The 115343-nt window shown below is 41.3% G+C and carries 84 protein-coding genes and 1 tRNA gene (2 of these 85 cut by a window edge); 42 read left to right on the top strand and 43 right to left on the bottom strand.

Translation table 11 applies throughout. From position 1 onward, the window contains the following. Positions 1–919, top strand: the 3' portion of a protein-coding gene (locus EGC82_RS08900) for a TonB-dependent receptor (protein ID WP_124730440.1). Its footprint begins 1559 nt before the window's first position; 919 of the gene's 2478 nt are visible here — the last part of the coding sequence; its start codon lies beyond the left edge, outside the window; its stop codon occupies positions 917–919. Between the two features lie 147 nt (positions 920–1066). Continuing rightward, positions 1067–2305: an NADH:flavin oxidoreductase/NADH oxidase family protein gene (locus EGC82_RS08895; protein WP_124730439.1), complete on the top strand. Its 1239-nt coding sequence runs from the start codon at positions 1067–1069 to the stop codon at positions 2303–2305. Here the strand turns inward: EGC82_RS08895 and nrdG are convergent. From nrdG to rssA, 3 genes are all read right to left on the bottom strand, one after another. Then, complete coding sequence (gene nrdG, locus EGC82_RS08890; protein ID WP_124730438.1) at positions 2292–2762, bottom strand: anaerobic ribonucleoside-triphosphate reductase-activating protein; 471 nt, start codon at positions 2760–2762, stop codon at positions 2292–2294. The genes EGC82_RS08895 and nrdG overlap by 14 nt on opposite strands. Further along, a complete protein-coding gene (gene nrdD, locus EGC82_RS08885) occupies positions 2762–4879 on the bottom strand; it encodes an anaerobic ribonucleoside-triphosphate reductase (protein WP_124730437.1) in 2118 nt (705 codons plus the stop codon). Before nrdD ends, nrdG begins: the two co-directional genes overlap by 1 nt. Positions 4880–5449: 570 nt before the next feature. Continuing rightward, on the bottom strand, positions 5450–6388 hold the full coding sequence (rssA, locus tag EGC82_RS08880) for a patatin-like phospholipase RssA (RefSeq protein ID WP_124730436.1): 939 nt from the start codon (positions 6386–6388) through the stop codon (positions 5450–5452). A 185-nt stretch (positions 6389–6573) separates the two neighbouring features. On the opposite strand from rssA, the gene EGC82_RS08875 reads away from it, so the two are divergent. From EGC82_RS08875 to EGC82_RS08865, 3 genes are all read left to right on the top strand, one after another. After that, on the top strand, positions 6574–7929 hold the full coding sequence (locus tag EGC82_RS08875) for a DEAD/DEAH box helicase (protein ID WP_124730435.1): 1356 nt from the start codon (positions 6574–6576) through the stop codon (positions 7927–7929). Between the two features lie 131 nt (positions 7930–8060). Then, positions 8061–8498, top strand: coding sequence for a DUF3010 family protein (locus EGC82_RS08870; RefSeq protein WP_124730434.1), 438 nt, complete (start codon positions 8061–8063; stop codon positions 8496–8498). Between the two features lie 120 nt (positions 8499–8618). Beyond that, positions 8619–9221: a YgjP-like metallopeptidase domain-containing protein gene (locus tag EGC82_RS08865; RefSeq protein WP_124732608.1), complete on the top strand. Its 603-nt coding sequence runs from the start codon at positions 8619–8621 to the stop codon at positions 9219–9221. A gap of 429 nt (positions 9222–9650) precedes the next feature. Here EGC82_RS08865 and nhaC read toward each other — a convergent pair whose 3' ends face one another. Continuing rightward, the gene (gene nhaC / locus EGC82_RS08860; protein ID WP_208646940.1) at positions 9651–11057 is read right to left on the bottom strand and encodes a Na+/H+ antiporter NhaC; all 1407 of its coding nucleotides are present in this window, start codon (positions 11055–11057) and stop codon (positions 9651–9653) included. 368 nt (positions 11058–11425) lie between these two features. Between nhaC and EGC82_RS08855 the strand changes: the two genes are divergently transcribed. After that, positions 11426–12574, top strand: a complete 1149-nt coding sequence (locus EGC82_RS08855; RefSeq protein WP_124730433.1) for an ADP-ribosylglycohydrolase family protein — start codon at positions 11426–11428, stop codon at positions 12572–12574. Here EGC82_RS08855 and ovoA read toward each other — a convergent pair. The 6 genes from ovoA to EGC82_RS08820 all read right to left on the bottom strand — a co-directional run bounded on the left by ovoA (position 12546) and on the right by EGC82_RS08820 (position 25103). Then, positions 12546–14708: a 5-histidylcysteine sulfoxide synthase gene (gene ovoA / locus EGC82_RS08850; protein WP_208646939.1), complete on the bottom strand. Its 2163-nt coding sequence runs from the start codon at positions 14706–14708 to the stop codon at positions 12546–12548. The genes EGC82_RS08855 and ovoA overlap by 29 nt on opposite strands. 127 nt (positions 14709–14835) lie before the next feature. After that, on the bottom strand, positions 14836–15960 hold the full coding sequence (locus EGC82_RS08845; protein WP_124730432.1) for a MalY/PatB family protein: 1125 nt from the start codon (positions 15958–15960) through the stop codon (positions 14836–14838). 1606 nt (positions 15961–17566) lie between these two features. Further along, positions 17567–18853 carry a peptidoglycan DD-metalloendopeptidase family protein gene (locus tag EGC82_RS08835; RefSeq protein ID WP_124730431.1) on the bottom strand — a complete coding sequence of 429 codons (1287 nt, stop codon included), beginning with the start codon at positions 18851–18853 and terminating at the stop codon, positions 17567–17569. Positions 18854–19164: 311 nt separating this feature from the next. Next, a complete protein-coding gene (locus EGC82_RS08830) occupies positions 19165–22863 on the bottom strand; it encodes an AAA family ATPase (RefSeq protein ID WP_124730430.1) in 3699 nt (1232 codons plus the stop codon). Continuing rightward, a complete protein-coding gene (gene sbcD / locus EGC82_RS08825; RefSeq protein WP_124730429.1) occupies positions 22860–24203 on the bottom strand; it encodes an exonuclease subunit SbcD in 1344 nt (447 codons plus the stop codon). The genes EGC82_RS08830 and sbcD overlap by 4 nt, the downstream gene beginning before the upstream one ends. Before the next feature lie 138 nt (positions 24204–24341). Next, a complete protein-coding gene (locus EGC82_RS08820) occupies positions 24342–25103 on the bottom strand; it encodes a TSUP family transporter (protein ID WP_164839114.1) in 762 nt (253 codons plus the stop codon). A 272-nt stretch (positions 25104–25375) separates the two neighbouring features. Here EGC82_RS08820 and EGC82_RS08815 point away from each other — a divergent pair, with 272 nt between their 5' ends. Then, complete coding sequence (locus EGC82_RS08815; protein ID WP_124730427.1) at positions 25376–26053, top strand: SDR family NAD(P)-dependent oxidoreductase; 678 nt, start codon at positions 25376–25378, stop codon at positions 26051–26053. 15 nt (positions 26054–26068) lie between these two features. Here EGC82_RS08815 and EGC82_RS08810 read toward each other — a convergent pair whose 3' ends face one another. Next, positions 26069–26269 carry a hypothetical protein gene (locus EGC82_RS08810; protein WP_124730426.1) on the bottom strand — a complete coding sequence of 67 codons (201 nt, stop codon included), beginning with the start codon at positions 26267–26269 and terminating at the stop codon, positions 26069–26071. Positions 26270–26365: 96 nt separating this feature from the next. Between EGC82_RS08810 and EGC82_RS08805 the strand changes: the two genes are divergently transcribed. After that, the gene (locus EGC82_RS08805) at positions 26366–26572 is read left to right on the top strand and encodes a hypothetical protein (protein WP_124730425.1); all 207 of its coding nucleotides are present in this window, start codon (positions 26366–26368) and stop codon (positions 26570–26572) included. 172 nt (positions 26573–26744) lie between these two features. Here EGC82_RS08805 and EGC82_RS08800 read toward each other — a convergent pair whose 3' ends face one another. From EGC82_RS08800 to smc, 8 genes are all read right to left on the bottom strand, one after another. After that, positions 26745–27131 (bottom strand): ribonuclease E inhibitor RraB, encoded by a 387-nt coding sequence (locus tag EGC82_RS08800; protein ID WP_124730424.1) that lies wholly within the window; start codon positions 27129–27131, stop codon positions 26745–26747. Between the two features lie 10 nt (positions 27132–27141). Next, positions 27142–27375 carry an RNA-binding S4 domain-containing protein gene (locus tag EGC82_RS08795; protein ID WP_124730423.1) on the bottom strand — a complete coding sequence of 78 codons (234 nt, stop codon included), beginning with the start codon at positions 27373–27375 and terminating at the stop codon, positions 27142–27144. 50 nt (positions 27376–27425) lie between these two features. Beyond that, a complete protein-coding gene (locus EGC82_RS08790; RefSeq protein WP_124730422.1) occupies positions 27426–28232 on the bottom strand; it encodes an NAD(P)-binding domain-containing protein in 807 nt (268 codons plus the stop codon). 51 nt (positions 28233–28283) lie between these two features. Continuing rightward, the gene (locus tag EGC82_RS08785) at positions 28284–29483 is read right to left on the bottom strand and encodes an HD-GYP domain-containing protein (RefSeq protein WP_124730421.1); all 1200 of its coding nucleotides are present in this window, start codon (positions 29481–29483) and stop codon (positions 28284–28286) included. A gap of 153 nt (positions 29484–29636) precedes the next feature. Continuing rightward, positions 29637–30158: a DUF2919 domain-containing protein gene (locus EGC82_RS08780; RefSeq protein ID WP_124730420.1), complete on the bottom strand. Its 522-nt coding sequence runs from the start codon at positions 30156–30158 to the stop codon at positions 29637–29639. 66 nt (positions 30159–30224) lie between these two features. After that, positions 30225–32237, bottom strand: a complete 2013-nt coding sequence (ligA, locus tag EGC82_RS08775; RefSeq protein WP_124730419.1) for an NAD-dependent DNA ligase LigA — start codon at positions 32235–32237, stop codon at positions 30225–30227. Between the two features lie 101 nt (positions 32238–32338). Beyond that, positions 32339–33391 carry a cell division protein ZipA gene (gene zipA, locus EGC82_RS08770; RefSeq protein ID WP_124730418.1) on the bottom strand — a complete coding sequence of 351 codons (1053 nt, stop codon included), beginning with the start codon at positions 33389–33391 and terminating at the stop codon, positions 32339–32341. Positions 33392–33412: 21 nt separating this feature from the next. Next, on the bottom strand, positions 33413–36847 hold the full coding sequence (gene smc / locus EGC82_RS08765) for a chromosome segregation protein SMC (RefSeq protein ID WP_124730417.1): 3435 nt from the start codon (positions 36845–36847) through the stop codon (positions 33413–33415). Between the two features lie 160 nt (positions 36848–37007). Here smc and cysZ point away from each other — a divergent pair, with 160 nt between their 5' ends. Both cysZ and EGC82_RS08755 read left to right on the top strand, forming a co-directional pair. Next, positions 37008–37781, top strand: a complete 774-nt coding sequence (gene cysZ, locus EGC82_RS08760; protein ID WP_124730416.1) for a sulfate transporter CysZ — start codon at positions 37008–37010, stop codon at positions 37779–37781. 213 nt (positions 37782–37994) lie between these two features. Beyond that, entirely contained in the window at positions 37995–40346 is a 2352-nt protein-coding gene (locus EGC82_RS08755) for a carbohydrate binding family 9 domain-containing protein (protein ID WP_124732604.1), read from the top strand. A gap of 161 nt (positions 40347–40507) precedes the next feature. On the opposite strand, the gene EGC82_RS08750 is transcribed toward EGC82_RS08755, so the two are convergent. After that, entirely contained in the window at positions 40508–41734 is a 1227-nt protein-coding gene (locus EGC82_RS08750; RefSeq protein WP_164839112.1) for a diguanylate cyclase, read from the bottom strand. A 34-nt stretch (positions 41735–41768) separates the two neighbouring features. Then, positions 41769–42890 carry a beta-ketoacyl-ACP synthase III gene (locus tag EGC82_RS08745; RefSeq protein ID WP_124730415.1) on the bottom strand — a complete coding sequence of 374 codons (1122 nt, stop codon included), beginning with the start codon at positions 42888–42890 and terminating at the stop codon, positions 41769–41771. 397 nt (positions 42891–43287) lie between these two features. On the opposite strand from EGC82_RS08745, the gene cysK reads away from it, so the two are divergent. The 6 genes from cysK to pflA all read left to right on the top strand — a co-directional run bounded on the left by cysK (position 43288) and on the right by pflA (position 55220). Further along, on the top strand, positions 43288–44253 hold the full coding sequence (gene cysK / locus EGC82_RS08740; RefSeq protein ID WP_124730414.1) for a cysteine synthase A: 966 nt from the start codon (positions 43288–43290) through the stop codon (positions 44251–44253). 672 nt (positions 44254–44925) lie between these two features. Continuing rightward, entirely contained in the window at positions 44926–47790 is a 2865-nt protein-coding gene (locus EGC82_RS08735; RefSeq protein WP_124730413.1) for a TonB-dependent receptor domain-containing protein, read from the top strand. 458 nt (positions 47791–48248) lie between these two features. Beyond that, a complete protein-coding gene (locus EGC82_RS08730; RefSeq protein ID WP_124730412.1) occupies positions 48249–49139 on the top strand; it encodes a LysR substrate-binding domain-containing protein in 891 nt (296 codons plus the stop codon). Positions 49140–50184: 1045 nt separating this feature from the next. Beyond that, entirely contained in the window at positions 50185–51717 is a 1533-nt protein-coding gene (locus EGC82_RS08725; protein WP_124730411.1) for a DUF3360 family protein, read from the top strand. A 406-nt stretch (positions 51718–52123) separates the two neighbouring features. Then, on the top strand, positions 52124–54406 hold the full coding sequence (pflB, locus tag EGC82_RS08720) for a formate C-acetyltransferase (protein ID WP_124730410.1): 2283 nt from the start codon (positions 52124–52126) through the stop codon (positions 54404–54406). A gap of 76 nt (positions 54407–54482) precedes the next feature. After that, entirely contained in the window at positions 54483–55220 is a 738-nt protein-coding gene (pflA, locus tag EGC82_RS08715) for a pyruvate formate lyase 1-activating protein (protein WP_124730409.1), read from the top strand. A gap of 53 nt (positions 55221–55273) precedes the next feature. Here the strand turns inward: pflA and yfbV are convergent, their stop codons facing one another. After that, a complete protein-coding gene (yfbV, locus tag EGC82_RS08710; RefSeq protein WP_192116026.1) occupies positions 55274–55711 on the bottom strand; it encodes a terminus macrodomain insulation protein YfbV in 438 nt (145 codons plus the stop codon). Positions 55712–55939: 228 nt separating this feature from the next. On the opposite strand from yfbV, the gene ackA reads away from it, so the two are divergent. Together ackA and pta are read left to right on the top strand one after the other, a co-directional pair. After that, positions 55940–57142, top strand: a complete 1203-nt coding sequence (gene ackA / locus EGC82_RS08705) for an acetate kinase (protein ID WP_124730407.1) — start codon at positions 55940–55942, stop codon at positions 57140–57142. Positions 57143–57204: 62 nt separating this feature from the next. Further along, the gene (pta, locus tag EGC82_RS08700) at positions 57205–59355 is read left to right on the top strand and encodes a phosphate acetyltransferase (protein ID WP_124730406.1); all 2151 of its coding nucleotides are present in this window, start codon (positions 57205–57207) and stop codon (positions 59353–59355) included. 296 nt (positions 59356–59651) lie between these two features. On the opposite strand, the gene topA is transcribed toward pta, so the two are convergent. Further along, a complete protein-coding gene (gene topA / locus EGC82_RS08695) occupies positions 59652–62291 on the bottom strand; it encodes a type I DNA topoisomerase (RefSeq protein ID WP_124730405.1) in 2640 nt (879 codons plus the stop codon). Between the two features lie 391 nt (positions 62292–62682). Between topA and astB the strand changes: the two genes are divergently transcribed. Beyond that, positions 62683–64017 (top strand): N-succinylarginine dihydrolase, encoded by a 1335-nt coding sequence (gene astB / locus EGC82_RS08690; protein WP_124730404.1) that lies wholly within the window; start codon positions 62683–62685, stop codon positions 64015–64017. Between the two features lie 184 nt (positions 64018–64201). On the opposite strand, the gene EGC82_RS08685 is transcribed toward astB, so the two are convergent. Further along, positions 64202–66700, bottom strand: coding sequence for a hypothetical protein (locus EGC82_RS08685; RefSeq protein WP_124730403.1), 2499 nt, complete (start codon positions 66698–66700; stop codon positions 64202–64204). 271 nt (positions 66701–66971) lie between these two features. On the opposite strand from EGC82_RS08685, the gene EGC82_RS08680 reads away from it, so the two are divergent. Next, on the top strand, positions 66972–68234 hold the full coding sequence (locus tag EGC82_RS08680; protein WP_194956170.1) for a dicarboxylate/amino acid:cation symporter: 1263 nt from the start codon (positions 66972–66974) through the stop codon (positions 68232–68234). A 186-nt stretch (positions 68235–68420) separates the two neighbouring features. Continuing rightward, positions 68421–69095 (top strand): LysE family translocator, encoded by a 675-nt coding sequence (locus EGC82_RS08675; RefSeq protein ID WP_124730401.1) that lies wholly within the window; start codon positions 68421–68423, stop codon positions 69093–69095. Positions 69096–69208: 113 nt separating this feature from the next. Here the strand turns inward: EGC82_RS08675 and EGC82_RS08670 are convergent, their stop codons facing one another. From EGC82_RS08670 to EGC82_RS08660, 3 genes are read right to left on the bottom strand one after another with little or no spacing between them, the layout of a single operon-like run. Next, positions 69209–70726 (bottom strand): PhnE/PtxC family ABC transporter permease, encoded by a 1518-nt coding sequence (locus EGC82_RS08670; protein ID WP_124730400.1) that lies wholly within the window; start codon positions 70724–70726, stop codon positions 69209–69211. 57 nt (positions 70727–70783) lie between these two features. Continuing rightward, positions 70784–71461, bottom strand: coding sequence for an ATP-binding cassette domain-containing protein (locus EGC82_RS08665; RefSeq protein WP_124730399.1), 678 nt, complete (start codon positions 71459–71461; stop codon positions 70784–70786). After that, a complete protein-coding gene (locus EGC82_RS08660) occupies positions 71461–72315 on the bottom strand; it encodes a putative selenate ABC transporter substrate-binding protein (RefSeq protein ID WP_124730398.1) in 855 nt (284 codons plus the stop codon). Before EGC82_RS08660 ends, EGC82_RS08665 begins: the two co-directional genes overlap by 1 nt. Positions 72316–72554: 239 nt before the next feature. Here EGC82_RS08660 and EGC82_RS08655 point away from each other — a divergent pair, with 239 nt between their 5' ends. Together EGC82_RS08655 and EGC82_RS08650 are read left to right on the top strand one after the other, a co-directional pair. Further along, positions 72555–73229: a response regulator gene (locus tag EGC82_RS08655; protein WP_101088025.1), complete on the top strand. Its 675-nt coding sequence runs from the start codon at positions 72555–72557 to the stop codon at positions 73227–73229. Next, positions 73220–74572: an ATP-binding protein gene (locus tag EGC82_RS08650; protein ID WP_124730397.1), complete on the top strand. Its 1353-nt coding sequence runs from the start codon at positions 73220–73222 to the stop codon at positions 74570–74572. Before EGC82_RS08655 ends, EGC82_RS08650 begins: the two co-directional genes overlap by 10 nt. A gap of 70 nt (positions 74573–74642) precedes the next feature. On the opposite strand, the gene EGC82_RS08645 is transcribed toward EGC82_RS08650, so the two are convergent. Continuing rightward, entirely contained in the window at positions 74643–75338 is a 696-nt protein-coding gene (locus EGC82_RS08645) for a 2OG-Fe(II) oxygenase (protein WP_124730396.1), read from the bottom strand. A gap of 114 nt (positions 75339–75452) precedes the next feature. Between EGC82_RS08645 and EGC82_RS08640 the strand changes: the two genes are divergently transcribed. Continuing rightward, positions 75453–76703: a cyclic di-GMP phosphodiesterase gene (locus tag EGC82_RS08640; RefSeq protein WP_124730395.1), complete on the top strand. Its 1251-nt coding sequence runs from the start codon at positions 75453–75455 to the stop codon at positions 76701–76703. 176 nt (positions 76704–76879) lie between these two features. On the opposite strand, the gene corA is transcribed toward EGC82_RS08640, so the two are convergent. Continuing rightward, positions 76880–77827, bottom strand: a complete 948-nt coding sequence (gene corA, locus EGC82_RS08635; RefSeq protein WP_124730394.1) for a magnesium/cobalt transporter CorA — start codon at positions 77825–77827, stop codon at positions 76880–76882. 452 nt (positions 77828–78279) lie between these two features. Beyond that, on the bottom strand, positions 78280–79308 hold the full coding sequence (yejK, locus tag EGC82_RS08630) for a nucleoid-associated protein YejK (RefSeq protein WP_124730393.1): 1029 nt from the start codon (positions 79306–79308) through the stop codon (positions 78280–78282). A gap of 183 nt (positions 79309–79491) precedes the next feature. On the opposite strand from yejK, the gene EGC82_RS08625 reads away from it, so the two are divergent. The 5 genes from EGC82_RS08625 (at position 79492) to EGC82_RS08605 (ending at position 85163) form a co-directional block, all read left to right on the top strand. Continuing rightward, a complete protein-coding gene (locus tag EGC82_RS08625; RefSeq protein ID WP_124730392.1) occupies positions 79492–79704 on the top strand; it encodes a YejL family protein in 213 nt (70 codons plus the stop codon). A gap of 84 nt (positions 79705–79788) precedes the next feature. Continuing rightward, positions 79789–81579 carry a DUF3413 domain-containing protein gene (locus EGC82_RS08620; RefSeq protein ID WP_124730391.1) on the top strand — a complete coding sequence of 597 codons (1791 nt, stop codon included), beginning with the start codon at positions 79789–79791 and terminating at the stop codon, positions 81577–81579. Positions 81580–81862: 283 nt separating this feature from the next. After that, positions 81863–81939: transfer RNA gene (locus EGC82_RS08615), tRNA-Pro, on the top strand. Between the two features lie 475 nt (positions 81940–82414). Beyond that, the gene (locus tag EGC82_RS08610; RefSeq protein ID WP_124730390.1) at positions 82415–84325 is read left to right on the top strand and encodes a methyl-accepting chemotaxis protein; all 1911 of its coding nucleotides are present in this window, start codon (positions 82415–82417) and stop codon (positions 84323–84325) included. A gap of 169 nt (positions 84326–84494) precedes the next feature. Further along, the gene (locus tag EGC82_RS08605; RefSeq protein ID WP_164839111.1) at positions 84495–85163 is read left to right on the top strand and encodes a glutathione S-transferase; all 669 of its coding nucleotides are present in this window, start codon (positions 84495–84497) and stop codon (positions 85161–85163) included. A 153-nt stretch (positions 85164–85316) separates the two neighbouring features. Here the strand turns inward: EGC82_RS08605 and EGC82_RS08600 are convergent, their stop codons facing one another. From EGC82_RS08600 to EGC82_RS08590, 3 genes are all read right to left on the bottom strand, one after another. Then, on the bottom strand, positions 85317–86075 hold the full coding sequence (locus EGC82_RS08600) for a spermidine synthase (protein ID WP_124730389.1): 759 nt from the start codon (positions 86073–86075) through the stop codon (positions 85317–85319). A gap of 404 nt (positions 86076–86479) precedes the next feature. Continuing rightward, positions 86480–87346, bottom strand: a complete 867-nt coding sequence (locus EGC82_RS08595; protein ID WP_124730388.1) for a DMT family transporter — start codon at positions 87344–87346, stop codon at positions 86480–86482. A 337-nt stretch (positions 87347–87683) separates the two neighbouring features. Further along, positions 87684–89390 carry an AMP-binding protein gene (locus tag EGC82_RS08590; protein WP_124730387.1) on the bottom strand — a complete coding sequence of 569 codons (1707 nt, stop codon included), beginning with the start codon at positions 89388–89390 and terminating at the stop codon, positions 87684–87686. Positions 89391–89880: 490 nt separating this feature from the next. Here EGC82_RS08590 and EGC82_RS08585 point away from each other — a divergent pair, with 490 nt between their 5' ends. From EGC82_RS08585 to EGC82_RS08575, 3 genes are all read left to right on the top strand, one after another. Then, entirely contained in the window at positions 89881–93216 is a 3336-nt protein-coding gene (locus EGC82_RS08585; RefSeq protein ID WP_124730386.1) for an MHYT domain-containing protein, read from the top strand. Positions 93217–93230: 14 nt separating this feature from the next. After that, positions 93231–94226: a response regulator gene (locus EGC82_RS08580; RefSeq protein ID WP_208646938.1), complete on the top strand. Its 996-nt coding sequence runs from the start codon at positions 93231–93233 to the stop codon at positions 94224–94226. 125 nt (positions 94227–94351) lie between these two features. Continuing rightward, positions 94352–95557 (top strand): MFS transporter, encoded by a 1206-nt coding sequence (locus tag EGC82_RS08575; RefSeq protein ID WP_124730385.1) that lies wholly within the window; start codon positions 94352–94354, stop codon positions 95555–95557. A gap of 472 nt (positions 95558–96029) precedes the next feature. On the opposite strand, the gene EGC82_RS08570 is transcribed toward EGC82_RS08575, so the two are convergent. The 3 genes from EGC82_RS08570 to EGC82_RS08560 form a co-directional block, all read right to left on the bottom strand. Next, positions 96030–97517, bottom strand: a complete 1488-nt coding sequence (locus EGC82_RS08570) for a glutathione synthase (RefSeq protein WP_124730384.1) — start codon at positions 97515–97517, stop codon at positions 96030–96032. A gap of 165 nt (positions 97518–97682) precedes the next feature. Next, the gene (gene sigZ, locus EGC82_RS08565) at positions 97683–98222 is read right to left on the bottom strand and encodes an RNA polymerase sigma factor SigZ (protein ID WP_124730383.1); all 540 of its coding nucleotides are present in this window, start codon (positions 98220–98222) and stop codon (positions 97683–97685) included. 101 nt (positions 98223–98323) lie between these two features. After that, entirely contained in the window at positions 98324–98617 is a 294-nt protein-coding gene (locus tag EGC82_RS08560; RefSeq protein WP_011637967.1) for an ArsR/SmtB family transcription factor, read from the bottom strand. Between the two features lie 106 nt (positions 98618–98723). Here EGC82_RS08560 and EGC82_RS08555 point away from each other — a divergent pair, with 106 nt between their 5' ends. The 3 genes from EGC82_RS08555 (at position 98724) to EGC82_RS08545 (ending at position 101467) form a co-directional block, all read left to right on the top strand. Next, a complete protein-coding gene (locus EGC82_RS08555) occupies positions 98724–99659 on the top strand; it encodes a permease (RefSeq protein WP_124730382.1) in 936 nt (311 codons plus the stop codon). Positions 99660–99932: 273 nt separating this feature from the next. Then, a complete protein-coding gene (locus tag EGC82_RS08550) occupies positions 99933–101051 on the top strand; it encodes a cation diffusion facilitator family transporter (protein WP_124730381.1) in 1119 nt (372 codons plus the stop codon). 8 nt (positions 101052–101059) lie between these two features. After that, positions 101060–101467 carry a MarR family winged helix-turn-helix transcriptional regulator gene (locus EGC82_RS08545; RefSeq protein WP_124730380.1) on the top strand — a complete coding sequence of 136 codons (408 nt, stop codon included), beginning with the start codon at positions 101060–101062 and terminating at the stop codon, positions 101465–101467. A 170-nt stretch (positions 101468–101637) separates the two neighbouring features. Here the strand turns inward: EGC82_RS08545 and EGC82_RS08540 are convergent, their stop codons facing one another. The 5 genes from EGC82_RS08540 to EGC82_RS08520 form a co-directional block, all read right to left on the bottom strand. Beyond that, entirely contained in the window at positions 101638–101973 is a 336-nt protein-coding gene (locus tag EGC82_RS08540) for a DUF6488 family protein (protein ID WP_124730379.1), read from the bottom strand. Between the two features lie 41 nt (positions 101974–102014). Next, on the bottom strand, positions 102015–102536 hold the full coding sequence (locus EGC82_RS08535) for a hypothetical protein (RefSeq protein ID WP_124730378.1): 522 nt from the start codon (positions 102534–102536) through the stop codon (positions 102015–102017). 13 nt (positions 102537–102549) lie between these two features. After that, on the bottom strand, positions 102550–103248 hold the full coding sequence (locus EGC82_RS08530) for a HupE/UreJ family protein (protein ID WP_124730377.1): 699 nt from the start codon (positions 103246–103248) through the stop codon (positions 102550–102552). A 155-nt stretch (positions 103249–103403) separates the two neighbouring features. Then, positions 103404–104360, bottom strand: a complete 957-nt coding sequence (locus EGC82_RS08525; RefSeq protein ID WP_244212558.1) for a M56 family metallopeptidase — start codon at positions 104358–104360, stop codon at positions 103404–103406. A 25-nt stretch (positions 104361–104385) separates the two neighbouring features. Continuing rightward, on the bottom strand, positions 104386–104769 hold the full coding sequence (locus EGC82_RS08520; protein WP_011637975.1) for a BlaI/MecI/CopY family transcriptional regulator: 384 nt from the start codon (positions 104767–104769) through the stop codon (positions 104386–104388). 410 nt (positions 104770–105179) lie between these two features. On the opposite strand from EGC82_RS08520, the gene EGC82_RS08515 reads away from it, so the two are divergent. Together EGC82_RS08515 and EGC82_RS08510 are read left to right on the top strand one after the other, a co-directional pair. After that, positions 105180–105353, top strand: a complete 174-nt coding sequence (locus EGC82_RS08515) for a DUF6435 family protein (RefSeq protein WP_124730376.1) — start codon at positions 105180–105182, stop codon at positions 105351–105353. 204 nt (positions 105354–105557) lie between these two features. After that, entirely contained in the window at positions 105558–105887 is a 330-nt protein-coding gene (locus EGC82_RS08510; RefSeq protein ID WP_124730375.1) for a hypothetical protein, read from the top strand. A 12-nt stretch (positions 105888–105899) separates the two neighbouring features. On the opposite strand, the gene msrQ is transcribed toward EGC82_RS08510, so the two are convergent. After that, positions 105900–106505: a protein-methionine-sulfoxide reductase heme-binding subunit MsrQ gene (gene msrQ / locus EGC82_RS08505; protein WP_124730374.1), complete on the bottom strand. Its 606-nt coding sequence runs from the start codon at positions 106503–106505 to the stop codon at positions 105900–105902. Further along, complete coding sequence (gene msrP / locus EGC82_RS08500; RefSeq protein WP_124730373.1) at positions 106505–107542, bottom strand: protein-methionine-sulfoxide reductase catalytic subunit MsrP; 1038 nt, start codon at positions 107540–107542, stop codon at positions 106505–106507. Before msrP ends, msrQ begins: the two co-directional genes overlap by 1 nt. 300 nt (positions 107543–107842) lie before the next feature. On the opposite strand from msrP, the gene rmuC reads away from it, so the two are divergent. From rmuC to EGC82_RS08475, 5 genes are all read left to right on the top strand, one after another. Then, the gene (gene rmuC, locus EGC82_RS08495; protein WP_124730372.1) at positions 107843–109339 is read left to right on the top strand and encodes a DNA recombination protein RmuC; all 1497 of its coding nucleotides are present in this window, start codon (positions 107843–107845) and stop codon (positions 109337–109339) included. 214 nt (positions 109340–109553) lie between these two features. Next, positions 109554–111482, top strand: a complete 1929-nt coding sequence (locus EGC82_RS08490) for a transglycosylase SLT domain-containing protein (protein ID WP_124730371.1) — start codon at positions 109554–109556, stop codon at positions 111480–111482. A gap of 298 nt (positions 111483–111780) precedes the next feature. Further along, positions 111781–112692, top strand: a complete 912-nt coding sequence (locus EGC82_RS08485; RefSeq protein WP_124730370.1) for an AAA family ATPase — start codon at positions 111781–111783, stop codon at positions 112690–112692. A gap of 12 nt (positions 112693–112704) precedes the next feature. After that, complete coding sequence (locus tag EGC82_RS08480) at positions 112705–113823, top strand: DUF58 domain-containing protein (RefSeq protein ID WP_124730369.1); 1119 nt, start codon at positions 112705–112707, stop codon at positions 113821–113823. Further along, positions 113820–115343, top strand: the 5' portion of a protein-coding gene (locus EGC82_RS08475) for a transglutaminase TgpA family protein (RefSeq protein WP_124730368.1). It continues 528 nt past the right edge of the window; 1524 of the gene's 2052 nt are visible here — the first part of the coding sequence; it begins with the start codon at positions 113820–113822; its stop codon lies beyond the right edge, outside the window. Before EGC82_RS08480 ends, EGC82_RS08475 begins: the two co-directional genes overlap by 4 nt.

Below are 115343 nucleotides of genomic sequence, written 5' to 3'. Positions count from 1 at the left end.
GGGTTTAGGCGTACAACATGTCGGATACCTTGGTGCTGGCTTTACCAGCCGTATTGGGGTGGCATTTAATGAAATTAAGCAAACCTATGAACATCTTGGCGTTGATTCCCGTTACAGCTCAAGCTTAGCTGAGCCACAACCAGAAGCGGACACTACAGATAACGGAATTACCTTCAATCTTGGCTTAACGTATATGCCAACGGATGATGTTTCAATTTTCGTTAATCACTCTAAAGGTCGTACAGCCTACAGTGTGTTGGGCGATGTTACCGGCAATGAAGCCGACCGCGAAGACTCAGAATCGGTCAGTAATGACTTAGGCGTGCGTTTCAAAGCGTTTGATGACCAACTATTAGCCTCATTAGTCTTTTTTAAATCATCACGGACTAATATTGCCTACAGTAACCCTAACTACGACAGCAGTGCGGTAACCTCTACAATAGACCCTTATTTTTACGACGGCAGTGAAGATACTAAAGGCGTCGAGCTCGATTTAAATGCCAATTTAAATGAACAGTGGAAAGTGAACGTTAATGGCGTTTACCAAGATGCTCGTGACAATCAAAATCCTAATAGCAGTGATTATGGTCAACACCAGAAAGGCGTGCCATACCTTACAGCAAGTGCCTGGGTGACTTATGCAGCAGAACTGAGTTTACCCGCGCCAGTATCGGTAAGCTTAGGGGCTGAATATGTCGGTGAGCGCAGCACCAGCTCAAGCTCATTTGGTATACCGGACGGTTATGTACCGGCCTATACCGTGATAGATTCTGCGATTAGTTATGATGTTGAACGCTACAAAATTCAACTAAACTTAAATAATTTACTTAATAAATCATACTACGACAAAGCGATGTTTTTGGGTGGCCTTCCCGGCGAAGAACGTAATGCTAAGTTAACCTTAACTTATCGCATATAAGCCCCCTTACGCCCGAGTTGAACGCAAAGCCATAAGCTTACCGCGACCACTTTAAAACACTGCCATCTGGCAGTGTTTTTGTTTATAGCCTAATTGCACTAATATAGACGCTACTGATGCAACCCTTAGTGTTAAGGATCTACTTTCATGGTTGATAACCTGTTTACCCCCTATTCATTACCTAACGGCGGGATAATCCCTAATCGCCTTGTCAAAGCGGCTATGGAAGAAAACCTCGCCAATATACAACAACAACCAGATGCCGCCTTATTCGCGCTTTACGGCGCATGGGCCAAAGGCGGGGTGGGGTTGATCATTACCGGTAACGTAATGATCGACCGCTTTGCCATGACAGGTCCTGGCGGAGTGGCATTAGACGCTGGCAGTGATTTAGCCCCATTTAAGCAATGGGCCAGTATCGCCAAACAAAAACAGGCTAGAGTGTGGATGCAACTTAATCATCCTGGTAGGCAAGTCTTTAAAGCTATGGGTGGTAAAAACCTAGCACCATCAGCAATAGCATTGGACCTTGGTAAGCATTCATCAATGTTTTCCAAGCCACAAGCCATGACCAGCGCAAATATTAATGATGTGATCACTCGCTTTGTCACCACAGCAGAACTGGCTCAACAAGCAGGATTTGATGGAGTACAAATTCATGCTGCTCACGGTTATTTACTGGCGCAATTTTTATCGCCATTAACCAATCAACGTAACGATGAATGGGGCGGCAGTTTAGAAAACAGATCCAGGTTATTAATCGAGGTGATCAAGCAAGTTAGGCTTAAGTGTGGCGCCCATTTTGATATTGCGATAAAGCTTAACTCAGCAGATTTTCAGCGGGGTGGTTTTGATATTGATGATGCAGAAAAAGTGATTAACATGCTGGCGCAGTATCAAGTGGACATGGTCGAATTATCGGGCGGAAGTTATGAAGCGCCAGCGATGCAAGGGCGCAGTGCTGATGAGCGAACATTAGCCCGTGAAGCTTATTTTTTAACATTAACCGAACAGTTAGTCACCCGCTCACCCATGCCGTTAATGTTAACAGGTGGGATCCGCCGTAAAGTTGTTGCCGAGCAGGTCATTAATGCCGGGTTCGCATTATGCGGCATAGCCAGTGCATTAGCGTTTTACCCTGCATTGCCGACATTATGGCAAAACCAGCCAGATTTTACGCCGTCGCTACCAAGTGTTAATTGGCAAAGTAAGCCCCTTGCGGGTTTAGCCACTATGGCCATTATTAAACGCCAATTAAGGCGCATGAGCCAGGGGCAAACCCCGCAGACAAACGACTCGCCAGTGTGGAGCTTAATTGTTGATCAATTTAACACTAAGCAACGCACTAAACGCTATCGAAATACGCTCGGTATTACTCGCGATTAACATGATGAATAATTTGATTACTGCTGCCGCGCCACAATAGCGCAGGATCGGCTTTATCTTGTTCAAACTTACCGTCTATCAACACATCCACTAACTCAACCACAGCTTGTTGCTGTGGCGTTAGCTCGCCTAGTTGATAACCAGTCCATAACCAAATATCTTTTTCGGGACATTCCGCCTTTACCCTAGTAACCAATGCCAATATAGCTTCTAGGTTAGCTGGATGCAGCGGATCACCACCACTTAGCGATAAGCCACGACGATAAATACGACTGTCGGTTAAATCAGCCATAATTTGATCTTCTAACGCTTGGCTAAATACATGTCCTGCATCTACTCGCCAAGCACTTTGGTTATAGCACCCCTTACAAGCATGTTCGCAGCCGCTGACAAATAACGTACAGCGGGTGCCCTCACCGTTGATCACATCAATACTATGATAAGCACTGTAATACATTATAAATGCTTCACTCTGCGTTTTACTTCTTCTTGCTTACCAAAGTTAAACGGCCTAGCGTCAGGACTGCCTAAATAACCACATACACGGCGGGTAACCGATACCCTACTTGGCTCATGATTGCCACATTTGGGGCAGACAAACCCCTTACTGGTACAATTAAACTCACCAATATAGCCACAATCGTAACACTCATCTATTGGGGTATTAGTGCCGTAATATGGCACTCTGCTGTAACTGTAGTCCCAAACATTTTCCAGTGCTTCAATGTTATTTTGCATATTAGGAAATTCGCCGTAACAAATAAATCCACCATTGGCGATAGCCGGATAAGGTTGTTCAAAATCAATCTTATCGTATGGATTAACTTTCTTTTCAACATCTAAATGGAAGCTATTAGTGTAATAACCTTTATCGGTCACCCCTGGCACGACCCCAAACTGAGCAGTATCTAGCTGACAAAAACGACTGCATAAATTTTCACTCGGGGTACTGTACAAACTAAAACCATAACCGGTTTGTTGCTTCCAAGATTCAGTGGCTTGCTTTAGATGAGTAATAATGGCAACGGCTTTATCACGTAGTTGAGCATTATCAAACACATGTTCAGCATTGTCATATAAAGCATTAACCGTTTCATGCAGACCAATAAAACCTAACGAAATTGATGCTCGGCCATTTTTAAAAATGTCGCTAACATCATCATCGGCCTTTAAACGTACGCCGCAAGCGCCTTCCATATAAAGGATTGGTGCCACTCGGGCTTTTACACCCGCTAAGCGCGCAATACGCGTATCTAATGCTTTGCGAGCAATCAACAAACGCTCATCGAGTAATTGATAAAAACGTTGTTCATCTTTACCTGCTTCTAATGCAATGCGCGGTAAGTTAAGGCTAACCACACCTAAATTATTACGTCCTTCGTGTACCATTTGACCGTCTTGTTCATAAACGCCCAAAAAGGAGCGACAACCCATCGGGGTTTTAAATGAACCAGTGACTTTAACCACTTGATCATAATTTAAAATATCCGGATACATGCGCATGGTTGAACAGGTTAACGCCATCTTTTTAATGTCGTAATTGGCATCTGCGGGTTTATGATTAACACCATCTTTGATCGCAAACACCAATTTAGGAAACACTGCCGTTTTACGGTTTTTACCTAAACCAGCCATGCGCACCGTTAACATAGACTGCTGAATTAACCGCGACTCCCACGACACCCCCAAACCAAAACCAAAGGTAACAAACGGGGTTTGGCCATTAGCGGTATGCAAGGTGTTGACTTCATATTCCAGTGACTGAAATGCGTCATGACACTCTTTTTCGGTTTGCGTCATCGCATAACCTTCTACATCGGCCACTTGCCATTTTTTAGCCACGCTAAGGTGCTTTTGATAACTAATCTGCACGAACTCAGCTAACACTTCATCAATACGGTTAATGGTGGTTCCGCCATAAATATGGCTCGCAACCTGGGCAATAATTTGCGCTGTTACTGCCGTTGCCGTCGAGATTGATTTAGGCGGCTCAATTTCAGCATTACCCATTTTAAAGCCATGAGTTAACATGCCTCCCAAATCGATTAGCATGCAGTTAAACATGGGGAAAAATGGCGCATAATCTAAATCGTGATAATGGATTTCACCTTTTTCATGAGCGGTCACCACATCTTTAGGTAATAAGTGAGTTTTAGCGTAATGCTTGGCAACAATACCCGCTAACAAGTCTCGTTGAGTGGGAATTACTTTGGCATCTTTATTGGCATTTTCATTTAAAATGGCACTGTCTGATTGCTCAACCAGGCCGCGAATAGCACAATTTAATTTACTTTGAGTCTCACGATGAGTGTCACGATCGTGTCGATATTCAATGTAATGACGTGCCACCGACTTAAAAGGCCCAGACATTAATAAATTTTCGACTGCATCTTGTAGTTCGTGAATATCTACTTCGGTTTTTGCCGCCATTTGTTGTTCAACTATTTGCGCTAATTGCTGCGCATATTGATGATCAGCTTGACCGGCAGACTCCATTGCAGCTACCACAGCCTCTTTGATCCTACATCCATCAAACGCTGTTCGGCAACCATCTCTCTTCACGACTACGAGCATACAACCATCCTTTTAAAGCACTACATATAGCGATTTAATTTACTAACAACACAATATGATGTGTATTAAATACATTAACGCTGAGCATTACTTTGATCCAGATCATAATTATCGGCAGTACTTAATATTGAAAAAAAGCTTGCTATCAGCAATAGATATTGTAGGCGTAGTGGGTAATTCTGAGCGAGAATAACAATGGCTAAAAATAGAAAAAATTGACGGGTATAAGATACCTTCTGGCATACTTTGGGGGATGGTAAAATATTTTTAATCAACAAACTTATCAGTAAACACCTAGGCGGTGGTATTTTACAACCCAAAATAATGATTTATTGCTGTTCGTAAATGGTGAATGGCTAATTACGATAATGAGCACAGACGAGGCGGCACGCTTGTTTGCATAACCTACCTAGACTTCATGACATGTATTGGTTAGGCAACAAGCATCCATTTAATAAAATACATTACGCTACATTACACGCGGCCATTTGATAATAAGCGTTAACGCCGCAGTAGCGAACGGGGGTATTTATAAAAAACACACCATCAATGATCGCTACCGCTTAAGCGTTACTTTAAGGTTGCTTCAATTAAGTGTTGGATATCTTTTACTGCCTGCTCACCTGCTTTAATCGCTTCTTTGGCACGATGAAACTCCATGGTGCCAATTTCGCCTACATTAGGCACAATACAAATATCAGGTGGCTCGCCCATTAAACGCGAGCGTTTATGCCGTTGTTCTAAAATATCCATCGATTGCGACATCACCGCCAACATACCTGGATGAGATTTTGAACTGCCCATAGCAAGCTTGTCGGTTAAACCACTCATGTATTCTTTGCCTTTGCCCCATAAATCCATAAAGCCAGACTCAAGTTCACGCTTTTCATCAATAGGTTCTGACTTACTGGCTTTACGACTTTTAACTTGTTCAGGGATCAAGTGCATATGGCCGCGGCGATGACCGTTTAAATCCACCGCAATAACTACGTCAACCCCCATAGAACGCGCCAATGAAACCGGCACAGGGTTAACCACTGCGCCATCTACAACCCAACGATTACCTTGCTGCACAGGTGGTAAAAAACCGGGCATTGAACATGAAGCCCGAACCGCATGGCGTAAGTCGCCTTCTTTAAACCAAATCTCTTGCCCTGAATATAAATCGGTCGCGACTGCAGCAAAGGGACGATTCAGCTGTTCAATGTTAAGGTCACCAATACGATTAGCCAATACATCAAATACTTTTTCGCCACTAATAAGTCCACCTTTACGCCAACCTAAATCCATTAACCCCAGAACATCCCAACTTGAAAAGCCACTCACCCAAGATTCAAGTTCATCCAAATGATTATTGGCATACGCTGCGCCCACTAATGCACCCACTGAACACCCAGCAATTTTATCTGGATAAATATCTAGTTTGGCTAACCCATTCAATACCCCAATATGTGCCCAACCTTTAGCGGCTCCGCTGCCTAGCGCTAATCCCACGGTGAGCTTTGTCATCTTTGTTCCTTCCATACTTGATATATAAACTTTTACGACAACATCCGGCTAAATTATCCCATCGTGATGCCAAACGCAGGCAATAATATAATGCTAAAAAATAGCATAACTAAAGCGACTCTTGTTGGCTATAGCAAGGTGAAACAGCTATAATCGTCGGCTATCATTTTTTAGGGGATTTACCTTTGCAATTTACCGATTTTTCGTTGGACAAGCGCCTGCTTGACAGTTTAAAGCACCTTGGCATTTCTACGCCTACCGATGTTCAAGCGCAAGCACTTCCCATTGCCTTATCAGGTAAAGATTTAATGGCATCGTCTAAAACCGGCTCAGGTAAAACCTTAGCGTTTTTATTGCCAGCAATGCAACGGGTAATATCTACCAGAGCATTGTCGAAAAAAGATCCTCGGGTACTTATTTTGCTACCGACACGAGAACTGGCCCAACAAGTTTATGGCCAATTACGTTTGTTAGTCGCCAATACCCAATATAAGGCCATTAGTGTCCTTGGCGGTGAGAACTTTAACGATCAAGCTAAAGCCTTATCTAGAGACCCGCACTTTATTGTTGCCACACCGGGACGTATTGCAGATCACTTACAGCAACGTCACTTATATTTAAATGGCTTAGAATTACTGGTTCTTGACGAAGCTGACCGTATGCTCGATTTAGGTTTTGCACCACAGCTAAAAGCCATTAATGATGCAGCCGACCATAAGCGACGCCAAACGTTAATGTTTTCAGCTACGTTAGATCATGAAAGCATCGGTGACATTGCAACAACATTGCTCAAAACACCAAGCCATGTGTCTATCGGTGAGTCTTACACTGAACATAAAGATATTGAGCAACGAATTATTTTGGTTGACCATTTAGACCATAAACAAGCCTTGCTACAGCATATTTTAAGTCAAGAACAACACAAGCAAGTGATTGTATTTACCGCTACGCGTTCAGATACGGACCGTTTGGCGACATTGCTAGCCGCAGAAGGTTTTGCCACCTCAGCACTCAGTGGTGATTTAAAGCAATCGGCTCGTAACCAGATTATGGATCAATTTGCTCGCGGCCAATCAAAAATATTAGTGACAACAGATGTGGCATCACGCGGCCTTGATTTAATCAACGTATCATTAGTCATTAACTTTGATATGCCAAAGTTTGCTGAAGAATACGTCCACCGTATTGGTCGTACTGGCCGTGCGGGCGCTAAAGGCGATGCGGTGTCATTTGTGGGTCCTAAAGATTGGGACAGCTTTAAAAAAGTACAATTGTTTTTACGTAAAAACTTCGACCTCACTGTGATTGAAGGCTTAAAGGCCAAATTTAACGGCCTAAAAGATAAGCCTCAAACAGGCAAAGCCGGTACCAGTGCAAAAGCAGCCGTGGTCAGCAATAGAGTTAGCGCGGTTAAAAAACCTAAAGCCGCACCTAAAAGTGATAAACGCTTTATTACTGGTGTCGATGTAGGTGATGCGCCTGTCCGTCGTAAAGTGAAACCGATTGTCATCATTGAAGAAGACGGCACAACAGAAGACTAAATTACACTGAATCGCTGATAAACGGCGATAACAACATAATCAATGTAGGGCAGTAAACTGCCCTACTACAAATGAACAATAACGAGTATGGCCAGCGGCACTCTCGTATGAATAAACCAGTAAGGATTAACATGAAAATTTGTGGTATGGAATTAAAAGGCGGCGAAGCCATTATCTGTTTACTGACCTATGAAGGCGAAACTTATAACGTGCCAGCATGTCGTAAAGTTTCATTCAGTATTTCACAATCGGCTAGCACGGAATCTATTCGTGAGTTTGATTTTGCGTTTAAAAAACTCATGAGCGATTACAAAGTTGATGAAATTGCTATTATTGAACGTGAACAAAAAGGTAAGTTTGCTGGCAGTGCCACCAGCTTTAAACTTGAAGCAACACTTCAGCTAATGGACCTTCCTGTTTCGCTTATTTCTCCTTTGACCATTAAAGAGCAATTAAAGCGCAACCCGCCACAAGTTGATTTTGAATCATTAGACCTAAAACGCGTCCAGCTTAATGCCTTTGACGTTGCTTATGTTCAGCATAACCGACTCATTTTCGGTAAAGTGTAACCCACTGCTGTCGTTCTATTGTGGCGTTACCAATTCTGTAAAAAGATAATGGTAACGCCAAAACTAATCAGTTGATCTATGCCAGACACTAAATCTAAAACGCTCAAAGCCCCACCTAAAATGCCGGTCAAGTCGGCGAGCCAATCATTAAAACCCAAAGCAGATCTTAGCCTGTTAATCACTAGCGCAGACATCAAAAAGCAACAAAGTGAACAGAGTGCCTTACGCTATCTAAATGGCTATCTACCTGACGTGGTTGATAAAATCCGCCAATTAGTTGATGCTAACGAATTAGCTGCACATTTTCTAACCCGCTATCCAAAAGTACACGAAGTACGTACAGATAAAGCCTTGTATGCTATGGCAATCGAATTAAAAAATACCTATATGCGGCAGTCAGATCCATTAGCCAAAGTTATTTTTGATGAAAAAATCAGCTTAAGCCATCATGCACTGGGATTACATTCTTATGTTAATCGCCGCCAGGGTAATAAAGTTAAAGCCAAAAATGAAATTCGTATTGCCTCACACTTAAAGCACATTCCATTTGAATTATTACAAATGGTGGTGGTACATGAACTGGCTCACCTACGCGAGAAAGAACACAACAAAGCTTTCTATCAGTTATGCACTTATATGCTCGCTGATTACCACCAATTAGAATTTGATATGCGAGTATGGTTAGTTGCAGAAGAAGTCGGCCAATCACCTTATACTAAGTAAATGATCCAGTTTCGAACTCTTAGGTGAGTTTACCCGATTATCACCTGCCTAACAGAGTTTGAGTTTATGGCCTCTGGCAAATAATAGGCGTTAAATAATAATACCTCGCGCCACGAGTTCGTTCAAAATATGGTTACTAGGTGAGTTTGAATATACTTAGCGTAGAGAAAATTAAACTCAGTTCTATTGAAAAGCAAAAACACTCCACGATGAACAGCTCAATCTTGGAGCCAGTTCTAACCACGGATTTATCGATTCAATCAGACATTAGCCACACATATTATTCCCTAATTAAGGGGGGAGTAATACGTGTGGTATAGTCTATAACGTCTGTTAAACATCACCGCGGTCGATTCAACTCAAGCATTGATTTAAATCAATGCGTATTAACACTAAAAGCCCGATAGATTAATATGAGATGAATATACTTTATGCCACATCAGGTTTCGGTTTGAGAAGACCAATGCCGACAGCGGCCATTGCCACTGCAATAATGGCATTGAGGTAGTTGAAAAATGCATAAGGCGCGTAATCAAGCACGTCCACCCCTAGCGTTGCAGTATAAAATGCACCGGCCGTGGTCCACGGAATAAGGCCTGTGGTCATCGTAGCTCCTTCTTCCACTGAGCGCGAAAGAATGGCAGGCTCTAAATTTTGTTGTTCATATTTAGGCTTAAACAATTGGCAACTTAGAATAATAGAAATATAGGCTTCGCCCATGGCAATGTTACCTAAAAAGCCCGACATAATCGTCGTGGCAATAAGGGTAGCGGTGCGTTGCACTCTTTTTATGATGCCCGCTAATAGTGCGGTGAGAAATCCTGCCCCGTGCAAAATGCCGCCTAGCGCGATAGCCATTAACGCCAGCAATAAGGTCCAGCTCATGCTGCTAATACCACCGCGACCCAGCAAAGCATCTACATTGGCGATACCCGTTGATTCGGGCGTATTTTCCCACAGGGCATTAAGCACGGTGATTGCACTCTCTCCTTGATAAAAAATGGCGATAAACACGGCAAGTATAATGCTGCATGACATCGTCACTTCTGCAGGCACTTTTCTAATGCTCAATACCGCGAGTAAAATCAGGGGTAATAATGTAATCAGTGGCGTAAGGCTGTAAGTGTTGGCAAGTGCAGTTTGAATTGAAGTGACTTCTGTTAAATCAAGATTTTGCTCACCATAGTTAAATCCGATCACTAAAAATATGATGAATGTAAGGATAAAAGTAGGCGTTGTGGTGAACAGCATAGAGTAAATATGTCGATAAATATTGGTGCCAGCACTCATCGCGGCGAGGTTTGTGGTATCTGAAATCGGTGACATTTTATCCCCGAAGGTTGCACCGCAAACAATCATACCGGCAACTAAAGGTAGCGGGATATTCATCGCTGAGCCTATGCCCATAAAAACCACGCCTAACGTGCCAACGGTACCCCAAGATGTTCCGGTTGCAACCGACATCAAGGCGCACAGTAATAAACCAACAGCCAAAAACAAACTTGGACTCAACCAGCTAAGGCCATAATAAATCAGCGTAGCGATGGTGCCACTGTGCATAAAACTGGCAATCACCATGCCGATCAATATAAAGATATAGATGGCAGGCATCGCTTTGCTCAACGCATTAGTCATTAACTCACGTATGTGTATATAGTCATAGCCAAGACTAAAAGCGTTAAGCCCTACCCATAAAAGACACAAAAACATCAGTATGTGCAGGCTGATCCCTAGACCAAAAAGCCCTCCTGCAATGGTGATGATAATCACGCTAAAACAGATAAGAGACTGCAAAAAACTAGGGCTACGGAGTAAGTTAGGAGTGATAACTGGCATTGGCACACATTATGATAACAATTGGGATAAAGCTGAGTATATCAGTACAAATAATTGGGTAAACTATAAACCAACAAGTTATCAAAATTTATACAGTTCATCTTTAATAAGCGTTGGTTTAGCGGCTTAAAACTGGCTAAAAAAACTGTTGCGCTTGTCTAAGTGAATATATTGGTTGCGAAGTAAATTTAGTCTATCACCTTAAAAAACATCTAATCTTGTTTAAATTACGTATCCAGTATGAACACAAACGTTTTTAATCAATCTTATCATGGTAAAAAATTACCCATTCATTATCGATTTTAAGCTATTTTTTGGTAGGTAATGTATTTGCGAGTGTTTTTAGGCCATGTGAGTGAGGCATTACTATGAATCCCCCCCCTTCTCAGAAACTTCGCGTAACCTGGGCACTAAAAACAAGTTTTATTGCTGATGCTTTAGCCATGCCAGTCCATTGGTATTATCAGCCAATGGAAATAGAGCGTGCTTTTACTGGTGGTATTCAACGCTTTGAAGCTGCACCTGAGTTTCACCCTTCATCGATTATGTCGCTGCACTCCAAACAAAAAGGAGGGCGACAATCGGCTAATAGTTTGTCTAAAGGGCATTCGTCTAAGGGACATTTAGCTCACGTTCAGGCGCCGCAAGTAATTGGCGATATTATTTTAAAAGATAAAGCGCAGTTTTGGGACACACCGAATGTGCATTATCATCAAGGCATGCAGGCGGGTGAAAACACCCTAAACGCCCATTGCGCTAGAGTCTTGATGCGCACCCTTGCAAGCTCGTCACAAGCCTATGACCGACAAGCATTTGTTAATGCCTACATTGACTTTATGACGAAGTCCCCCGCTGCTCATCCTGATACTTATGCAGAATCTTACCATCGAGGATTTTTTGCTAATTTGGCGCAGGGTCGCGCGCCTGAAAATTGTGCCATGATAACGCACGACACCGCATCTATCGGTGCATTGGTAACCATAGCGCCTTTGGTTTTTTCAGAACGGCTTAAGGGCATAAGCGAAGCTGATATAAAGATTGCCTGCCGAGCGCATTTGGCCTTAACCCATCCAGATGAATCCTTAATGCGGGTGTGTGATAGCTATGTGCAACTGTTGTGTGCTCTGATGGAAGGACCTGATGAAGTCAGCACTAAAGCACTTTTACTTGAAGCAAGTATAGGCTTAACGAGTACGAATTTAGCCGGTCTGTTAAAACGTAATGTGCCCGACAGTCAGGTTATCGGCCAGGTGTTTTCAAGGGCGTGTTATATTTCAGATTCCTGGCCTATCGTCTTGTATCTGGCTTGTAAATACCAAGATGATCCTTGGCAAGCACTACGAGTGAATACCAATTTAGGCGGTGACAATGTACATCGCAGCATCGTGCTGGGAACCTTACTTGGATTGCAAAGCGATACTGTGGCCACCAGCTGGTTTGAACAACTGGTAGACCACAAAGAGATTGCTGTGGAAATTGAGGCGCTTATCAGCGTGGCAAACGCTGCCAAATCGTAAGTTCTGACAAGGTATGCTGAAACTTGTGTTGAGTTTCACGGATCACAAACGGGACTTTTCGCGGTTCACCCACTAACGTAAAGTGGCTTGATAGTTGATCTTTCAAGCCATCTAATGTGCTGTAGTTTTCGCCATCTTTTTTGAACCCCCCTATCCACTCTTCCTTGGGTGTATGCTCCTCTAACCACGTATAAGGCGATGCAATAACAAGCAAGCCGCCATCATTGATCCGCTGCGCGATATCCGCTAAAAAACGGCTAGGCTGATAAAGCCTATCAATCAAATTAGCGGCGAGAACCAAATCATAAGCCGTAAATTGAGGTTTAAGGTTACAGGCATCACCTTGATGAAATGCTACACGGTTTGCATATGCGTCTAAACCAAGTTCTTGCAGGGTACGAGTATGATAACTGACCAACTCACCTTCCTCAGCCCGGGCGTAACGCACTGCGCCTTGTTGCGCCATTTTAGCCGCAAGGTTAGTAAAGTTTGCTGAAAAATCAACACCGTCTACGTCATCAAACTGACGGGCCAACTCAAAACTAGCTCGACCACACGCACAGCCTAAATCAAGTGCTTTAGCGGTAGGTTTACCCTTCATTGCTGCTAGTGCAATATCGGCTAAAGCTTTAGGAAAGTTCTCTACGCCATACCAGGTGTCACCAAAGTGAAACTCTGCATATTCTGACAACAACTGATCACTTTCGTAGTAAGCCTTAGGCGATGTTGCCTCAACATTAGAGGCAATATAGCGAAACCCTGCATGCTGAAAGAAGTGACGCCTAAACGCATAACGTGCACTAAGTCGTGTTTCGTTACCACTTGAAATCCATGAACCGCCTTTGATTAAATTGTGTTTGCCATCAAACGTCGGCGTGGTGAAATCATCATAAAGTGGGTGTACTTTAAAATCATCAAAAGGATATATCGGCGTTTCGGTCCATTGCCACACGTTACCGACCACATCAAACCAATCGCCGTGTTGATGGCGCGTTACCGGGCAACATGATGCAAAATGGTCAAGATGCAAGTTAGCATCGGCCTTGCTATCACCTAATTCTTCAACGCCAGCTTGTGAGCACAGACGATGCCATTCATCTTCAGTTGGCATGCGGATCTGTTGCCCTGTCGCTACGGTTTTCCATTCACAAAATGCTTTTGCTTCATGATAGTTAACTTCAGCAGGCCAATCCCAAGCCATATCAATTTCTTCGGTCATCAGGCGTAAACGCCAGCCATTGTGCCAACGCCAAAAAGTCGGGTGTTTCGCCTCAGTAAACTGCCGCCAAGCAAGGCCTTCATCGCTCCAAAAACTATTTTGCTCATAACCCCCGGCCTCAACAAACTCGAGGAACTCTTGGTTACTGACTAAATATTGGCTGGCTTTAAATTCGGCGACCTCAGCCTGATGTTGGCCATATTCGTTGTCCCAGCCATAAACGTCACTGTCAAAAGATTTGCCGAGATTAACCGAGCCAGCAGCCACGCTTATCAGTGTGTTTTTGGGTGCCTGGCCAGTCTCTTTGCAAGCGTGCCATTGAGGCAATGACTGCACTTTAGCCAGTTCATGTTGGCGAATGAGTACCGACGATGTTTCAAGATGAATACGCTCGTGCTCAATTCCCATCACGATAGGCCACCAGGTATTTTCCCAATCAATGGGTAGCACTAGGTCTAAGCTATCAATTAATCTTAATACTGTGGCACGCACTTTTGCACGGTAGTCTTTTACCGCAGCAACACTGGGCCAGTCATAACTGTCTTCAGACAGATCATCCCAGCTCATTTCATCAACGCCCACCGCAAAAATTGACTCCATGTTAGGATTAATCCGATCGGGTATCAGTTTTGCCAATAGTAGCTTGTTGATAAAAAAAGTGGCCGTATGCCCAAGATAGAAAATAAGTGGGTGGCGTAAGGGGATAGGTTTTTGATAAAAGCCGCTATCGTCGCGCAAACAATCAAACAGTTGCGAGTAGGTGTCGAAGGTGTTGGTGAAATAAAGCGCTATTTCTTGGCGCTTATCATCTACGGTGCCACTGCTGAGTTTAGGGGTTCTGCGCAACACTTCAGAATCAACGAAGCTTACGGACTGTTTAGCCATTTCTTGAGCATTGTGTATAGGTGATGTCATCGTCAAACACGTTCCTTTAATTTTTATTCTATAGTCATACGATTAAATACTGGATAAAGCCTTAATCTTTTACTTTATATTGAAATTTTTTGCCCAGAAACTCAGATTTAATTGGTGGTTATACGGCTCAACCTCGGAGTTTCTCAATCGCTTCGACTAAATAATCTCGTGAGCAACCAAAATTCAAGCGAAAGCAGTCTTTATAACCAAAATCTCTGCCCGCTGATGGGCCAACACCTTTGGCTTCACACCAGGCTTGCGTATCAGCAACTTGCAAACCGCTGGCATCAACCCACAGTAAAAAGGTCGCTGCGGGTGAAATAGCTTTTAACCCTTCGATTTTGTTAATTTCAGTCACTAAATAATCGCGGTTGGCGATTAAATAAGTCACTTGTTGCTGATGCCAGTCATCGCAATGTCTAAAGGCTGCATTTGTGGCGGTAAGACCAGTAACGGTTACCGAGGACAATCTGCCACGAGCGGCATGGTTAAAAGCGGCTCTTAATTGTTGGTTTGGAATAATAGCGAAAGAGGTACCTAATCCAGCAATATTAAAGGTTTTACTCGCAGCCATTAATGTGACTGAATGCTCCGCCAACTCTGGGTGGGCACTGGCGGGTAAATGCGGCACGTCGTCTAAAATGAGATCGCAATGTATTTCATCCGAACACACCATGACGCCATGTTTTCTGCATATTGCTGCAATGGTATCTAATTCGTCCTGGTTTAAAACTGAACCAAGCGGATTCATTGGATTACACATAATAAATAAGCTGGCTTTAGGATCTGCGGCCGCCGCTTCTAAGGCATTAAAATCGAGTGTCCAGCGCCCTTCCACTTCTATTGAGCCAATACACGTCCGATTAAGATTATTGATTGCCGGTGCCGCCAATATCGGAGGATAATTGGGTGTTTGCACAATAATCGTATCACCTGCTTGGCAATATGCTGCAATAGCCACATTGAATGCGGGTACCACGCCCGGAGTCCAGACTAGCCAACTAGGATCAATCTTCCAGTTATACCGACGTTGACACCACGCTACAACGGCCTCACAGGCATCGGTATCGTGGGCCGGTAAAGTATAGCCAAATAGGCCGTCATCAATGCGCTGATGTAAAGCAGATAAAATAGGCTCAGCACAGCGAAACTCAGTATCCGCAATCCACATAGGCAATATATCTGTACCTTTGTATTTTTCCCATTTCTGGGCTTTCGACGATGTGCGATCGGGTTTATCACTGAAATTCATTGCGGGTCCTTCGATTGTTAATTTAGCCGTTTGTGTAACACAGCCAATGTAGTCTGTTCCTGACAGCTTTGGTTTAGGTTAAAACACAAATCAGCATAACCCAAGAACTTGTCTGGAATATTATATGCTTTGTTTGTCTGGGGCCGTTCATAAAAGAGTATCACTAATAGTCATGCCTTTATTCAAATTTCAAAGTCTGTACCAGTCGATCAGACATTAATACCCAGAACCTATGCTACTTAAAATCAAATAGAACGCTTATCTGCTGCAATCTGGTAAGCCCTTATAACCGAAAAATGAAATAAGGCGTTATTTGTGCTGGCCACTCAATCATGTTCGACCGTTTTTTATCTTATGCAACATGTTTTTATCTTATGCAACATGTTTTTATCTTATGCAACATGCCACGCTTGCATGATTTTTTGCATTCTCGTCAGTTGCATTAGCGGCAAAAGCATGGGACCCAAAACCGGAGAAAAAGCCGTTAGTAAGCAATACAAGCATGAAATGCTGGCTGATATTAGAGAATCGATTACAGAGTTTGAGTGTTATAAGGATGCTATATTCAAGCATCCATAAAGTTAAACATGCTAGCTTACACAGTGAGTTCGAGAGCAATACACTTTTTATGGATGACAATTATATTTGAAGATAATGTTAATGCGACTTTTCTGGTTAATCCTGAACTCAGATAATAGAAATACATTAATCATAGCCCCTGTGTCAGAATAGTTATTTGCTCTATTAATCTTCTTCAAATAGCTCTATCGAATATAAATATGTAAGTGCGTATATGAATGATATAACAAAGCCATTTAAAAATATATTGTCAACTACAGGCCAAAAAAATGCGATATAAACTCCAGATGTTAAGCCGAATGTAACAACTACTTTTAATAAATTTGATGTAACGATGAATTTTTTGTTGCAGTTTTCGCATTTATTATAAAGATTCGAAATACTAATACTTTTTCCACAGTAAGGACATTTTTTAAACTTCACAATAACTCCGAAATCTTAACTGATTGATAGTGATTTATATATAAATAAAGTTAAAACTAACACGACCCATTGCAGAGGCGTTAGTTATTATAAATTAAAAAAAACAAGAGGTTGTGAATGTTATCCTAACTCTCAATTCAAGTCTTTGATACAGAATACGCCACAATTAAAACAGATGCCACCACGGCCTAGAGCCTGCACCAGAAGCACCTTAGCTATTGCGGAGCGGCTAGGCTAATTATTTTGTAAAAAATAAACAGGGAATTAGCCGTTGGTTTTTTGTTGGTCTGGTGTGAGCGAAACACCAAGACGTTTGTGGCTGCAGGCCATAAAGAATAGAACAGTAAAGCCGATTATCATCTATCATCTATCATCTATCATCTATCATCTATCATCTATCATCTATCATCTATCATCTATCATCTATCATCTATCATCTATCATCTATCATCTATCATCTATCATCTATCATCTATCATCTATCATCTATCATCAGGATAATCGAAAAGCTGAAATACAAACACAACAGAAATAACCGCAAGCCATAAAAAAATGCAGCCAATTGGCTGCATTTAGTCATACTATCAAACTAAACTCTGGATAATTAACCTAAATCCATCATCATGCTTCGGCTACGAACCAATGCTTGAAACGCTTGTAGTTGTTTTTTAGGTAAGACTTTAGCTTCGGCAATGCTCGCTTTCATCGCATCAACCGGACGACCATTTACAATGAACTCATAATGTAAGTGAGGACCTGTTGAAGCACCAGTATTACCTGACAATCCAATCGGTTGACCACGAGTGACTCGCTGGCCTCGTTTAACTAAAAACTTCGATAAATGCAGGTAGCGTGTGCTGACCTTATTGTCGTGTTGAATCACAATATAGTTGCCCGCATAAGGATGTTTAGTCACCATAGTAACGATGCCATCTCCCGGTGCTACAACTTGCGTACCAATAGGTGTGGCAAAATCAGTGCCGTTATGTGGGCGAATACGACCAGTAATGGGGTGTTTACGGTTAGGGTTAAAGCGCGAACTTAAACGAACTTTTCTATTAAGCGGAATACGTTGAAAAGCTGGAGTTAAACTTTGACCTTCAATGTCGTAATAATTGCCATCGACATTTTGAAATGCGGTAATGTCGCGACGGCCGGTATTAATGCGAATGCCTTCAATCGATGTTGTGCCTGTTGGCTCACCTTCAACAAATTGATCGTTAACTAAAACCGAAAAAGTATCACCTGCGCGCAACTCACGAGAAAAATTTAATTTCGTTTTTAACAGCGTTTCAACTTTTTGAATTTCAGCGGCACTTAAACCAGCATTTTTAGCTGAGACATAAAAAGAACCGTTGATTTCACCGCCTACAATACGGTTCTGCCAAATGCCATCGATATTAATGTCATTGACTGCGAACGTTCCGTCTTTAAAACGACTAAACACCACTTGATGAGCAGGGCTAAAGTACAGTTCTAGCTTATCGAGCTCGCCATTAGCGTTGTCCCAAAATTGGATTCGGTTACCCGGTAATAGGGTATCTAAGGCTAAGACTTCTAAATCAGCCTCAAGCACTTTATACATAGTTCGCTGGTCAATACCGGCTAACTCAAATAAATGACTTAAGGTATCACCACTTTCAATGACACGATCTAATATAGGTGATATGGGCTTAACAAGCTTTAATGTATTGTCTTGTTGAGCAATGTGTGGCAATAGTGAATCAATATCAATAGCCACTGGAATTCGTTGTGATGAAAACTCTTGTTGCGTTGGCCATAATAAAGCAGCACCGACAACAAACACACTCGCTAGCAAGACTTTCTTGTGCAAGTTTGGCAAGTTCAATTGACTTGCGACTGGCCGCTGGAAGCCCATAATTTTACTCATTAGCAATTTCTAATCCACCCTAAAAGATGACGCTTTATATTTATTGTTTTTCTTTTACTGCAAACTGTTATTGCCATACGGAGGATAAAGTTAATTAACTCTATGCCTTTAGGCCATTTTCATAACCAATATGACCTAATATTTGATACTACGCCGTCCGCTTAAAACAGCTTAAAACACGGACTTTTGCACTCAAATTGCATTTCAACGCTCTTTTATATCAAAAAAAAATCATATTACAAATATAAAATGTTATTTAATTAATATTTAATTTGATCTCAATTGCAGTAATCATAGTAGTTAGAGGTAAATCAAGACCCACTAACTGCAAATTCACTTTGTAATTTGCTAATGCCAAGGCCATTCATTTTATTCACTTTAATCTGCACATCTATCCGCTCTTTCATGGCTTCAATATGACTAATTACGCCAATCATTTTGCCCGATGCATTTAAATTATCTAACGCATCTAACGCGGTATCGAGTGTTTGACTATCCAAGGTACCAAAGCCCTCATCTAAAAACAGTGAGTCAATGCTCGTTTTATGACTAACAAGATCAGATAGTGCTAGCGCAAGGGCTAGGCTTACTAAAAAGCTCTCGCCACCAGATAAGGTACGAGTATCCCGCACTGCGTCACCTTGCCAAGTGTCGAGCACTTGCAGTTCTAGTGCATCAGACTCTTTGCGTTCTAATAAGTAACGACCTTGGAGGCGTTCAAGCTGCCGATTAGCCAATGCCACTAAATGGTCTAAAGTGAGTCCTTGGGCAAATTTACGAAACTTATCACCTTTTTGTGAGCCTATTAACGAATGTAAGTAGGCTATATCATCATAATCTTGCTGCATTTGCGTTTGTTCGGCTAACAGTTGCTGCTGCCCTTCTCGCTTGCTGGCATCTTGCTCTAACTCGAGGTTTAAGCGCCACACTATTTGCTTGTTTTGCTGATGCTTAGCTTCTGTCGTTTGATGCTGCTGCAATATGTCACTGTGCTGTGCAACATCGTATCCTTGTTGCTGGCCAAACTGAGTAAGTTCCGTTTGGCGCGCTAATGCTTGTTCCGCTATGGCGTTAGCTTTAACGATATCGTTATCAATTTGCTGCTTTAATTGCTGTAGTACAAGCCTCTGTTGTGGCGTTAATAACGCTTGCTCAAACCCTTGTTGGTCGCTAAATGGACTGGCTTGCAATGCAGTTTGCCATTGTGCTTGTAATTGCTGTAGTTCTTGTTTGGTTTCAGTCGCTTGAGCCATGGCAGATTGTTGTTGTACTTGCATCCCCGCAAGTAACTTGTCTGCGTCTTGTAATTGTTGTTGCACCAACAAATACGCTTGCTGAGCCAGCACTAAATTGTGTTGGCTCAGTTGTTTTTCATCATCAATCACTTTATCTGCAAACAGGTCATGCCGTTGGGCTTGTACAATATTGAGCTGCCCTTGCGCTTTATCGACTTGCTCGTTGATTAACGCGCATTGGTGACCCAAGTCTGCTAGCTGATGCTGGTTGGCGGTGATTTTTTCATTGGTAATACTCAATTGCTGTTGATTATCGACAGCCTGCTGTTGCGCCTGAGTCCACAACTCAAGCTGCTCTTGTCGCTGCGCTAACCAGACCACAGCATGTTCAATTGCCGGTGGAGTTAATCCTGTGGTAGTAATTTGTGTTTCAAGTACATCGATTAACTGATTATGCTGCTCTGTAACGGTCTCTGTTTGCTGCTGCTGACTGACTAACCCCTGCTGTAAGTTCGCAAGTTGTTGTTGTTGTAACTCTTGTTGGTTAATCAGTTTTGCTACAGCCTGCTCCGCTTGGACAAATAACTGTTGTTGTTGATGTAGATTTTTTTGGCTTTGACTCAGCAGGCTTATGAGTGTTGATAATTGCTGCTGCTGAGCTTCAGCTTGAGCAATATAATCGGTTAAGCCATGTTGTTGCTGTAAGTCCAATGGCAGATCAATAACCAAAGCTTGAGTCTGCTGTTGCCACTGTTGCTGTGTTGTGTGCAGATCAGTTTCAGCCTGGCTTAGCTGCTTAAGTGAGTTGTTGAGATTCACTTGCAACACAGTTTGCTGATTTTTAAGCAGTTCACCTTGTTGTTTAATCGCATCAAGTTCAGCTTGTAACTGGTGTGCTCGCTGCTCTGTCGCAGACACATTGAGTGCTTCGTAACGTTCTACTAATGGATGCTCGGTTGAACCGCACAAAGCACAAGGCTCTCCGGCTTTGAGTTTAGCGCGCTCTAAGGTTAAATTAGCAATTTGCTGCTCTTGTTGCAAAATCGTTTGGACATCTTTAACCTGCTGGTTTTTATCACTCCAGTTGGCTCTCACCGCGCTAAGTGACTGTGCTAGTGCCTGTAACTCAATCTCAAATTGCGCCGATTCACTGGTTAACTGCTGACATTGCTGTTGTTGGCGGCTGTATAGGCTAAATAATTGGTTTAATTGATAGCGCCCTGCTTGTTGGTCGAGCAACTTTTTATATTCAGCATTTATCTGTAACTCATCTTGGCCGGCCAATAATACCGTTACCGCGTGTTCACTCTCAGTTTGCTGGCTTGTCGCCTGCGTTAATGCCGCTTGAGCTTGTGTGATTTGCGGTGTTAGCAGAGTTAATCCAGCTTGGGTTTGCTTAATATTTTGTTGCTGTTGAGTAATGAGATTATGATTTTGGTTGAGCTGCTGGTTGAGTTGTATCGCCTGATGATATTGGGTTTGCCAAGCAGCAAACTTTTTAGCCACATCTTGGCCTTGCGGCAAATCATCGAGCTGTTGCTGGATTTGTTGTTTAGCGGAACTTAAGCTTTGTTGTTGGCTCAATAACTGCTGTTGTTGATCTGTCGCTTTTTGTTGCTGTTGCTCAGTTTGTTGTTGGGTTAATTTGACTTGAGCTAATTGATAGCTCAACTGGTGTATATGTTGATCTAACGGTAGCACTTGCTGGTCAATTAGCTTGAGTAGTGTGTTATGCGCTTGGTTAGTTTGCTCAACATGTTGCTGACTTTGGCTTTGTTGATGCAGCTGAGTTTGCAGTGCAATTTCTGCCTGGCTGGCTTGCTGACTTAGCTGACTAACCTGCGCGGTTAGCATTTGATTTTTTTGCTGAGCTTTTTGTTGTTGTTCAAATAAAGGCTGTATCTGCTGCGCGGGTTCACTGTGCTCTAGCTGGATTAATTCATCACTATGTTGCTGCTGGCGAGATAATGCATGCTGCTGCTCGTCACTGGCCTTAGCGAATAACTGTTGTGCTTGTTGGCTGTTATCTGCCCAGGTAATAAATTGGCTTAGTTGTGCTAGCTGTTGCTGATCATGCGTCAAACTTAGATGAAGTTGCTCAATCTGTTGCTGCTGACATTCGCGTTGCTGATCATCAAGGAGTTCAACACTGCCAAGTTTTGCCTCGAGCAGTTTTAAATTTGTTTTGGCTTCACTAAAGTGTTGATGAACCCGCTCTGAAATCAATCCATAAATTTCGGTGCCAGTGAGCTCTTCTAATAATTCAGCGCGGTCATTAGCATCAGCATTCAAGAATGCAGCAAACTGCCCTTGAGACAACATCATCGATTTAGTAAAACGAGCAAAATCAAGTCCGGTAATATCTTCAATCAACTCGGTTTTACGTTTAATCTGCGTGGCAAGGATTTTACCGTCACTCAGTTGTGCCAATTCCACCTGTGCATCTTGCAAGTTACCATCGGCTTTATCACGTGAGCGGCGCTGGCTCCAAAAGGCACGATAGGCCACACCTTTGACTTCAAATTCGACTTCGGCTAAACACTCAGCGGTGCCGCGGGTCATTAACTCATTAGTGGTTTTAGAGATATTACTTAATCGCGGTGTGCGGTGATAAAGCGCGAGGCAAATCGCATCGAGTATGGTGGTTTTACCGGAACCTGTAGGACCAGTAATAGCAAATAAACCATTTTCGGCAAAAGGAGATTGAGTAAAATCGATTTTCCACTCATTTTTAAGCGAGTTAATGTTTTTAAAGCGAAGGCTTAAAATTTTCATGACTGTTCACCGTCTATAGTATTTTTTGTCACCACCGCGGCTTGAACCTGATGAGAGCGATTCTCCTGTAACACATGACTCGCAGCTGTTTCTTGAGAATTCCTCTCAGACTCTACCTCTGCAACCACTTGACTGAAGCGCTGCCTGATTCGGCCTAGCTGTGTCTGCTGCAGCTCATTATCAAAAACTTCTTGGGCTAAACGACGCGCAAACACCTCATCAACACTGAGTTCAGATAACGTTTCATTATCGAGCTGTTTAATGTGTTGTTGACGTTGGCTTCGGGCACGTTTTAACTGTAATACCTCAACCGCTTTGCCTTGAGTCATATCGGCAATACGAGATTGCAAATCAGATAAATAGTCTTGCTGTGAGACTTCAATGCTTAACCAAGTTGTTGTGGTGGTCTCTGTTTGCAAAGCAAACGCACTTATTTGTTGTTCAATCGTGTCTAAGTCGCCTTTTAGCACTTGCATTGACTGAAAAACTGGCACGATTAACGGCATAACCTGACTGAGTGTTGCGTCACTAAACTCAACCAAAAATACCGATTTATTTGGCGTATTGTCGTTTGATAGTTCATCAAAACTTAATGCTATGGGTGAGCCGCTATAACGAATATGGGCAGATTTCGCCACTACTTGCGGCCGATGAATATGGCCTAGGGCAATGTAATCTGCGGCAGGGAAAAGCGCCGCATTAAAAGCATCTAAACTGCCAATGTAAATATCACGCACCGATTCTGAAGTGCTTGCTCCTACCGTGGTTAAATGGCCCGTCGCAATAATAGGTACCGGCTTTGCAAGAGTACTATTAACAAGCTTTGCTTGTTCAAAACAGCGCTGATACAGCTCGCTAATAGCATCGCCTAACTTGCGTTGTTTATCGATGGAAGATTCACCCGATTCACTTAATACGACATCTCGTGGGCGTAAAAAAGGTAACGCACATAAAATAGCCCCTACTTCACCCAGGCGGTTATTAAGCGTAAAAACATGCTCTTCAACACGTTCGAGTGCACCAGGGATAACCACCGTATTAAGGCAAGCCAATAGATTTTTAGATTCATTTAACGTTGATACAGAATCGTGATTACCACCCAACAAAATCAGCTGGCAACCAGTTTGTTGAATTTGAACAATAAATTGATTATATAACGCGCGAGCATAACTCGGCGGAGTACCGGTATCAAAAATATCGCCTGCGACAATAAGCGCATCTACTTGATGAAGGTGTATTTGTTCAAGTAACCATGCCATAAACGCTTGGTGTTCGGCTGCGCGGCTTTTGCCATAAAAATATTGGCCAAGATGCCAATCTGAGGTGTGAATAATGCGCATAACATCCCTTCTCAATAAAAACTAACATCAACGCCTAATAATGATGACGTAAATAAACTCAGATTACCGCTATGTCGAGCTGATATATTTCGCGCTCATATACTTTATTCACATAGGCTTTGTTAACATCCACAGCGTTTACATATATTGTGACCACAATAATTTTCCGCTCATACCTAATGACATGATGACAACCAAAGGTTTAATAATTTTAACCCCTTTAGTCACCACTAAACGTGAGCCTAACGTGGCACCAATGGCTTGGCCGACCAGCATAATTAAGCCTAATACCACTGCCACTTGACCACCAATTAAAAAGAAAATAAGTGAAGCAATGTTAGTGGCAAAGTTCAGCAGTTTTGCATGTGCCGTTGCTTTTGCTAGACCAAAACCGGCCAATGACACAAATGCTAAGGCAAAAAAACTGCCGGTACCTGGGCCAAAAAAACCATCATAAAATCCTACGCCTAATGCGGCAGTAAAGGCAAAAATACTCGGAGTGAGAATTTGTTGGCGATCTTGCTCACTGATTTTTTTAGAGAATAAAAAATAGCAACCAATTGCTAAAATCAGAAAAGGTAATACCACTTCCAACAGTTTTGCATCTATCATTTGTACTAATATGGTACCAATTGATGCACCAATAAAGGCGCAAATCAACGACAGTTTTATACTGCGTAAATCCACCATTCCTTTACGGACAAAATATAAACTCGCAAAAAAACTGCCACCACACGCTTGTAACTTATTGGTTCCTAAAGCCGCCGCTGGCGGCAAACCCGCCCACATTAATGCAGGAATAGTGAGTAAACCGCCTCCACCGGCGATTGCATCAATAAAACCAGCAATTAAGGCAACAGCAAACAAGATAAGCGCGAGTTGGAGTGTGAGTTCAAACATGGAGGTCTCGTTAATGGCAACAAACATGAAGTCGATAAGACAGTAGCAAGGCGTTATTAGACAATCTTTAACGTCAAAATACAAAGCGTTCTGGGATATTTATTCAATTTTACTTAACGAATACTGACTCAGATAATAAATAATTATCAAACAACTCGACGTTTAGCAATTAACCTTGGATTGATTGTCGTTTGTGGAGTACTAGCACTTTGCAGTTTACTTGTGCGTTGATATAGTAACCGACCTAATGAACAGGAGCTGAAGGTTTTATTATGATTGTTATTACCGGCGCGAGCAGCGGCTTAGGTGCTGCGCTGACCCAACTCTATGCAGCAGAAGACTATACCTTGTTGATCACTGGTCGCAGTGAACAAAAATTAGCTGATGTTATGACTAACTTAACTCAACTTGAACAAGCTAACGTAATCACTCACGCAGCAGACTTGTGTGTGGCAGAAGATGTCAGTGGATTGTTTTCTTGTTTAACCGCCCCACCCAGCAGCGTAATTCATTGTGCTGGTAGTGGTTATTTTGGCCCGATTGAACAACAAAGCCCGCAAGCGATTAATCAGTTAATCAATAACAATCTAACGGCAAGTATTCTGCTATTACGCGAGCTAGTAAGCCGTTATCGCGAGCACAAGGTCACGGTTATTGTGGTGATGTCGACCGCGGCGCAAGCAGGTAAAGCCAATGAGTCAACTTATTGTGCGGTTAAGTGGGCCGTTAAGGGCTTAATTGAATCATTGCGATTAGAATTAAAACACAGCCCAATGAAATTAATTGCCGTTTATCCCGGTGGCATGGCCACTGATTTTTGGCCAACCAGTGGCAAAGACATTAATACCTCAGGTTTTATGACCGCAACAGAAGCGGCCACTATGCTAAAACAAGCCTTAATCGCCACTGAGAACGGTTATGTGTCGGATATCACCATTAATCGTGGTTGATAATCAGTTTTGCCATTAAAGTAAGCTTGGCTTTGTTGACCAGTACCAGCAATATATCCAACCTGCTGGCGCAAAAATAAGGTTTAGCACAATGGCATAAAAGCCGACCAAGGGTAAGTTAGTGGTTTTACCTTTGGCAAACTTTACGGTAAAAAACACCACAACCACGGTTAAAACGAAAATAATTTGACCAATCAATGTGGCATTTAAATTCATGATGTTACCCTTTAACCAGCAAACCCGTTATGCTGAAATAGCAACGACGTTAGCTGATGATACATATCATATTAGATTATTGATAAGGCTACCACAATGTGTAAAAAAGTAGTCGTAATATTGGTGTCAATAAGCCTTGCTTGGGGCTTGTCAGCTTGTGCTGAATTAAAACACACAGGCAAAGAAATTGGTCACACGACAAAAAAAGTAACCACTGCCATCGGTCACGGTACACGTGATACCGTCAAGGCTATTGGTCACGAAACTAAAGAAGTCATTAATGACATAAAAAAAGATGACTAAAAACGTCTTTCCATATAATAATAAAGCCATTAATGCTTGGCATTAATGGCTTTATTATTTAGTCGCAACTCGGATTAACAACAAGAGTTAAGAGATTCAACTTTTAATGATAGTTATGGCAGTTATGGCAGTAATGGCGATGCGATTGGTAGCATCACTAGTGATGCCAATATTAGTGATGACAATGCTCACTATGTACATGCTCATCATCGGTAAACTCACTATCGCTAGCTTGATTTTGCATTACGCCCCAGCCATCAGAAATACCATCAAACTCTTGCGCAAAGCTATTTAACTCAGTCTCTTTGGCAACTAATGCAGCGTATTCTGGTACCATTTGTAAGCAAACGATCACTTCCCACTTGGTGCTTTCTTCATCAAAGTTCAGCTCAAGCTCACCTTGCATGTCGGTTTGGCTTAATGCTTCTAAGGCTGACTCTGCATCACGTTGATCATCAAATACCAAGAAGAAATCTACTTCTATTGATTGAGTAAGGTCAATACCGGCATCAGCCATTGCAGCCAACATTTGGCCATTATCGTCATCTGGGAATTGCATTTATCAATCCTTACTGTGCAGGAACAATTTCAATTGTCGCGTCATTGAACGAAATCATATCGCCAACAACACACTTTTTACGTTTACGAGTATCAACGTCACCATTAACGGTAACTTGACCTTCGGTAATGACATGCTTCGCTTCGCCACCCCCGTTCACTAAACCGAGTACTTTAAGTACTTTGTACAGTTCTACGAATTCATCACCTTGAAGTAATGCAAACGCTTGAGTTTGAGTCGTCACAATAATCGCCTTTTAATCAAAATATACCGGCTATTATAGCCTATGCCAGTTTAGCAAGCATCAAGCATTTTGAATGGGTTACTAAACGTATATTGAAACCCTAACTGATGGCTTATTAACTGACCGTTTATAATTTTGCTAGGGTGTTGTTGCTGATTAAACTGCGGCGCAATTAATCCAAGATGCTCGGTAGCGGCAACATAAAATTCGCCACGTGTAGGATGCTCATTTGCAGCAAGGTTATAAATAGGTAGGGTATCTGTGCGTGACAAAATCAAGCTAACGGCAGCAATACAATCATGTAAATGCACTAAATTAACCGCAACATTGGCACCGCTAACATCGACTTTACCCGCAAAAAAACGTCCAGGATGACGTTTGGGGCCAACTAAGCCTGAAAATCGCACAATGCAGCTGTTTTGCATCGCTGCAAACATGGCTTCAGCTTGGAGTAATATGCCACTGGTATCATTAAATGTGTCGGCATCTTGTTCACTGACTGTTTGATCTAGCGATGGATAAACTCCAGTCGTGCTGATAAAAATCACTTTTTGGTATTCGCGCTCACCCATTAAATTTTTCAACTGAGTTAAATGCATAATATAGTCAGCTTCACCTCGCCTTAGTCCTGGCGGTAAATTAATCACGATCGCGTCGGCATCAAATAAAGATGAGTTTTTTACCTCGGCGGTGACATTGGCCAAATCTAATTGGTAAGCCTTTATACCCGCTTGCTGTAATGAGACTAAATCATCAACATGACGTTTAGATGCTTTAACCTTAAAACCTTGTTTAATTAACTGTGTGGCGAGTGGAAAGCCAAACCAACCACATCCGATAATGGTAATTGTGTGCATGTATTCTCAATATGACTGCGTTATATAAATAATTAAAGCGAGTGATTAAAATTAATGATTAAAGTTATTAAAATAAAAGCTGATTGGGCTGTTAGCTTGCAATGTCTTAATTGCACCATCAGATAACTCATCTAACTTAATAACTTCTTTTACATGGACATCTTCATTAATTAAAAACCGAAAGCTAGGCTCTGCACCACTAATATTACAAGACCAAACATGTGGCTGCTTTACGTCAGCGGTGGTCATCATTACTTTGGCAATGCTATCGTCTGTGAGTCGCACGATAGTGCCTGGTGGGTAAATACCTAGTATTTTGACCAATACTGAAATCAAATTATCACTGTGCTTACTGCTGTGATTTTTAAATAAAATCCCCAATGCAATTTGCGGAGTATGGTATTGGCGTAACAATGTCTCGTAGTCATTGGCTAATGACACTATCTGGGTTGTCGGTAAAATTTTGGCTTCGGTTAAATGGTTAGGAAAGCCACTACCATCAATAAATTCGTGATGATGCAGTACAATATCTAACATGGCTTCAGGAAATAATCCGCTACGACTTAGCATGTCGTAACCAAAGTTAGGATGCATTTTTAAAAAATTAGTTTCATGATCGCTTAAGTCACCACGCTTATTTCTAATAGCCTCAGGAACTTTGAGTTTGCCGATATCATGAAACAAGCTACCTAATGCAATGTCACGAACATCTTTTTTTGATAATGAGAGAGTATGGGCAATTATCATAGCAAGCACCGCGACAGAAATACCATGTTGAGTCACACTAATATCCGTCTCACCACTGCCGACTAAGGTTAAATGAGGGCTTTCACTTTCATACAAATGATCGACTAAATCTTCAACTAAAGTGGCCGCTTCACGATAAGCCCCTTCGGGGTCGCTGACTATTTTGCCAAAAACGGTTCTACTATCATTAACCGATTTAACAAAACGTTGCTGGCTCACTCGCATGCTTTTTTTAGCCAGTGGCCGATAATCAACTTCTTCGAGGACCACTTCTTCAGGTTGTTCTATTTCAACCGGTTCATCAACTTTAGGTAATAAGTCATGGCCATCAATCACGTACACAAATGACACATCAAGCCCTTTAATCATCTCAATTTGGACTTGCTGTTCAAGCTTAACTTTACTGCGAAAAAAAGGATGATTTGTCCATGACAAAGGCAGCTTAACGGTTAACCCGATAACCATTTGCGAAACAGGTATTTGTGTTAATTCTGCTTTAGCCAAAATTTTAATCCTTTTCACATTTGCCATGTTATGGCTGAAATGATAATGCCATTATTGCACTGACATTTTAAGAAATAGAGTTATGTGTATCAAGGTCTTACATCTTCACTTTTTATGATCATCAAATATAGTGCATTTATCTATGGCCGTAAATTATTTCGTATCTTGCTTACTTTGATCATCAGATGACGCTTCATCTTGGATGGCGCTATCGTCTGGTGTCCAGTCGGCAAAGTAGTAATGTAATCGCTTTGATTTAAATACATAAATCACTGACCAAAACAGAAAAAGGGCGTCAATCGAATAGCCGATTTTAAACAAATAGTCGTCGTGCATCATCCGTTGGAATAAAAATAGTCCATCTATAATGAGTAATATCCACAAAAACCACCCACTATTGCGAAACGCTGGGATAAATATCGGCCAACTCCGTTTACGTTCGGCAATAATCAGCCCATAAATCAACACTGCCCCAACGCCAGCAATTAACGCTAATACAAAATCGCTTTTTTCAGGATAAAACAATCGAACTAATCCTGCTCGGTCATTAAACTGGGTTAATGAAGCAATAAAAATACACCAGCCACGCGCTAGAAAAACCAAGATTAAATATAAAAACAAGGGTGGCTTTATATGGCCGCGATCATCAAGCCAAGTAATATTACTAAAATTCACAATAGACTCTTATCGGCTGTCACAAATATAAATAAAGTGTCTTTATCGGCATCACTATCATTGCTGTTAGTTTGATGCATTGAGTAAATCCAGTAACCCTTGCTCATCGATTACCTTAACGCCCAACTCTTCAGCTTTTGCAAGCTTAGAGCCCGCGGCCTCACCCGCTACAACACAGTCGGTATTTTTAGACACACTTCCAGCCACTTTTGCACCTAATGCCTGTAACCGTGCTTTAGCGTCATTACGATTAAGTTGAGTTAATGTGCCCGTTAACACCCATGTTTGGCCTTTAAGGCTCAAAGTAGACTCATCCGCAGGTTCAATCACCGGCCAAGTAATACCCGCTGCAAGCAATTGTTCTATTACTTCGATGTTATGCGGTTGAGCAAAAAATTGCCCAATATGCTTTGCGACAATTTCACCAACATCGGCAACTTCAAGCAGTTGCTCGACACTAGCACTGCGAATAAGGTCAACATCGGTAAAGTGCTGCGCTAAGTTAGCAGCTGTAGCCTCGCCAACTTCACGAATACCTAGGCTATATAAGAAACGCGCCAATGTGGTGCTTTTGGCCGCTTTAATAGCGGCAACAATATTGGTAGCCGACTTCATTGCCATGCGATCTAACATGGTAACGGTGGAAGCTGTTAGCTTAAATAAATCCGCAGGTGTTTTAACGAGTTCCTTATCAATAAGTTGTTCGACAATTTTATCACCCAGGCCGTCAATATTTAATGCTTTACGCGATGCAAAATGCTTAATCGCTTCTTTACGTTGCGCTTCACAAAATAATCCGCCACTACAACGCGCTACAGCTTCGCCTTCTAAACGCTCCACAATGCTCTGACAAACGGGGCAATGCAGCGGGAAGACAATATCTTGCGCATCATCTGGGCGTTGCTCTGGGACAATAGCAACAATTTGTGGGATTACGTCTCCTGCACGGCGAATAATCACAGTGTCGCCAACTTTAACCCCAAGACGAGCAATTTCATCTGCATTATGTAAAGTGGCATTTGATACCGTTACGCCACCGACAAATACAGGTTTTAGACGGGCAACGGGGGTAACCGCTCCGGTTCTACCAACTTGAAAATCAACCGACTCTAACAGGGTCATTTCTTCTTGGGCGGGGAATTTGTATGCAATAGCCCATCGAGGGGCTTTAGCAACAAAACCAAGCGTTTGCTGCTTAGCTATGTCGTTAACCTTTATCACTACACCATCAATCTCGTATTCAAGCGCACTGCGCCTGGTCATTATGTCAGCATAATATGCGTACACTTTTTCTAGTGAATCAGATACTTTTACTTCACTGCTAACGGGGACACCCCATTGTTTTAGTTGAGTCAGTTGGCCAAAATGAGTGGTTTGCATTGGTTGTGATTCGCCTTCGACCACCCCTAATGCATACGCATAAAATCCTAGAGCACGTGCCGCGGTAATTTTACTGTCTAATTGGCGTAAACTCCCCGCTGCAGCATTACGCGGGTTAACAAACACTTTGTCACCTTTGCTAATTTGACGCTGATTTAATGCGTCAAATGCCGCTTTGGGCATAAACACCTCACCACGCACTTCAACTAAATCAGGAAAACCTTCTCCGCGTAATTTAAGTGGAATAGAACGAATAGTGCGAACATTTTCTGTAATGTCTTCACCTACGCTGCCATCTCCTCGTGTAGCTGCGCGTTCAAGCATACCTAAACGATAAGTGATACTGACGGCTAGGCCATCAAGTTTAGGTTCGCAAACATAATCAACGCTATCGACTTTATCTGTAATACGCTTATTAAATGCAGCAAAGTCAGTTTGTTCAAATGCATTATCAAGGCTTAGCATTGGTTTTAGGTGGGTGATTTGAGCAAACTTTTGTAATGCCATACCACCGACTCGCTGTGTCGGTGAGTCCACTGATTTAAATTGTGGATAGTCTTGCTCTAACTCAGTTAAACGTTTAATTAATCTATCGTATTCAGCATCGGGAATTGACGGGGCGTCATCAACGTAATAACGAATGTTATGTTGATTAATAGTGTGGGTCAGTTGATCCATTTCAGTTTGAATAGCGTGCATTGTGGTATCCGTCATACGAGTTGTCACTGTGATTTTTTGCTAAAGGGGCCGGGGCATAAAACAATTAAGGCCGCTGCTGCGGCCTTAATAAAAACATCAACCTACGCCGCATTGAGTCGTCGTAAATACTCTTTTTTGGTTCCATCGGACCAAGGTTGACGCTGTCCATCTAATAATTGCGCATTGAGATCGTCGGCAATTTGATACGCCGAGTTAAGCATAATAGTAAAATTCATCAACGGATCGCCGTATCCTGGTAAGGTCATAAATAGCACCACACCTTGAGTGACAAATTGCTCCATTTCATCTGGATCAAAAATACCAGGCTTTAACATATTCGCCAGTGAAAATAGCACTTTTCCGGTACCAGCGTTGTCAATATGGCGATGAAAAATATCCATGTCACCAAATTTAAAATTAAGCGACAACAGACTTGGCAGTAATTCAGCACCCTGAATTTGCTCACCTTCTTTAGCAACAATATGCAGCACTAATACATCAGTAGGTTCAACAGCTTCGTTCTGTGGGGTATCAGCTGGCTCACTTATACTCGCTTTAGCTTGAACATTAACGTGCGCGTTAATCTCTGGCTCTACTTGTTGCGCGACAGGAACCGTGGGCTTAATCGGCTCAGGTCTAGGCGCAATAGGCTTACCAGTGTAACTTTCTAGCTTGGCAGTACTGGTTGAAGGATTAAATATCTTTTTGGGCATATTCATTGCTGCACTAGCAGCCGGTATTGGTTTAACGTCATCTTCAACAAATAAAGTTTGCGGAGCCGATTGCGCCGCTTTGGCTTCAATGTGGGCTGGTTCAGACTTTTGCGGCGCAGGTTGACGCAAAGAGTCATGAAGTGGCGTATTAGATAACTTAGGCTCACTCGGGTTTGATTTTTGACTTAGGTTAGTCTTTAGTATGGGCTTAATGATAGGTTCTTCAACCTCACCCGGTTTGCGCACGCGCACTTTACCAATACCGTCAGCGTCAAAACCTTCAGAGTCTATACGTTTAGCTTGGTCTTTATAAAATCCAGCCATCGGGCTTTGTTTCATTGATTTAGGTTGTTGTTTACGAATCGACCAGAAACCGTGCACTAACACCGCAATAATTGCGATAGCGCCTAATACGAACAACACTAGTTGTAGATCTTTCATTAGATTCCCTGTCTTCCTAATTTATACCGCGTCTGCCATGGCGACGGCGGCTTCAATGTCCACTGCGACTATCCTTGAAACGCCAGGTTCATGCATAGTAACGCCAATAAGTTGATCAGCCATTTCCATTGTTATTTTATTATGACTGATATAAATAAATTGCACACTTTGTGACATTTCTTTAAGTAACCGACAAAAACGTTCGACGTTGGCGTCATCCAAAGGTGCATCTACTTCATCGAGCATACAAAAAGGTGCTGGATTCAGTCTAAAAATGGCAAAGACCAATGATAAAGCGGTTAACGCTTTTTCTCCACCACTAAGTAAATGTATGGTGCTATTCTTCTTACCTGGTGGTTGCGCCATGATGGTGACACCCGTTTCGAGCAGATCATCACCAGTTAATGCCAAATAAGCCTTTCCACCGCCAAATACTTTAGGAAATAACAGTCCTAAATCATGGTTTACCGTTTCAAATGTTGCTTTAAAACGACTGCGAGTTTCTTTGTCTATCTTACGAATAGCGTCTTCTAAAATCGCTAATCCTTTGTTTAAGTCGTCATCTTGACTGTCTAAATAGGCTTTCCGTTCTCGTTGCGATTCAAATTCGTCAATGGCTGCAAGGTTAATTGCACCAAGGCGTAAAATGTTCTGTTTCACTTTTTCGAGCTGTTGCGACCAAACATCAACAGAGGCTAGCTCAGGAATATCTGCAATCACTTGCTGAAGCTGAATTTGCTGTTCTTGGAGCAATTGTAACTGCCCATTCGCCTGCCCTTTCAAGCCCTCACGACGTAACTTTAACGTGCTTATCGTTTGAGTCAAGTCTTGTAACACTACAAGCTGTTGTTTTTGCATCAATACTAAACTGTCTAAGCTGGCTTGAAGCTCAGCTTGTTGAGAGCGATTTAGCTGTAATTGCTGCTGCAGAGCTTGCTGTTGCTCAAGTGCTTGTGCCAGCTGTGTTGATAGTTGACTTAAATCATGTTGACCTCGTTGTTGCTGATTGTCGAGCAACATTTGTTGTAACTGAGTCAATTGATTGGTTAATTCTGTCTTTTTTTCATATTTTTGCTTTAATTTCTGCTCACTCAATGCTTGTTGAGTGGCATGTTGTTGCATTTGTGTTTGCTGCTGCTTAACACTATTAGCAGCCTCTAAACGAATGGTTTTGGTTTCACGAAGTTTGGCTTGACTGGTTTGCCACGCTTGTTGAGCTGCATCGTGTTGATTCATCGCCTGTAGCAATGCATCCTCTAGGCTGAGGATCTGCTCTTCAAAAGCATCAACTTGCATTTGCCTATCAGCTATTTGCTGTTCAAGCTTGGCGATGGTCTGGCTATATTGTTGTTGCTTTTGACGTTTATCAACGGCTTGCTGAGTTAAACTGCTCACCAATGAATGCAATTTTGTTTGTTGGATCTGTAATTGATGACCGCGTTGTTGGCATTGAGTCAATGTCACTTGAGTCGTTACAGTGCTTTGGGTTAACAAGGTTAATGCTTGTTGAGACGAAGCCTGTTGCTGTTCAAGTACCACTAATTGCTGGCTCAAGTTTAAGCGTTCTTGACTTAGCACAATAGCTGATTGTGCCGACTGAGTATGATTAAGTACAAAGCCATGACCAATCAAAAAACCTTCTTGGGTGGCAATGTATTGATCGGGTGTTAATGATGGCAATAACACTTTGGCTTCACTAAGACTCTTCGCCCATACCACGTGTTGTAACCAGGGCGCTAAATTCACTGGCGTTGTTAATGCAGGATAAACCACTGATTCTTGCTGTTCAAACCCCACCAATGGTGCTGTAACATTCAACAAAGCAGTTTGGCCCTGAGCTAAAATAGGTAATTGACTTAGTCCTTGTAAAACTTTGTCGACCGCTTTTTCCCAACCGGGCACCACCTCAATCACTTGCCATAATTGTTGGCCGTCATCTTGGGTTTGTTCTGCAAGTAGCTCATCGATAAACTGCAACCGCGAATGATGACGAGTGACCGATTGTTTAAGCGTTTGATAAGCATCACTCGCGAGTGTTACAGCCTGTTGTTGCTCTATTAATGTAAGTTCTAATTGACTGTGTTGCTGCTGATCGTCATTCAGTTGCTGATCAATACTGGCTAATTCTGCCTCACTGTTTTGCAGCTGCTGTTGGTTATTTTGTTGTGCTAAAGCGGCTAACTCAATCTGAGATGTTGACAAGTGCTGTTCGTCTTGAAGCAAACCTTGCTGTTGATGACTCAACGTTGACTGACTCAGTGCCAACTGCATCTTATTAGTTGCTAAGATTTCGGCATATTGTGTTAGTTGACGTTGCTGATCATCACATGCTTCTTCAATCGCAAAAACTTGTTCATCTATGTGCTCAAGCGTTTGGTTTGCCCGTTCATGTGCAGGTTGCTGAGTATTAACTTGTTCAACCCATCGCTGATGAACATCCGTCATCTTGACAATACTATCGTCAGCTTGCTGGATCTGCTGCTGTAATAATTGAATTTGTTGCTGCAGCTGAGTGTCTTGTTGTTGCTGATGTGCAAGCTGTTGCTCAAGTTTAGTCATGGTATTACCGGCCTGGTAATACTGCTCTACTAAATGATGTTCACCATCGCTAAGTTCAGCCAATTGCTGTTTCAACTGAATAATACTGGTATCGCCCTGCTGCGCATTTTTAGCTAACGCTTCAGCTTTAAGCTCACGTTCTGTGATTTCGCTATCAAGCTTGTCGGTTTGCTGCAACAGTTGTTGATAGCGCATAACCAATAGTTGGCTATGTAATTGACGTTCGCTATTTTTTAATTCGCGATACTGCAGTGCCGCTTTGGCTTGTTGTGATAATTTATCTAATTGGGTTCCAAGTTCAACCCGGATATCATTTAAACGTTCGAGATTTTCACGAGTATGACGAATACGATTTTCAGTTTCACGGCGGCGTTCTTTATAGCGCGATATCCCCGCAGCCTCTTCAATAAACACTCTTAGCTCTTGAGGTTTTGATTCGATTAAGCGTGAAATAGTCCCTTGTTCGATAATGGCATAACTACGCGGCCCAAGACCGGTACCCATAAATAAGTCGGTAATGTCTTTACGCCGACATTTTTGACCGTTTAAAAAATACGTTGATTCACTATCACGGTTAATTTGCCGTTTAACAGAAATCTCTTGGTAACTGGCATATTGACCCGCTAAACGGCCTTGGATGTTTTCAAATACTAGCTCAACGCCAGCCATCGATATAGGCTTACGTGAAGATGAACCGTTAAAAATAACATCGGTCATCGAGTCGCCACGTAAATGTTTTGCGCTGCTTTCACCCAGCACCCAGCGCACGGCATCAATTACGTTAGATTTGCCGCAGCCGTTAGGGCCAATAATCGCCGACAAGGCATTATCAAATGGGATTTTAGTTGGGTCTACAAACGACTTAAATCCAGCAAGTTTTATTTGTTTTAATCTCATGTTGCCAGTTCAGGTACGCATTAAAAGGAAAAAGCAGCTCACTTTAGCAATTGAGCCGCATTTTGTAACGATTTTTATCCTTTTGATACAGTTTATCGCTTGTTTTATTGTCTTTGGCTCGTCAAAATCAAGGTCATGAGTCATAGCAAAGGTGCGTTAAATGGTAAACAACTCTCAGACCATTAAAAAGAGCGGCGTAAATTATTTTATGCAAGGCTTTCAATTAATTAAACAGCCGGGGTTACGCTCGTTTGTATTTATCCCGTTAATGATAAATTTAGTGCTGTTTGCTGGGACAATATATTTTGCGGTGGGGAAATTAACGGAGCTATTTACATGGATAAATGGGCAAGTTCCTGACTACTTGGGTTGGTTGAACTTTTTGCTATGGCCATTAGCACTATTAACCATATTAGTGGTGATGTCATTTATATTTAGCTCAGTGATGAACTGGATTGCGGCACCATTTAATGGTTTATTGGCTGAAAAAGTTGAACAACATCTAACGGGAAAAAGCTTAAATACGGGTAATTCTGTCGATATGGTCAAAGACTTGCCGCGTATTTTTGGTCGTGAATGGATTAAACTCAAATACTATTTACCACGAGCATTATTGTTTTTAGTACTATTTTGGTTGCCGATTATCGGCCAAACCGCGGCACCCATTTTATGGTTTTTATTCACTGCGTGGATGATGGCAATTCAATATTGTGACTATCCATTTGATAATCATAAAGTGCCTTTTGACGATATGAAGTTCGCTCTCAAAAATACCAAGGGTTCAAGTTTTAGCTTCGGTGCGACTGTAACGGTATTTTCAATGATCCCGATTGTTAACTTTATCGTTATGCCGGTCGCTATTTGTGGTGCAACAGCTATGTGGGTCGATAAATATCGTGAAGCTTACAAAAATAACGTTATAGCGCCTGACTAATTGATAATGAGTAAACTGTTTATAAATCAAGCCCGATGCCTAGCAACGGGCTTTTTATTATATTCAACCAACCTAATTTAACATTCAGTAACAATTAATTGATAATTTTAGTACACCTTATGCCTACGTTTTAATGTTTTTTTGCGACAATAGTGAAAATAACAAAAAAAAAGAGCACCTGTGACCGACTCCTTAGCTAAGCGCCTTCGCCAAATGCACTGTTTAAGCCAAATGCATAACCTTGTCTTCACGTTGATATTGAGTAGTTTTTTATCCTTTTCTGCGCTTGCAGGTTCTAGTCAGCAATTTCACCTCGACATCCCAACTATTAATGAAGATATTAAACTTGATGGCGACTTTAACGAGCCTGCATGGCAACATGCAACCGAGGTGATGCTAAACTATGAAACCTCTCCAGCTGAAAACACCGCCGCACCAGTCAGCACTGTGGTTAGAGTGTATGCCTCAAGCACCAGCCTGTATTTTGCATTTACCGCCCGAGATCCAAGTCCCGACAATATTAGAGTCAACTTACGCGACCGTGACAAATCTTGGGGCGATGACATGGTGGGGATTAAACTTGATACCTTCAATAATGCACGTTTGGCTTATCAATTTTTTATTAACCCATATGGTGTACAGAGTGACTCCATTGAAAATGAGCTCACAGGTCAAGAAAGCGATGCCTGGGACGGTATTTGGTACAGTAAAGGTAAACTGACCCAAAATGGTTATCAAGTTGAAGTACAGCTGCCGTTAAGATTATTCAATTTTGATGACAGTAATCCTATCCAAACTTGGGGCATTGAGCTTATTCGCTTTTACCCTCGCAATGAAACTCATCGTTTATCGACTCATAAAATTGATCGCAATGTATCGTGTCAGTTATGTCAATTAGGCACGGTATCTGGCTTAGCGGGTGCAACCCAAGGTAAAGACTTACAACTCACACCATCTATTGTGGCCAATCAAAGCCAGCAACGTGATATCACTCAGGGCAAACCTTGGAGCGATGACAATGATGTTGATGTGGGCTTAGATTTGCGCTGGGGAATAACGCCAACGACCTTATTGAATGCAACCGTTAATCCTGATTTCTCTCAAGTAGAAGCCGATGCGGGGCAATTAGATGTTAACAACACCTTTGCGTTATTCTTCCCCGAAAAACGCGCCTTTTTTTTAGACAACAAAGACTATTTTGATACCCAATTAGATTTATTGCATACTCGTAATATTAGCTCACCAGACTATGGTTTAAAACTCACTAGCAAAACAGACGACCATACATTTGCGATACTCGCTGCCAATGATACTCAAAGTCAATTTTTAGTCCCTGGTAATTTAAGTTCTGACATTGCGGTTATTGACGAACAAAGCCATAACGTGGCAACACGATATCGTTTTGACCCGAGCAAACAATTTTCTATTGGTGGACTGGTGACCTTAAAACAGGCTGAGGAATATCATAATTACCTTGCCAGTATCGATATAAAATACCAACCAACAAAGCAAGATACCTTTACAGCCCAATATGCCCACTCACAAACCGCCTACCCTGATGCGTTATTTAATCAATTTTGTGGCGGCGATGACTGCACACAACGCAATGATAATTGTGATAAAGGAGATTGTGCCATTAATGAACGCGTACTCCGAACCCAAAAAGAGGGTGAGTTTAACGACGCTATGTTTAGTGTCACCTACCAACATCAGCGCCGTAATTGGTATGCCAAATCAAATTACCAATCTATCGGTAAAGACTTTAGAGCTGACTTAGGCTTTATTGATAAAGTTGATGTAACCAAGTTTGTTGCTGGCGGTGGCTATATTTGGTACCCAGAAAATAACTTCTTCAACAAAATAACATTAGGTGGCGACTGGGATATTAGCCATAGTCAAGATAATGAGCGCCTAGAACAAGAAACAGAAATGTTTATTGAATCTGAAGGCGGATTACAAAGTTATATTGCTACAGGTATTGTACAACGTGAGCGAGTGGGACGGCGCCATGATCCGAGCATCATTAACATTAATGGCAATACCACTATGTTTGAAGAAACTTTGGGCTGGTTTTACACTAATTTCACCCCTATAGGATCACTTAAACTGGAACTGGATGTGAACTATGGCGATGACATTGATTTTGCCAATGATCGTCCGGCAACAATCACCATGTTAAATCCTGGTATTGAATGGAAGCTAACGGAATCTCTGGTACTCGATATGTCTCATCGTTACCAAACACTCGATGTTGACGACGGGCGCTTATTTACTGCAAACCTCAGTGATGTGCGCCTAAATTGGCAGCTGACCTTAAACAGTTTTATTCGCCTTAGCAGTGTCTATACCCGTATTGAGCGAGATCCTGATCTATATCGTTACCAAAACCCAAATAGATTGTATCAAGACATGGGTAATGAGTTACTTTATGGCTATAAATTGAATCCACAGAGCGTATTTTATCTTGGTTACTCAGATGCCTTTATTGCCGATGATGATATTGATTCGTTAACCCAAGATGAAAAAACCTACTTTATGAAAGTCAGCTACGCTTGGTTGCTTTAGGCATCAAGCATAAAAAGGCTACGTTTAAACTCATTCGATAGTTTATAAATATATGGAAGTGGGGTAAACAAATCTTGTAGGCATAGTCGTGGTAATAAAAAAGGCCGTTGATACTGAGTATCAACGGCCTTTTTTTTAGAGAGATTATCTGAACAAACAGTTTATTGACAAATAACCTTATTTCGACCTGAGTGTTTAGCTTTATAAAGTAATTCATCAGCGCGTTGCAATGCGTGGTCTAATGTTTCATTACTCATGGTAGACACGCCACAGCTAAATGATACGGGCAAATCCCCTGCCGAGGTGACCATTGGGCTATTTTCACATTGCTGTCTAAATTTATTCACCAATTGACTCGCTTTATTGGCATCTAATCCTTTAAAGGCAACCACAAATTCTTCACCACCAAATCGCGCTACGGTAAAGTTAGCCGCAAAGGCATTTTCTAAACGCTGAACAAACTCAACCAATACTTGATCACCAACATCATGACCATAGTTATCATTAATTTTTTTAAAAAAATCAATATCTAATAATGCTACCGACAACAAACTTTGCTCGGTATCTGTTTGTTGGTATTGGCCAAAAAAATAACGCCGAGTATAGGCTTTGGTTAAATAATCACGATTTGCCTTGCGCCATAAATTGCGCATCATATCGAGTGAATCAAGGGTGTTTAGCACTCGACAATGAAACTCTTCATGCACAAATGGTTTTTGTAAAAAATCATTTGCACCGTTTTTAATAAACTTTGCCGATAAACTTTCATCATTGTCATTGGACAAACCAATAATGGCGATGTCCTCGCGGTTAAACTGCTCTCGCACCCGCAAAACAAGTTCAACACCATCCACTTTGGGCATATTGTAGTCAGTAATCAGCAACTGAATATCAGGTTGTGCCTCTAATACGGCTAATGCTTCTTCACCATCATTCGCTTCAATCACTTTGAATAAATGCTGCTCAAGCAGCATTTTAACAAACTTACGACTCACCAAAGAATCGTCAGCGACCAGCACTTTGACATCTTGATTGCGATAAAGTCTATCAATCAACTTAACCACATATTGATAACTGTGACGTTTATCTTTGGGAATATAGTCCACTATGCTGAGTTTCAATATTTCTCGACGTTCTGCCGCATCTAAATTACTGGTCAACACAATGCAAGGGGTTGAATACGAAGCCACTAACCTTACGATATCGCCATCAGATGCATCGGGTAAATTCAAATCGGCAACAACGACAAAGTATTGATTTTCTTCTAAAAAAACCAAAGCGCTAGACATGCTAGGAGCAATATCAACATGATATCCAAGATCCTGAACAATCATGTGCTTTAATATTTTTGATACCGTGGTGCTATCTTCTACAATCAACACTCGCAATATGTTCACCTTTATTATTTAAAGCTAGGGACAGTTAGCATTTCTCGAGCACAATACTACCAATAGAGTAGCCTGCACCAAATGAGCACAACAAGCCTAAGTCGCCGGTTTTAAAATCTTGGTTAAATTTATGAAAAGCAATAATCGAACCGGCAGATGCTGTATTAGCATACTCATCCAATACGATAGGCGCCTGAGTTGGTTCAACATTATCACCAAGAAGCTTCTTCACTACAAATAAATTCATGTTTATATTAGCTTGATGAAGCCATAAACGCTTAAATTCTTCAGGTTTTATTTGCTCGTCGGTAAATTGTGCATCTAAATGCTGATAAATCATTGGCAGTAACTCTTTAAACACTTTACGACCTTGTTGATGAAACAATTTATCTGCCGTAGCCGCATTTTCAGGATCGCAGCGATTAACAAAACCAAAGTTACTACGAATATTGCTGGAGTAATCGGTTAAGCAACGTGTAGATAATACACTAAAGGCATGTTTTGATGTTGATAACTCTTCGCGCTCAACCACTACAGCAGTAGCAACATCACCAAAAATAAAATGACTATCACGATCACGGAAATTAATTTGCGGCGAGGTTAATTCAGGATTGATAACCAGCACACGATTAGCGGTTCCGCCGCGAATAGCATTAACAGCATTTACAATCGCAAAAGTCGCTGATGAGCAAGCCACTAACATGTCATAAGCAAAGCCTTTAGTGCCCATGGCTTGCTGGATCTCAATAGCAATAGCAGGATAGGCTCGCTGAGTATAAGCACAGGCAACAATGACTAAGTCGATGTCTTCAGCTGTTAAATTTGCTTGTTGTAACGCTTGATTAGCGGCTTCAATGCCCATCTCGGCTTGCATAGACAAGGATTCAGAAGGTTTATCTGCAATTAACGGCATCATGATGTCGATATCAAGAATACCTTCTTTAACCATGACATAACGGCTTTTTATACCAGAAGCCTTTTCGATAAACTCACTTGAAGAATACGCTAAAGCAACCGTGTTTCCAGCCTCAATATCGGCGGCATGCTGTTGATTAAACTGGTCAACGTAGCTATTGTAACTAATAACGAGTTCGTCGTTAGAGACACTGTAAGGTGGGGTGTACAAACCACTGCCTGAAATCACAACTTTATTCATTTTACTCTACCATTTTTAGTGAATGAGTTAGCAAAGTTCATCTGTGCCGGAGACATTGACATCAATTAATCGGCCTGTTTTATTGAAGAATTAACGCTCACTTATCAATAAACTTACCCGTTAATGGGGCGGCACGACATAGAAACATTTTGCTGATTAGTGCCATTCTAGTATTTTATGATTTATTGTTGGCATACTAAATTAAATTTACTTGATGGTCGGACCATTGAGTGAAGATAATGTGCCACAAAAGGCTACTATAGCAGCATATATAAGCTTTTTAGAATAAAGATTCACACCTTAATAACTAAAAAGAATAAAGAAGAACAAATTATCACTTCTAAATCCTGCTAAGCAGATTATGATTAGACAATGCAACCATAGGAGCAAATAATCCATGAGCAAAATTTTCGAAGACAATTCATATACTTTAGGCAACACACCGCTAGTTCGTTTAAACCGAGTAAGCAATGGTAATGTGTTAGCAAAAGTAGAAGCACGTAACCCAAGTTTCAGTATTAAATGCCGTATTGGCGCAAACATGATTTGGGATGCCGAAAAGAAAGGCCTACTCACTAAAGATATAGAGTTAGTTGAACCTACATCTGGTAATACCGGTATTGCACTGGCTTATGTTGCTGCTGCACGTGGTTACAAACTAACACTAACCATGCCTAATACTATGAGCTTAGAGCGCCGTAAGCTGTTAAAAGCATTAGGTGCTAACGTAGTGCTAACAGAAGGCGCTAAAGGCATGAAAGGTGCCATTGATAAAGCAGAAGAAATTCGCCTATCCGCACCTGATAAATACTTAATTCTTGGTCAATTTGATAATCCAGCTAACCCTGAAATACACGAAAAAACCACCGGCCCAGAAATCTGGAATGATACCGATGGCGAAGTTGACGTATTTGTAGCCGGTGTCGGTACTGGTGGCACATTAACCGGTGTCAGTCGTTATTTAAAAGCACAAGGTAAAACGATTACTTCTGTCGCGGTGGAACCCGTTGACTCACCGGTTATTGCTCAAGCATTAGCAGGGCAACCTATACAACCGGGCCCACACAAGATTCAAGGTATCGGTGCAGGATTTATTCCAGGCAACTTAGATTTATCCCTTATTGACCGCGTAGAAGCCGTCACAAATGACGAATCGATTGAAATGGCACGTCGTTTAATGAAAGAAGAAGGTATCCTAGTGGGTATTTCCTCTGGTGCAGCTGTTGTTGCAGCTAATCGTATTGCAGCATTACCAGAATTTGCTGACAAAATGATTGTTGTGATTCTTCCATCGGCTGCAGAACGTTATTTATCAACAGTGTTATTTGCTGGTGAATTTAGCGATAGCGAAAACGTGCAGTAACAAATAGTGGTTGAATTACACGTTACAAATAACAAGTAATGCCTACTTTATATATTGATTAAATGCCAGCTGATTGCTGGCATTTTTTTAACTATTTTCTAAGCATATAATATCGTTTAAAAATACAAAAAACACATAATGACTAAAAACTCACTATAAAAGCATAAAAATTCAAATAATAATTAATATCTCGTTATTTATAATGGTTAATTTGAAGGAGTTTTACGTAAAAACCACATTAGTTAAATGTGTAATAACAAATTCAAAATACGTCAATGCTGTGATTTATCTAAAAAAAACACTCTATTAAATTTTTTCATATAAAAATTAAAAATAATTTATATACAATAATTTAACAAAATGACTATCTCACTCTAAATATCAATAAAATCACACAATAAAAAAAACCAATTAGAAACATAAAAACCCATAACTATTAACATTGTAATTTACTAATTTACAAATTGAAGAGAATAAAGCTTATATGTATATTTTTTGTTGCAAATGATGACTGATATTGTATGCGATTAGCTGACGATTAATCTAATTACCTGATATTGTTTTTTTATTTAGGTGTGGTTATATCAATAGCGGTGTAACTTTATTTCATTTTTAAATTAAACATGATTTTAATGATTACATAATAATAAAAACATTTAAGGGAGTTAAATAATGCAAGTTAATTCACATTTGGCCAAGGCTATTCGCTTTGCGTTAATTAGTGGTGTCGCTGTTTCTACAGTGACTACATTCAATACTTTTGCAGCAGAAGATGCTGCTGCACCGGTAGAAAGAATATCTGTAACAGGCTCACGTATTATTCGTGAAGGTGCTGTAGCGCCAACTCCTGTAACCGTAATTACCGGCGATGAATTGTTATCAACAGGTGTCACAAACATTGGTGAAGCGCTAAACCAATTGCCAGCACTGGGTAACACATATTCGCTAGCTAACTCTGGCCGTTTTATCGGTACATCTGGTCTTAACTTGCTTGATTTAAGAAGCATGGGTACCGCCAGAACACTTGTATTAGTAGATGGTAAACGCCATGTATCAAGTTCTGCTGGTACTTCTTCTGTCGACGTCAATACCATTCCAAGTGTATGGATCGATAGAGTTGAAGTGATTACTGGTGGTGCATCAGCTATTTACGGTGCAGATGCGGTAACAGGTGTTGTTAACTTTATTTTAAAGAAAGATATCAATGGATTAGATGTATCGGCAACCAAAGGTTGGGCTGACGATAGTGGCCACAACAAAGATCGATTCTCTTTGTCTTATGGTACTGACTTTGCCCAAGGCGACGGTAATGTTGCCTTCGCAGTCGAATACAGCGCTCAAGAACAATTACGTGCTTTAGATCGCGATCAAACTTCAACGTCTTTTTCAAGTCTCGCAAATAAAGGCCGTGTAACTGATAATAATGACCCATCAGATCCAGACAAAATATGGACTCCTAATGCCGGTCACTACACAATTAGTAATGCAGGTACTTTCAATTTAGACGGTTGGAAAAGTTTTAATCCTGATGGCTCATTAAGCGATGTTTATAGCGGTCAAAATGTAGATGGTATTCGTTGTGCAAATTGTGATTCGATTAATTTAAATCAGTTCACTGAATTACAACCAGAATTTGAACGCTACAATATTAACTTTAAAGCAAACTATCAACTTAACGATAATAATAATGTTTATTTTGAAGCTAAATACGTTAATAGCCAATCAACAGATGAAGGTCAACCAGCTTTCTTCTTTGGTAATCCGGTTAACGATATAAAAATTGATAACGCTTTTATCAATCCTGAGCTTGTTGCTTTAATGAAAGCAAACAAAGATAGCGATGGTAATGCTGCACCATTAGACTCCCTTAACATTCGTCGTTTTATGACGGACTTAGGCGCACGTATTGAAGATGATACTCGCGAAACTCAACGTTATGTTATCGGTCTTGAAGGTATAGTATTCCAAGATTGGGATTACGATGCTTATGCCATTTATGGTCAAACTGATTTAAAGCGTGTTAATAAAAACAACTTAATCTATGACAACTATACCAACGCACTTGACTCTGTATTAGAAAATGGTATCGCAGTATGTCGTGATCAAACAGCTAGAGATGCCGGTTGTGTTCCAGTTAATATTTTTGGTTTTGGCGCGCCAAGCCAAGATGCTATTAATTATATTAATACGTCATCAACGGGTACCTCAATTATTAAGCAAACTGTGTTAGGTGGTTCATTAACAAACTCAAGTTTATTTGAATTACCTGCTGGTTATGCAGGCTTCTCTACTGGTGTTGAATACCGTAAAGAAGAGAGTGAGATATTTGAACCTTCAAATGCAGCAGGTACTTTCTTCAATGCATTAGGCGAAGATAAAGGCGATTTTGATGTAAGCGAAATTTTTGCTGAAATCACGCTTCCTTTACTTGCTGATTTACCAATGGTACGCCAACTAGACTTAGATCTTGCAATACGCTTTGCTGATTACAGCACCATTGGTAATGCTACCACATGGAAAACGGGCTTAAGCTGGGAAGTTGATGATCAGATCCGCGTTCGTACTACATACTCAGAAGCTATTCGCGCACCTAACATCAGTGAGCTTTATGGTGCTGCAAGCCAAACATTCTTCTCTGTAGATGACTCTTGTCGTGCTAAAAACTTAAATGACCTGGCTGATTCAACTCAACGCCAAGCTAACTGTGCGGCGTTAGGGATCCCTGCAGGTTTTGACGCAGACTACGACGATAAAACACTTGAAGGATTAAGTGGTGGTAATCGCGAGCTACAAGCAGAAGAATCGAAAAGTTTCACGTTAGGGATTGTTTATCAACCTGATTTTATTGATGGATTATCGATCACTACCGATTATTGGAATATTGAGATCGAAAATGCAATCAGTGCTGTTGGTGCTCAAGATATTATCGATCGTTGTGTTGATTCTCCATCTGGTGTGAATAACGAATACTGTAGTTTGATTACTCGTGATTCAAGTAGCCACGAAATTACTCAAATTAGACAGTTCTCGTTAAATATTGCATCGCTTGAAGCTGCTGGTATCGATTTTGATATTGGTTATAACTTTGAAGCCTTTAGTGGTGATGTTCGCACTAACTTAATTGCAACTCGTTTACTAAAACGTAAAGACTTCTCGTTCCAAGATGAACCAAATACATTTGAAGAACTTGCAGGAACAGCTGGCTATGCTGAATGGCAAGCAAACTGGAGCTTAGGTTACTCAATTGATAGCTGGGATGTTAGCTGGAGAACACGTTTTGTTGAGGGTGTAAGCCTTTATACCGATAAGGAATTAGCCTTAAATGCTAATCCTAATAGCAATATGGAATTTGACGATTACTTTATCAGTGATGTGGCAGTTGCATACAACTTCGATTCAGGTATTACCTTGAAATTTGGTATCGATAACTTGTTTAACAACGAACTACCTTATGGTTATACCGGTACTGACGAAGTCAGCTCTGCTTACGATAACGTCGGTCGTTTCTTCCACACTACAGCAACTTATAAGTTCTAATCTATTAGCGCTAAGCGATTAGTGTTATCCGATAGGTTTACTTATTAAACGGCATCTTAGGATGCCGTTTTTTTATCTTGTTATAATCGTAATCATATGGGTAACAAAAAACCGCAACAGTGCGTATATCTTCCAATATTGATGAATGGTTCATGTCATAATGACTTCAGCACCATCATAAACACCCTTTATGTTAGTTATTTGATACTAGCAATTTGATATTAATAGCTGAGCCTTGGTGATTCTGCATGAACCATTTAACTGCCATTAACATGATTCAAGCACGGGTGTTTTTAACTCGAGTAATAAACGATTATCAACTTGATAGATTTTTTGGCTCATTAATAAGGATTATTGTACTAAGGCCACAAATTCTGAAGCGGTAAGTATACCTACCATCAAAAATAGCTGATCATAACTACCTTATTTTTCTATTTTTTTTACAGTTAAGGTGTCTCATGCATTATACGCTTAAGCAAATAGCCGTTTTCGATGCCGTTGCAAGTTTAGAGAGTGTAAGCGGTGCGGCAAAAAAACTGTCAATGAGTCAATCAGCCGTAAGTATGTCGTTAAGTCAGCTTGAACACTTGCTAGACCGGCCACTATTTATTCGTCAAGGTAATCGATTAATCCTTAGTCATTGGGGTCAATGGTTACGCCCTCGGGCACAAAAACTGCTTCAAGATGCCCAGCAAATTGCCTCAGGCCTGCATGATCAACACATTATTAGCGGCACCGTTAAGTTGTGCGCAAGCCAAACAGCTGCAGAACATTTATTACCCGCTCTTATCAGTAAAATTGATAATGACTTCCCAGAACTTAGAATAGAGATTGCAGTAGAAAATAGCGACCGCGTTGCACAAGAAGTACTCGACTATCAATTTGACTTAGGCGTTATTGAAGGCCGTAATGACGACAGTAGATTACATCAAGAACCCTGGATGGATGATCACCTTGTGGTTGTCGCCTCCCCACACCATCCATTTGCACACAACAAACGCACCAGTGTGGGCCAATTAGAGCAGGCAAAATGGGTATTACGAGAGCCAGGTGCTGGCACACGGCGTATTTTTGATGCCGCAATTCACGGTTTAATCGTTAAATTAAATGTCTGGAAAGAATACGAGCACGTTGGGCTATTAAAGGCTTTGGTTAAAAATGGAGTATATTTAAGCTGCTTGCCCTATCTCGATGTTGAAAAAGACGTAGCCAGAGGGGAGTTGGTTATGTTGACCACGCCTGAGTTAAACTTAAATCGCCATTTATCATTCATTTGGCGCCAAGATACAGGTAGCAACCCACTAAGGGATTGTCTCATTGCAGAAGCAAAGCGTGTTACTCACCGTTAAGCCTTCCTATATTGCTAACAGCATCGATAAACAATATACATAAATAACAAATCATCACACTATTATGTCTATACAGTAAATTAACTTAATCAGTTTAGGCATGGATTAGCTGGTTAAAACAAGAAACGACTCCAGTAACACGTATCATCATTATCGATAACAGCAACAATACCCATTTATTACCGCCTTACGGCAATAATCTGGCTTTTTACTGGTATTATTTCAAGCCAGTAAAATACTGGTGTCGATCACTGAATAAACTGTTTCAATTCTATTAACCTCGGCATCTAGCAAGGCTGTATTCGAATTCAACCGTAAACCTTGCTATGCATCTTGGCAACCGTCAATGCGCTACCTTATAAACAACCTTGCACCAATACGCCTCAAAGCGTATCTGATAATGTTAACTCTCCACCAATGATTGGCGATATGAATAGCAGCAAGTGGCTGAATGTGAAACTCTTAACTAAAAGCATCACAGCATCAGCAATTGTCAGCTCTACTGTTCACATGAGTGCTATTTCCTATGGCGAATTTACACAGATGCTTTATATTAATAGCCATTAAGGTGACCCCTACAAGCACTTTTTTGTATCGACACTTTAAGAATCCCGCCAATAAAGATTAGGTAAATTGAACAACGATGATACTTGGTATCAGTTATACTGATACGGCATGATATTCTGAGGCCTGTAAGGCGATGAGTATTCACGATTAGGCTAATTTCATGGTCTAATTTTGCAGTCAACTTGTAACCCAGATCTCACTTTTAGCAAACAAAACATCAACTTTATTGATACCCAGTGATGCTATGTCGTCACTATGCTAAAATCCATAAGGTAAATTGGTCTTACCAAATTAATATCAGCATAAGGACATCTCTGTAATACTTACCTAATAGCAGTATTACAGATGAGCAAAGTGATAAGGGCCATTAAAGGCTCACTGGCAGCTGCTCTTATTGACATCGCCATCACTTCAAGGGAACACACTTAAACTTCATCATTTGATGGATTAACCTGTTCTTTTCGGAGAATGAGAAATTATGTCAGAAACTGTCAACAATTCAGAAGCACAAACTCAAGAAGCTAGCTATAGCGAACTTCATCGCCCTGCGAGTGAGTTTGATACTCGTGATGCCTATTTAGAAAACGAACTCAAAATAATGAAACCAAGACGCTGGGGACTCAACCTTCCTGGGCGTGATTTTCGCTTTGAATGGGAAGACTTAGTCCCGGCCATTGCTGGAACTATTGGTATTACTGTGATGTATTCAGCAGTAATGGCCGCTTGGGCAACAGGCTTAAGTGAAAAATGGGATCACGTCAATCTTGGAGCAGAATTTGCTATCCAAATCGTCCGTGTAGAAATGCTCATCCCCGCATTACTGTTCTGCATTATTAGCTCTGGTTTTATTAATCCAAGGGCGAATCTCGGCGGTAACCATGGACCAATGATCCCGTTAATTGGTACGATTGCACTTGCCGGAGCCCATCCATTAGCGTTAGCAATCCTCATTGGTATATTTGGTTTAATTTTAAGTTATTTTAAAGGTGGCTCAAAACTGGTCAACCTCACCAGTAGTGGCGTGGCTGGCGGCTTATTAGTCTTCCTAGGGTTTATGGGGGCTAAAAGCCAGATAGGCTCATTATTTGACTGGGCTGGAGGACTGCAAGCCAAACATAGTCTTGATTATTCACTCGGTTATGTTGCATTTGCCATATTGTTAATCAATGTCATTATTTATGCAGCATTAGCAAAGTACGGTAAACGTTGGCTCGCCATTCCCCTGTGCTCTATTGCAGCGGTTGCATTGGCATTTGGCCTCGGTGCAGGCCTAGATTTACAGTTTACGACCGCTCCTGGTATTCCTAATCTAAACCCTGTTTATTGGTGGGGTTCAACTGAACACGGTTGGCAGTTAGGTTTACCAAATGCTGCTCATTTTATTGCATCATTACCGTTCGCAATTCTTGCTGTTGCCATGTGGTCACCAGACTTCCTTGGCCATCGCATTTTCCAAGAATTAAATTATCCAAAAGGGGCTGAAAAAGTACTGATGGATGTTGATGACACTATGACTACCTGTTCAGTAAGACAGATCGTTGGTACAGCAGTCGGTGGCGGTAACATTACCTCTTCTTGGGGAACTTACATGATCCCTGCAGCTATTGCCAAACGCCCTATTCCTGCTGGCGCTATTTTACTTGGTAGCTTATGTATTATCGTCGCTATCATTGGCTATCCTATGGATATCACAGTGTGGCGCCCAGTTATGTCGATTGCACTGTTAGTCGGTGTATTCTTGCCGCTACTTGAAGCAGGTTTACAGATGGTTAAAGACACCACCAGCAGCCAGGCAGCAGGTATCTGTATTTTCGCAGCATTCGTAGCTAACCCTGTACTCGCTTGGGCGTTAACCATGTTACTTGATAACAATGGCTTAATTGGTGATAAAGAACGCCCTAAAACCTTGTCGTTTGCCGACCGTATTGTTATACCAAGCCTAGCCTTTGTGATTTGCTTGGCAGCGATGTTAGCTGTAGGCATGATTGAAGGGATCCCAGCCTTATTATAATTCAGTGGTGCTTAGTGATAAATATCACCTATAAAAAAGCGAGATCGGCAACGGTTTCGCTTTTTTATTTGCTAATATTGAGACGGACTACTCTTAATTCTAAACAGATATGTTAGCCAGTTAACACTTTTGATATTCAATTATCAAAAGCTGCTAATATCGTCACTTAGCTGTGCTACTATCAAGCCATGGATAAATGGTCTTACCAATTTGATTCATTAGCTAAAACAATATCGATTAGCGTCATTACACAAGTCAGGCGGAACATTTCTGCCACCAATGTCGCAGAAGATGTTAACGGCTCAATCTAGCGAATGCGCCTAGATGACAGAATGTAAACACTCACGGAACTACCTCGAACGACTTGAGATAATGTCCGTAGAAAATCAACCAGAGGGTTAAATAAATGACAGATAAAACCGAACTATTTGCCAACGCGTGGGAAGGTTTCGTAGCTGGCGATTGGAAAACTGAAGTTAACGTACGTGACTTTATCCAACAAAATTACACACCATACGAGGGTGACGAATCATTCTTAACAGGTGCAACTGATGCTACATTAACTTTGTGGGACAAAGTAATGGAAGGCATCAAGCAAGAGAACCAAACTCACGCTCCTGTCGATTTCGATACAGAAATGGTTTCAACCATTACCTCTCATGATGCTGGTTATATCAATAAAGATCTTGAAACTATCGTTGGCTTACAAACCGAAGCGCCATTAAAGCGTGCCATGCTGCCTAACGGTGGTATTCGTATGGTTGAAGGTTCATGCAAAGCTTATGGTCGTGAACTGAACAGCGATGTGAATTACGTTTACTCTGAATTACGTAAAACCCATAACCAGGGTGTGTTTGATGTTTATACTCCTGAAATTATGGCTTGTCGTAAATCAGGTATATTAACGGGTTTGCCTGATGCTTATGGCCGTGGTCGTATTATTGGTGACTACCGTCGTATTGCTTTGTACGGTATTGATTACCTAATGAAAGATAAGTTTGCCCAATTCAGTTCACTGCAAGCGCAGTTTGAAGCTGGCGACGACTTATCAAGTGTGATCCAATTACGTGAAGAAATTTCTGAGCAACATCGTGCTTTAGGCCAAATGAAAGTCATGGCGGCTAAATACGGTTGTGATATTTCTGTACCTGCCAAAAATGCTAAAGAAGCCATTCAATGGACTTACTTTGGTTACCTTGCTGCAGTAAAAAGCCAAAATGGCGCAGCAATGTCACTGGGCCGCACTTCAACGTTCATTGATGCTTATATTGAACGTTACATTAAAAATGGTGTTCTTACTGAGCAGCAAGCACAAGAAATGGTTGACCATTTCGTAATGAAATTACGTATGGTTCGTTTCCTTCGCACACCTGAATACGATGAACTATTCTCTGGCGATCCAATTTGGGCAACTGAATCTATCGCAGGTATGGGTCTTGATGGTCGTACATTAGTGACCAAGTCTAGCTTCCGTTTCTTACATACCTTGTACAACATGGGACCAAGCCCTGAGCCAAACATTACCGTATTGTGGTCAACAAAATTACCACAGGGTTTTAAAAGTTACTGTGCCAAAGTATCGATTGACACTAGCTCAATTCAATACGAAAACGATGATTTAATGCGCCCAGACTTTGAGTCTGACGATTACGCCATTGCTTGTTGTGTTAGCCCAATGATTTTGGGTAAACATATGCAGTTTTTCGGTGCTCGCGCTAACTTAGCCAAAACCATGCTATACGCCATTAACGGTGGTGTTGACGAAAAACTGAAAAACCAAATCGCACCAAAAGCAGACCCAATTACAGCTGATGTTCTTGAGTTTGATGATGTGATGACTCGTCTTGATGGATTAATGGACTGGCTTGCAACACAATATGTGTCTGCACTAAACGCCATTCACTTTATGCATGACAAATATTCTTATGAGTCTGCGTTAATGGCATTACATGACCGTGACGTGCGCCGCACAATGGCGTGTGGTATTGCCGGTTTATCGATTGCAGCCGATTCATTGTCAGCGATTAAGTATGCTCAAGTTAAGCCTATTCGCGACGAAAATGGCATTGCAGTTGATTTTGACATTCAAGGCGACTATCCAAAATTTGGTAATAATGACGCCCGTGTCGATGACATTGCTTGTGATTTAGTTGAACGTTTCATGGCTAAAATTCGCAACAAGAAAATGTATCGCAACGCCATTCCAACTCAATCCATCTTAACCATCACTTCAAACGTGGTTTATGGTAAGAAAACGGGTAACACTCCTGACGGTCGCCGTTCAGGCGCACCATTTGCTCCAGGTGCAAACCCAATGCATGGCCGTGATGAAAATGGCGCAATAGCTTCATTAACATCAGTGGCTAAACTGCCATTTGCCCACGCACAAGATGGTGTTTCTTATACTTTCTCTATCGTGCCAAATGCATTAGGTAAAGATGACGCTGGTCGTCGTACTAACTTAGCGTCACTAATGGATGGTTACTTCTTAAGCAAGCCTAATCGTGAAGGTGGTCAACACTTAAACGTTAACGTGATGAACCGTGAAATGTTAGAAGACGCGATTGTTCATCCAGATAAGTATCCTCAATTAACCATACGTGTATCGGGTTACGCAGTACGCTTTAATGCGCTCACACCTGAGCAACAGCAAGACGTGATCACGCGTACATTTACTAAAAGTATGTAGTCTCTGCTAAAATTGGCTGTATCGATGGGTGATTAATTATCGATACAGCCTTTTTTTAGATATGTAAGGAACAGCAATGACATTAGGTCGCATACATTCAGTGGAATCGTTCGGCACCGTTGACGGTCCAGGCATTCGCTATATCGCTTTTATGCAGGGTTGCCTCATGCGCTGCCAATATTGTCATAATCGTGATACCTGGGATTTGGATGGCGGTAAAGAAACCACCGTTGATGAAATAATGGCTCAAGTTATTGCTTATCAACCCTTTTTAGATGCCAGCGGTGGCGGCATTACTGCCAGTGGTGGTGAAGCTATTTTACAAGCTCAATTTGTCAGTGAATTATTTAAAGCTTGTAAAGCACAGGGTGTACACACCTGTTTAGACACTAACGGTTTTGTGCGTAAGTATGAACCTGTGATTGATGAGTTACTCGATAATACCGACCTAGTATTACTTGATATCAAACAAATGGATGATGCCAAGCACATCGAACTGACAAAAGTCAGTAACCATAGAACATTACAATTTGCTCAATATCTAACTAAACGTAATATAAAAACCTGGATCCGTTATGTGGTGGTAGCAGGATTTACTGAAGATGTAGAGTCAGCCATCGCATTAGCAGAGTTCATTAAACCGATGAATAATGTTGAAAAGGTTGAATTACTGCCTTATCACCCATTGGGACAGCACAAATGGCAAGCTTTTGGCGAAACCTACACCATGGCAGATATTTCACCGCCAAGTACTGAGACCATGCAAAAAATTCAACACGTTTTTTTAGAGCGAGGCATTAGTGCTACATTTTAGTTACAATTACAATAAATCGACCTAAATTAGCACCGACTTATACATAAGATGGATTACAATTCATCCCAGTAGCTTTGATCTAAACGTTCAAAAGCCAGTTTCAAAATAGCGGCCATATCTGAATAACAGGCACTAGCGCCTAATGGCTGACAATAAATACCCATCTCAGTTAGTTTTGCACTGAGTTGGTTGCCCCAATCAAATAACGATAAAGGCAGTGGATGGCGTGCTCGCCAACCTAACCATAACAAGCCTTGTAGTGGCAAGCTGATAAAAAATAACAGCATCGTTAATGCCTGTGGTAAATAATCCCAGCCCAATACATAAAGCTGGCTGGCCGCAACGACTAATGCCAACACAGGCATAGCAATTATCGCTAATTGAGTTGCTTTAACGACGCGGTACTCTGGGAAATAAAAACCCAGTTGCCTAACCATTGGCCAGGTCTTCATATAACGTTGACCATCGCCAAGTAATTTAACCAGATTCATGTTCAATATAAGGCTACCTTTACTGCTTAGGACATGAGTGTAACGTTAACATAATACAGTGTCAGGCCCAAAATGCACTGGCCGATTGGCCACTATAATGATTTAACTTATAGTGCAAATCAGAAAAAGAACACCGAAGTATGGCGTTTATGAATAAATCATCATAAACCTTAATCAAAATGGAATTTTACTATTTTATTTAGTTTCATTGACTTAAAAGGCGTTAACATGTCAGACAAATTAGTACTCGTGCTCAACTGCGGTAGCTCATCATTAAAATTTGCCATCATTGATGCCCAATCAGGCGATGATAAAGTTTCTGGATTAGCTGAATGTTTTGGTTTAGAAGATTCGCGCATTAAGTGGAAATTTAATGGCGGTAAGAATGAAGCCAAATTAGGTGCCTTTACTGCGCATCGCGAAGCGGTAGAATTTATCGTTAATAACATCTTGGCAGAACATCCAGAACTTGCGGCACAAATTAAAGCCGTTGGTCATCGTATCGTCCATGGTGGCGAAAAGTTTACCCACTCGGTTATTGTTACGCCTGAAGTCATTCAGGGTATTGAAGATTGTGCATCGTTAGCACCACTGCATAATCCGGCGCATTTAATTGGTATTCGTGCCGCCATAGCCTCTTTTCCTAACTTGCCACAAGTGACTGTGTTTGATACTGCATTTCATCAAACCATGCCTGAAAAAGCATACATCTATGCCCTTCCTTACAAATTGTATCGTGAACATAGTATTCGCCGTTATGGCATGCATGGTACGAGTAATTTATATATCTGTCGTGAAGCCGCCAAAGTACTAGGTAAAGAGATTAAAGACACCAATATTATTTGTGCTCACTTGGGTAATGGCGCGTCGGTAACGGCCATTAAAGGCGGTAAAAGCGTTGACACTTCAATGGGCTTAACCCCACTTGAAGGTTTAGTCATGGGTACCCGTTGCGGCGATTTAGACCCATCAATTATTTTCCATTTAGTTAAACAACTTGGCTATACCCTTGATGAGGTCAATAACCTACTAAATAAGCAAAGTGGTTTACTGGGTATTTCAGAGCTCACCAATGATTGTCGTGGTATTGAAGAAGGTTATCAAGACGGTCATAAAGGGGCTACATTAGCTTTAGATATTTTCTGCTATCGTTTAGCCAAATATATCGCCTCTTACACTGTGCCATTAGGACGTCTAGATGCCATTATCTTTACTGGCGGCATTGGCGAAAATTCAGACCTTATTCGTGAAAAAGTACTTAATTTATTAGCAATCTTTAACTTCAAAGTTGACGACAACTTAAATAAAGCGGCTCGTTTTGGTCAGCAAGGTATTATTACCCAAAAAGATAGCCCTATTGCTATGGTCATCCCGACAAATGAAGAGTGGGTTATTGCCGAAGATGCTATTAAGCTTATCACAGCTAAATAAGCAACCTCTTCGGTCTTATATTCGGTTAATTAATATGAACAATACGCACACAAGAGGTCGTTATGTCTCGTAATATTATGCTTATTCCAATCGGTATTGGAGTGGGATTAACATCACTAAGCTTAGGTATGGTTCGCGCACTAGAACGCAAAGGCGTTAAAGTGCAATTTTTTAAACCTATTGCGCAAATTCGATTAGGTGATACCGGTCCAGAACGTTCAACCACTATTTTAAGTACTTCTCCAACCGTTAATCCGTTGGAACCTTATTCAATGGATCATGCTGAAGCGTTAATCCGTTCAGAGCAAACTGATGTCCTACTGGAACAGATTATTGCCCGCGCAGCTGAATGTGCCAGTAATACTGAAATCCTAGTGGTTGAAGGCTTAGTACCAACACGTAGCCACCCATTTGCTGATGACATTAACTATGAAATTGCCAAAGCATTAGACGCCGATGTTATTTTCATCGCAACCCCTGGTAACGATACGCCTAATGGATTAATGAATCGATTAGAAATCGCCTTTAACTCCTGGGGTGGACAGAAAAACAAACGTTTAATTGGCGCTATCATCAATAAAATTGGCGCTCCAGTTGACAACGAAGGTCGCACACGCCCTGATTTATCTGAAGTATTTGATGATAAAAATATGAACGCCGTAGATAGCTCGGGAATGTTCCAACTTCCGGGTAAAAGTCCGCTGCGTATATTAGGGAGTGTGCCATACAATTTAGAGCTAATTGCCCCGCGCGCATCTGATTTAGCCAAGCACTTAAATGCTAAAATCATTAATGCCGGTGAAATGCATACTCGTCGTATGCGCCGTGTAACATTTTGTGCTCGTAGCCTCCCTAACATGGTTACTCACATCAAAACAAATTCATTATTAGTGACCTCAGGCGATCGCTCAGACGTCATTGTATCAGCCTGTTTAGCCGCGATGAACGGCGTTAAAATTGGCGCGTTGTTGCTTACTGGGGGCTATCCACCTGAACCTGAAATAATGAAGTTATGTGAGCAAGCTTTTGAAACAGGCTTGCCAGTATTTTTAATTGATTCAAATACATGGCAGACCTCACTCAACATCCAACGCTTTGATCATGAAGTGCCTGTGGATGATGCGGTGCGCGTTGAAAAAGTGCAAGAATACGTTGCTAGCCATATTGACCAAACATGGATTGAAAGCGTCACTCAAGATTCGCCACGTGAACACCGATTATCACCACCGGCATTCCGTTACAAGTTAACTGAACTCGCGCGCGCGGCACGTAAAACTATCGTGCTTCCTGAGGGTGAAGAGCCTAGAACGGTTAAAGCTGCATCTATTTGCGCTGAACGTGGGATTGCTCGTTGTGTGTTGCTCGGTAACCGTGAAGAAATCCTCCGTGTAGCATCACAACAAGATGTTATTTTAGGTGACGGCATCGAAATCATTGAGCCAGAAAGCGTGCGTGAAAAGTACGTTGAGCCTATGCTCGAATTACGCCGCAGCAAAGGGCTAACTGAAGTCGTTGCCCGTGAGCAACTTGAAGACAACATGGTGCTTGGTACCATGATGTTGGCACAAGATGAAGTAGATGGAATTGTATCCGGTGCTATTCATACTACTGCACATACTATTCGCCCACCATTGCAATTGATCAAAACGGCACCGGGTTCTAGCTTAGTGTCGTCGATTTTCTTCATGCTGATGCCAGATCAAGTACTAGTGTATGGCGATTGCGCCATTAATCCAGATCCCACACCTGATCAGCTAGCCGATATTGCAATTCAGTCTGCTGAGTCAGCTAAAGCCTTTGGTATTGAGCCTCGCGTTGCGATGATCAGTTACTCAACAGGCACCTCTGGCACCGGTTCTGATGTGGATAAAGTACGCGAAGCCACACGAATCGCCAAAGAAAAACGTCCTGACTTGATCATCGATGGTCCATTGCAATACGATGCGGCTGTGATGCCAAACGTTGCGCTCTCTAAAGCACCTGACAGCCCTGTCGCAGGTAAAGCAACCGTATTTGTGTTCCCAGATTTAAACACGGGTAACACCACATACAAGGCGGTACAGCGTAGTGCTGATTTAATCAGTATCGGGCCAATGCTTCAAGGTATGCGTAAACCGGTTAACGATTTATCACGCGGCGCTCTAGTTGATGATATTGTCTACACCATTGCGTTAACGGCGATTCAAGCAGCACAGAATAGTGAGAAAAAATAACCTCAGGTATTTCTGTGTAATGCTGTTGTTAATTTATAATAAATGACCATTAAAAAGCACTGATATCTATCGGTGCTTTTTTGTGTCTAATATCTTAGTTTGCTTGTTTGTTTGCTTGTTTGCTTGTTTGCTTGTTTGTTTGCTTGTTTGCTTGTTTGCTTGTTTGCTTGTTTGCGAAAGCATGTCCCTAAGCGGTTCATTATATAAAAATAAATAAACCATTTGTTGCACAAACAAAAACGCTACCCAATTGGGTAGCGTTTATAACGATCATTATGCATCAATCAATACTAAAGTTATTTCTTCGCTTTTTTCTTGGTTGATTCACTGACCCATTTACCGCCGATAAATTTAGAAGACCAACCGGTGGCTTTGCCTTCAACTTCAGTAGCAACGTACTGCTCTTTAGTCTTACGGCTAAATTTAACCGAGGCTTTATTGCCTTCATCATCTTCGACTGGCGCATCAGCAAGATACGCATATTTAGGCCATAACAAATCACGATACTGAACTAACTCTTCCACTAACGGTGCACGTGTTTCACGCGATTTAGGGAAAGTACTGGCTGCTAAAAATATCCCAGCAGCACCATCACGAAGCACAAAATGCGCATCCGATTTAGTACATTTTAATTCAGGTAGAAAAATGGGGTCTTCTTTTGGAGGCGCCGCTTCACCGCTTCTCAGCAACTTACGGGTGTTTTTACACTCGCTATTGGTGCAACCAAAATACTTACCAAATCGACCATTTTTAAGTTCCATATTATTGCCGCAACGATCGCACTCAATAATTGGACCTTCATAACCTTTAATCTTAAATTGTCCGGCTTCAACTTCGTAACCATCACATGACGGGTTATTACCACAAACATGCAATTTACGTGTTTCGTCAATAAGATAACTGTCCATCGCGGTACCACACTTACCACAACGATGTTTAGCACGTAACGCTTCCGTTTCGCCATCTTCATTGTCGCTTACCGCTTCTTCACCTGGGGTTAAGTTAAGCGTGGTCTTACAACGTTCTTTAGGGGGTAACGCATAACCAGAACACCCTAAGAATACCCCTGTTGAACCAGTGCGAATACCCATTGCACGGCCACAGGTTGGACACTTAATATCGTCTGTGAGTACCATTTCATTGGGGCGCATACCGCCTTCATCTGGATCTAACTCGGCCAACAATAATTGCTTGGTAAAGTCACCATAAAAACCATCGAGTACTTTTTTCCAGTCCAGCTTACCTTGAGCAACATCATCTAATGTTTGCTCCATGCTAGCAGTAAAGTCATAGCTCATTAACTCTTTAAAACTGCCTACTAAACGCTCGCTGACAATCTCACCCATTTTTTCAGCAAAGAAACGACGGTTATCAACTCTGACATAACCACGATCCTGAATGGTCGAAATAATCGTCGCATACGTTGAAGGACGACCAATACCGCGCTTCTCAAGCTCTTTAACCAAAGAGGCTTCGCTGTAACGTGGTGCCGGCTTAGTAAAGTGTTGTTTTGGCGACAAGGTTTCAAGCACTAACTTGTCACCTTTTGCAACGACTGGCAGTGTCTTATCTTCTTCGTTTTTCTTACTCACTTGTGGCTGAACACGAGTCCAACCATCAAAACGTAAGGTACGGCCACTGGCTTTTAATTCGTAATCAGCCGCGGTTACCGTTAAACGTGTTGCATCATATTGAGCAGGTGTCATTTGACACGATACAAATTGACGCCAGATAAGCTCATACAAGCGCTGAGCGTCTCTTTCCATATCGGTTAATGATGCAGACTGCACTGCTACGTTTGACGGTCTAATCGCCTCATGCGCCTCTTGAGCACCTTCTTTACTGCCATAACGAATAGGTTCAGCTGGTAAATACTTATCACCAAATTCAGAACTAATCATTTCACGTAAATTTTCAACCGCTTCTTTACTCAAATTGGTTGAATCGGTACGCATATACGTAATGTGGCCCGCTTCATACAAACGCTGCGCCATCATCATGGTTTTCTTAACACCAAAACTAAGACGAGTACTGGCAGCTTGCTGTAATGTCGACGTAATATAAGGGGCAGAAGGTTTGCTTGAGGTTGCTTTATCTTCACGCGCAGTGACAACATACTTTGCATCACGCAACGCATCGACAGCAACTTTAGCTTGCGCTTCATTAATCGGTTCAAATGCAGCAGATTGATATTTCATCACCTGCATTTTTAAGCTAGCGGCGGTAGGTGTATTTAATTCAGCATGGATATCCCAAAACTCTTCTGGAACAAACGCTTTAATTTCACTTTCACGCTCTACAACTAAGCGAACCGCAACCGACTGTACGCGCCCAGCTGATAAACCACGAGCGACTTTTTTCCATAATAATGGTGACACCATAAAGCCAACAACGCGGTCTAAAAATCGACGTGCTTGCTGGGCATTAACCATATTAGTGTCAAGCACAGACGGTTTACTAAACGCCTCTTGAATCGCGGTTTTAGTAATTTCGTTAAACACAACTCGCTGATACCGTGAAGGATCACCACCAATAATTTCCTGTAAATGCCAGGCAATGGCTTCCCCTTCACGGTCCAAATCCGTTGCGAGATATATTTGGTCAGCATCTTCAGCTAACGCTTTGAGTTCTTTAACAACTTTTTCTTTACCAGGCAGGATTTGATACTTAGCCGCCCAGCCTTTATCTGGGTTAACACCCATTCGCGCCACAAGCGCTTGCTTGTCTCTGATTAGCTTGTATTTAGCTTTTTCTTCAGGAGATAATTTCTTAACTTCTGCTGCGGTTTTAGTCACAGTTGTACCGTCAGAAGTAGACGAAGTTGGTAAGTCACGTATATGACCTACACTCGACTTCACAATGAAGTCTTTACCAAGATATTTATTAATTGTCTTGGCTTTGGCCGGCGATTCGACAATAACTAGCGATTTACCCATAGTTTTATTTGCGCCAAAAAGTCTCGAAAAAAAGAAAATTGATTCCATATATAGAGGGTTGAGACAATAGTTTCAAGTTAATCCCTCTTTTATACGGCTGGTAAGTCATTTTTTAAGCAAAATTTATTCAATAATAAAAAATGTAAAAAATAATATGCGTTTTTTAAACGTAATTTTTCACTTAATGATACTTGCGAGCACCTTCAGTGCATTTTTAGTCATTTATACACATTTGTACAAATTAACCACACCTTGTTAACCCTTATAGCTTCAGTATACTGGGATTAAATTAGCGTTAACTGACATGAGCAATCACGTTCCTTTTTTATAAGTAACACAAATAAGTGCAACAACAATAATAATTATTCACTAAAATTTTCAAGGATCACGAATGAAGCATTTTGAAGCGAACTTTGATGGCTTGGTTGGACCAACCCATAACTATGCCGGATTATCATTTGGTAATGTGGCCTCATTTAGTAATGCGGCCCAAACATCAAATCCTAAAGCGGCAGCTAAGCAAGGTTTGCAAAAAGCCAAGTCATTAGCAGATTTAGGTATGGTGCAAGGGGTATTAGCCCCACAAGAGCGCCCAGACCTTTACACATTGCGTCGAATTGGTTTTTCTGGGTCTGACGCTGAGGTTTTACAAAAAGCTGTTCAGCAGGCTCCTGCGCTACTTAATGCTTGCTGCAGTGCATCAAGTATGTGGACAGCAAACGCGGCTACCGTATCACCTAGTGCCGATACACGTGACGGTAAGGTTCATTTCACCCCGGCTAATCTTGTTGATAAATTACACCGCAGTATCGAACCTGTTACCACAGGTCATATTTTACAGGCTACGTTTAATAATGATCGCCATTTTAAACATCATCAACATTTACCAGAGCATGCCAGTTTTGGGGATGAAGGTGCAGCAAATCATACTCGCCTATGTGCTGAATACGGCCATACCGGAGTTGAATTATTTGTTTATGGTCAAACAGCAACCAATCCTAATGCACCTAAACCTAAAAAGTATCCTGCCCGTCAAACATTAGAAGCATCACAAGCTGTTGCACGTCTTCACCAACTTGAAGATGAAAGTTGCGTGTTTATGCAGCAAAATCCTGATGTAATTGACCAAGGTGTATTTCACAATGATGTCATTTCTGTTGGTAACCAAAATGTGCTTTTTTATCACGAACAAGCGTTTTTGAATACTGAAGCAAAATTCGATGAAATTTGCCGTAAAATGAACACTGAAATGCATTTTGTCAAAGTAGCAACCAGCCAAGTTTCTATAGATGATGCCGTCCGAAGTTATTTGTTCAACACCCAAATAATTACCTTGCCGTCAGGTGAGATGGCCATTATTGCGCCAACAAATTGCCAAGAAAACCCTGCAGTATATGCTTACTTAAATGAACTCGTTACCTTAGGTACACCAATCAAAAAAGTACACTATTATGATGTGAAACAAAGCATGCAAAACGGCGGCGGTCCAGCGTGTTTACGTTTACGAGTCGCGATGAACGAACAAGAAGTCGCTGCAGTTAATCAAAACACATTAATGAATGACGGTTTATTTACGCGCTTAAATACCTGGGTTGATAAGCACTACCGCGACCAGCTTACCGTAAGCGATCTAGCTGATCCGCAATTAATTATCGAATCACGCACCGCATTAGATGAACTCACACAAATATTAAAATTAGGTAGCGTGTATCAGTTCCAACGATAACGTTTTCTGCAGAACAACATTATCGAGACATTAAAAAGCCAGTCACTTTAGTCACTGGCTTTTTTATTGCCCAACGGTTTAGGAAAGAGATCGTCTAAGCAAGGACATATTTATACTGATTGGTAATCAACAAAAAAGGGCGCTAAATGCGCCCTTCTAAAAAACAACAAACATTGGTTAACAATTAAAGAATCGTAACCCCAATCGATACTACCGGCGTGACTAAGCCGTTAGGTGATTCGACTTCCACAAGGAATACACCCGAGTTAGGTTCATCTTCGCCTTTAATAGTTGTTGTAAACTGACGACCACCATTGTAGTTGGTACTTGGCCATGTATATTCGCTTGAACTCACCACCGAGCCCGCTGACGTTGTAAATCTTACGATCGAACCTGCTGGCATTTGTTGATTATGCAAATCTGAAATCGTAAATGTTGCAGTTGCAGAGCCTTTACCCACAATAACCATACTGCTTGCACCAGAATGAATGCCAGTGCTATCGTCCACTACAATATCAGCGGGAGCAGTAGCATACGCAGTACTTCCAGACATAACTAATGTTAAGCTTCTGCGAACAAATAATGACTTTGAATCACTTACACCATCAGCACATGCACTGTGTACAGGGTCTGAACAAAGCACACCATTATATTTACCGTCTTTTACATCAAATATACCATTGGAGTTAAAATCGATTAACTCTTCTAATGTTCCACCAGCTTGACCACCGGTTTGTTGGGGATTAAATAAACCGTCTTCATTGTAGTCATTGTAAGCATCATTTAAATCAAATGGTTGACCTGTGACATCAGTACCAGACAAAAACTCGGCTGCTTCTGAAGCATCAAAACGACCATTACCATTTAAATCAGGAAAAGACTCTTCACCAATAGCCGTTGCTGTAACCGTTGCTCGTCCACCGTATTTTTGGTCATAAAAATTACCGTAAACGATATTGGTATTAAGACAAGTAGTATCTTCAGAACCATCGTTTAAGTTGTAACATTTTAAACTAGCTTGCGGATCCTTAATTTGTTGACCTAAGCCATTAAAAAGTACAACGCCTTCAGGTCTTGGTAATTGACTGACCCACGATACTGAACATGCACCATTGACGGTTTGACATGCATCTTCAATAGAACCACCTTCAGTGGTAAAAGATACCGTTGTGCCATCGGGTACAGGGTTGTTAAACGCATCGGCCATACGAGCGGTAACCTTAACGACAGTACCATCCACATTCCAACCTTCTGCATTAAGCAGTTCTGCCGATAACGAAAAACTGTCCTGATCAGGAATACCGGTAGAAACAATGAGTTGGCTAGACTGACTCGATATTGTCGGAATTGCACCATTGTCTACCGTTGCAGTCACACGTAAAGAAGTCGCTACTGTACCTGTGGTGACTACCGTTTGCACAATACCACTATTATCTGTAGTAGCTTGCAGGGGATCAATTTTAACCCCACCTACAGTAGTATTGAGTGCAAATTTAATATTTTGGTTAGCAACCACATTGCCATTTTTATCCAAAACTTTAAATTTGACCACTGATGATTCAGTGCCGCCAGTCCCTAAAATACTGATGTTCTCTGGTACTGCTGATACAAACACAATACTGCCAACGTCAGCCTGAAGTATATTGATGGTACCTACTGCAGATAAACTGATGCCACCAGCATTTGCAGTCACATTAATTTGGTCTTCACCCACACAACCTTCAGCACGATACGTTGAGGTTGCGACACCATTACTTGACGATACTGGGGAACTTATCACTGCTTGTGCAGGAATTTTAGTCGCACAAGTAGATGAAAAATTTACGTCCACAGGTTGTGTAAAAGCATTACCTAAATCATCTTGAATAGACACGGTTACAGTCGCTGTTCCACCCGCGGATAAATCAGTAGCACTAATAGCAGCGACACCTTCAACAAATGGAGTGCCACTGCCCATCACTACGTTTGTTGCACCCACAACCACAATGGTAGAACCGCTTTCGTTAGTCGATAATGTTGCGGTCGCTTCACCAGCGCCTAAAGAACTACCTGCATAAATATCAACGGTCGCTTTACCTTGGGCATTTGTTACCGCGGTCTTAACCGGTAAATCACCAATTGGGCTATCAAAAGTCACAATAGAAGACTTGGTAATCCCCGTAACCGTCGCGGTTAACTTGCCAGGTGATAATGTACTAATAGACTGAATAGTATTACCCGCAGCATCCGTTAACACTAATGATACTTGTGCTCCACCACCGGCGGCACCACCATCGCCTGTCATAGTGACAAACAATGAAGCACTCTCACCAGATGTGGTCGTTGCGGTAACCGTTGCACCAGTATTGATTTCAGCTGTATTTAGCTGAATTGTCGCCACACCACTGGAGTTAGTCACGACCTCACCGGTACTTGGCGCAAAAGAGCCATAAGTCTCGTTATTAAGCGTAAATGAAACAAGCGTGCTGACAGAAGCACCCGTTGAGTCTTTCACTGTTGCAGTAATAACTGCAGGTTCAGCAACAGAAACTTGATCGTTGTCGATACTTAATGAAATAGATATGGTTGGGTCTGGTGTAGTCCCACCTCCGGTTCCATCATCGGTTATACTGCCACCGCCACCACATGCGACGAGAAAAAAAGAACATAAAAGCGCGAAATAAACTTTATATGCTGACCTCATTGTCAGGCTCCCTGTTACATTAAAATAAACTTAAGAATTATTATAGTTACTTATACATTAACAATACGCAAACATCTTATAACTTTAGCATAACTCTACTATTTTCTTCGCTATTTATTGGCGAAAACTTTCACTTTTAGGCCATTTCCTAAATAACCGATTCCTGCTAGTCTTTAGCGCATTCAATAAAGACATAAAATAATATGATGAGAAGGAACACTCTGTGAGTAAACAATACAAGCTCGGACTCACGAGCAAAATTTTATTAGGCATGGTATTAGGTATAGTATTTGGCTTGGCACTGAGAAACTTTTTCCCTGGTAGCCAATTTATTCAAGAGTACATTACCGACGGATTTTTACATGTCATTGGCACTATCTTCATCTCAAGCTTAAAAATGCTTGTCGTACCTTTGGTATTTATCTCATTAGTGTGCGGTACTTGCTCCCTTAGCGATCCATCTAAACTGGGCCGTCTTGGTGGTAAAACCATTTCGTTCTATTTATTCACTACCGCTATTGCACTCACTATTGCGATTCTAGCTGCAGTGTTGATCCATCCAGGTAATGCTAGCCTAGCCGGTAACGTATTAGAATACTCAGCAAAAGATGCTCCTAGCCTATCTGAAGTCATTATTAATATTGTACCGACAAACCCTATGCAAGCCATGAGCGAAGGCAATATGTTGCAGATTATCCTATTTGCAGTTGTTTTTGGCTTTGCCATCTCACATATTGGTGAACGGGGTACTCGAGTTGCCTCATTCTTTAACGATTTAAATGATGTAATCATGCGAGTGGTCACGTTAATTATGCAGCTAGCACCTTATGGTGTGTTTGCATTGATGGCGACACTCAGCTTAACGTTAGGCTTAGAAACCTTCGGAAGCGTTGTCAAATACTTCTTCCTCGTGGTTGCAGTGTTATTTATCCAAGGCTTAGTGGTTTACCCGACTTTATTAAAACTATTTTCGGGTCTCAGCCCGTTAATGTTTTTACGTAAAATCCGCGATGTACAGCTGTTTGCTTTTAGTACCGCAAGTTCTAATGCAACATTGCCGGTTACCATTGAAACGGCTGAGCACAGAATGGGCGTTGACAACAAAATCGCGTCATTCACTTTACCACTGGGTGCCACACTCAACATGGATGGCACCGCCATTATGCAGGGTGTTGCTACGGTATTTATTGCCCAAGTATTTGGTATTGAACTGAGCATCATGGATTACGCTACTGTTGTAGTAACGGCCACGCTGGCATCTATCGGTACTGCGGGTGTGCCGGGTGTAGGCCTTATTATGCTGGCAATGGTATTAAACCAAGTAGGTTTACCCGTTGAAGGTATTGCCTTGATTATTGGTGTAGACAGAATGCTAGACATGATCCGCACCGCGGTGAACGTCACTGGTGATGCTGTAGCGACGGTGATCATTGCCAAATCTGAAGGCGAATTTAATGAAGAAGTATTCAACGATTCGCAAGCAGGTAAAGCCGCCAAAAGTTTTGAAGAACAAGTGCTTAATGCCAAAAAATAACAATTAAGCTTCTCTTATATAAAAAAGCGCTAATTTAGCGCTTTTTTATTATCTTTTTCCTGCATAAATGTGCCATTATCATCAACTTACATTGAAATAAGCTTTCATAGATATCAATAAATGATATGAAAAAATAGATATTAACTAAAATTTCACCAGCTTGAATTTATAAAAAACGGAATATATATGGACATGACATTATTGGCTGGTTTAGCGGTTATTCACATGGTGGCATTAATGAGCCCAGGACCTGACTTTGCCATTATCGTTAAAATGGCCACACAGCAAACACGCTTAACCGCGCTTTATTGTGCCTTAGGCATTGCTGTCGCTATCTTAATTCACACTTTTTTGTCGTTAATGGGCATAAGTGTGATGATCCAACAGTCTCATATTGCCTTTATGGCCGTGCAACTGATTGGCAGTAGCTATTTAGCATGGATGGGATATGGGGCGCTAAAATCAGCTATCACCAGTATTATCAGCAAACGCCGTAATTCAGACACGCCATCAATACAACAAAATGTGGCAAAAGCGGCGCTGATATCGTCATTAAAGGGCTTTAAAATTGGACTATATACCAACCTACTGAATCCTAAAGCGTTGATATTTTTTATTACTTTATTTTCTGTATTAATTACACCTCAAGTCAATTACCAAACAAAAATTGCCGCCACAGTATTATTATTTGTGTTGTCATTGGCGTGGTTTAGCTTACTCGCACTGATCCTATCAAAACCTCGAGTACAGCAAAAATTGCTCGCGGCCAATACCATTATAGATCTACTCGTTGGGGTTATTTTTATTGCCGTTGCTGTCACGATTGCTAATAATATAATTCATCAAATTATCTCTCAGTGATAAACATGATTGAATTCGAGTAAATAAAAAGATGAGTAAACTAACTATTTTGCTCACACAGTTATCTGTTTGAGCAATGACGCTAACCTTCTATCGCTCTAAACCAAGAGACTTTAGCAAGCCTGTAAGCGGTTGCGAGGGTAATGCAGTAAGCGACGCGCCAGATAATCCACCACCACATTTAAGCCTGCCGTGAATACCAATAACAATAACGCACCACTAAAACGAATTTCAGAAAAGTTACTGTCAACATAAAATCCTAACGTCATCACCCCAAGCATACCCAAGATGGCCGTTTCACGAATAATCACTTCAAAACGATAAAACAACAATCCCATAAAATGGGGATATATGGTAGGCAGTACCAAATAACTGTATTGATCAATTCTAGGTCGATACGTCAGCGGCACGCTAACACTGTCGGCTTGACGTGACATTAAAAAGACCATCAGGCCACTATTGTGCAGCGCTAACGCGATAATCGCTGGCAACATCGACGGCCCTAATAGCATCATAAACACAAAAGCCAATAAATACTCAGGCAATGAACGTAATATTAAATTCACCGCCCTCAGGATTAAAACAACCACTTTTGGCATCATCAAACGAGTATTAAAAGGCAATAATACCAGCGTTAGCACATGGGTTAATCCCAAGGCACAAAAAGCCAGCACTAAGGTCGCGACCATCCCGGGAAACACTTGCTGGCTGATTAATGTATAACTCCAGTTAACAAGCTGCGACAGTTTATCTGTGTTAAACCAGCTCAAAAATGGTTGCCCTTGAAGCATAGGCGGTAAAACATCGACACTGATAAAGCGCCAAATGAGTTGTGAGTCGATAACAGGAATGGGAGGTAAGAAGTACACTGCAAGCGGTAAATACAACCAAAGCATTATCGGTTTAGCCCAAAAACGTATACTACCAATTAACAACACAAATAAGATTAATAGTGCACCACCTTGCTGATAATGCCCCTGACGAAAAGCGGATTCTAAATAAAAGCCTAATGTTGGCATACCAATAAAGCCCAACACGGCACTGCTTCGAAGCGCGCACTCAAAACGGTAACGAATATAATCAACAATCTGCGGATACATGTGCATCCATCGACCATATATAAATGCCGACAGTTTATCGGTGCCTTTAGGCAGTGAAAATAAGGTATGCATTGGTGCCTGCTGTAAAATATCTGCAAACACACGAGCAAAAGTAGCAGCATAAGGAAGCGCTATGGCTAAAATACCGGTAATGGCAGATAGACCAAATATCTGTAAGAATATCAATGCCCAAAATATCTCATGTATAGCACGGATAAATGCACACATTGCCGCAACCAAAGGATGTTGATACCACAATGCAAGTGGAAAACCCAATAGCAGCCCAATCGTAATCCCAAGTAAAGCAAAACTAATGGTTTGCCACAGCGCATCAAGCAAATACTCAGTTGCAAAAAAATCGGGATGAACAAAACCCTGCCACATGCGGCCAAGCTCTGTCCAAGGATCGAGTGCAATCACCTCGGTATCGGCAAAAAACCAACACACGGAGACCATCAATAAAAGCAACAGAGTGATTTTCTGCCAATGCCCTACAAAAGAGTAGCGACTGTGAGTAATCATTTTAGGCATTATAAAAACGGGGATAGAATGAAGATAAATCGCTTAGCAGCATCGACATATTCATATTTATGCCACTGAATGGTTTGGTAAATCAGCTAATGCATAATGCTGTGATAAATGAGCCAGAGATAATTGGCCCGCTTTGTCATCTAGTACTACTTTGCCATCACTAATGACAATAATACGCTCAAAGTTTGCTAACGCTAGTTCGGCATCATGCAACACACAAATAACACTCTGATGCGTTTGCTTAATCAAGTTTAGTAATCGTAAGCCCATTAACGGATCTAATGCAGAAAAGGGCTCGTCGCCCATAAACACCGCTTGTTGCTGAAATAACGCTCTGGCTAAAGCCACTCGTTGGCGCTGACCACCAGACAACTCATTGACTTTCTGTTGCAAAGGCACGGTCAGTTCTAGTTGCTGGCAAATAGCGCCGATTTGTTGTTGCGGCTTATTAAACGGCAACAACAAATTAGCCAAATTATACCAACGGGAATAACGCGCCAACCCACCAATAAACACATTGTGATATATCGACAGGTTATCAACTAACCCCTGTGCTTGAGAGCACAAACAGGTTTGCTCGGCCAATTGTTGATAAAGGTGATGCAACAGCGTGGTTTTACCCACGCCTGAAGGGCCTAAAATAGCCACATGCTCATTTGCCTTAAATGACAAATTCACTTTAGGTAATATAATTTGCTGGTTATAACCTAAATCAACATCAACCAACGACAACATTAATCGAGCATTCCAATTGTTTTTGCCACGCGCTCAATCGGTTCATAATCGCTATTTTTAGCCGGTACAAATGACTCACGTGGGAAGCTGGCTAACAAATCTTTATCCGTCATACCAATTAACGTTTTAGTCAGCTTTTCTTTAAAGCCTGCACCAAACGTTTCATCAACACCCGAATGCACCGTCCATTGATAATCTGGGTAAGTAGGGCTTTCCCAAATGACTTTCACTTTGCTGGTATCAACTTCACCTTTCTCAACGGCGGTGTCCCACACTTTGTAATTAACCGCACCGACTTGATAAACACCTGCTTCAACTTGGCTGATAGTGCGGCTATGGTCGCCAGAAAAACCAATGCGTTTAAAAATTTGTTCAATTGGCTTACCGGTATTTTTTTCAATAAAATACTGTGGCATCAAACGGCCTGAAGTTGAGTCTTTAGAACCAAAGGTAAAGGTATAATCATTCAATGAAGGAAAATTAGTTGAAGCAGCCATATTAGTAGATTTATGAGCAATCAAATAACTCTTGAAAAACTGATCTTCAAAACCTTGGGCAATAGCCTCAGAACCTGGCACTAAACGACGCGCTTGCACACCAGATAAACCACCAAACCAAGCAAGTTGTACTTGGTTATTACGAAATGCTGTTACCGCTGCAGAATATGACTTTACCGGAATATATTTCACTTCCACGCCCAACTTCTCGGTTAAATAATCAGCCACTTTATCAAAGCGAGTCCGAAGCTGACTTTCATCTTCATCAGGGATAGCCGTAAAGGTAAACGTTGCACTTAATGCAAATGTCGAAAATAAACTTAAAAAGCTAGCCGATAATAAATGTGTTAGTTTCATCTCAATCTTAAAAGTTAGTCTGTCAATGACGCTATTCTAACTTACCTGATACTTGATTACATCGACTAAGCCCTTTCAGGGCAAAAATGTTAGCAAAATAATTATCACTAGCACCATGATGGTATTCAGTTTGAATATGGTTATCATAAAAGTCTGTTTAATATTTAACCTCACCAACTTGTAGGGTAATATTGGCCAAGCACATTTCACATAAAGTGACGGCTTAACAAGGATGGATTATGCGCATATTGGTTATTGAAGACGACCCTCTGTTGTCACACCATTTACAGGTGCAGTTATCAGATCAAGGTAATCAAGTGCAAGTGGCATTAACCGCAAAAGAAGGATTTTATCAAGCCACTAATTATCCTATTGATGCTGCTATTATTGATTTAGGCTTACCCGATCAAGATGGAATAAGCCTAATCAAAATGCTGCGTAATGCAGATGTTAAAGCGCCGATTCTAATTTTAACCGCTCGACTAACGTGGCAAGATAAAGTCGAAGGGCTCAATGCTGGTGCAGACGACTACTTAGTTAAACCATTTCAAAAAGAAGAACTCATCGCCAGACTTGATGCCATAGTGCGCCGCAGCAGTGGTTTTGTTCGCTCAACCATCACCAGCGGTGCTCTGCAAATAGATGTCGCGGCAAAACATGTAACGCTAAATCAAACACCATTAGACATCACTGCCTTTGAATACCTTATTCTGGAATACTTGATGCGCCATTGCCATGAGGTTGTCGCTAAACAGCGTTTACTGGATGTGGTCTATGCCGACAAAGAAGGCGATCCCAACACTATTGAAGTGATGGTCAGCCGATTAAGAAAGAAACTTGCTCAAGGTGGAATAGAACAGTCCATCATTACCCTTCGCGGCCAAGGATATAAATTTAACCACCCATGCGACTAATTTTACGACCTAAAAAACGTCTGCTTACCAGGATGTTCTTAACCTCCTTGGGTATTATCGCGTTAGTAGGATTTGGTCTGGCCTGGTTAATTACCTTGCTCCATGCCCAAAATCGCTATAACCAAACCACCAGCGCCTTAATCGCTAAATTACCCATCATTGCCGCTGAGTTTCGCGAAAACAATCTAATCCCTATCACCCAGGCCCGTGAAGGTGACGACGTCGACACGCAATACATTATGGCTACCTGCAATAGCAGCTATAACACCTTATGGCGTTCTGACTTCGCTATCAGCTTAAACTTGAATAACATTTGTGAACAATATCTTGATATAAAAGATGATTTCCCACCGTTCTACCTCAATTTTAATGACCAACAAAGTTACTTTGCTTACTTGCTCAGCATTGACGTTGAAACCGAAATGTATCATCTATTGATTTTAAAAGACGCCACCGCATTGAAAACTGAACTCAGTCAATTTAATCGACTCACTTATTTTAGATTGGCAATGGTAATGGCTATTGCACTGTTACTGCTAGTAAGTGCAGCCTACTGGGGAATGCGGCCATTAACGAAGCTGAAACAAGAGTTGATACAGCTGCAACAAGGACATAAAAAAAGCCTATCACAAGATTACCCTGTGGAATTACAAGGCATCACCACGGCATTAAATCAACTTATGGACCAAACAGATCAACGTCAAATGCGCTATCAAAATGCCATGAACGACCTTGCTCACAGTTTAAAAACGCGTCTCGCCGCCAGTATTGCCATCATTGACGATGACTCATTAGATCGTCAGCAACAGCACCAAAAAATACTTGAACAAATAAATGACATGGATCATTTAGTACAGTACCAACTTAAACGCGCCATGTTAGGCCAACAAGGTTTACGTCAGCAACAAACCGTTATCGCACCGATTGCCCAACAGCTTGCGCAAATGCTCGATAAAATCTACCGCGATAAACATGTCATATTCACCGTAAACATATCACCTTCATTGCAACTACCGCTCAGCAAAGGCGACGTGATGGAGCTATTGGGTAATTTAATGGAGAATGCCTTTCGCCTATGTGACAATAACGTCATGATCAGCGCCGCTAACCTCGATAACAATCTTATCCAACTCAGTATTGAAGATGACGGCCCCGGCGTAGACAACGCCATTAAACAAAATATAATCCAGCGCGGTATGAGAGCCGACACTCAATCACCCGGGCAAGGAATTGGTCTAGCCGTATGCCATGAGCTCGTTAGCAGTTATGGCGGCACGATGACAATCGACACTAGCGAGCTTGGCGGAGCAGCTTTTGTTATTCAGCTCCCCGCAACAGCTTAAGCACGCCGTAACAAAGTCATCAATCAAATGAGCACATAAAGCCGCATCAGATTTTACTCAACAGTAATCACTAACTTAATGGCGCATAAAGTTGCTCGGCACGATTAAACATCGCCCAAGAAGTCGCAATGTACTTATCGTTACTAATGGGCACATTGCCACGATGGCTGTGAGTAAAACCGGCAGGAGCTATCACCATCGTACCTTTTTTCGGGCTTATTTTACGTTGCTGATAGTAAAATTCCGTTTCGCCGCCCTCTTCAACGTCATTTAGGTAAAACATATACAACACCACTCGATGAAGCGCCTCATTATGGCCATTCTGTGGGTACTGCTCTGAATGCCAGTGCGGATATCCACCCACACCTTGCTGATACTGTTGTATATTTATCGAACCACTGCGATATAAGTATTTAGTTAACGCCGCCGCTCTTGGCCGGCCTAATCCCTCAAAATTATCTGGTGTTAGGGTCTGAGCTTGACCGTTTCCATCAGTAACTTGTACTGACACTGCGCCCATTAAGGTTAATGAGTATTGAGTAAAATAGTCGCTTATGTGAGTAAATGTTGCCGCTAATAATTCATTTTTTAACTCGGCTAAATCATCAAAAGCATCTAACATTAAATCTCGACTGCGCTTTTTTTCAACGTCAACACCAAAACCTGTATGTCCAGGCCCTACACTCGGATGCGCTTCAAATGCCGCGATTAAACGATCACATAAATCATTACTTATTGCATTGGGATATACTTCAATAAAATCCATAGGGAATAACTATTGTTAATAAATTTATAGTAGTATGCTGCCACGCAATTAAAGTGCCTGTAAAGGGCAATGCACAACATAGCTCATTGTTCTTCAAGTAACTGTCGATTGAATATGAAAAAAAACCAAAAAATTTCTGTAGAACAATTACAAGTGGGTACCTTTATTCGCTTGCCTATTTCGTGGAAAGACCACCCTTTTCTGTTTAGCAGCTTTAAAATTAAAGACGCTACACAAATCGAACTTATTAAAGGCTTAGGCCTAAAAGATGTTTTTTTTGATCCCGAAAAAAGTGATGTAGAACCTGTAACGTCTGAGAATGCTAACACCGAAAAACCCGACGAGCAGGCCCTAAACGAACTAAAAGAGCAAATGCTCAGCCAAAAGTCGGCCAAAATAGATGAGCAACAAAAACTCAAACGAGATTTAAAGAAAACCGAACAACAGTTTAATCGATCAGTGTCAATGATGCGTTCAATGGTGTCTAAAATCAGTAGCCGACCACTCAATGCGGTTAGTGAAGCGAAAGACCTCATCAGCAACATGACCACTATGCTACTCAACAGTGATAATTTAGCTTTGCACTTAATGGGCGATGCTAAAAATGATGAGCATATTTACCACCATTCACTTAACGTCGCCATGTTATGTATGTTAATGGCAAAAGAGCTAGGTTGGAGCCGCGAAGAAGTTGAAACGATGGGTATTGGTGGGTTATTTCATGATATAGGCAAACTCAAAGTACCGAGCAACATTATCAACAAGCGAGTGCCGCTTACCACGCCAGAAGAAAACTTTATTAAACAACACCCATTGATGAGCATTAACTTTCTTAAACTCGCTGACAGTTTTCCAGACGAAGCCAAGCCGTTAATCGCTAATCATCACGAATTTTTAGATGGTAGTGGCTACCCGCAAGGCCTCAAAGCCGACAAGCTAGATAAGTTGTCGCAATTAATCGCTGTAGTGAACGAATACGACAACCTGTGTAATGGAACGAATCAAGTTAAGGGGAAGCCACCCAGCATTGCCCTGGGTTTGCTGTATAAAAACTATAAAAACAAACTCAATGTTGAATATATTAGCAAGTTAATCAAAATGTTAGGCATTTATCCGCCTGGCAGTATTATTGAATTATCCAGTGGCCAATTTGCTATGGTTATGTCGGTAAACTTACAGAAGCTATTGTGCCCTAATATTGTGGTTTACGATCAACTGGTACCCAAAGATTTAGCCCCCATTATTAGTTTACAAGATGAAGGCTTGAGCATTGTCCGCAGTCTACCTGCCGCAGCATTGCCAGAGAAAATCCATAAATACCTCAATCCTAGAGAACAAATCAGCTTAGGCATTGGTCAAAACTAGTGTTGTGCCGAAGATGAATTAAGCAGTATTGAATAGTCTATTTTATCTCTTTAAATAGTGGCTTACATAACCTTTTCAGTCGACAAATTCCCGCTCAACTCAAGTGTTTGAGGCATAAAAAAAACCATCAATCGGCAACAATTGATGGCATTATTTTTGTGTAAAATAAGCTACTGCTATAACCAACCTTTCCGTTTAAAGAAAAAGTAGGTTCCTGCCGCACTGGCTAGCATTAATGCCACTGCCATTGGGTAGCCAAACCGCCAATCGAGTTCTGGCATAATATGAAAGTTCATCCCATAACTGCTGGCAATGAGCGTCGGAGGTAAAAACACCACCGCCGATACCGAAAATATTTTAATGATTTTGTTTTGTTGTAAGCCACTAAAGCCCATCGCCGCATCAAGTAAAAATTGTAACTTATCGAAAATAAACTGGCTGTGTGGCATCAATGATTCGATATCCGATAACATCTCACGAATATCTTTCAAGTTTTCATCCGACAATCGGTCACGATAATAACGTTGCATATAACGTAATGAGCGTTGAGTATCCAACAAACTTAATCGAATTTTACCGTTCGAATCTTCTTGCAAGGTAATCAGTTTAAAAACGCCATCAAGCTCTTCGTCATTAAATACTTGCTCGCCAACATTCTCTAAAATACTATAAATATCTTCAATCAAGTCAGATAGATAATCAACTTTCAAAGTAAACAGCTCTAACAGCAAGCCTTGCGGAGTGGTAATATCCAGGCGACCTAAACGTAGGTAATTACGCAGTAAACGAATAAGGCCAACATCTTCTTCACGCATAGTTAGCAAAAAACGTTCACGTAAATTGAACGACACGTTCACCGCTCGCACATCGGAACTCACACGCTGAGGAAACAATGAGTTAATGTGTAAACCGTCTTGGTTTTGATAAAAACGCGCTGAAGCCTCAATTTCTTTAATATCTTCTTCATCGGGCACTTCTTCAGCAGAAAACGACCTCAACCATTGACGCTCTGCGTCATCGGGTTTTAATAAATCTAACCACAATGTCGATTCAGGGACTTTATCGCCCACATTCAATTCGGTGGTAATTAATTCTCTATTTTGATAGGCGTATGCAGTGATCATCGCTTCCCCAAAGTCCGTTAAGCCATAACAGGCATAACCAACAAAAACACTCAAAAAGTGGCGCTAGTTTACTCAACTAAAAATGAATGAAAAGTAAAATATTCAACGACGTCAAAAATCGTACCATAGACATCATTTGTTCAATAAAACCTAAGATAAATTGAAACGACGCCGTGCTAAATTTTGAGCCACTAACACGATTTAATCATTTGTATATTGATATAAATGAGCCTATAAATAATTAATATATTGTTAATTATTGCTAGTGTCATTCATCACGCAAGTTAACAAAAATATGTCCCAAATAAAGCGAACATCCTACATAAGGCAAAGTCGCTTCACTCGCTAACTTATCAAAGCATAGCACGCGTTAAACTTAGATTCGTTATTTCTTCAGGCATAAAAAAGCGTCCAAACAGGACGCTATTTATCACAAAGCAGTTAAGTTAACATTACTCGCCTTTTAAACGACGATCTAATTGGTCTTTCAAATTAGCTGGCACGCCTTTAATCAAAATAGTGTCAGAAATAGGATCATAAATAACCCGCTCACCTAAATGACCGCCATCAAAGCTCAACGTTACCCCGCCACCGGTACCCGAAAACTTCTTCAAGCTGCGTAAACTGGCTTTATCAGCCGGAAACTCATCGTCCAACTCATAACTGCCGCCGCAAGCAAAATCATAAAATGAATCCATACCAGAATCGGCTAACTCATCAGCTAAATCTTTAACTTCAATCACATCACCAGAACCAGCGCGTTCTGAACAATATTCAAAAACCTTATTACGACACTCTTGACGTTCATCTTTGGTAAGCTCACTACCTGCAACAAAATCTTCAACCGCATGGATCAAGGTTTTATTTTGCGCCTTGATGTTAACCCCTTCGACACAGCCCATAAAATCTAAAAAGAAGTCGGCAACTTTGCGTCCCGCACGGCCACGAATAAAAGAAATATACTTACGCGAGCTTTTATCGGCCTGCCATTCCGTTAAATCAATGCGCGCGGCTAATTGAATATTATTTAAATCTAAATGGTTGTTTTGCGACAATTCCATATCATCTAATACTGTCATCGACGACTTAGCGCTTAATAAAGCTACAAATAAATAGTCGCTAGTCATACTGGTGTAACAAGACATTAACAAGAAACCGCCTTGGCTAAAATCGTACTTGGCCAGTTCTTGTTGCAATAGTTGGCTAGCTTTGCCGCTAAATTCAACAAAACCTAAATCGCCTTTACGATAACCGGTCAGAGCATCAGAAAATGCACTATTGGCTTCGCCATCATCGCCATGGGTTCCAAAAAAGCCAAACCCCTTACCCGCTTTACCCGAATAAGTCTGATGTAATTCTTCTAACATGGTTTCAACGGCGTGAGTATTCAACAACGGTTGCGGGCGTAAACGACAACGCATTTGCCCCTGACTGTCTTGAGAAATTTCGTGAATAATTGCTTGCTCAATACTAATGCCCATAAGCCTTGTTAATCCTAGTCTGTCGCAGATGATAATTTAAAAAAGAATGATATCAGACCAACCGTATAAATCGAACAGGGGTTTACGATATTCCTCACATTGAGCGAATAAAACTTGAGGCGAGCTGCGGCTAAATCCGTTATTATGTGCAGCTAATTCATTCTTTATTGAAGTTTTCTGACTATGGCTATTCAATCTAAATACACAAACACTCAAGTTGAAGCACTTATCAGCGAGCTGCTTGCTGTACTCTCTAAGCATCAAGCACCTACCGATTTAAGCCTAATGGCACTAGGTAACTGCGTGACCCATTTGCTCGACAAAAAAGTCCCAAATGAATCTCGTCAAAAAGTCGCAGAGCAATTTGCAAAAGCGTTAACGCAGTCGATTAAGTAACGACTAAATAAATTTTATCACTAATGCTAACAATAAGTTACACTAAAAATAGCCAGTGATAATAACGTAGGAATACGAGCTAACATGATCGAGCGCAAAAAGCAGCAAATGACACGTGATAAAGTGTCACGCTTAGTTAATTGGGGTCACTGGTTTGCCTTCTTTAATGGCATATTAGCGATGTTGATTGGCGCTCGATATATTGGCAGTGTCGGCTACCCCGAAACCGTTATCGGTTGGGCATATCTTGCTATTAGTACCATTGGCCATTTTACCTTTTTGGCCTTTATTGGTTACTTAATTTTTATCTTCCCGATCACGTTATTACTACCCTACTCTAAGATTTTACGCGGTTTTGCTGCATTTATCGCCTCACTTGGATTATATGCCCTGCTGTATGACACCATTATTTATGACGACTATGGTATTCATTTAAGTCCATTTGCATTCGATTTAGCCTGGCAAGACCTTAACGCGCTATTACACAGCACCTCATACATAGTCACGCCTATCGTTATTGTAATTGTTGAGCTAACAGCGGCTAACTTTTTATGGAAACGAATCGACAAGATCCAGAAAAAACAATGGGGTAACAAAGTTGTATTGTTTGTTGGTATCTGCTTTGTCAGCAGCCACTTATTTCATATTTGGGCCGACGCCACTAACATGACCGAAGTGACCCGTTTTGACGATGCTTATCCAGTTTCATACCCTGCGACAGCGCGATCGTTTATGGAAAATCACGGCATTGACAGCAGCATGCAATCAACAGAATCACGTAACACTAAATCGCGTAAGCTAAGCTATCCCATCAACCCGATGCAGTGTACTGCTGACAGCCAACCCAATATTATGGTGATTAGCATCGACAGCCTACGTGCCGACATGGTCGATAACGTCACCATGCCGTTTTTAAGCCAATATAGAATCCAAAATCAGCGCTTTACCAACCACTATAGTGGTGGCACAGACTTTGAAACCAGCATGTTTACCCTCATGTATGGCTTACAAGGTAATTATAGCGATCGCAAAGAGTTTGATAGCACCAGCCCAATATTAACCAACACGTTGTCACAGCAAGGCTATCAATTAGCCATGTTTGCGCCTGAAAATGATCAATATACCGCTAATAGCGCAATGTTCAACGGTATAAACATTCATATCAGCGAAGGCGATAATGGCAGTGCAGATGCCGATATCAACACCATTAATGCGGTGAATGCTTGGCAGCCAAAACAAACACAACCGTGGTTTGCCCTAGTTAATCTTACCGCGCCAAAAGATTACGACACCCCAGTCGGATTTTTAGGCGTACAAACCATCAAACCGCATATGGCATTAAAGCCTGCGCAAAAGGTGCTGTTTAATCAATATCGCCAGTCACTTAACTTTATCGACCAACAACTGGCAAGCCTACTCAATAACGTTAGTGAAGATACCGTGGTACTCATTACCGGCACATACGGTCAAGTCTTTACCAGTAATGCTAGTGATGCTCGCAGCGACTTATCACCTGGTAACGTTAATGTGCCGCTGATCATTCATTGGCCTGGCAGCCACGGCAATAAAGTGAATTACCGCACTAGTCATTATGGCATTGCGCCAACCTTGCTAAGCCATGTATTGGGCTGCACTAATCCAAGTACAGATTACAGTTCTGGCCGCAGCTTGTTAGAACCTAATAATGAAACCTGGGTCTACATAGGCGACAGCCGCCGCTTTGCCATTTATCAAAAAGCAGAAATAACAGTATTGGATCGTTTCGGTAAATACCGCATTTACGATGTAGACTATAAAAAACGTTTAGATAAAAAGATGAGTGCACCAGAATTGATCCAAGTCATGCGTGAAGGTCGTCGACTCTATAATCAATAAGATATTAAGATATTAAGATATTTTATAACTAATAAGATATTTAGTTTAAATATTGTAAACGAGCGAACTATTCATCAGTTTAATCATAGATAAGGTCGAGCGCTTTATTGAATGGATAGTTTATAATCAATCGATAACCGACTGATAACTAACTACTTGCGTAAACAAATCGCAATTGATACAGTAATTATCCACTTAGTGACCCCAAAGGCTCACAGCCATACTAAGTAGTTGGCATATATGAGAGTATTTTCATTATCTCTGAAGTCAAACGAAGTAAATTCGGTATGTAGCGCAGCCCGGTAGCGCACTGTCATGGGGTGTCAGGGGTCGGAGGTTCGAATCCTCTCATGCCGACCAAATTAAAAATAAAAAAGCCTTTATGCATCAAATGCTTACAGGCTTTTTTGTCTCTAAAATAATGCATAAATTTTATTAATCCGGTCAAACTGCGGTCAAACCCTGAGCACCATAAAAACAACTTACGTGTTTTTTGTCATAACTTTTTTTAATATCTAAAATGTAATCTTATTTTACGATACTGAATAGACAACTCTGACTCATATACACTCTAAAGCACTCATCACCATTGATAATGGCCATCAATCATTAACTCATTTATCCCTCTATTTTAATTTCGTCCACATAAAAAATTACCTATTGTTGCGACTTGAGCGAATAACACTACTGAACTGATTAAACTAATCATATAAGGCTGTGCTTTTACTCACGGTTTGGAATCAAATTCATTTGCATAATCTTCAAGTTATATGCTTTCAGTGATATCCATTAAAAGTCTGCGTAACCAAAAAAATAGAAGAGGAAATACGCCGCAATGAAAAATGTCGGGTTCAAACAAACAATTACATTCGCCATCATTTTATTGGTTACTTGTTGTTTATTAGTAGCAAGTTGGATTTCCTACAGAGCACTTAAGCAAGATACGATTCACTTTGTAAACTTGAGTTCACAGTCAATAACACATTATGAAGCCGGAGCCATTTCGAATTGGTTTAATCAAAAAGCAACCGCCGTTTCAGCTATAGCCACTCTATACCGGCAAGGAAAATTAGATAAGCAATTTGTTAATATTGCCCGTTTAGGTAAGCAAGCCAATGAGCTATATTCCGTTTTTTGGGGGTTTGAGGATGGCACTTCATATGCCAGCGTTGCTGATGATGACATATGGCATGACGGCGTAGCCGATCCCAGCCTCTATGACCCGCGTCCTCGTGGATGGTATCAACTCGCAAAAAATCATGCCAGAGCCCAACTTACAGATATTTATACCGATATGGTCACCAACCAACCGGTCATCTCCATTGTGACCAATATTGAAGATGGTGTACTTTCAGGCGATATTGGTCTGGAAATCTTAAGCAAAACGGTTAAGCAAATAGACTTTCCGGGCGCAGCGGCATCAATCATTGACCCCAAAGGCAAAGTATTAGCGACTTCGGACCCAAGGTTTGAAGTCGGCAAGACCCTAGCAGACTCAGGTCTTAATCAATTACAGCGCAATATTGTGTCTAATGACTCTTTTAGTGGCGCTTACCAAACTAGTGATACTAAACAGCTCGTATTCAGCGAAGCGATTCCATTAATTGGTCATCAAAAGTGGTATCTATTTATCAGTGTTGATGAACAGATTGCCTATGCAGGGTTAAATGAGGCATTACAACATTCAATATGGACATCGGTCATCATGCTTTTAGTGAGTATAGGCTTAGTGTTAGCGATACTAAATTGGCTTTACCGTCCAATTTTGCACCTTAAACAGATAGTTATTGCATTGTCTCAGGGTCAGGCAGATTTAACTCGTCGCTTACCTGTCACTACTCATGATGATTTGGGCGATATTGCCGGCGGTATTAACCAATTTGTCGCTAATTTACAAAGTTTACTCAAAGAAGTGTCTTTCGGAACACAAGAAATTAGTGGCAGTATTGGTAAATTATATCAACAAACTAATGCCAATATTGGTGTGTTACAGCAACATGTAATGGAAACTGAGTTAGTTGTCACCGCGGTTGAAGAATTAAGCGCCACAGCACTCGAAGTGGTAAAGAATACATCACAAGCATCAAATGCTTCATTACTTGCCAGTCAGCAAGTAAATGATACTAATAATATTGTATCGAGCACTAAAAAAACAGTAGTGCGATTGATTCAAGATGTTGAAGAAACTGAAGTAAACATCAGTAATGTTGCGCTAGACGCGATTAGTATTACTAAAGTGTTAGATGTTATTGGCGCGATTGCTGATCAAACTAATTTGCTTGCCCTTAACGCTGCCATTGAAGCAGCAAGAGCGGGTGAGCAAGGAAGAGGTTTTGCGGTAGTCGCCGATGAAGTAAGAGCTTTAGCAGCGCGCACCCAAATCAGCACAACTGAGATAGAACAAACGCTAAGTAAGTTACAGCAAGGAATTAAGCGTGCGGTTGACGCGATGCAACAAACGAAAAAAACCTGTGAACAAGCAAGCGAAGCAACTATGGATGTGAGTGAAAATCTTGAAAAGGTTGTTATTTCCATTACTCAGGTCAATGATTTAAATACTCAAATTGCTACAGCTGCCGAAGAACAAAATGCAGTTTCTGAAGATGTTAGTCGTAACATGAGTACTATACGGGATATGGTTGTGGTACTTGATGAAAATGGTAAGTCAACTGAGCTAGAAGCGAATAAGCTTACAGCTGCAAATGATAAACTCATTGCGGTGGTTAATAAATTTACAATTGAATAGCTAATAATTGATTTTAATGAACTTTAGACTAAATAACCACTAATTAGCTGCTAAATATTGAGTTGTAAAAAGTTAACTCATTACCGCATGATAAGGTTATGTTATTAATGATAAAGTATGAGGTAAGATTACTATCGCTAACTGTGTCAACTTAACTAACTGAGCAATAATGAATCAAAACATGGTATTACCTGTACTCTATTCGTTGAGAAATTGTCCTTACGCAATGCGCGCTAGACTGGCCATTTATGCATCTAATCAGCAAGTAAAACTGCGCGACTTAGTGCTAAGTAACAAGCCTGCCGAAATGCTTATGGTGTCGCCCAAAGGTACAGTGCCAGTTTTAGTCACCGCAGATAATGAGATCATCGATGAAAGTTTATCCATCATGCTATGGGCTTTTTCACAAACAGACCCTGACGATTATGTTAATAAAGCAACGCCAAACGCGTTAACTGAAATGTTGGCGGTTATTGCGATATTTGATAATGAATTCAAAGGACATTTAGAGAAATATCGCTGCTCTAAACGCTACCATGAACCGTCGCTTATAGCAGATAGACAACAATGTGAGCGTTATCTTGCGGATCTCGAATCAAGGCTTTGCCAGCACTCATATTTAATGTCTGACCAACCAAGTTTGACAGATTTAGCATTAATGCCGTTTATTCGTCAGTTTGCCAGAGTTGAGCGACAATGGTATTTACAATCTCCCTACCCTAAATTGCGACACTGGCTTAATCATTATTTACAGAGCCGAATGTTCAGCAAGGTGATGACACAATACCCTATGTGGTTAGACTCAAAACAAGAAGTTGTTTTTGGAGCTAATGTATAAGGCTGGCTTGATAAGCCAGTCATAAACACTCGCGGCGGTAACATATAAAATATTTAACTTCAGAATATAAACTAACAACCGTCTACAATAACAATCATCTAAGTTAAACGTCATCTAAGATAACAATCGCCTAAGATAACAATCAATAGCCTATCAACCTTGTACATCGCAGAGTAAGTTAGCGTAACGTTCCATTGGAATACTCATTTGCTCTTGTAACGCTTGGCCTTTCGCCAATAGATCGTGTCTTTTTATCGCAGGAATATCGTTTTTGAATGCAAGCACGATGGTATTGCCACTATTAACGTCAAAACTGAGTAATCGATTTTCAAATTCGAGCGCGAGCAATTCATCTAATTCTTGGCGTAATTCAGCTGACGTATGCCAGATATTGAGCACCAAAACCCCTTGTTGATTGAGTGCATTTTTACAATCTTGTAAATAGGATGCTTGTACTTGTTTCGGCTCCATACCTTGTGAGTTGTATAGATCTGAAAAGATAACATCGCTTTTAATGTTGGTATTTTTAATGTAATTCACCGCATCGTCTATATGAATAGTAAGACGATCAGTTTCTGGTAAGTAAAAATACTCTTTTGCAGCCTTTGCTACTGCCTCACGGTATTCAACCGCGTGTACCTTCAAATCGGCGAAACTACTGAGCAATATTTTAGCCATTGAACCTGCACCCAGCCCCATGATTGTGGCTGTTGTTACTGCGGGAATAAAAAGTAAACCTGTCATCATGGCTTGGGTATAGCCTAGATGTAATCCATTAATGTTATTGATTTTCATGCAGCTTTGATAGATTTTTCCATCAAAGCTGAGAATGCGGCTGTTTCTTGTTTGATAAACATAAATGGGGCCGTGCTCATCTGCGGTAGATGAAATACAAGTTCCTTTAATATCCATGGTATTTTTGATATCTCTTAAATATGGGTATGTAACGGGTAAGGCAGTATAACGGAAAAGAAGCTCAGGTCTTTGTTATTGATTTTTATCGTTTAATAAATGAAAGTATTTAGTGAGTAGCTACTTTCATTTGCTACCGTAGTCACGCAACAAACTATGACATTTTACGCTACAGAGCATGAGTATCAGATCAAAAATCTCCGATTTACAAAAATGAACCTTGCACCGTTAATTTAACGTTAGCCGCTTTTTATCCGTCATCAAGCTTATACGAAACATCTTATCTTTCGTTAATCTCCAATTTAGCAATCTCTAACTTAGCACTCTCTAACCTTGCAGTGTTTAACCTTGTTATACCTTACAACAGAGTCAATCTACCCACTCAACTCATGCGCGACTCTTTATCAAACTTGCTGAGACTGTTTTACGCGTTTGAATAAGGTATATCCGCCACTTAATACTACCAGCAGGCTTCCTAGTAGAGTCGCTAAATCTGGTGACTCTCCAAATATAAATATCCCCAAACCTAAGGCAAATAATAAACGCGTATAACGAAAAGGAGAAATAACCGATACATCGCCAGCACGCATAGCGATGGTAAGGGCATTATACGCCATCACCCCAAACACAATTGCACCGATAATTTGCACTGCGGCGGTAGAACTAAGTTGTAATGGCTCGTGTTGGTATAACTGTATGGCAATGCCTGCCGGAATTAACACAAAAAATCCATATACTCCAAGTTGCATATTAGATAACACCGGTGAAGCTGCACGAGTGGCTAAATCGCGGCCAGCAAAACCTAAGGTCGCCACTACTGCAAATAAAGAGGTTGCTTCAAAGCCATCAAGGCCGGGGCGAATGATCATCAGCACACCACAAAAACCAACTAATACAGCAATCCAGCGTTTAAAACCCACTTGTTCACCAAACAATAATGCTGCTCCTATCATTGCGATTAATGGCGTGGCTTGCAAAATGGCCGATGCACTCGATAAAGGCGTTAGCGTAATAGCCAATGCAAAACAGAATCGACCCACGACTTCGCAAACTGCACGTATGAGTATTGGCTTGGACATCAGTGCTGGGTGTAAAATTGTTTGGCCTTTACGCCAAGTCAGCAGCATAAAAATCAACATTCCGCCCAATCCAAATAACGCTAAAATCAGACCAATAGAAGTGGTTTCGGCAGCCGATTTAATCAACATGTCTTCAATAGAAAATGCCGCCATAGCAGCAACCATAAAAAGACTACCTTTAGTATTATTCAAAATAACTCCAACAATGGGTCGATTGTATCCAGCTGAAAAAGCGGAAAAGTTGACGTAATCAGCCGATAAAAATATAAGCCGGCAATGGTATCACCCACCACAGGCTATCGAGAAAACATCATTTGTTTACAACTGTGTCTAACTTGAACTCAACTGTACATTTGAAGCGCTTGTCGCAAGTAAGGCTATTGCAACTCTACCAGTATTTATGACTTAACCATTTAATGCGTTACTCGTTGTCGGGTGTTGTCTACCTCACTTTTAAGTTGATAGCCCATCAATATTAAAGCCCAGTGCAATAACTCAACACTGGGCTTTAATGATTGCACGAAAAATATCAGTTTATGGCTTCATGTAACTCTTGATACATCAACTCGCGCATCTTGAATTTTTGAATTTTCCCCGTCACAGTCATTGGGTATTGGTCGACAAATTTGATATAACGCGGCACTTTAAAATAGGCAAACTTTTCGGTTAAAAAGTGGCGAATATCGTCTTCGGTAATATCGGCATTCGCACGTACTTTAATCCATGCGCAAACTTCCTCACCGTATTTGTCACTTTGTACCCCAAATACTGCGGCGTCTTGCACGTCTTTATGACTGTAGAGCTTTTCTTCTATTTCGCGTGGGTAAATATTTTCGCCGCCGCGAATAATCATGTCTTTAATGCGGCCAACAATTTGCACGTAACCTAACTCGTCCATTTGCCCAATATCACCTGAATGCAACCATCCTGAACTATCAATCGTTGCCGCAGTTTTAACCGGATCATTCCAATAACCTTGCATAATGCAGTAACCTCGGCTGCACACTTCTCCGGGCTGACCAATAGCAACCACATCGCCAAACTCATTGATGATTTTCACTTCAGTATGCGGCAATGCACGGCCAACAGTGAGCACTTGTTTTTCGATGGGAGAATCTATCTCGGTAATATGATTTAACGGACTACACTCGGTTTGCCCGTAGCCAATCAACACTTCCTTCATGTACATCAGATTTTGCACCCGACGCATCACTTCTTCAGGGCAAGTGGCACCTGCCATAATACCTGTGCGCAATGAACTAAGGTCAAACTCACTAAATTGAGGATGCTCTAATAACGCAATAAACATGGTCGGCACGCCATGCAGTGCGGTGCAATGCTCTTGTGCTGCAACTTGCAAGGTTGTTAATGGATCAAAAGATTCACTAGGATACACCGCCGCGGAGGCATAAACGATAGCAGATAAACTGCCTAATACCATACCGAAACAATGATATAGCGGTACGGGAATACACAATTTATCGGCAGGCGTAAGCTTCATTGCTTCAGCCACTAAATAGGCATTATTTAAAATATTATGATGCGATAACGTCGCGCCCTTTGGGCTACCCGTCGTACCCGAAGTAAATTGAATATTAATCGCATCGTGAGTGTTTAACGTATCAGCAATAGTCGCTAACGTGAGCTGATCATCGGCACTAACATCCACCAACAAATCATTAAAGTTAAGCATACCAGGGGTTTTATCAGTCCCCATACGGATAACAAATTCAAGATCAGGTAATGCGCGAGCAGATAAATGAGTTTTATTGCCGCGACTTAACTCAGGGAGTAGCTCATTTAACATTTGTAGGTAATCACTAGACTTAAACTTATCAGCACAAATCACCGCGCGGCAACCAACATTACTCAGAGAGTATTGCAGCTCTTCTGGTCGATAAGCGGGATTAATACACACCATAATGGCGCCAATTTTAGCGGTAGCAAATTGGGTTAAACACCACTCAATATTATTGGGTGACCAGATCCCGACTCTATCTCCGGGTTGAATACCTAGCTTTAATAAACCCAAAGCAAGGGCATCAATTTTTGCTTGATATTGACGGTAGTTCCAGCGGATCTGTTGATGATGGACAATTACCGCAAGATTATCTGGATAAGTGTTAGCAATATCATCAAAATACTGCCCAATAGTTTTGTCTGTAAGTATCGTTGAAGTGGCACCATGGTATTCACTCATGGCTAGGGGAAGTTGCGCTTGATGTTGTTTGACCATTTAAGCCTCCGTGCATATAGTTATTCATACTCAAACTAACCAATTAACGGCCTGAGTCACAAGTAAAAAAGCACGGCATTAGACTAAAGAGGCATGGTGAGTAATCTTTACAGCAACGATTAATACTCACCCGCTAGGCGAGGTTTACACATCTGAAGCGGCAATGACAATATCGCCTTTGCAATTGATTAACGTTGACCTGAAAAAACCATAAGCGAAAGTCGCAAACAAAAATGATGCTCAACAGTCATAGATAGAACTACAACACTCAAATTACCACCTTGATTAACACCAGCACAACAAGCATAGTAAGTTAACTACAGACTAGTAATAAAAACAGCAAAACCTTTAACTATAACCGATAGCAAAGCATTTAAACATTGATTTAGCACAAGCTTTAGTTAAAATCCAAACAAAATACTGTTGTTTTTTTCCATAGTGCCGATACCTTACTTATACTTAATATAATAGCGACATTCATCGAAATATTATGCTTGAAACAATACGAACACTCTTTGCTGTTACCGATGAAAGCCTATTAATTATCGGTAACTTTCAACCTATTGTGGTCATTGTATCTATTGCTATTGCAGTATTTGCTTCATTTATGGCGTTACAAGTGGCGTCACAGGCAACATTAACCCTCAATAAATATAAACGCTACTTACTAACGTCTTGCGGCAGTATAGCGCTAGGTGGCGGTGTGTGGTCGATGCATTTTATCGGTATGCTAGCCTTCAGTCTATGTACTCCGGTGAGCTACGACATAGGCTTAACAGCCCTATCGTTTATCCCCAGCATTGCAGCCTCTTGGGTGGCATTAAATGTCATCTCCACAGCTAAACCTAAAATTAGTCAATTTGTGCTTGGTGGCATACTTACCGGCGCAGGTATTGGCACCATGCATTATGTCGGCATGGCTGCAATGGAAATGGCTCCATTATTACGTTACGACTTATTCTATTTTGGCTTATCGATTGTAGTGGCTGTCATTTTAGCGATTTTAGCCTTATGGGTGCGTTTTAGCTTAAACCATCTGGGTCGCTTCATATTGAGTGATCTACATAAAAATGCGATAGCAGCCATCGTTATGGGTTGTGCTATTTCTGGCATGCATTATATCGGTATGGCAGCAGCTCGCTTTGTTCGACCACCTGGGTTTGAGTTTTCAGATCAAACCGAAATGATGTCGCTCTATTTAGGCATTGCAATAGCAATTATTACCGTAGTGATTATTGTTTTGGTATTAGGGGTCAACATGCTGATCAAATATCAGGCTTCGCTACAGCAAGCCAAATTAAGTGAAGCACGCTATCGCGCGACCATTAGCACTGCAGTAGACGGTATTATTACCTTTAACGATAAAGGACACATTGAAAGCGGTAATCAAGCTGTCGAATTATTACTTGGCTGGCGATTAGAGGATGTATGTCATCAAAATATTCGTGACTTTATCCCGAGTCCATTTATCGATGAATTTAACGACCGTTTAGAGAGTTTTTCTAACCACAATATAGCGCAACAAAAAAGTACGGGGCGCGATGTAGAAGCGCTAAATGTCAACGGTACAATCATCCCAGTTAGAGTATCTATTGGCCATGCATGTATTGAAGGTAAAAGCCTATTTGTGATGTACATAAGTGACTTACGTCACCGTATTGAAATGCAGCGTGCGTTGATTAGAAGCGAAGCTCAGTTTCGCTCACTTATCGCCAATATTCCCGGTATCGCTTATCGCTGTTTAAATGTTGAAAACTGGCCGATGGTATTTATTAGCGATGCGGTTGAAAATATTACCGGCTATCCAACAAGTGACTATATAGGCGCAACTCCAAAACGTCATTTTTACCAACATGTACATCCAGATGACCTTGAGCAAATAAGCAATCAAGTCGTCACAGAGCAAGTGTTTAAGCTGGAATACCGTATCTATAATGCCAACGGCGATATTCGCTGGCTGCTCGGTTATGGTGCTCATGTTGACGGAATAGATGTACAAGATAAATGGCTCGACGGCTTTATTATGGACATCACCGAGCGTAAAGAAATGGAGCAATCTTTATTAATTGCCAAAGACAAAGCAGAACAAGCAGCATCTGCCCGTTCAGCATTCCTAGCCAATATGAGCCACGAAATTCGCACTCCAATGAACGCTATTATTGGTTTTAGCGACATTTTACTTGATGACTCATTACCTGCTGAACAGCAAAAACACTTACGTACCATTAACCAGTCTGCTAAGTCTTTATTGCACCTGCTAAACGATGTTCTTGATAGCGCCAAGTTAGACAAAGGCAAGTTCGATCTCGAATTACGCGACTTCTCTGTTATTGAAGAAATTGATTCGGTGGTATCGACACTATGGTTACAGGCTAGCTCTAAGGCATTGTTATTAAACGTAAATATATCACCAACTGTGGCAATGTCTTATCATGGTGCTCCAGACAGAATTCGTCAGGTATTGACTAATTTAATTGGCAATGCGATTAAATTTACCGCAGAAGGTGGCGTCAGTATCGATGTTAACGTTAAACCAAGCGGTTGTATTGAATTTGCTATTAATGACACCGGTATTGGCATGACACCTGAACAACTAACTTTAGTGTTTGATGCCTTTGCTCAAGCAGATGCCAGTATGAACCGCCGCTTTGGGGGCACAGGTCTGGGTACGACCATTAGCAAACAATTAGTTGAATTAATGGGCGGAAAAATAACCGCCAATAGCACTTTTGGCCAGGGTAGTTGTTTTGCATTTTCATTGCCATTAATGGCACCAAAACAGTCTCCTCGTACGGTCACCCCGCTATCAACGAGCCATATTAAGCCTCTTGATATTTTGATTGTTGACGATATTCAGCAAAACATTGATTTACTTACCATTATGATGAAACGTCAAGGCCATAGTGTGATTACAGCCCGCGATGGTAAACAAGCATTATTACGGATGCGCAGCGACAAAATTGATATTGTTTTGATGGACATACAAATGCCTATCATGGATGGACTAACCGCCTCGCGCACTCGTCGTGAACAAGAGCAAACAGAGCATTTACCCCATATGGCTATTATTGCGTTAACAGCCAGCGTACTACCAGAAGACAAAAAAGCCGCTTTAGATGCTGGTATGGATGGATTTGCTAATAAACCTATTGATATGGTCTTACTTAACCATGAAATAGCTCAAGTGCTAAAGCTTGACCAACATAATATGACCATCGATAACACAACTGTTGATATCGACAATCAACAAGCTGTTAATGAGAAAAAAGGCATTTCGATGTGGGGTGAACAATCGACTCTAGTCAAAGAAATTAGCGTATTTATGGCTAAACAACACGATAACAGTCAGCAACTTCAACGGTTAATCACCGCTAGCGACTGGCCTGCAATTCATCGCCATTTACACGGATTAAAAGGTTTATCAGGTAATTTAGCGCTAACGCAATTAACTCGTTTATTTAGCGATGCGGAACGCTTTGCTATGACAAAATCCAGCACTGAATTATTGGCTTTACTGCCAGCTATTGAGCAGGCTTTTGACCATGTGATAACCTATCTTAGCACTCAAGATATCAGTCAACACCCAGATAAAACCGCAGAAAAAGATTGTATGAGCGTTGATGAGTTCATCAAAATCATTAACCTTATTCGTTTAGCTGCAAAAGAAAACCAATACAATGAGCACGATGTCGACACACTAATAGCAGCCACTCCGTCGGCATACCGACAGCAATGTATCAACATACAAGATGCTCTAGACGACTTTGAATTTGAACAAGCAATAACACAACTCAATACACTTGAGTCCAATGTTAGTGCACAGTAAAAAGACTGAATTGAATGATATATAGCAACCAAGACCGTATGCCGACAATTCTTATTGTCGACGATGAACCCGCTAACCTCAGAGTGTTAAAGAAAATGCTTGAGGATCAATACCGGCTGATTTTTGCTAAAAGTGGCGAAGAAGCCTTGCGTTTAATTGAACGCGACTTACCGGATTTGATTTTACTCGATGTGATGATGCCAGGCATGACCGGTTTTGAAGTATGCCAACAACTTAAAACAGAGCCACGCACCAAAGCGGTACCGGTCATTTTTATCACGGCGTTAAGTGACGAAGTGGATGAGGCCAAAGGCTTTGATGTGGGCGCGGTAGACTACATCACTAAACCCGTGTCACCTGCGGTGGTTAAAGCTCGTGTTCGTACTCATTTATCTTTAGTGCAGGCAGACGATTTGCGCCGCACACGCTTACAAGTCATTCAACGTTTAGGCCGTGCATCGGAATACAAAGACAACGAAACCGGTATGCATGTGATGCGCATGAGCCATTTTTCTAAAATTATTGCCCTTGCCTATGGTCTATCAAAATCGGCCGCCGACAATCTACTCCATGCAGCGCCAATGCACGATATTGGTAAAATTGGTATTCCCGACAGCATTATGCTTAAGCCAGGTAAGCTCACCGACGAAGAATTTGCCATTATGAAAAAGCATCCTGAAATTGGTGCCGAAATTTTAGGTGAATCTGATTCTGATTTGATCGCCTTAGCCAAACTAGTTGCCATGACTCACCACGAAAAGTGGGATGGCAGTGGCTACCCTAATGGGCTTAAAGGTGAAGATATTCCTATTGAAGGACGTATTGTGGCAATTGCCGATGTATTTGATGCTCTCACCAGTAAACGTCCTTACAAAGAAGCATGGACTGTCGACAAAGCCATGGCATTTTTACATGATCAAAGCGGCATACATTTTGACCCGCAGTTAGTGACATTATTTCAACAATCTTTGCCCAGTATTTTATACATTAAGCAGCGCTGGCAAGACTAACCTTTCGTAACGTTCATCTTTACTTGGATGCGCAATACTGATAACGCTAATCTATTGGTTTAGCGTCGTATCATCTATTTTACGATTCAATCCATTACTTTTTATTATCATCAACAGGATTTTTTATGACCCCGGCTGCAGCATTACCAAGCCAAATTAACACCACCGCCATTTTGCTAGTATTAGCGCTAGGCACCTTTATTTTGGGATTGTCGGAGTTCTCGATGATGCCAATGCTGCCATTAATCAGCGAGACATTTTCCTCGACACCATCACAAAGCGGTTATGCCATTAGCGCTTATGCGATAGGGGTTGTGGTCGGGGCACCCATTTTGATGTTGACCACTGCCAACATGAAAAAACGTCATGCATTAGCAATATTTCTGACATTAATGCTTATCTCCAATGGCTTAAGTGCCATGGCAACCTCACTTGAACAACTTATTGTATTTCGCTTTTTAAGTGGCCTACCCCATGGCGCTTATTTTGGTGCCGCTATTTTATTAGCTGCCGATATTGCCCCGAAAAATAAACGTGCTAACTATATGTCAAAAGTGTTTATGGGCTTAACCATAGCCACTATTGTCGGAGTGCCTATTGTTACCTTAGTCGGGCAACACTTAAGTTGGCGCTACTGCTTAGCGGGCGCATCTTTCCTGGCCTTAATCGCACTGGTATGCGTCTATGTGGTGATCCCTAAAATAGACAATAGCCAGCCGTCAAATTTAATCAATGAGTTTAGCGTGTTAAAGAATAAATTGGTGTGGTCAATTCTTGGCATTGTGATTATTGGCTTTGGTGGCGTATTTTGTATTTACACTTACATTGCCGATACCATTTTAGTGGTCACTGAAACGCCGGCATACACCATTTCAATCGCCATGGTAATGTTTGGTATTGGCTGTACTTTGGGTAACTATGTATTAGGTAAAGCAGCCGATCGTGCTGCCTTAAAAACTACCGGTATCGCATTGGTGTGTACGATTATTTTCTCTTTGGCATACGTAAGTGCCAGCCATAATATTTGGTTGTTGTATCTAGTCATTTTCTTTATTGGCTGCAGTGTGGGTATAGCAACATTAATTCAAACCTTACTGATGGACGTCTCACCCAATGGTCACGCCATGATAGGTGCATTAGTGCAATGCTCATTTAACACCGCCAATGCTATCGGTCCTTGGGTGGGTGGCATGTTTATCGCCCAAGGCGCATTACCTAACGAGACCGGTTACGTGGCAGCGGTTCTGTTTACCGGAGGCTTAATAATGTGGCTGTTAAGTTATCTGCAAATGAATAACAAAAATGCTCAACTGGAACAATGTTCTGCATAATCAGGTTTTAAAACTTATTCTTTAACGAATTATCGAATACATTAGCGGACTCTCTAATGACAACATTGTCGTTGATATTGCCAGTAACAATATAGATTCGAACGAAACATTTCTCGACATGTATAAAGCAATGTTTATATATGTCGGGATCTCGTTATAGGTTATGGATGATTATTTAATGCCATTTTAATAAAAGTGTTCTCATGAAATTAAATAGTCAGGTGACTCCCGCTGTATTAGCGTTAAGAGAATTACTAAGAGACAACTGTAGCAAAATGTTGGTTGCTATCTAACTTATTGACCTAAGACATGGATCATTTAGCTAAACGCCTAATGAAGAGCTCCGTCACATGCTGGGACAAAAAATGTGAGTCATACTCAATCTAAAATCGACAACCTTATTTATAGGCTCAAAGTGTTAATTCATGTGCCTAATTCAATCTTTGTTATTCCATTAAATTGGACTCGTTAATTAATCAATCAATGTCAGCGAGTCTAAAATGCCTTTACCACTATGTATACCGCCCTCATTTTCACTCGCAGGTTTGCTACGGATGAGATAACCGGCATATCCATCCATTTCTGTGGCAGGCTCCCCGTCATAAAATACGCTAAATAGCCCAACCTCGCTAACCAGGTTATCGACGAGTGTTTGCTCACCATCTCGCACTGCAATAGTTGGCACTTCACGCTCATGAGGATACAAACGCTGCATAAGCGCCCATGCATCATATTCTTGAGGGGCAATTGTTGCTAATTTATCGCTAATATCATCGCCAAAAATACAGTGACCACCGCCTTCGCCTTGGTTTTTTAATACCCACTGGTGTTTATTGGCGTGGGTGTTAAACCAGCTGATGGTTTCAGGGTTTATTGGCTTCATGTCCGCTAGCACACTCTTTACCAACAAGGCTTGTTCAAGATTTAACCCCCAACGAGCATATTCTTCAGCTGGCATCTGGGTCAGTAGCATTTGCATGGTTTTACTAGTGGCGAGTTGTTGGCTAAAGGTCGCATTCACCGCCACATGATGCTGCTCAATAAACAGTCGAGTCTGACTTAAGGTTTGGCAACACACAGCTTCATTTCGCTCCGGCGAGTAGTAATCTGCATACTGATAGCCCGCTCGCAGATACACAACATCGATAGCGCCAATACCTTCTAACATCAAACGCTGATTGTCACCCGTTGAAAGTTGACTGCTGAGCTGTTCAAAGGTGCGCCTAATGGTTCGTAACCCTCGTGTTTGCAGTGCGACTTCAAGTAGATGTTGATCATAAACATTATCTTCATTTTCTTGGATCACCATCAAAAAGGTCGGTTTATGCAGGGCTGCCGCTGATTGCTCTACAGTATCGGAGTAAAATGCCGCCGCGACTTTTCGAGCAGCTTGTGCAATACCGTGGGCCAGTTGATCTAGGCCTTGATTATCCGCTGGCGTCGACCGGCTATCTTCTAACCACTGTCGATAAACTTCCGGCCATTGCTCCTTTAAGAAAGCATGAAACTCAGTGGCACGTTGACCAAAAGGCGCCATACCTGCAGCAATACCATTAAACTCAATAACTTTGGCGCCATGCTGACGATCATCCATAAAATCAGTTCGCATTAACAATAACGGTTTACGAGCAGGATTAAGCCGATGCCCAGTATTACCATGGGCTTGTTGGTGTAAAGACAATAAGCGACCAAAAAACGGATCGGCTTTGGCTACGTCACCCAGTACAGATTGGAGGAAATCGTGATCTTCGCTGACATTATTTATCAACTGAGTAATAAGCGGGGTCACTTTACGTAAGTGCTGAAACACTTCACGCTCCATCGTCATGGGAGCAATACTAAAGGGACAATGTCTTGCGCTGTTATCTGCCTGACGAAATGCAACACCATGCATGATGGCCCATTCAGTTGCTTCATTAATGATTTGCGGTGAAATCAAAGGGGGAGTTGTACGAGCCATAGTTGCTCCAAAAAATAGTTATTCTGCCAACGACTCAGGACCAAGCAACCATACAGTTACAAGCACTCATATAGTTTCAAGAAAGGAATCTAGCAATGTTGAGCCTCTAACGGGCTGAATTCAATATAAAATATTGTGTTTTGATAGCGGCTAACCATGCATCGATTAACATTTAGCTCGCTGGAGTGGATCTTTCGGGGCATAGCTGGTTATACCTTCTTGACCTATTTCAAAATCACAGCAAGCCATCATTTGCTGGCGAAATTTAACTCGACCTCGTTGAATTCGACTTTTTGCCCCAGAGAGTGACAAGCCTAACTGATCGGCAATAGCTTGTTGCGATACACCTTCTAGCTCCGCTAAACGCAATGGTGTGCCGTATTTCTCAGGCAGTTCGTCAATCAATGGTCGTAAACATTCTGCTAATTCTTCACGCGCCTGTTTACCTGACTCTTGCTCTTCTGCAACGAGATCGTCAGGCAATGCTTCAAATTGCTGCCGCTGCCGATAGAAATCCATGATGGTATTGTGAGCAATACGATAAAGCCAACCTTTGAGGCTGCCTTTTGATTTCAATTGATGCATATTGCCACTAGCTTTGAGGTAAACATCTTGCAAGATGTCATCTACGGCATCAGCATCATCAATGCGATGACTAACGTAACTGCGCAGTTGCGCTTTGTGATTTTGCCATTCAGATATCATATAAACAGACTCTCAACTCACTATAAATTTACGATACAAATACTAAGACGCAGCAGTCAGTATAAAGACGCAAGATTATTAATTATTATTGAATTCGGCGATTAAAAAGTACTGTCGATACAGCATTCTTGTTGCAAGAAGTTGAGTACATTTTCACGCATTTCATAGTTGGCGATACAATATAAAACCCTGCCTTCCCTATGTTGTGTAATCAATCCAGCGGTGATCATACTTGAGATATGGTGAGACAATGTAGAATTGGGTATACCAATATTATCACCTAACTTACCGACAGCAACGCCCTTTGGCCCCGCTTTCATAACCTGTTTGTAAACGGCCAATCGTGTCGGATGACCTAACTCTTTCAATGCTTTAGCAACTATCTCGATACTCATCAGAAGTATTCCTATTAACTTTATATTTCGATAATACTAGAAATATATTGACGATACCATAGATCAATATTATATTTCGAACATACTAGAAATATGGAAATTTAAAATGATAAATATTACTCAGCAAATGCTTATAGAAACCTTAAACATGTTTGCCTTCCTTGCTGTAGAGCTAACGGTCTTGTTTTTAGTGATCAGTTACTTTGTCGGCATACTCCAGGAATACATCCCATCATCAAAAATACGAACTATTTTGAATGGTAAAAATGGCAAAGGATATATCGTGGCGGGATTATTAGGGGCAATTACCCCGTTCTGTTCATGCTCCACTATTCCTTTCTTAAAAGGGCTTTTACGAGCAAACGCAGGATTCGGGCCGATGATGGTTTTCTTGTTTGCAAGTCCTCTGCTCAATCCCATTATTATTGGATTATTTGCCGTGACCTTCGGTCTAAAAGTAACAGCCTTCTATTTTGCTATCGCAATGGGAGTCTCAGTAATTGCAGGTTTTACCCTTGAAAAACTGGGCTTTGATAAGTATGTAAAATCTGAAGCCAATTTTGCACCAGATGTGACAAATGCACCTGAAAAAACAACTTGCGGGTCTTCCTGTGGCGGCAAAACCAAACAGGTCAGTAAATGGCGAAAAATTTGGAACAGCACATGGAGTGACTTTAAGAAAGTTCTTCCTTATTTACTCGGTGGTATCGCTCTTGGCTCAATGATTTACGGCTTTATGCCAACAGAGTTTGTGGTAAGTATTGCAAGTGAAGACAACCCTTTTGCTATTCCGATAGCAGCTGTCATTGGTATTCCATTGTACATTCGTGCCGAGGCTGTTATTCCATTAAGCGCCGCATTAGCAGCAAAAGGGATGAGTCTTGGCGCAGTCATGGCGTTAATTATTGGTAGTGCTGGAGCAAGTTTAACTGAAGTCATTTTGCTTAAATCTATCTTCAAAAATCAAATGATTGTCGCTTTCTTATTCGTCATATTGAGTATGGCAATGGGTGCTGGATTTCTATACCAATCAATATTTTAGCCAAATAAACGGTACACTCTAGCGGTGTACCGTTAACCTATTGACTTCCCTGAAAATATTTATCGCATTCCCCCTCACGGTTTATTCGCTCCGTTGTAAAAATCTGCAATGTATTTATCGGCCAACAAAGTGAATCAAATAGTGAATCGATAACATAACCTCTAAAGTTTCGACTTCGCGAGTTTGGATACTGAAATAGAGTAATCAATTCATTTACTTTGACTATCAAACAATATAGCATCGGCAATTACTTGATAATCAAACTACTTTCTTATGAATAACATTGCCGAAAAATATATTCACCAACACAATTTCACTTCCGTTAACGAGCAAAATGTCAAACGCACCTGGTATGTGCTTGTTATAACAGTCATCACCATGGCCATCGAAGTGATAGCGGGGACGATATATGGCTCTATGGCATTGCTCGCTGATGGCTGGCATATGGGGACTCATGCCGCCGCTTTTTGTATTACACTATTCACCTATAGCTATGCAAAAAAACATGCTAATAGTGACAAATTCTCTTTTGGCGTAGGCAAAGTCGGCGTTCTCGGTGGATATACAAGTGCAATCGCATTAGCCATTGTCGCTATCATTATGCTGGTCGAATCTCTACACCGTTTATGGTCGCCTATTGAGATCCAATTTAACCAATCTATTCTTGTGGCTATCATAGGTCTAGTCGTTAACATCGCCAGTATGTTTATATTGGGTCATGAACATCACGGCCATGATCACGGTGACCACAAGCATCATAGCCACGAGCATGATGACCACGAGCGTCATAGCCATGAACATGATGACCACAAACATCATAGCCACGAGCATGATGACCACAAACATCATAGTCACGAGCATGATGACCACAAACATCATAGCCACGAGCATGATGACCACAAACATCATAGTCACGAACATGATGACCACAAACATCATAGCCACGAACATGATGACCACAAACATCATAGTGGTAACGACCATAATCTGAAGGCAGCTTACTTCCACGTACTAGCAGACGCATTAACATCGGTGTTAGCAATTTGTGCACTTTTGGTAGGAAAATTCCTTGGATGGTATTGGTTAGATCCCATCATGGGAGTCGTTGGTGCGGTGGTGATCACTAAATGGGCACTAGGTTTAATGAAGCAAACTAGCCCTATTCTATTAGATGAAAATATCGACGAAGATTATCAACTAGCCATTATTAACACCATTGATGATCAACAAACCAAGGTCACCGATATTCATATTTGGAGAATTAGTGCAGATCATTATTCTGCCTCTATCGCTATCTGTACATCAACAGATACCAGCGTAGAATCATTTAAACACTCATTGAATAAGTTTGATAAGCTAAGCCACTTAACTATCGAAGTGAATTACTGCTGAGGCCCTTTATGCATTCTTTGAATAATTTAATCATTGAGTTTTACGACAAACTGTCTTCTTGGGAGCAGTCTGTCGTTAAAGATACCGGTTATTCACTGGCACAAGTGCACACTATTGAGGTGCTAGGCTCTCACGGTTCCATGAGAATGAAAGAGCTAGCAGATAGGCTTGCAATTACCACTGGCACCTTAACGGTTCAGGTAGAGAAACTGGTAAAGTTTGGACTTATAATCCGCTCTCCACATGAAGACGATAGACGTTCAATATTAGTTGGATTAACAAGCGAAGGCATGGCGCTTCATAAGCACCACAATCGCATGCATATGCAACTAACAGAAGATATTACTCGTCATTTAGATCAAAATTCGATAGATGTTCTGACCAAGAGTTTTGAAAAAATGAACCGAGAATTCTAATCTTCAGATTGTAGAATATGATGTTACAACGTCAAATGAAGTGCTAATAAGATAACGAGAAATCTGTTATACATCAGTATATTGAGTGTAAGACTAATTTAGCGAGTGCTTGTTTTTGAATCGATATTAGTGTTGGCCACACAAAGTTTGTATCCAACACTATTTATCTATTATTTAAAAGTGTTACTTTCAGATACAGCCATGACTTCACCATCGTTAGCGATTTGAAAATATAACGTCTTTTTATCTTCTGCATTAGTGGCACTCACAATATAAACGCCTCCTGTAACGCTAAAGACCGTTACATCTGCAATGGTAATATTTTTCCATGATACCGGAAGCTGACCAACCGCATAGCCGAAGTCCTTAAATGTCATTTGTTTTGCAGACTTGATGACAACACTGATGGCAGCATTATCATTCATATGGCCATGGCTTGAATGTGCCAGCGAATAACTGCTTATTAAGCTGCTCAAAAGCACCATTGTAAAAAGTAATGTTCTCATAAATTTCCCCTTATTATTTTAAACCAATAATTTTAAACCGATCATTTTAAACCGATGACTTTGTATTGTCCTTTTACCAATAACTGCACTGCTACCGGTTGATTAGACTTATTTTTCCAATACCAACCGTGGGAACCAGCAAAAGGTGCCGTAAAACTACCTTTCATATCAGCCGACGTCGCGATGACATAACTTTCGTAATATCCTGAGGTATCTCCCTTTGGCTCACCATGGAGGTCAACAAATAAAGCCGTCCCATCTGTTATCCATTCATAGGTCATTTTGTCAAATTGTTGCATGTCGAATTTATATTCTATTCCACGCCCTGCAGGTACCATCACTTCTATCGTTTGAAACTCATTAGAGCCTTCGGCAGGAGCGCTTTGTTGCACTTCTGGTTCTGCCGCTTGCGCTAATACTGTGACACCTATTTTTTGTCCAATACCTGTCGGATCGATGTTGTATTCGGCGGGTAAAATTAGCGTAACTAAAACAATGCCTGCTACGACAATCGCTGATAGAGCGGCTTTAATTAACGTACTGCTGCTGACTGTATGTTGCATATTTATCTCTTTTTTATTTGTTAATTACGTAGCCAGTCAGTTGATACACAATCAACATGACACCTGCGCTCATTAATAAAGTGTTTGTAAGCGTAGAAAAACGCTGAAATGAAGGCCATTTTCGCCATACATTAATGACAATCAAAATAACCACTAGCGCAGCAAATTGACCAAGTTCTACCCCAATATTAAAGGCCACTAGATTGATAAAAAGGCCTTCTTTTGGTAAATTGAACTCCTGCAACTTAGTCGCTAAACCTAAACCATGAAACAATCCGAAAATTAATACTGCCCATTGGGTATTAGGCTGCCAATTAAAGCAACGCTTAAAGCCGCCTAAGTTATCAAATCCTTTGTACACGACAGATAAACCAATAATCGCATCAACGAGGTAGGCATTAACTTGAATATCGCCTAAAACACCAAGTAGTAAGGTAGTGCTATGACCAATAGTGAACATCGTGACATATAAGAAAACATCCCGACTTCTATATAAGAAAAAGATAACACCAACCAGAAATAATAAGTGGTCATAGCCGGTAATCATGTGCTTAGCACCAATGTAGAGAAAAGGTACAAACTGCACGCCACTATTTTGTTCTAAAAAAGCTCGAGTGTTGTCATCAACCCCATGGGCAAATACTTCGATGCTGATAAAAGCACAGCCAATGAGGATTGCGAACACGCAATAGCTTGATAATTTACTTAGCATTGGATGGCTCCAAAGTGTCTGTTTCAGTCAAAATAGCTTCCTTATGGGTGTGTAACATTCGATAGTGGTGTGTGGTAAGCAAAACAAATAAAATCAGTTGGTCATCGGTTTTTTACTTTTACGGTTCTAACGAATTGATTCATTCATAGTCTGATTTAATGGATAAAATAAGTCTCAATTAGATGATGGAGACCATCTACCATTAATACCGTAAACAGCATTGCAGTTAGAAAACACAATCCCGTAAATACCAGAGTAAGTTCGGATATTTGGCTCTGTGGTGATAGAAGCTTTTGTACCCGCAAAGTAATTTGATCATGACTAAAATGACTAACCAGACTCCCTTCACAACTTTGGGGAAACTGACGTTGTTTTTTTGCTACTGAAATTAATGTTTGTGCCACATCAAGGTTATCGTGATAACCCGTTACGACGGAGTCTGCTTGTTGTTCCGTGAGCAAGGTAAAATGCTGTTGTAAAATGCGGCGAATTGGCTTTGGATAAAGCAGACAGAAAAAAGAGTAAATACTTTTAAATAGAGGATCTCTTGCACGAACATGCGCCAATTCATGTTGGATAATGATATCCAGAGCCGATGGTTCAAGTTGTTGAAGCAATCCAGTGGTAAGATAAACCCTAGGCTTGAGCAAACCAATTGTAAAAGCTGCTGGGATGCTTAATGCAATAGAATAAATAGTCTGATTATTATCACAACCTATAGGTTGCACATCTGAAAATTTAAAAAGGTTGTGCATCGCGATTGAGTGTCGACGAACTTGAACAAACATAAGGTTAATCATCACAGCCAATATGAGGGTAGCAACAACCAACGTTAAGCCATGCCAGCTTGTAAACTTGAACACATCAATATGGTGCCAATGAGCAATTTTTTCCATCAAAGCGATTAAATTATTAGTATCCTGACGTGGAAAAAATATGACAACGCAACATAAAGCTATCCACCAAGGCGCGGTTGCTAATAGCCATAACGTTCGCTTTCGAGCAATAAAACCAAATAAATTGAGGTTATTTTTAATCAACGGGATAATGGCAGATATTAATATCGTCACGATAACGAAAGCCGTTATTGCAACACTCATTAAATTCAACAAAATAGCCTCGTTACCCTCTAGCATTTTATATTTGCCTGCTACGTAACTGGCGTTGCTGTTCGATAAGTTTTTCCAACGCTTCAAATTGAGCATCATCGAGATTGGCTGACGAGGAAGCAAAAGCAGCAATAAGACTATGCTCGCCATCTTCGATAAAATCGGCTGTAACATCTGTAATTAACGTGGCGATGAGAGATTCACGATCGACTATAGCGGTATACAAATGTGCGTGCCCCTGCTTAGTTCGGCTTAACAGACTCTTCTTAAATAATCGATCTAATGTAGTTTGAATCGTGTTTAACGAGTTACCACGACTCATCCCAACGGCAATATGAACACGCTTCGCATCGGCTTCTTTTTCAGACCAAAGGAATTGAAGTACTAACTTTTCTAGATCGCCTAATTGCATTACATAGTTCTCTTAACAACGTATGCAATAGTATGTCAAACTAAAAACCTATCGGCAATAGGTTTTTGTAAGCATGAGTCATATGTAACCTATAGCATTGATAATTAATAATATTTCATCACTGAAACGATTTCTATTTTAACCTCAGAGTTCGCAACGCTAACGATAATTTAGCAGCGCTAATCTTTCGATGCCGTTCATTACCAGCACGGTAATAATTTGTTTTTATAGCGAAAATGAATCAATATCCATAAGAGAAACCACAATATCCTTTGAGTAATAACGCGCTTTATACCCAGTAATCAGATTTGCATTACAAGGAACACGGTGTAAAAGAGCGTGAATGATATTGGGCTGAAACCCCGCAGCATTCGTACCATATGCAAATAATCATCACTAAGGGTTACACAATGTTTTCATTTTTAAAGCCAGACCCAGTCAAAAAATTACGTAAAAGCTATGACTTAATACTCGAACAAGCAATGCAAGCTCAGCGTAAAGGCGATATAAAAACCTATTCGTTGCTCACTGCTGAATCAGAACAGATTTGGGCTAAAATTGCGGCCTTAGAAGCTGCAAAATAAATAATGGTCATATCGTTAAGCTATTGCAAAACAATGCAAAGCAGATGTAATTAAGTAATATGTGAACCACCGTCAAGAATAGCCCTCCATTTAACGTTATGCTGCATCTGTTAAGGTCAATTAAAACGCTAGTAATACTGGCAATGTGTTATTGACTATATTACTGATGACATCTGTTATCGCACGTTATTGAGGAGAAGTGGTATGTGGTGGCGAGTAACCATTATCAGCTTGGCTTACCTATTATTGGGCGCACATTTCTTACGATTCGATCAGCATATAATGGCTATTATCGCCATTGGTTTACCATTGCTGATGTTCATTAAACATTCATTTGTGCGTACGTTACTCAAATTGGGTTTATTGATCAGCGTGGTATTTGTGTGGGCAGTAACCACGTTCAATTTCATTGATATGCGCATTGCACTCGAACAGCCCTGGCTAAGACTGGCCATTATTATGGCATCTGTAATCATATTTACTGTGTTTGCGGCGTTTTCAACCAACGGCCTCAATCAAAAATTGAGGCGTTAGTCATAGCGAGAGTTACTTTTTCGGCTTCAACCATTTATAAATACTGTCTTTACGGTAAAACAATAACGCCGCAAATAACGCAATATAAATACTGGGTTCAATAATTTCAGACTTTACCGACCAATAAAAATGGATAGGCGCCAATATTGCAGCCAGATAGATCCAATTGTGCAATGATTGCCAGCGCTTACCCATACTGCGTTTAATCCTGTTAAGGGACGTTATTGCCAGTAATAAAATGATAATCAAGGTCGCCGCGCCAACTAAAATATAAGGCCGCTTTATGACCTCTTCAAACAGTAATCTCCACGCAAATAGCAAATCTAAGCTTATAAATGCACTGATGTGCAACAGCGCATAGGCGCACACATACAAGCCCACCAAACGACGAGTTTGCATCAGCGCCGCTATTTTAAAGCGCTTGGCAATCGGTGAAATAAGCAGTGTCGCTAATAAGCTGTTAATCGCGCCCATGCCAGTGTAGTGAATAATGTACTGCACCGGATCGCCGCCCGCATTGCCTGTTAACACTAGCGCCACGAGATAAAAGGCTGGCAATAAAAAACTAATATGCAACAACACCTTTAACCAAAATAGACCTCGAGCGCTTATCCGCATTAGTAAAACTTCCTCAAATCGATATTTTTGTATAAATCGGCCACTGAATCGCCATAACCATTGAACATTTGCGTAGGAATACGTTTAGCAGAAAATAAACCACCTTCGCCAATACTGCGCTCAGATGCTTGCGACCAACGTGGATGGTCAACTTCTGGATTTACATTGGCGTAAAAACCGTACTCGCTCGAGGCCAATTGATTCCAGCTGGTTGGTGGTTGCTTATCCATTACTCGAATTCTGACTACTGATTTAATACTTTTGAAACCATACTTCCAAGGCACGACTAATCGAATGGGTGCACCGTTTTGTGGCGGTAAGGTTTTGCCATACAAACCGACAGCTAAAAATGATAAATCATTCATCGCCTCGGCAACCGTTAACCCTTCAACATACGGATAATGAATACCACCACCCATTAAGCGACTCTTTTGACCAGGCATTTGCTCTGGATCAAACAGGGTTTCAAAAGCAACATGAGTAGCGTTACTTTGCACCCCTGCTTGTTTAAGTAAACTGGCCAACGAAAAGCCCACCCAAGGTATCACCATCGACCAAGCCTCAACACAGCGCAAACGGTAGGTGCGCTCTTCAAGCGCAAAACGGGTGGTCAACTCATGTAAATCTAAGGTAATCGGTTTATCGACTAAACCATCAATCGTTAGCGTCCACGGATCAACCTTAAAGTTTTGCCCGTTGTCATAGGGGTCAGATTTACTGCTACCAAATTCATAGAAGTTGTTATGGCGAGTGACTTTGTCTTCTGGCGTTTTAGGATTCGGTAATACAAACTTAGGCGGAGTTGAGTATTGTAGGCCTTGAGTAGTAAATGGGTTTTTAGCTTGTTGCTCGCCAAATAAATCAAAAATACCGGCTTGAACTTGACCCGGCAAACTCGCTCCCAATGCACCTAACCCTAAGGCTTTAATAATGTTACGACGATCATTAAATACCGACTCAGGCGTAACTTGGTTATCAGGAATATGCCAAGAAGCACGTTTTTGTATGCCTTGAGTAAAACGTTTTTTACCGGTCATAAATCACCTCGTTAAAATATTTGTCGACAGCCAAGTGCTAGCATAATCTGCCTTACGTCTCTCAATAGACAGGTAAAATCCTATTTTTATTTCAACAGCTGACTAAAAAGATCGTTAATGTTTATCTATTAGCAAAGAAGTCTATTAAGCATCGCATTGTACAAGTCTATACGAACCAATATTACGCTTAGGTTTAAATTTAATCATTAACAACAATATTTCATTAAATCCGCAGTTTACCCCTTGCAGCTGTTTATTAGCCGTGCGACCCTTAACCATTATTTTCTATCGGTTTTTGTTATGCCTTTTGCAGTGTCGTTAACTCTTCCTCAAATTGCAGCTTTGATTGCTGTCGCGTTTGTTGCCTTTTTAATTGGCGCCCTAATCAATCAACGATTAACTCGTAAAAGATGGGAACAACTTAAACTTCAACATGAACAACAAACGCTTCAACAGCTCAACGAAGTCCAAATTGAAATGTCGAGATTACAAGATAATCTCGATGATAAAATTGATCACAGTAATCATCTGCAAAGTAAAATTGAAGATTTGATTGCCCAGCTTTCTAGCGCAGAAACCAAAGCCGATCGGGTTCTTCTCGTCGAACAACAAATGGTTGATACCCAACATCGTTTAATGGAATCTCAGCTCAACTTAGCCAAGTCCAATGCGGTGCAACAAACCATTTTGGTCAAAGCAGAAACCGAGCAAAAATCATTACAAGATAAAATAGTGCTACTCGAATCGGCAGAAGAGCGCCTTAAACTGCAATTTGAAAACCTTGCTAATCGGATTTTTGAAGAACGCAGTGAAAGCTTTAAACAACAAAACGTGTCGCAAATAGATGGCGTTCTTGGACCATTAAAACAACAGTTAGAAGGCTTTAGACGCCAAATTCAAGAGTCGTACACTCATGAGCAATCTGAGCGTAGTGCGTTGAAACACCAGTTAGATAATTTGCGCGATCTCAACTTAAAAATGAGCCAAGATGCGATTAACCTGACTAAAGCACTTAAAGGTGACAACAAGCAGCAAGGTAATTGGGGGGAGGTCATTTTAGAGCGTGTATTGCAAGAAAGTGGTTTACGCGAAGGCCATGAATACCAAACTCAGCAAGATTTAAAAGACGATAACGGCAAGCGTTTTAAGCCCGATGTTATCGTACATTTACCCGAACAAAAAGACGTGGTCATCGACGCAAAAATGTCATTAGTCAGCTACGAACGTTATTTTAATAGCGAAGATAAAGACATTCGAGACCAAGCCATAAAAGAACATGCATTATCAATTAGGCAGCATATTAAAGGCCTAGGCCAAAAAGATTATCATAAGCTGCATGGCCTCAAAAGTTTAGACTATGTGTTAATGTTCATTCCTATTGAACCGGCATTTTTACTGGCCATTGAATACGACCCGAGCTTAGTTAACTTTGCCTTAGAGCAAAATATCATGCTCGTGAGTCCAACCAATTTATTAGTCGCGTTGCGCACCATCAACAATATATGGCGTTATGAATACCAAAATCAAAATGCTCAAAATATCGCCAAGCAAGCAAGTCGTATTTACGACAAATTATGCGGCTATCTTGAAGACATGGAAAAACTCGGACGCGCCCTAGATACGGCAGATAAAACCTATCAAAGTGCCATGGCAAAGTTGTCTTCAGGTAAAGGCAATGTCATTAGACAAGCGCATTACATGCAACAATTAGGCGTCGACACCAGCAAACAATTAGATAAACAATTACTTAATCGGGCGCTAGATGAGTCAGTCGAAAAGCACGCCAGTAATCGTTAATTGATATAATGAGTAATTATTAATCTTTGTTTAATCAACAAGCCTAATAGTGATTTAACAACATAACACCAGTACTTAAACTAAATAACGGTTATAAATATTGTCAATAATAGCTTAAAGACCAATAGCAAATACTTGTAGCAAACACTTATCGTAAATGCTCATAGCAAATACTGATAGCAAATGAATGACTGAGGCGGAGATTCTCATATAAATGCGTAACACTTGGGCGAACACTTTACTTACTGGCGCATTATTATTGAGTACATCATTGGCCTTTATGGGCCAAGCAAATGCGCTAACCTCACAACAGCAACGCTATCTTGATGCTCGCCAAGCATTAGATAAAAACCAGCTCGATAAGTATCAAGCTTTACGTCAACAGCTAGGCGATTACCCGTTAACGGTTTACCTCGACTACCACGCGACGATTGACAGCATAGTGCAATCTTCGGGGAACACTGCGTTGAATGCGATCAACAAATTTGATACCACACCACTTTATAATAATGCGCGTTACCGTTACCTGCTCAATGCAGGTAAAAAACAACGCTGGCAAGACTTTCTGGTGATAGCACCAGACACGCCTAATGATATTCGTCTCCAGTGTTATTACTATCAAGCACAACTTGATGCAGGTAATAAAGAGATGGCTTACAAAGGTATAGAACGCCTATGGGTTCACGGTTACTCACGCCCTAATGAATGTGATGCTGTAATTAACCAATGGACTAAAGCAGGCTATCGTACCCAAGAGCTCATTTGGGCGCGTATGCTGTTGAGTTTTAATGCTGGACAATCAAGCTTGCTAAGTTATTTATCGCAAAAAATCACCCAACATGATGATGAAGCAAAATTACTCGTCTCTGTTTTTCGCGATCCCAATAGTTTGCGCCACATGAACAAGTTTGCCAGCTCTAAACCTATTATGGGCAATATCGTTGACGCCGGATTACGCAAGCTGGCGCAAAAAGATTTACATCAAGCAATAAAATTATATGTTAAATACCAAAAGGCAAACCGCTTCACCGACCTGGAAGCGCGCCAACTTAATCGCTATTTAGTTCGCCGAGCATTGATCCGGCAAGATGAAAAACTGGTGGCACACATAGATACTATGCTGCCATTACTTAAATCTGATGATTTATACGAAATGCGCTTACGCTGGGCTATTCGTGAGCAAGACTTAACTACAGTAGATAAGTATTTAGCCTTGCTAAGCGATCAAGGTAAAGCAGATCCTCGTTGGCAATATTGGCAAGCCAAGATGACCTCGCGCCATGACAAAACGCGCGCGACCCAATTGCAGTCAATATTGAGTGGCGAACGTAACTTTTACGGTTTTAATGCCGCAGAAGCGTTGGGGAAACCCTTGGCGATGAATGATGACAATTTAGCACCTAACCCAGAATTGCAAGCGACCTTAAACCAAGACCCTGGGCTGGCTCGTGTCGTTGAATTAATGGCTTTAGATAAACAAATTGATGCCCGTAATGAATGGCTATATTTAATGCGCCGCCATAACGGCGAAATGACCGCACAATATGGTTTATTCGCCTTAAATAACGGTTGGCATGCATTTAGTGTTGAATCGAGCATTCAAGGTAAATTATGGAATTCATTAGTGCTACGCTTTCCAGATGCGGCCAATGATGAATTCGTCAAAGCCAGTAAAAAGTTCTCCGTTAATATTGATGAAATCCGTGCAATTTCTCGTCGAGAAAGTGCATTTTATCTTTATGCGACTTCTGGAGTTGGGGCCAGAGGCTTAATGCAATTAATGCCTGCTACCGCCAAACAAACCGCTAAAAGACACAAAATACCTTTTAACAACGTAAAAGACCTGTACGACCCGAAAGTGAACATTATGTTGGGTAGTGCGTATTACAGCGAATTACTTAAACAGTTTGACCAAAATAGAGTACTGGCAACCGCAGCCTATAATGCCGGTCCTGGCAGTGTTCGTCGCTGGTTAAGAGCATCTAATGGTAGCTTAGATGTGATGAGTTTTATTGAAACGATTCCGTACACTGAAACCCGTGAATATGTCCAAGCGGTGTTAAGTTATCGAATGATATTCCAACAGAAAAAAGCCTTAAATGATGGCATGTTCAGCACCAAAGAGCTCAGCTACCGTTATTAATTGCGTATTTTGATGGTGATGCATCGTGAGCCGTTTTTATGTCTTGTGCACAATAGCCGCTACACAGTGGCGGGTTATTTTGCTTAACAACGGTTCACCCGTTAACCTATGATGTAGATGTAAAACTGCAGTAACAGAGATTGAGTAGTGATAGTGGCTAGGTTGCTAGTCGCTACTAACTAACGATTGTGATAGTGATTGATACACCATAACAATAAGTCACAACCTTAAAAAGTAATCACAAACAGTAACCTACAATAGACTCAAAAGGGTTTATTTCAGACAAGTTGGAGTTTTCGTGTCGCAATCAACTATTCAAACATTGCTCAACCAACTAAGCCAAGTCCTGCTAGGTAAACCTGAGCAAATCAAACTTGCCGTCGCTTGTATTCTTGCTAAAGGCCATTTACTGATTGAAGACTTACCCGGCATGGGTAAAACCAGTTTGTCCCAGGGTATTGCCAGTAGTTTAGGCATGAGTTATCAACGCATCCAATTTACCAGTGACATGTTACCGGCGGACATTCTTGGGGTATCCATTTACAGTAAAGAGCAGCAACAATTTATCTTTCATAAAGGCCCTATATTTAATCAAATGTTGTTGGCAGATGAAATTAACCGCGCCAGCCCCAAAACCCAAAGTGCTTTACTCGAAGCCATGGCAGAGCAACAAATTACTATCGATGGAATCACCCACCCTCTGAGTTCACCGTTTTTTGTTATTGCTACCCAAAATCCGGTTGATCAAGCTGGTACTTTCCCGTTGCCAGAATCGCAACTCGATCGATTTATGATGCGGATTTCCATCGGTTACCCCAGCGCAGAAGCCGAGTTAGCCATGTTAAAGTCGCGCACTCAAGCCAATAAACCGGCAGCATTATCTCAATGCTTAACGCCGCAAGAGTTAATGCTACTGCAACAACAAGTGGCGCAAGTGTCTGCATCGGATGCCGTGCTGAATTATTTAATTGCCTTGGTTGATTACTCTCGGCAACACAATGTCGCTAACGGGTTATCGCCTCGCGCCAGTATTGCTCTGCTGCAAGCCGCTAAAGCATGGGCTTTTATCAGTCAACGCCAATACGTGGTCCCTGAAGATATTCAAGCAGTATTTGCCTCAGTTGCAGAGCACCGCATTCGCAGCAGTAGTCAATTTCAAGGCCAAGCGTTGTCTGACACTATTCTCGCCAGCGTCAACCCAATACGTTAACGGCGCAGGCACATGGCTAAATCGACGACAACAAACAAGCACTCTTCAGCAATCTATGCCAATGGCGCTATTAAGCCGTCTCGATTTCGTCGGTTAATTCCTGCATCGTTAACCAGGCGCTGGTCAAGGTGGATAAGTAAACGTCTACCAGCGCAAAAACAAATCACCCTTAGCCATAAAGGTATTTTTATTTTACCCAGTGGTTTTGGTTTGGTATGGATTGGACTCATTGTTTTACTGTATTTATTTGGCACCAATTACCAAAACAACTTAGTGATTGGTTTAAGCTTATTACTTGCCAGTGTGTTCCATACCTGCATTATTTACAGCTATAAAAACCTCGCCGGGTTAACCTTTAATGCGGTGGCGCCACCATCAGGTTATGCTGAAGACAGCATGCCGTTTCCCATCATGTTAACGGGCCATACTCGGCAAAAGAATCCCGACACCACCCACCAGCAAATTTGTTTGCAATTTAGTTATCAACGCCACGTGCGCGTTAAACAAATGCACGAGCAAACCATTGCTATCGTGCCATTTGAAGGCGCTAAGCGCGGCCGATTAACTCCAGGACGGATCAAGATCTCATCGTACTTTCCGTTAGGATTATGCTGTGCATGGTCCTATGTCGACTTAGACATACATCATGTTATTTTTGCTAAACCAGAAATGTGTGATATCGAACTGACAAGCCACATCAGCGACAATGATAACCACTATGAACACGGAAAATTGCGCCCAGGTGTTGATGACTACAAAGGCTTACGCATTTATATTCCTGGCGAATCACTCAAGCAAGTAGCATGGAAACAATGGGCCCAGGACAAAGGCATGTTATCCAAAGAGTTTGCTGAACCTGAAGGATTACCCGTTTGGTTAACCTTGGCCAATACATCAGGCAATGACATTGAACACCGGCTAAGTAAACTCGCATGGCAAGTCGATAAATTAAGCCAAACTCAGCAAATATTTGGCTTAATTCTGGATGATCATATTATCAATCAGCAAACAGGTGCAGCCCATCGCGTGGCTTGTCAAACCGCGATTGCAACTTATCGTTTACCCGCCAATATGAACCCAGATTTTAGCTCAACTGATGTGACGGCGTCATCGGTAGGTAAATCACTATGACCGATAACTTTGATGCCATTATTAGTCGCAATACCTTATTTTGGTTATTGGTAACGAATGTCGCTATCCTCAGCCCTTTGCATCAACAAGCCACTTTATGGAGCATTGGCATTTGTGCCATTTGTTTTGTTTGGCGCGTGGGTATTTTTCTCGGCAAAGTAGCCGCGCCACCTAAACTATTGGTGACGACTTTGGCCATTGGCGCCGCAACCACCCTCGCCTTAGTGTCGAGCCAAATAGGGTTGCTCAATGCGTTGGTTAACTTACTGATATTAGGTTACGCGTTAAAATACATTGAAATGCGTGAACTTAGAGACGTTAAAGCCATTGTGTTAGTCGGCTATTTTCTTATCGGCCTGATCTTGCTTGATCAACAAAGCATGCTTAATACCCTACACTTATTAGCTGTTGCGGTGCTCAATACGGGTGTGTTAATCAGCGTTTATCAAGACAAATCTAACAAAGTCGCTAACCTCAGTTTTAGCCTTAAAATAATATTACAAAGCCTACCGTTAGCCATATTACTGTTTGTGGTGTTCCCACGCCTCGGGCCACTATGGTTAGTGCCCAATATGAAAACGGCCAAAACCGGTTTGTCTGATGAAGTGTCATTTGGTGACATTAGTAAGCTCACTCGCTCAGCAGAGCTGGCCTTTCGCGTCGGTTTTGACAACCCAGATGGCAGCACCCTAGGACCTGCCAACCAGGATTTATATTGGCGTACCCTGGTAATGGAAAATTATGACGGCAAAACCTGGCGCCAGGACCCAGCCATTAAGCAAATTCAACGGCAGGCCTATTTTAATAAACCCGATCGCCAAGCTCCTATTGCCAACAACAATAATAGAAAAATCGACTATGTGGTGATTAGCGAACCCAGTCATCAAAAATGGTTATATGGTTTAGATGAAGCGTTTAGCAGCAATGATCAAGTGGTTGAATTAGCAGATTATCGTTTGTATTCGTTAAGGCCTGTCGATCAGCGTATGAGTTATAGAGTGACCTCATATCCTGACACGATTATGGATCTCAAACTCGACTCAAATTCTAAACAGCTCAACCTTACGTTGCCAGCCAATAGCAATCCAAAAACCCGAAAACTCGGTTTGCAGTTCGCCAAAGATTATCCCGATCCACAAGCGCGCATTAATGCGATGATGAATTACTTTGCTGAACAAGCCTATTATTACACCTTGAGTCCACCGACTGTCGGTGAGCAACAAATTGATGACTTTTTATTTGAAAATCGCGCCGGATTTTGTGCTCATTATGCCTCTGCACTAGTTTTTATGGCTCGTGCGAGCGGTTTGCCAACGCGGATGGTTGCTGGTTATCAAGGCGGCGAATACAACGCCAAAGCAGGCTATTACAGTGTCTATCAATACATGGCCCATGCCTGGACTGAAGTGTGGTTAGAAGGTCAAGGTTGGCAACGTTTTGACCCGACAGCGATGATTGCACCGCAGCGGGTACTCGATGGTTTTGATGCCACCTTTGACAGCCAAAGCAGTTACTTACAA

Origin of the sequence: Shewanella livingstonensis, from assembly GCF_003855395.1 — a bacterium.
In the GTDB taxonomy this organism is placed as follows: Bacteria; Pseudomonadota; Gammaproteobacteria; order Enterobacterales; family Shewanellaceae; genus Shewanella; species Shewanella livingstonensis.
The sequence above is the reverse complement of the archived record's forward strand: the minus strand, read 5'-3'. Positions and strand labels throughout refer to the sequence as shown.

Bases quoted from the DNA above. Each gene is read 5' to 3' on its own strand.
- EGC82_RS08665 (WP_124730399.1), bottom strand. From the start codon at position 71,461: ATGTTGTCGTTGGTTGATGTTGATTTAGGTTATAACCAGCAAATTATA.
- pta (WP_124730406.1), top strand. From the start codon at position 57,205: ATGTCTCGTAATATTATGCTTATTCCAATCGGTATTGGAGTGGGATTA.
- EGC82_RS08820 (WP_164839114.1), bottom strand. From the start codon at position 25,103: ATGTTTGAACTCACACTCCAACTCGCGCTTATCTTGTTTGCTGTTGCC.
- EGC82_RS08870 (WP_124730434.1), top strand. From the start codon at position 8,061: ATGAAAATTTGTGGTATGGAATTAAAAGGCGGCGAAGCCATTATCTGT.
- EGC82_RS08490 (WP_124730371.1), top strand. From the start codon at position 109,554: ATGCGTAACACTTGGGCGAACACTTTACTTACTGGCGCATTATTATTG.
- EGC82_RS08645 (WP_124730396.1), bottom strand. From the start codon at position 75,338: ATGGATTTTATTGAAGTATATCCCAATGCAATAAGTAATGATTTATGT.
- EGC82_RS08895 (WP_124730439.1), top strand. From the start codon at position 1,067: ATGGTTGATAACCTGTTTACCCCCTATTCATTACCTAACGGCGGGATA.
- EGC82_RS08755 (WP_124732604.1), top strand. From the start codon at position 37,995: ATGCACTGTTTAAGCCAAATGCATAACCTTGTCTTCACGTTGATATTG.
- EGC82_RS08530 (WP_124730377.1), bottom strand. From the start codon at position 103,248: ATGCTAAGTAAATTATCAAGCTATTGCGTGTTCGCAATCCTCATTGGC.
- cysK (WP_124730414.1), top strand. From the start codon at position 43,288: ATGAGCAAAATTTTCGAAGACAATTCATATACTTTAGGCAACACACCG.
- EGC82_RS08680 (WP_194956170.1), top strand. From the start codon at position 66,972: ATGGTATTAGGTATAGTATTTGGCTTGGCACTGAGAAACTTTTTCCCT.
- EGC82_RS08480 (WP_124730369.1), top strand. From the start codon at position 112,705: ATGGCTAAATCGACGACAACAAACAAGCACTCTTCAGCAATCTATGCC.
- EGC82_RS08555 (WP_124730382.1), top strand. From the start codon at position 98,724: ATGATAAATATTACTCAGCAAATGCTTATAGAAACCTTAAACATGTTT.
- EGC82_RS08730 (WP_124730412.1), top strand. From the start codon at position 48,249: ATGCATTATACGCTTAAGCAAATAGCCGTTTTCGATGCCGTTGCAAGT.
- EGC82_RS08640 (WP_124730395.1), top strand. From the start codon at position 75,453: ATGAAAAAAAACCAAAAAATTTCTGTAGAACAATTACAAGTGGGTACC.
- EGC82_RS08830 (WP_124730430.1), bottom strand. From the start codon at position 22,863: ATGAAAATTTTAAGCCTTCGCTTTAAAAACATTAACTCGCTTAAAAAT.
- EGC82_RS08620 (WP_124730391.1), top strand. From the start codon at position 79,789: ATGATCGAGCGCAAAAAGCAGCAAATGACACGTGATAAAGTGTCACGC.
- EGC82_RS08610 (WP_124730390.1), top strand. From the start codon at position 82,415: ATGAAAAATGTCGGGTTCAAACAAACAATTACATTCGCCATCATTTTA.
- EGC82_RS08575 (WP_124730385.1), top strand. From the start codon at position 94,352: ATGACCCCGGCTGCAGCATTACCAAGCCAAATTAACACCACCGCCATT.
- EGC82_RS08745 (WP_124730415.1), bottom strand. From the start codon at position 42,890: ATGAATAAAGTTGTGATTTCAGGCAGTGGTTTGTACACCCCACCTTAC.
- EGC82_RS08535 (WP_124730378.1), bottom strand. From the start codon at position 102,536: ATGCAACATACAGTCAGCAGCAGTACGTTAATTAAAGCCGCTCTATCA.
- nhaC (WP_208646940.1), bottom strand. From the start codon at position 11,057: ATGCCAGTTATCACTCCTAACTTACTCCGTAGCCCTAGTTTTTTGCAG.
- EGC82_RS08790 (WP_124730422.1), bottom strand. From the start codon at position 28,232: ATGCACACAATTACCATTATCGGATGTGGTTGGTTTGGCTTTCCACTC.
- rssA (WP_124730436.1), bottom strand. From the start codon at position 6,388: ATGACAAAGCTCACCGTGGGATTAGCGCTAGGCAGCGGAGCCGCTAAA.
- EGC82_RS08650 (WP_124730397.1), top strand. From the start codon at position 73,220: ATGCGACTAATTTTACGACCTAAAAAACGTCTGCTTACCAGGATGTTC.
- EGC82_RS08560 (WP_011637967.1), bottom strand. From the start codon at position 98,617: ATGAGTATCGAGATAGTTGCTAAAGCATTGAAAGAGTTAGGTCATCCG.
- EGC82_RS08810 (WP_124730426.1), bottom strand. From the start codon at position 26,269: ATGAATTTAAATGCCACATTGATTGGTCAAATTATTTTCGTTTTAACC.
- EGC82_RS08520 (WP_011637975.1), bottom strand. From the start codon at position 104,769: ATGCAATTAGGCGATCTAGAAAAGTTAGTACTTCAATTCCTTTGGTCT.
- ligA (WP_124730419.1), bottom strand. From the start codon at position 32,237: ATGCACGCTATTCAAACTGAAATGGATCAACTGACCCACACTATTAAT.
- EGC82_RS08685 (WP_124730403.1), bottom strand. From the start codon at position 66,700: ATGAGGTCAGCATATAAAGTTTATTTCGCGCTTTTATGTTCTTTTTTT.
- msrP (WP_124730373.1), bottom strand. From the start codon at position 107,542: ATGACCGGTAAAAAACGTTTTACTCAAGGCATACAAAAACGTGCTTCT.
- ackA (WP_124730407.1), top strand. From the start codon at position 55,940: ATGTCAGACAAATTAGTACTCGTGCTCAACTGCGGTAGCTCATCATTA.
- nrdG (WP_124730438.1), bottom strand. From the start codon at position 2,762: ATGTATTACAGTGCTTATCATAGTATTGATGTGATCAACGGTGAGGGC.
- EGC82_RS08550 (WP_124730381.1), top strand. From the start codon at position 99,933: ATGAATAACATTGCCGAAAAATATATTCACCAACACAATTTCACTTCC.
- EGC82_RS08545 (WP_124730380.1), top strand. From the start codon at position 101,060: ATGCATTCTTTGAATAATTTAATCATTGAGTTTTACGACAAACTGTCT.
- zipA (WP_124730418.1), bottom strand. From the start codon at position 33,391: ATGAAAGATCTACAACTAGTGTTGTTCGTATTAGGCGCTATCGCAATT.
- EGC82_RS08805 (WP_124730425.1), top strand. From the start codon at position 26,366: ATGTGTAAAAAAGTAGTCGTAATATTGGTGTCAATAAGCCTTGCTTGG.
- EGC82_RS08735 (WP_124730413.1), top strand. From the start codon at position 44,926: ATGCAAGTTAATTCACATTTGGCCAAGGCTATTCGCTTTGCGTTAATT.
- EGC82_RS08540 (WP_124730379.1), bottom strand. From the start codon at position 101,973: ATGAGAACATTACTTTTTACAATGGTGCTTTTGAGCAGCTTAATAAGC.
- EGC82_RS08855 (WP_124730433.1), top strand. From the start codon at position 11,426: ATGAATCCCCCCCCTTCTCAGAAACTTCGCGTAACCTGGGCACTAAAA.
- EGC82_RS08800 (WP_124730424.1), bottom strand. From the start codon at position 27,131: ATGCAATTCCCAGATGACGATAATGGCCAAATGTTGGCTGCAATGGCT.
- EGC82_RS08510 (WP_124730375.1), top strand. From the start codon at position 105,558: ATGTGGTGGCGAGTAACCATTATCAGCTTGGCTTACCTATTATTGGGC.
- EGC82_RS08580 (WP_208646938.1), top strand. From the start codon at position 93,231: ATGATATATAGCAACCAAGACCGTATGCCGACAATTCTTATTGTCGAC.
- EGC82_RS08570 (WP_124730384.1), bottom strand. From the start codon at position 97,517: ATGGCTCGTACAACTCCCCCTTTGATTTCACCGCAAATCATTAATGAA.
- yfbV (WP_192116026.1), bottom strand. From the start codon at position 55,711: ATGAATCTGGTTAAATTACTTGGCGATGGTCAACGTTATATGAAGACC.
- yejK (WP_124730393.1), bottom strand. From the start codon at position 79,308: ATGGGCATTAGTATTGAGCAAGCAATTATTCACGAAATTTCTCAAGAC.
- sbcD (WP_124730429.1), bottom strand. From the start codon at position 24,203: ATGCGCATTATTCACACCTCAGATTGGCATCTTGGCCAATATTTTTAT.
- EGC82_RS08725 (WP_124730411.1), top strand. From the start codon at position 50,185: ATGTCAGAAACTGTCAACAATTCAGAAGCACAAACTCAAGAAGCTAGC.
- EGC82_RS08835 (WP_124730431.1), bottom strand. From the start codon at position 18,853: ATGAGTAAAATTATGGGCTTCCAGCGGCCAGTCGCAAGTCAATTGAAC.
- smc (WP_124730417.1), bottom strand. From the start codon at position 36,847: ATGAGATTAAAACAAATAAAACTTGCTGGATTTAAGTCGTTTGTAGAC.
- EGC82_RS08815 (WP_124730427.1), top strand. From the start codon at position 25,376: ATGATTGTTATTACCGGCGCGAGCAGCGGCTTAGGTGCTGCGCTGACC.
- EGC82_RS08660 (WP_124730398.1), bottom strand. From the start codon at position 72,315: ATGAAACTAACACATTTATTATCGGCTAGCTTTTTAAGTTTATTTTCG.
- astB (WP_124730404.1), top strand. From the start codon at position 62,683: ATGAAGCATTTTGAAGCGAACTTTGATGGCTTGGTTGGACCAACCCAT.
- EGC82_RS08845 (WP_124730432.1), bottom strand. From the start codon at position 15,960: ATGAATTTCAGTGATAAACCCGATCGCACATCGTCGAAAGCCCAGAAA.
- EGC82_RS08625 (WP_124730392.1), top strand. From the start codon at position 79,492: ATGGCTATTCAATCTAAATACACAAACACTCAAGTTGAAGCACTTATC.
- msrQ (WP_124730374.1), bottom strand. From the start codon at position 106,505: ATGCGGATAAGCGCTCGAGGTCTATTTTGGTTAAAGGTGTTGTTGCAT.
- EGC82_RS08585 (WP_124730386.1), top strand. From the start codon at position 89,881: ATGCTTGAAACAATACGAACACTCTTTGCTGTTACCGATGAAAGCCTA.
- pflA (WP_124730409.1), top strand. From the start codon at position 54,483: ATGACATTAGGTCGCATACATTCAGTGGAATCGTTCGGCACCGTTGAC.
- EGC82_RS08655 (WP_101088025.1), top strand. From the start codon at position 72,555: ATGCGCATATTGGTTATTGAAGACGACCCTCTGTTGTCACACCATTTA.
- sigZ (WP_124730383.1), bottom strand. From the start codon at position 98,222: ATGATATCTGAATGGCAAAATCACAAAGCGCAACTGCGCAGTTACGTT.
- EGC82_RS08600 (WP_124730389.1), bottom strand. From the start codon at position 86,075: ATGGATATTAAAGGAACTTGTATTTCATCTACCGCAGATGAGCACGGC.
- EGC82_RS08865 (WP_124732608.1), top strand. From the start codon at position 8,619: ATGCCGGTCAAGTCGGCGAGCCAATCATTAAAACCCAAAGCAGATCTT.
- EGC82_RS08605 (WP_164839111.1), top strand. From the start codon at position 84,495: ATGAATCAAAACATGGTATTACCTGTACTCTATTCGTTGAGAAATTGT.
- rmuC (WP_124730372.1), top strand. From the start codon at position 107,843: ATGCCTTTTGCAGTGTCGTTAACTCTTCCTCAAATTGCAGCTTTGATT.
- nrdD (WP_124730437.1), bottom strand. From the start codon at position 4,879: ATGCTCGTAGTCGTGAAGAGAGATGGTTGCCGAACAGCGTTTGATGGA.
- ovoA (WP_208646939.1), bottom strand. From the start codon at position 14,708: ATGACATCACCTATACACAATGCTCAAGAAATGGCTAAACAGTCCGTA.
- pflB (WP_124730410.1), top strand. From the start codon at position 52,124: ATGACAGATAAAACCGAACTATTTGCCAACGCGTGGGAAGGTTTCGTA.
- EGC82_RS08590 (WP_124730387.1), bottom strand. From the start codon at position 89,390: ATGGTCAAACAACATCAAGCGCAACTTCCCCTAGCCATGAGTGAATAC.
- corA (WP_124730394.1), bottom strand. From the start codon at position 77,827: ATGATCACTGCATACGCCTATCAAAATAGAGAATTAATTACCACCGAA.
- EGC82_RS08670 (WP_124730400.1), bottom strand. From the start codon at position 70,726: ATGCCTAAAATGATTACTCACAGTCGCTACTCTTTTGTAGGGCATTGG.
- EGC82_RS08675 (WP_124730401.1), top strand. From the start codon at position 68,421: ATGGACATGACATTATTGGCTGGTTTAGCGGTTATTCACATGGTGGCA.
- cysZ (WP_124730416.1), top strand. From the start codon at position 37,008: ATGGTAAACAACTCTCAGACCATTAAAAAGAGCGGCGTAAATTATTTT.
- EGC82_RS08515 (WP_124730376.1), top strand. From the start codon at position 105,180: ATGTTTTCATTTTTAAAGCCAGACCCAGTCAAAAAATTACGTAAAAGC.
- topA (WP_124730405.1), bottom strand. From the start codon at position 62,291: ATGGGTAAATCGCTAGTTATTGTCGAATCGCCGGCCAAAGCCAAGACA.